The following is an 88,196-nucleotide window of genomic DNA, read 5'->3' on the forward strand; positions in this document are numbered from 1 at the left end:
CGACCAATGAAGTTTGAATGTGCACATTGTAATTTGTGTTATATGCACCCTTATCAATTACAAGAACATCACTACCCTGCCTGTCCGCAATGTCATGCTCAAGGTCAATTGCTTGGCATCGCTGAAACAGCAGATTTAGTGCAACATCCTATTTATGCTATGAACAGCTATCTTGCATGGGTTAAAAGTAAATTGACACCACACAGTCACTAAATGACTTAAGTAATGCATTAATTTAATGCTTAACGACAATAAAAATAATGCAAAATAATAATTTAGAGACTGCGACAGCCTACAGCAAATCATGCATAACTTCCCTCAGTTATGCATGATTTTTTACATCGCATAGGCCAAGCACAAAACACTACTTAACCCTAAAGCTAACCCCAATGCGACAATGGGCTTCACACGCTCTTTAAAAATAAATAATCCACTCAACACACCCAGCATCACAACCAATACATTCATACCTGCAAACACTACAGCTGGCGAGTCTTTTAACAGCATGTGTGCTTTAACATATAAGGCAATATTGGCAAAATTTAATACACCAAGTATCAAGCCAGCACCAATATTTTGCCATGTTCCCATACTTTTATATTTAACAATGATGTACAGCATCGATACAACAAAGGCAAAAATAAACATCAAATTCAGCGTCACTGAAAATTGCAAACCTAAGCCTGTTGTATATTTCAGCAATATATCAATCAGTGCATACCCGACCCAAACAGCTAACAATGATATGATTGCCATAGGCTTTGAGCTATGTGTAGCCTGCGTGTTTTTATGCGAATCTAATATGCAAAAAACTGCACAAACACCCATAACAATGCCCAGAATTTTCAGCTGATTGAAAGCTTCATTAAAAATAAAATAAGCCGCTAAAAGTGACAACACTACGGACAACCGCTGTGCAATTTCTGTTTTTAAAATACCTGCATTTTGAAGTGATTTAGACAAACAGAAAAAAATGGCTGGAAGCAATATGCCTAAAACTGTAATTAACCACCATGGCGTATGCTCAATAGAAACATGCACTAGGTCTGGCTTAAACCATAAATAGGTTAATACACTGGCCGTTGCATAATTCCACGCAATCATTTGCATTGGAATTAAACCCCGATCTCGGCAAATTTTTAAGAGTATAGATACCGCTACACTGCACAGCGCAGCTGCAAATATCAATTCCATGATGGTGTATCCTCTATTAAACGATCTTTTATATTTTTTCTGATCAATACAAAAAAAGCCCACGTATTGTGGGCTTTTACTGATAAATAATCTATGACAAATTATTTATAACGATCAACCATTTTCTCTAAAGAAATTGGACGGATCTTGTCAGCGTTACCTGCTGTACCAAATGCTGTGTAACGGTCTACACAGATTTGCTTCATTGCTTCAATTGTTTGAGCAAAGAATTTACGCGGGTCAAATTCGCTTGGTTTTTCAGCCATCATACGGCGCATTGCACCTGTAGAAGCTAAACGCAAATCTGTATCGATGTTGATTTTACGAACACCGTGTTTGATTGCTTCAACCAATTGTTCTACTGGCACACCGTAAGTTTCGCCAATGTTACCACCGTATTGGTTAATCACTGCTAACCATTCTTGCGGTACAGAGCTTGAACCATGCATTACAAGGTGTGTATTTGGCAATGCCGCATGAATTTCTTTAATGCGTTCGATTGCTAAAATATCGCCTGTAGGTGGACGAGTGAATTTGTAAGCACCGTGTGAAGTACCTACTGCAATCGCCAAAGCATCTACATTAGTGTCTGCAACAAAGCTACGTGCTTCTTCAACAGAAGTTAAAAGCTGTGAATGGTCTAAAACGCCTTCTGCGCCCACGCCATCTTCTTCACCAGCCATACCTGTTTCTAGGCTACCTAAACAGCCAATTTCACCTTCAACAGATACGCCACACGCATGTGCCATTGCAACTGTACGACGTGTAACGTCTACGTTATAGTCGTATGACGTTGGTGTTTTACCATCTTCACCCAAAGAACCGTCCATCATTACTGATGAAAAACCTAATTGGATTGAACGTTGGCAAACGTCAGGGCTTGTACCATGGTCCTGATGCATCACAACAGGAATATGTGGCCATTCTTCAATTGCTGCCAAAATAAGGTGACGTAAGAATGGAGCACCTGCGTATTTACGCGCACCAGCCGAAGCTTGCACAATTACAGGTGAATTCGTTTCGTCTGCGGCCAACATAATAGCGCGCATTTGTTCTAAGTTGTTTACGTTAAACGCTGGTACGCCGTAGTTGTGTTCGCCGGCGTGATCCAAGAGCTGGCGCATTGAAATTAGAGCCATAATATCCTCCCAGGTAATGCGACATATTCTACATGCACAATCATTTCAATTCAGCAAAAAAACCAACTTTTATATAAAAAATCCCTGCTTATGCAGGGACTTTTAAAATAATGTCAGTAATTTTAGTGAGCTGCTGCTGAAGCTTCTGTTTGCTCAGTGTCTGCTGTCGCCTCATCTGCAGGTGCATTTGCAATTTCTGCAGGTACATCTGTATTTTTTTCGTCCAAGACTGGTTTATCTAAAGAGTCAATTGCCGCTTGTTGCTCTGGCGTCACTTTGTCATTTTCAGCTGGCGCAGAGGCTTCTGTTGTATCTTGTGGAGTCGCATCTTTTTTTGCACACGCTGTTAATGCTAAAGGCGCAATTAATACTGCTGCAAGTGCCAGTTTTAGGTTCATCACATTGTCCTACGGGTTGATGATTAACTTCGTAGAAAATTTTATTGCAGAAATATTTCATTTTTATGACTGAAAAATGAACGGGCACAAAAAAGGGCTAACGAATGTTAGCCCTTTTCAACTTTTAGCGCAGCTAAAAGCTTATGGCTTATGCACGCTCAAGAAGCGCAGCAACTGCAGGAAGTGTTTTACCTTCTACAAATTCAAGGAATGCACCACCACCTGTAGAGATATAACCAATTTTGTCTGCAACTTCGTATTTATCAATGGCAGCCAAAGTATCGCCACCACCCGCAATAGAGAAACCTGCAGATTCAGCAATCGCTAAAGATAAAGTTTTTGTGCCTTCGCCAAACTGATCGACTTCAAATACACCCACTGGACCATTCCAAAGAATTGTTTTTGAAGTTTTTAAAATTTCAGCAAATGCTTTCGCTGTTTCTGGGCCAACGTCCAAAATCATGTCGTTGTCAGTCACATCTTCAACTTTTTTCACCACAGCTTTAGCTACAGCCAATGAACCCAAAAAGTCAGAAAAATCAATTTCAGATGCATCTGCTACAACTACGTCTGTAGGAAGTGGTACAGATACTTTCGCAGCAATTGCTTTTGCAGTGTCGATCAAATCATTTTCACACAATGATTTACCTACGTTATAGCCTGCAGCCGCTAAGAATGTATTGGCAATACCACCACCCACGATCAATTGATCGCAGATATCTGAAAGTGATGTTAATACATCTAGCTTTGTCGACACCTTAGAACCAGCAACAATCGCCACCATTGGTTTTTCAGGTGTTTGTAACGCACGACCCAAAGCATCTAATTCTGCTGCCAACAAAGGACCTGCAGCTGCAACTTTTGCACAACGCGCTACGCCTTCAGTTGAAGCTTCTGCACGGTGAGCTGTACCAAATGCATCCATTACGTACACATCACATAATGCTGCATATTTCGCAGAAAGTTCTGGGTTATTTTTCTTTTCGCCTACGTTAAAACGGCAGTTTTCAAGCAATACAACTTGGCCTGGTACAACTTCAACGCCATCTAAGTATTCAGTGATTAACTTAACGTCTTGGCCTAAAGCTTCAGTTAAGTAAGCTGCTACTGGAGCAAGCGATTGTTCCGCTTTAGGTTCACCTTCAACAGGACGACCAAGGTGTGAATACACCATTACAGCGGCACCTTGTGCAAGTGCTGCTTTAATTGTAGGTAATGCTGCGCGTAAACGGGCATCACTTGTAATCACGCCATTTTTAACAGGTACGTTTAAGTCTTCACGAATTAGAACACGCTTACCCGCTAAATCAAGATCAGTCATACGCTGAAAGTTCATGCATTGCTCTCTTTATTGATATCAAAACGCGAAGATTTTAAATGATTATGCGAAAAAACGTTAGCTTCTTTTGCAGAAAAGGCATCCAAACTTAAAGTTTTGCTATCATAGGGAAAAATCAGAGCAAGATTCCTAGCCTATGTCTATTCATCCAGATCCGCATCTTAATCGTCTTAACGCTTTAGGTGAGCCTTTGGCCAGCTGTTGTTTTGATCCCATTACCGGTTTTTTTCGTAACGGTTTCTGCCATACCGCAGTTTCGGATTTAGGCCAGCACACGATGTGTGCGCAAATGACCTCTGAATTTCTTAATTTTTCGCAAAAAGCGGGAAATGATCTTATCACCCCATTACCAGAAGTTGGTTTCCCTGGTTTACAACCAGGCGATTTTTGGTGCATCTGTGTGACGCGTTGGGTGGAAGCATACCAAGCCGGCATTGCCCCACCTGTCAAAATACAAGCATGTCATCAAGCTGTGCTGTCTTATGTACCGCTTGATGTACTTATGGAATATGCAGTGTAATGAGTACTCCCGAAATCATTTTGGCCTCCTCTAGCCAAACCCGTAAAGATTTAATGGATCGTTTACGGATTGATTACCGTTCAATCGTACCTGATATTGATGAATCGCCACGCGGTGAAAACCATGCAGACGATTTGGCAAAACGACTGGCTTTTGAAAAAGCCAAATGTATTAGTAGCCAATATCCAGATGCAATTGTCATTGGTTCGGACCAAGTCGCTTGGCGTGAAGGCGCTCCAGATATTTTTATTGGCAAGCCACTGTGTACAGAAAAAGCTATTAAACAATTACAAGCCAACTCGGACAAAATTGTTTATTTCAGTACGGCGCTCAGCGTACAACATGCAAGTTCTGGCTTTGAACAAACACTGATTGAACATTATAAAGTCAAGTTTAGAAAACTTAGCCTGCCTGAAATTGAACGCTACGTAGAAGTTGAACAACCGCTTCATTGTGCTGGTAGCTTCAAGTGTGAAAGCTTAGGCATTAGTTTATTTGAAGAAATGATTGGCCATGATCAAACTACATTAATGGGCATGCCAATGATTAAACTCTGTCAGATTTTGCGTGAATTGAAAATTTTAGTGCCTTAATTTTTAAGTATTCATCCTTAAAAAGCAGCGCCTTATACAAGTGCGCTGTTTTTGTATTTATTTTTGATTTATCGCACCGCGAAGCAAAGCTTAAAGGCGTAACTACTTTGCCATCTCCATATAGAGCAAGTTATGACTCAGCTTCACTATAAAATACAGGGCTTAGATTTCGAACAATATATATCCACAATCGAAGTTATGAGCTGATAGCCAAATACCACGATAAATCTGCTCATTTTAAAATGTTATTTTATACTGCATTCCCCTATAAATTGGGCCAGTATTAAAATAATAATGCTTTTAAAATTTCAGATATAATTAAGTAAAACAAATAACTAGAGCTTAAGTTTGTTAAAATAGAGTAGATGGAAAGCAATTCATCAAAATGCATCTTTACATTTTAGTACAGACAGAATTCAACAAAGTGAATGGTGGCCATTTTATCTTGATCAAAAATACTCTTTTAATTGGCAATCACATCATGAAGCATGGCCAATGATCTTATCTGGCGAGTTATGTGATCGCATCATGTATTATGCTGACGAAACATATCAGCTCCTCCAAAAAATGATCTTTTAAGTAAGTTGTAAATAATTCTTAACATAAACCTTTTACTTGCACCCGTTAAAGACACAAGGGACAATATGGGAAATTTAATTGATGGTTTTTCTTATGTCTCAACCTTTAGACGTGCTCGGCGGTATTAGCGCTGAGCAATTCCTTGCCGAATATTGGCAAAAAAAACCGCTCCTCGTGCGTAATGCTATTCCAGAAATCGTCGATATCTTAGAACCTAACGATATTATGGAATTAGCACTTGATGAAAACGTCAATGCACGTTTAATCAAACAGAAAGACAAAGACCCAAATCAATGGTCTGTGAAATCGTCACCTTTAATCAAAGCTGACTTCCAAAAAATGCCCAAGCTTTGGTCGGTGCTAATTCAAGCGGTAGATCATTACTCTTTTGATTTAGCCGCTTTATGGAAAAAATTTCCGTTTATTCCACAATGGCGCCGTGACGACATTATGGTATCATACGCACCTCAAGGTGGATCTGTCGGTCAGCATTTTGACTTCTATGATGTGTTTTTAGTACAAGGTTATGGACATCGCCGTTGGCAGTTAGGCCAAATGTGCAATGCAGATACTGAATTTGTTGCAGGCCAACCCTTACGCCTTTTACCTGAAATGGACATCAATTTTGATGAAGTTTTAGCACCAGGTGATTTATTGTATGTCCCACCAGGTTTGGCACATTACGGTGTCGCTGAAGATGACTGTTTGACCTATTCATTTGGCTTCCGCATGCCAAATGTAACAGACATGATGGATCGCGTGAGCGATAAATTTTCCGAAAATAGCACTTTAAAAAATCCGTTGCTTGATATTATTCGTGATCAACAGAGTGCGATTGGTCAGGTTACTGGAAATGAGCTTGAATATTTAAAAACCAAGCTGTTTGAACATTTACAGAATTCAAATATTCTCGAAGATGCCATCATGAGCTTAATGTCTGAACCAAAGTATTTAGACAATATTCCTGAAGCAGAAGAAATTGGTACAGGTGATCTAGAAGCAGTATTGGAGCAAGGTTATCAATTGCTCATGGAGCCAGCTTCACGTTTGCTATATACAGAGCAAGATGGTCAATTGCTATTTTGGGCCAATGGCGAAGCAGTGTGCATCTCAGAAGCATCTGCGAGCTACTTAAAGCGTCTTGCAGATGGCGAACTGATCATACTAGATGAAAACCTAGCGGATAACGACATTTTGGAAGACATCGCGCATTTACTCAATGAATCGATTATTATGCTTGCACCAACAGACGATGCTGAATAAACCACTGAATTTATAGCACCGCCTTTTGTCAATCTTATAATAAGTCAAACATCAGAACCCAATGAGGATGCATTCTTCATTGGGTTCTATCTCAAAGCCAAGACTGGCAAAAAACCTTTCACTTATCCATCAATATCACTTCACAGCTCTACTTCATTCTCATGTAAAGGCGCACGTATTAACACTTGTATACGTGTACAACCAAATTCTGAATAGATGTTAAACGTTGCTTGCATGCGCTCAGCCCGCGTTTTCATACTTCGCATACCTATACTCATACCATTTTGATTTACACAATCCACATCAAAACCAACACCATCATCCTGAATAATCAATTCGAGTTGCTGCGCTTCAGTAAAGTTTAAAGACACTGAAACGCTTTGTGCTTGACTGTGCTTCACCACATTAACCAAGCTTTCTTCTAAAATTCGAATCAGTGTTAAACATTGAAATGCTGTAGGGACAAAACCCCAAGCTGGCGCAACTTGCCACGCTGCACGAATGTTTAATTCATCGAGTAATAAATTAAAACGATAGCGTACAGGTGCGAGCCATAAAATGGGAGAATCTGGTACTCGACTGCCTTCTGCCGACCCTGTATCAATAATTTGACGCAAATCATCCCTTAAAAGTTTGAGCATAGACAGAAACTGTTGATTGGGAATTTGATGTTCACACTGGCTCACAATAATCATTGAACGCACCAGTGATGCACCTAATCCATCGTGTAAATCATGTGATAAGGCCATACGTTCATGCAAACGTGCATTACTCAGTTCGAGCTGATGTTGCTCGTTTAAACTTTTACTGAGGTTGTCACTTACTTCGTCAACTTTGGTTTCTAAATAATTATTAAATTCTTCGACTTTTTTAATATTTCGATTAAGCCTCACCCCCAAGATCACCACAATAAATACGGTGACAATTGGCGATGTATATGGCGTAAGTGAAGTCACTTCATAAGGTAGGCGCACTAAAAACATAATCAAGTCGAATAAACCGAGCAACAAGACCAATGTCATACAGCATGCTAAAAATATAAAGTCGCCACGTTTATCTTGAAAAGCCACAACACATAAATAAACATAGGCACAAAGAAACAATAGCATATAAAAAAGCAATACCACAGCAATCACTGAATTGAATGTGCTTAGCCCCGTAAACATCAAAGCAGAAATGCAAATGACCGTAATATACAAGATCACTTTTTCAAGTTTGGGATTTTTTTTCTCTATAAAACGAATTAGATAGGTACTAAAGGTCAATAAATACAGCACCAAACAAATCATGTTGAATTTCATCAAGACCAAAGTATTTGGAAATGGTGAAGTTTCTGAAAGGAGAAGATTGGTGATGAATAACACCCAAAACAAAGAGCTTAAAGCAAACCAACCAAAACTGGTTTCTTGACGGCGAAATAGCCAAATAATGAAGCAAATAATGCCTAGAGTGCTCGATAAAATCGTATTGATTTGAAAAAGCGTTCGATAATCCCATGTTTTTTCTCGGATCATCACGCCATTATCTACAACATTATTAAAATCAATACGACCAATCCCCGCACTCATGTCCGCATAACCGGTGACATAAATCATGATCTCATTCTCGTGTGTATGTAAGCCCGAGATGGGTAAAACCCAAGATCGTGGAATATTCCAACTTTTAGATAAAGGTTCAACGAGATTTTGATCACGCCATAGCATATCGCCATTTAAGTATACGGCGCCGGCAACATTAATATAATCAAGTGAAAATGCGATCGGCTCTGTTAATTTCGTATTCTTTTGGCATTCCCAGTGCCATTTAACGCGATACCACACCCCACCAATATAGTCTTTCCAAATGCCCTCACGTGACCATTGGTCAGGCAGTTTGGTCACCTTCTCCCAACCTTGGGTCGGAATGTCATCTAAAGAGGATGTTTGTACTTTTTGAATGTCATTTAATATGACTTTACATTGTTGATTAATTAAAAAACTTTCACTAGCAAAGCTAAAACTACAAATAAACCATAACAGTAAGCAGGTAAATTTTAGCTTACCCATCTTATAAAATCCCTAAGGAGCGGGCGGCGCTTACCGCTTTCGTTCGTTTTGTGACGGAAAGTTTACGGTAAATATGCTTAATATGACTTTCTACGGTATAGCGTGAGACACACAATTGCTCTGCAATTTCTCGATTACTCAGCCCTTGTGCAACTAAATTAAGAATCTCTGTTTCACGTACAGTCAGCAGTACTTGCTCAGCATCTAGCTCTCGGGCCTTCTCTGGCTCAGATTGCCCTTGTGATTGTTCATCTACTGCAATTTGCTTTAAAATTTCACGTGCAATAAATGGGTCAATTGGAGCGCCACCACGTAAAATACTACGGATCGAGAGTAGCACTTCCGCATCGTCACGCTCTTTAAGCACATAACCCGTTGCACCTGCTTTAATCGCACCAAACAAACTTTCTTGTGTGCTCCATGCAGAAATCACCAAAATCATGGCATTGCTTTCTAAAGCACGAAGCTTTTCGATAATTTGCATACCATTGCCGTCAGGTAAGCCTAAATCAACCAAAGCCAATGAAATCGGCTGATCTGTAATAATCTGAAAAGCTTCCTTCACGTTTTTAGCAAAGAGCAAATCAGCTGATTTATAACCCAGCTCCGTTAAAATTTGACGAAGCCGAAACTGAATAATCTCTTCGTCTTCAACCACCAAAACAGGAACGGGTAATATCACATCAGAAACAGCCATTTATCTACCACCCCCAAATATCGCTAACCTAATCCATTTATTTCTAAAAGAATATCCCTAGAAATAAGTAATTTAACTACTTTTTAGAAGGCAATATTGCAAATGTTGTTTTTCTACTCAACTTGAGTGGTATTTGACATCAAGCTCATGATGAATATTACATACCGCCCTAAATGTGTAGTCTGAATTATTCTACACTTGTATTATATTTATGCACCATACTGTGCTCGCAAATACTTCACAATCTTAGCGGATTCAAATAGTTTCACACCTGTATTAGGATCTACCAAATATGGCACTTGAATATTCTGCCCCATTAACTTAAGCACTTGCTCACGTTTACCACCTTCGAGTGGTACATATTGACCCGGCTTTAAGCGTAAAATAGCCATGCCTTGGTCTTGCCAGCGCTCTTTGGATACATTGTGGAACTTAAAAGCCAACTCTAGCTCAGTCAGTTCTGCACGCACAATACGCGTAAATGGGCTGGCTTCAAATCCCCACAATTCTAGCAAAGCTTTAGGAGCTTCACGTTTTAAAATCTTTTTATTCACCCACACACCACGTGCACCATTCACTATAGTCCCGGCTAAAGCCAAAACGGGTATTTTAGGATAATGCGCATATTGCTTTGGAGTTTGGCCTGTTTTGCCATAATGTTTAAAGAGATGATGAATTATCTCCTGTGACTCGTACAACTGTGTGCCTGTATTTTCATCGACTAAAAATGGAAATTGGCGACGCCCACCCAAGGCTTTCATTTCGGTTCTGTAGCGTTCACCACCTTTGGGACAAGGATAAACTTCATAGTCTAAATTCAGTGTCGTCATGACCTCGCGTACACGGCGACAAAATGGAGAACCTTCAAATTCATAAAGCTTTAATGGCTTTGTAGGTTGCTTCGGATATGCTGTGCCATTGGTGCCACGCCCACCTTCTAACACAGCAGATGCCACTGCCTGAATCACTTTAATTTGATGGAGCATGGTTTTTATCCTTTTTGGTTTGATCTATTGATATTTTTATGGCTTGTTAGTTTTATCAGGTCATCCTCTCTCAGAAAATGCCTATATGGCTCACATTACAGCGCTTCTTGAACACTGCAATGCAATTGATGCTGGTATTTAAAGTCCAAATTTAATTCATTAGACGACTCAGTACTAAAGTAAATTTATAAGCGCACGAATAAGTTAAAGTTCGACCAAAGCTTCTTCTGCAATCACAATACCGTTATTGTCTGCATAAATAAATTGACCTGACTGAATCACTACACCACCAAAGCTGAGTGCAACATCTGTTTCACCCAAGCCTTTACGGTTACTTTTTTGTGGAATAGACGCTAAGGCATGTACGCCTAAATCTAAATCAGCAATTGCATCTACATCACGAACACATCCATAAATAATCACACCGTTCCAGTGATTTTCTACTGCAGATTCCGCAATCATATCGCCCATCAGTGCACAGCGCATAGAAGCACCGCCATCAACAACTAATACCTTACCTTGACCATCAGTCGCCAATAGCTCTTTAACACGTGAGTTATCTTCAAAACATTTGACCGTTACCACTTGGCCACCAAAGCTCTTTCGCCCACCATAGCTCTTAAAAAATTTACCGTCTAATGATGGGCTCATCACAGATATGTTTTTTTCTGGATTGTCATCAAGTAAGTCACACGTCACAAATGGCACTGTAGACACAATATTTCCCCTCATTTAGTTTTTTGTATGCGTAAATTATCATAAATTTGAAATTTTTCGGTTTGCCCATGCGCTACCTCGACCATAGTATGAGCCACTTGACCGGCTGTCACTGGCTTATATTTAAAAGTATCGGGTACAAAATGCGAAAGACGCCCATACAGCTTTTGTACAGCATCTTCTAAGGTTCGTGAACCCTCTCGTTCCCCCAAGAGCAATGAAGGTTGTATAATTGAAGTTCTACATAAATCTAAGCTTTTTACATAATATTCAAGTTCACCTTTGACCCGATTATAAAAAAACGGCGATTGGCTATTTGCCCCCAATGCACTAAGCAAAATAAAATGCGTAGGTGAATATTCTAGTAATTCCGCAAAATGTGCATTGATACTAAAATCAGTTTGATAAAACTTTTCCTTGCTCCCTGCTTGTTTCATAGTCGTGCCCAAACAGCTAAACGCATGTGTATAGTTCATCACATCTTGTTTATTGAGCTTAGTAAAATCATCGAGCTCTAATTGTTGTACTTTGGCTGTTTGATTAAGCTGCGTATCTCGTTTACGTACCACAGCAGTAATATTGCTACAGTCATCTAGCACACTTAGCGCCTGAACCAGTCTGCGACCGACCAAACCGGTTGCACCAATCACGATTGCATTTTCTATAGATTTACTCATTTTTTATACAATATCCTTTCAACATGACTAATCTACGCTTTTCTTAAGACATTTTCTTCATCTAAAATGTTGTCAAAGCATGTCAAGACTTGACTTAAGCACTTAGTTTAATCACAATATGGCACTTGTTTACGGGCTGGTGATAGTTCTTCTGATGTTGGTTTTCAGATGTAATTTCAGCCCGCCCAGACCAACCTAATTCAAGGAGTGCACGAGTGGCAAACTCTGCTCAAGCAAAAAAACGTGCTCGTCAAAACGTTAAAGCACGCAAACACAACGCTAGCTTACGTTCTATGGTACGTACTTATCTTAAACGTACAGTTGCTGCTATCGCTGCAGGTGACTACGCTACTGCTTCAGAAGCGTACAAAACTGCGGTTCCAGTAATCGACCGTATGGCTGATAAAGGCATCATCCATAAAAACAAAGCTGCTCGTCATAAGAGCCGTTTGAATGCACAAGTTAAAGCTTTGGCTAACTAATTTGTCGCAGTGAAAAAAGCCCTTTTAGGGCTTTTTTTGTTTTTGTACTCTTTCAAAATTACCCTATTTGATCAATATTTCAATAAAAATTATTTTATTTTAGCCATTCAAAATCCCATACTTTTATTATGGTATTAAAGTTCAATCTACTGTATGTTGATACAACCATTCTTTGGGGTACTCCTACAATGATTGACAAATTTCTACCCACACTCGAAAAGTTCAAACAAACCGAACAGCAATATATTGATTATTTTAGTGCCAAAGGCGAAAAAGATATTTTATCCAAAGTCATTTCAAACATGAAAGGTACAGCCGAAATTCAAGCTTCTCAAGGTGTCGATGCATGGTTGGCTTATGGTGTATATTTGCCTGCAATTGAACGTATATTTGCATTACATGCAGGTGAATCAGAAGCTGATTTTTATTCACGCACTCAATATCCACAAGAGATTGTCGAGGCCTATACCCTTTTTGATCATGATATTGCAACTTTAATAGCAGCAGATAAATATAGTCGTCTGCATCAGCACAATACCGCTGTAAATACTGCCATTTGGCCCTTAAATGATGCTGGACACAGCATTAATCTAAATGACTATCCTGCTCGCATTAAAGCAAAGATTTAAAAGCTATAAAAAATAAAAAAGCTCAATATTGGCTATTGAGCTTTCAAATTGCTTATCCACTAAATTGAATAACAAAAGTGATGCATGCAATCCACACAATATGGCTTTATGCTTTGGGCTGGAAATCCGCAATATTCAATTCATTTAATTGACCACGCCAAATCCACTTTAGTTTGGACTCAAGGAATATATCCCCCTCAAACCACACGAATAGCCCTTCCATCATCTTAGGCCACTCTTCACGTGTAATTCCATGCTTACCCGAAATAACCGCCAAAATAGCCGCTAAAATCGTGTCATGGCTCACCGCCAAGCTAAGACCCGAATGATTACTTGGATGTGTGTTGTATATTAATTCCAATACATCCACCACACCACTAATAGGATGTTTCATTCCCGGCAAAGCGTTATTCACAAAGCTATTGATAAACCCCAAAGCACCTTGCTGTTTAAAGTACGGACCCGCTTGCTTGATATCTAAAACAAAACTACCTGGTTCTACCAATAAGCCTTGTTCAATAATTTCAATATGATGGGTATTTACAGCCACAGACTTGGCATCTGCACCCTGAATCATGAGCGCAGCTGTATCTACACAGCGCTGAATAGGACTGGAGATACAATGCTCAATCACCCGATCCGTATTTTCAATTAAATACTCACCCCACGCTTCTGCTAAATCACGCCCTTGATTGGTCAATTGCAAATCATAACCTGCCAATCCCTGACCTGTAACAACTTCACGAATCGAGTGTCGGGTAAATAAAGTCACAGGGGTTTTAGCATCAGGCAATAAATCCAACGCCTTAAACATACTAGGAGGAAGCAGATCTAGAGCCATAACACATCAAATGTACAATCATTCGCATTACTATAGCATGAACAATTTTTAGCTCAATCGCTGTTCTGCATTAACTCAAGTGCCTGTAAAGCAAGTTTTTTCATATTGTCATCTTTAAATGCGATAAAACCACCATTTAACAAGGTCTCACGCTGATTATAAACAAATGCACGTCCTTTAAAATCGACTAAGCCACCACCAATTCGTTCGATCAAACATTGACCTGCACTGGTATCCCATTCGCATGTCGGATGAAAGCGCGGGTAAATATCGACACGATCTTCTAACATCATGCAAAATTTATACGCACTCCCCGCCTTAAATACCTCATAGTCGCTTAATTGCGACAATGCCTGCAAATATTCTGCATATTGGGGTTTACGTTGACTACTTTGGCTTAACCCCACATGTATCTGCTCGGTTGTTTTGGCGGTGTAGGCACTCCACTGTTTGCTATCTATATTATATTTTAAAGGCATTCCTTGTTCTGGACAGACATACACATCACCTGTGCAAGGTATGGCCAAAATTGCAAAAACGGTATGTGCACCCGAAACCTTACTCAAATTAATGGTAAATTCAGGACGCTGATGCAAAAATTCTTTGGTGCCATCCAAAGGATCGAGTAACCAAAACTCTATCCATTGTCGGCGAAAATCTTGCTCACCTTCTTCAGATAAAATTGGCAAGTCTGATATCTGACTTAATTGCTCAAAAATATAAGCATTGACTCGATAATCTGCCTGCGTAACCGGCGATTGATCTGACTTATGAGCAATATTAAAGTCTCCTCCAACACAATACTGTCGATATTCTTCTCGCAAAATTTCGCATGCCTGTGTCACAATGGGCATCAACTGTAAGATTGTCGGGTCTTGCGGTGTTGCTGTAGTTTTAAACATAGAATGCCTTATATATGTCAAATTATTCAGAAAAGCCAACGATCATTTTTGATATGGATGGCACACTCCTTGATCTCGCTTATGATGATTTTATTTGGAATGAGCTTTTGCCCATTCGTTATGCCGAGCTACACCAATGTAGTCTTGAGCAAAGCACTCAAACTTTATTCAACTTTTATCAACAACATAATCATACTCTAAAATGGTACTCATCTCGCTTTTGGACCTCACAAGTTGGCGTAGATGTACTCGCAATGCAAATTGAACAAAAGCACAAAGTCGCAAAACGCGAAGGTTGTATTGCATTACTTGAGTATTTAAAACAGCATCAATACCCCATCTGGCTTGCCACCAACGCAGATACCGCAGGTCTTGCATTCAAATTAGAAGAAACTGGTCTTGCAGATTATTTCGATGTAATCGTCAGTAGTGAAACACTCGGCCATGCCAAAGAATTTAATGAATTTTGGCAAGCTTTGCACAAACACCACCATTTTGATCCAAAACATTGCTATTTTATAGACGACACTGAAAAAGTGCTCAACGGTGCGCAAGGCTATGGAATAGATGCTTTATATAGTATTCGCCAACCGTCTTCGCAAAAAGCACCGCGTGAAACCTTCAATTATCCAATGCTTGATGCATTAACAGATCTGATCCCTATTTTACAACACGCCGAGGAACTCAAAAAATATGCGTAAATCAAATCTAGCCGAAGATGCGGTTGGAATGCGTATAGACAAATGGCTCTGGGCTGCACGTTTTTTTAAAACACGCTCTATTGCCAAACATGCGATTGAAGGTGGTAAAGTCCACCAAAATGGTGAGCGTGTAAAAGTGTCACGCGAAGTACGTGTAGGTATGGAGCTCACCATTCAACAAGGCATTGAGAAAAAAACCGTTGTGGTGAAATCACTTTCCGACGTACGAGGCCCTGCACCCGTTGCTCAGCTCCTGTATGATGAAACCGAAGTGAGTTTAGCCAAACGGGAATTGCTAGCTTCACAAAGAAAGTTGCATAATCTAGCTCGACCAGATCACCGACCAAGCAAAAAAGACCGACGTGATATTGGGAAATTTAAAAAAGAAAATGATCAGATGTTTGACCAGCAATGGTCATATCATGATGATGTAGAATGACGCGTCACAATGTGTCGCACACACTGTAATGGCTATAGTTAATCAGGATGAATTCTGTCACTATATATTGGTGGAAAAGGTTTAAAGTACATACATCCACTTAAGTATATTGTTCAGTGACATCGTATTGAGGTTGTAAGATGGATGATAATAAAAGCAAAGCGTTAAACGCAGCTTTAAGCCAAATTGAAAAGCAATTCGGCAAAAATACAGTAATGCGCCTAGGCGACAATAACACACAAGCAGTTGAAGCAGTGTCTACTGGCTCACTCACGCTTGATATTGCACTGGGTATTGGTGGCTTACCAAAAGGCCGTATTATTGAAATTTATGGTCCTGAATCTTCAGGTAAAACCACCATGACATTGCAAGCGATTGCTGAATGTCAAAAAGCGGGTGGTACATGTGCATTTATCGATGCCGAGCACGCACTTGACCCTCAATATGCGCGCAAACTTGGCGTAGATATTGACAACCTATTGGTTTCACAACCAGACAACGGCGAACAAGCACTTGAAATTGCAGACATGCTTGTCCGTTCTGGTGCAATTGATTTAATCGTAGTCGATTCTGTAGCAGCATTAACACCACGTGCTGAAATTGAAGGCGAAATGGGCGACTCGCACATGGGCCTACAAGCACGCTTAATGAGCCAAGCCCTACGTAAAATTACAGGTAATGCAAAACGCTCAAACTGTATGGTCATCTTCATTAACCAAATTCGTATGAAAATTGGTGTGATGTTTGGTAGCCCAGAAACTACAACTGGTGGTAATGCATTAAAATTCTATGCATCTGTACGTTTGGACATCCGTCGTATTGGCCAAGTGAAAGAAGGTGATGAAATCATCGGTTCTGAAACTAAAGTCAAAGTCGTTAAAAACAAAATGGCGCCTCCTTTCCGTGAAGCACTATTCCAAATTTTGTATGGTAAAGGTGTTAACCACCTTGGTGAATTGATTGATCTTGCAGTTCAACAAGACATCGTGCATAAAGCAGGTGCTTGGTACTCGTACCAAGGTGACAAGATTGGTCAAGGTAAAAACAATACCATCCGCCATCTTGAAGAACACCCAGAATTGGCTCAAACCATTGAAAAACTCATTCGTGAGCAGCTTCTGACTACAGGTACACCTGTAGCGGAAGACAAAGATGAAGAAGAACCAGATTTTCTAGATGCCTAATCGCATTTAAATCAGGTTAAACTATAAAACGCCCCTCGGGGCGTTTTTCATGTGTTCAGTGATATGCCACTTTTGATATGAACAATCCAAAATTTCCCAAACTTCTCGATTATGAAGCGCTCAAACAACAGTTTGGCGAGGACGAACCCCCTAGTACAATTCAAAATGAGCTCACAAAGACAGATAACCTGTCATTTGAATCAGAAGATAGCTTGTTTGCAGACCCGGTAAAGGAAACTAAGCCTAGACTAAAAGGCACACGCTTACGCTCCTACGCCTTTGCTGTGCTTACACGTAAAGAGTTTTCCAAAGCCGAATTAATTGAAAAGCTTGCACTATATGCAGAAAATCGAAATGAAGTCATTACACTTGTAGATGAGCTATCACGTGAAAACTACCAAAGTGATCAACGTGTCGCTGAGATGATGCTTTCAAGCCAAATGCGCAAAGGCAAAGGCCCAAATCAAATTAAAATGAAATTAAAAAATAAAAAGGTCGATCATCAACTCATACAAGACGAACTTAAAGAAACCGATTGGGCACAACAAGCTTATGAACTAAAAGTAAAAAAATATGGTACAGACGTCGCAACAGATCAAAAGCTAAAAGCAAAGCAAATTCGATTCTTAATGTATCGTGGTTTTGAAATGGATGCGATTATGAAGGCAATTAAACGTAAATCAGATGCAGACTTTGATTAAAAAGAAATTTAGACAATAAAAGAGAAGATTGAATTTTTATAATCATAAAATAAACTGGTGGCAACCCTACCAGCAAGACTTCGGCACATCATAATTCTACTACCGTTGCTACCTTCCGGTCCTGGCGGGGTTCGTAGAGTACAATTGCGAAGTAACCAGCAGGGCTACCATTGCAAGAACAGAGTATAGAGATTTTTATTAAACTTGCAAGCACTCTGTCATAAATTCGCTAAACCATTTATTCGTTTGATTATTTTTAAATCAAAATCAAGTTTTTTTATAAATATACTCTCTTCATCATGATGAATTTTATTTACCTTTCATCACAACAAGCATGAAAATGCGTATTGCATTTAATCGAGTTGGCGTTTTTAATGTGTCTATTGAAAATCAATATGATGCCTGACTCAACTGAAGTTCAGCAGGTAATGAAAAGACTATATGGAACTTAAATTATGTTAAAAAAACATGCGCTCGGCACACTGCTTCTTTGCTGCACCGCACCCGTTTTTGCCAATATTCCAATTGAATCACGGGGTTTAAGCCAAAATTCGGCGAGTTACGCACCCAATAACACCCAAGCAGCGATTTCAACAGGCTCAGGTGAAACGGTAACTACCAATCTAAATTGGCAACTCATGCAAAAAAATCAACAGCTTGAAAATGATATTCGTACTTTACGCGGTAAAATTGAAGAGCATGACAACGAAATTGAAAAACTCAAAAATGAATTAAATAACCGTTATGCTGATTTGGATCAACGCTTAGAAACATTACAACAAAAAGTAGAGCCTTCTGAAGAAAGTACTACGCCCGAGGAGGATAACCAACAAGGTACTGCACCCAGCACCAACAACAGCACCTTAAAAGCAGCACCAGTGACCAATACACCAAGCCCTGCCCCAACAATTAAAACATCGTCTGTTGTTGTTCCTGCAAAACCAACCACAGCACAAGTTGCAACAGCCAAGAGCACTGTACCTGTTGTAAAGTCAGATGAGTTAGATAAAGCCGCTTATACCGTAGCATTAGATGCATATAAACAAGGCGGTGCTAAAAAAGCGATTGCGCCAATGCAAAACTTTATCAAAAACAATCCAAACAGCGTGTATATCAGCAATGCACATTTTTGGCTGGCCGAATTTAATGTGGCAATAGAACCTTCTAATTTTGCTGAGGCCAAGCGCAACTACACCATAGTGGCAAACCAATACCCAAATTCAGCACGTGCCTCTAGAGCACTGTATCAACTATATAGTATTGCAAAAGATGTAGATCACAATACAGCACAAGCAACGCAGTACAAGCAAAAGTTACTCAAGACCTACCCTCAGTCTGAAGAAGCCAAATACTTTAAATAATTAGGACGATGTAGCAGATCTAGCACTTTATATTTTTGTAATGCGTCCATAAAAAAGACCGCCACAAGGCGGTCTTTTTTTGCGTTAAAGCTTAACGTGTAATACCACGTTTTGATTGTTCTAATGAATCAATCAACAATTGCGCTTCAGACACTTCAGGCAAAATATCTGCACGAATTTTATCTAAGGCTTCTTGTGTCGTTAGACCTGATTTATAAATCAGTTTAAAAGCATCACGAAGACCTTGAATCACATTCTTCGACCAACCCTTACGACGCATGCCTTCAATATTCATTGCAAATGCATGTGCAGGATTTCCTGATACCATGACATAAGCAGGCACATCTTTTAAGATTAACGATGCACCACCAATCATGCTAAAAGAATCAATTTTACAGAATTGGTGAATCCCTGAGTTTCCACCAATCACCACATAATTACCGACATGCACGTGCCCAGCAACACCCACGTTATTTGCAAAGATATTGTGATCACCGACCACACAATCATGTGCAATATGCGTATTTACCATTAACAGGTTGTGACTACCCACTTTCGTCAAACTCTGGTCTTGAACTGTGCCACGATGCAAGCTGCAATGCTCACGAATCGAGTTATGGTCACCAATTTCCAACCAAGTTTCTTCCCCTGCATATTTTAAGTCCTGACAGACTTCTCCAACACTTGCGAATTGGAAAATTTCATTGTATTCACCAATACGAGTATAACCACCAATCACAACATGTGAATGCAATTGGGTACCCGCACCAATTGTGACATTTGGACCAATAATACAATAAGGGCCAATTTTCACATCTGGAGCAATGACTGCTGATGAGTCAATAATAGCGGTGGGATGAATGAATTCGTTATTACTCATGCTTGCTCTATTTTCTGATGCGAAATCATAATTTCCGCAGTTGCTGCGACTATGCCATCCACAGTAGCAATACAATTATATTTGTAAATACCACGTTTTTGCATGACAAGTTCAGATTTTAACACCAATTGATCGCCTGGAACGACTGGCTTTTTAAAACGAACTTTCTCGGCACCAGCAAATAAAAATAGATTACCTGGTGTTGGCACTTTATTATTCATTACGAAGCCAAGAATACCTGAAATTTGCGCCATTGCTTCAACAATTAACACACCCGGCATAATCGGAAATTCTGGGAAATGTCCCTGTAAAAACTCTTCATTGATTGAAACGTTTTTATAACCAACAATGCTATTTTCAGTGATATCAGTAACACGATCAACCAACAAAAATGGATAGCGGTGTGGAAGATATTCACGAATTTTTTGTGCACTCATTGGCAACTCAGGTTTCGTGAATGCAGGTGTATTCGACTCAGTCATCATATTATTTACGCAGTTTAAAAGTTGATTCAAGGGACTCAATTTGAGCTTGCATATGATCAAGTCGTTTGACCAGCTGGGTCAATGGCACATCTGCTAATTGTCTCATACGAACAACTGTGCGTTTCCATTTCTGATTTTCAAACAATGCCGTACCAGAAGAATACTTTCCAGCTTCAGAAATATTATTTGTCACCATTGACATTCCTGTCAAAGTCACATTATCCGCAATTTTAAGGTGCCCTGAGACTGCACTAGCACCACCAATGATACAATTTTTGCCAATGGTTGTGCTACCTGCGATTGCAATATTTGCAGCCAAGGCTGAATGTGCGCCTATATGAACATTATGTGCGATTTGCACAAGGTTATCGATAATGACACCTTCTTCCAAAATTGTGTCATCCATTGCGCCACGGTCAACACTACAATTTGAACCAATACGAACGTCATTTGCGATACGCACTGAACCTAATTGTGCAATTCGGTTCCACTTTCCTTGATAAGGAGCAAAGCCGAAACCTTCACTACCAATCACAGTATTGGCATGAATACGAACACGATCACCCAACTTACATCCACCCATTAAGGTCACATGTGATTCAATCAAACAATCACTGCCGACTTCAACATCATCATCTAAAGTCGCATGGGCATGAATAACTGTATGTTCACCCACTACACAATGCTCACCAATCACAACGTAATGACCAATGTAAGCAGAGTCAGCGATCATGGCAGATGGATGGATTTGTGCTGTCGCCTCAATACCCGATTTGGTGTTCTTTTTTTCAAACACATGGGTCAGTATGGCAAAAGCTAAATATGGATTAGCCACAACAATGAAATTTTGCTGGGCTGAATTAAGATGTGCTTTCAGTTCTGCCGTGACAATGAGTGCGCCGGCTTGAGATTGATTGGCTTGATCAAGATATTTGTCCGCATTTACAAATGCGATATGCTCTGGCTGTGCATGCTCAAGGCTGGCCAAGCCTTTGAGTCGTAAATCTGCATTACCAACAGCTTCGCCCTGCACGAGGCCGGCGAGCTGTTTTAAACTTAACTGTTCAGGATTCATCGATTACTTAATTGCATTAACCTTTTGAATCATTTTATCAGTTAAATCATACTTAGCGTCATAAGCCAACGCTGAATTTTTATTCAAAACCACGTCCAGATTATTTTCCTTTCGTAATTGTTCAGCTGCTTGCTTAATTCTTGAGTCCATCACTTGGTTAATCGATTGAATATTCGACTGCACCGTAGCCTGAACTTTTTGCTGCAGAGTATTTAAAGTGCTTAACTTCGTTTGATATTGCTGAGCAAGTTTCTGCTTTTCAGCATCCGACAATTTATTTGCACTTTGCTGTGCTTTTAATTGCATTGCTTCAAGCTCTTTGCTCAGATTCTCAATTTGTGTGGTTTGAGGCTTAATTTGTTGTTGAAAAGACATATTTTGCTGTTTCAAATATGCACTTTGCTCAACAATACGCTCTAGATCGACCACGCCATATCCCGCAGCATGTACAACCGTAGAACCCAACACACTCAGAGCAAACAAACTTTTGACGATTATTTTCATTTTAAGGTTCCATCACTGATGCCGAAAATGGACCGTACTTAGAACGTACGGCCAATTTCAAACTGGATATTTTTGGTTTGATCGCCTGATTTTTCATTCAATGGGAATGCATAACTCAACGATAATGGTCCAATCATAGTAATCCATGTAAAGCCAGCACCTACGCTATAACGCATATTTTTTGCATCAAAGCCAAAGTTGTCTTCACAGTATTTTTTAGCGTTTACAACAGTTGTGGTATCTAGGTGAATATCTTTTGATGGCATATTACACTGCGTATCAAAAACTTGTGCACCTTCAGCAAACAGTACTGGACGAACTTGACGTGCCCAATCCCCTTTAAATGGCATAGGAAGCACTAGCTCTGTACCAAATTGCACCAAGGCATTACCACCAACTTCTTCAGGATCCCAATCTTTAACACCCGTTTCACTGTATTGAACGCCAGGATATTTAGGACCTAAAGTACTGTTGTCATAACCACGTACCGAACCAAAACCACCTGCATAGAAGTTTTTAAAGAACGGTAAATCATTACCATAACCCAACTTACCATAACCACGTAATACAAAGTCTTTACCCAATGGGAAGAAAGCTTGCGCATCATAGGTTACTTTTTGGTATTCAACATCACTACCTGGTACAGCAATTTCCGCATTCACACGATGTGACATACCACTGGTTGGGAACATTGGACGGTTTAATGTGTTATATGACCAACCCAAGTTTAAGTTATAGGTTAAGAAATCACCTTCAAATGCCGAACCATACGGGTCTGACAATTGACCATCTGGGCAGACCATTTCACCTGTTGTAGGATCTTTAATCAATTCAACCAAACAGTAAGTTGAAGTACTTGTGGTCTTACCACCATTGGCTAGCAAGTAATCACGTACGTAAGTAGATACATACGCACCTGTTGTTACTTTTGTACTATCAATGTTTAAACCAGCGCTGATGCTTTGGTTTTCATCAATTGGGTAACCAAAGTTAATACCACCACCAAAACTGTCTGTAACGTAGTTGTTTACGTTATAGTCGTTGTTTAGCTTAGTTTTACGGTAGTACATGTTATAACCACGACGTACACCATCAATGGTGAAGTACGGGTCTGTAACACTTAAGTTATAGTAATCTTGCGTTTCAGAACGCGATAAATCGATGGCAACTGAGTTACCTGTTCCCAAAAAGTTAGTTTGGCTCAAACCTGCTTGGAACGTTACACCGCCACTTTGCGAAAAACCAACAGCCAGCGTACTTGTACCAGAGTGTTGTTCTTCAACATTAATGTTTAAGTCCACTTGGTCTGGAGAATTTGGTACACGTGCAGGTTTAATATCTACAGTTTTAAAATAACCAGTACGCTCTAAACGTACTTTTGACAAATCAATTTTTTCATTACTTGCCAATGCACCTTCCATCTGGCGCATTTCACGGCGCAATACTGAATCTGCAGTTTTACTGTTACCCGTGAAGTTAATACGTCGAACTGTAACTTGCTGACCTGGGTTGATGTAGTAGTTTAAATCAACTTGTTTTGTTTCATTGTTGATTTGTGGCACCACATTCACTTCTGCATAGTAGTAACCTGAGTTACCGTACTTACGCAGTAAAAGTTGCTTCACTGCATTCACTTTTTCTTGTGAATATAATTCGCCCGCTTTATAAATTTGTAATGCTTGTAAATCTTTTTCAGAATAAAGTGCATCACCTAAGAATTTGGTTTCACCAAACTTAAATTGTTCACCTTCATCTACAGAAACTTCAATAAAGACATTCTTTTTGTCTTCACTCAAGTTTAGGCTCGAGTTTGTAATGTTGAAGTTGATATAACCTTTGTTCAAATACATTGCGCGCAATGATTCAAGGCTGGCTGCCATTTTTTCACGTGCATAACGGTCGTTACGTGAAACAACTGATGCCCAACCACTTTCTTTCACAGCAAAAGCTTGCTTGATATCCGCATCTTTAAATACGGTATTACCAATAATATTGATATCAAAAACTTTAGCCGCTTTACCTTCAGTAAATTCCAGCAAAATATCAACGCGGTTATTTGGCTTTGCAGTAGTCGTTACTTTTACATCTGCATCATAGCGACCTTGTTGCATGTACTGCTGTTCAAGCTCAGTTTCAACAATTTGCAGTGCAGACTTCTTCAGTACTTCGCCTTCAGCTAGACCCATTTTTTTCAAGCCTTCTTCCAAGGCTTCTTTAGGAATCAGCTTATTGCCTTTTAACTCAATTTTAGAAATAACAGGACGTTCTATAACTGTAAATATCAGGTTATTACCTTCTTGTGATGTTTTAATATCATCAAAAAGACCTGTCGCATATAAAGTACGAATTGCATTTGCTATTGAAGAATCGCTGACACGATCACCACTGGTGACGGGCAACATGCCATACACACTTTCTGGTGTTAAACGAACAAGTCCGTTTACTTTTACATCTTGTACTACAAAATCATCCGCTGCATATATTTGTTGTGTAGCTGCCATTGCACTAACGAGTGCCAAAGGCATAAATAAATGTGTGTGCTGCATGCCAGTCTTTTCCGCTGTTAAATTTATTTCGTCATCTACGCTTATAAACGCATAAAATCATTGAAGAGTGCGAGCAACATCATGCTGCCCAGCAGTACCATACCAATTTTCAGTCCAACCAATTGTATTTGTTCAGAAACAGGTTTACCACGAATTAATTCAATAAAATAGTAAACTAAATGACCACCATCCAGCATCGGAATAGGTAATAAGTTTAAAATTCCCAAACTTACACTCATAAGCGCCATAAATGAGATAAAGGTTTGCCAACCCATTTCTGCACTTTGGCCTGCCACTTTTGCAATCGTAATTGGGCCAGATAAGTTATCTAAACCAATCATACCCCGAACCATTTTTACAATAGAGTTCAGAATCATACTCGAAAGTTGACCTGTTTTATCTAGCGCCATTGTAAACGCTTCAACAGGTGTGTATTGAATTGTTTGCTTATATTCTGCAGGAATCACAACTTTACCTGGGTCACTTTGCACCCCAAGCACGCCTGTGACTTTACCCATATTATCGCGTTGACCTTGTGGCATCACTTCTAAGTGCACAATTTTTTGATCACGCAATACATCAATTTTTAATAACTGCTCTGGCGATGCCTTTACAACTTGCACCACATCAAACCAATCATTCATCTTTTGACCATCAATCGCAACAATACGATCCCCGGCCTTCATCCCTTGACGAATCGCTGCTCCGTCTTCGCTCAGCTTAGTGACTGTCGCTGGGATTTGTGGCCGGTATGGAACAAAACCTAAAATATCTAAAGGTGATTCAGATTGATCTTTAAGGAAACCTTGGATTGGTAATTGAAAGTTTTTAACTTCCCCAGCACGATCCGCAGTCACTAAAATATTGCCTGTTTCACCCACACGATCAACCAAGGCATAATTAAGCTTTTCCCATGTACTTACAGGTGTGCCATCAATTGCAGTGATTTTGTCACCAATATGCATCTGAACTGTTGCTGCAGGCGTATTTGGCAACACTTTACCCACACGCGTATTTAATTGCTCTTGTGCGGGTAAAAATAGTACCCAAAACAGAACAACAGCTAAGGCTAAATTAATTAAAGGTCCTGCTGCTACAATCGCAATGCGTTTCCAAGGATGCTGACGATTAAATGCAAAAGGTAAATCTTCTTCTGCAACATTACCTTCTCGCTCATCCAGCATTTTGACATAGCCACCTAATGGCAGTGCCGAAAGTTGGTACTGAATGCCTGATTTCTTTGAAGTCCACTTCAGGATGGTTGGCCCAAACCCAATGGAATAAACCAAAACTTTTACGCCAAGTTTACGTGCAACAAAATAATGACCAAACTCATGTATTGCAATCAATGGCCCCAATAGCAAGATTGCGGCCACAATAATAAACAAGGCGCTCATACTAACTTCCTTTATTGGTCACCAATTGTTGTGCGATTGCACGCGCTTCAGAATCTGCCTGTAAAATCACATCCAAACTATTTGCAGCCTGATGTGCCAGTTGATTCAACGTTTGTTCAACAATCGCAGGAATTTGCATAAATCCAATTTTTTGCTTCAAAAATGCAACGACTGCAATTTCATTGGCCGCATTTAAAATCGCAGGTGTAGTTCCCCCAACTTTCATGGCTTGACGTGCCAATTTAAGCGCAGGAAAACGCGTAATATCTGGTTCAACAAAATTTAATTGCGAATGTGTAAACACATTTAATGCTGGAACATGCGTATGTATACGTTCAGGCCAAGCCAAAGCATGTGCAATTGGCGTGCACATATCTGGATTACCCATTTGTGCCAGGGTCGAACCATCTACATACTGCACCATAGAGTGGATGATACTCTGTGGATGCACGACAACTGTTACAAAATGTTCTTCAATTGAAAATAAATGACAAGCTTCGATCAACTCCAAGCCTTTATTCATTAAAGTCGCAGAATCTACAGATATTTTTTGCCCCATAGACCAATTCGGATGTTTACATGCTTGCGCAGGTGTCACCGAATGTAATTGTTCTAGGCTATGGTTTAGAAATGGGCCACCCGATGCGGTCAATAATATATTTGACACGCCAAGCTTAGGTTGACCATTTCGTTCCGCTTGGAAGTAATTTTGAGGTAAGCACTGAAAAATAGCATTGTGCTCGGAATCTACAGGCAATAATGTCGCATGATGATCCAAAGCCGCTTGCATCATGATCTCACCCGACATGACCAATGCTTCTTTGTTTGCAAGTAAAACACGTTTACCCGCTTTTACAGCTGCCAAAGTTGGAAGCAGACCAGCCGCCCCCACAATTGCAGCCATAACCACATTTACATCGGGATGTGAAGCAACAGCAACCAGCCCTGCTTCATCTGCCAAAATTTCGATATCAGCTAACTGCTCAGCAACAAGAAGCTGTCGCAACTCATCTACTTTAGATGAAGGTACAACAGCGAATCTCGGTCGGTACTGTTTGCAAATTTCTACCAGTTCTGCAAGTCTGCTGTGCGCAGTCACTGCAAAAACGGAATACTCTTGTGAATGTTGCGCTAAGATTTTCAAGGTACTTTGACCTATCGAACCCGTTGCACCCAATATACAAACAGATTGAGACATTTATAAATCTACGCCAAGAAGTTTTAAAACATATATGCCCGCAGCAAAAATTGGGGCAGCCGCCAATAATGAGTCTATTCGATCGAGTACACCACCATGACCCGGAAGGATTCGACCTGAATCTTTAATTCCTGCACGACGTTTGATCATCGATTCAAATAAATCACCCAAGACTGAGCTAAATACAGTGATTACCGATAAAATAAGGAATAAAGCATGTTCTGCTAAGCTTAGATCAAGATAAACCACCTCAACCACCACCACAATAAGCATTGCAGTAAACACACCTCCATACAAACCTTCTAAAGATTTGTTTGGACTCACATCAGGTGCAAGTTTCTTTTTACCCAGCTTACGTCCAACAAAGTACGCGCCACTGTCTGCACCCCAAACCAAGAGGAATAAGTACATGAGCCACCACGGTGAGCTCTGCCAAACAGAGAAAATGGCCGTAACAGCAGCTGAAACTAAAACTAAACCAATGACTTTGAGCGTTGGATTATACCAACCATCATATTCTGGATAAGATTTTACCCAATAGACACTGAGCAACCACGTCAATATAGAGGCTGCCCACAGTAATAAAGCCACATCATTATAGCTTAATGCTAAGGTAGAAATCGCAGCAGTGACTAAACCATAGCCCCATGCAAGCGGTTTATTTACATTCTTAGATTTTTTGGGCATGAGTTTAAACCACTCATAGCCAGCAACCCCAGCTGCAATGATCATCAGCACAAACATTGGGTAATGCGAAGACGAAGCAAACATACAGCTCAGTACAACCGCAACCAACACCAATGCGGTAATAATCCGCTCTAACATTTATTAATTCTCAAGTGACGCTTGTTGAACTTGTTCTGATGTTTTACCGAAGCGGCGTTCACGCCCTGCAAATACTGCAAAAGCATCATCTAATTCTTCAACGGTAAATTCTGGCCATAATGTATCTGTAAAATACAATTCTGCATAAGCAGCTTGCCACAATAGAAAGTTCGATAAACGGAAATCTCCGCCAGTACGAATTAATAAATCTACTGCAGGTAAATCACTCATGCTGACATAGCGACCAAATACATCTGAATCTATTGCATCAAGCGTTAATTTGTTTGCCATAACATCGGCCGCAATCTGCTGTGCAGCGTGCGCCATATCCCACATACCGCCATAACTTATCGCAATGGTCAGCGTCATGCTAGAGAAGTTAGCAGTCCTTTCTTCGGCATGCAACATAAGTGCACGTAATTCTGGAGATAAACGTGATCGATCTCCGATAAAACGGAGCGAAATGTTAAATTTTTCCATACGTGGCAATTGTTCATGAATTGTTTCTTCTAACAATTTCATCAACAAATCAACCTCAAATTGAGGTCGTTTCCAATTTTCACTAGAAAATGCAAACACTGTTAATGCTTGAATATTGGCTTGGCGACAATGCTCGACGATTGGATCTAGGACGTCTTTACCAGAGCGATGCCCTTCACCTTTTTGCATTAGATTTTTTTTGGCAAAACGATTGTTGCCATCCATGATGATGGCAACATGTTTTGGAAGACTGGAATTTTCTTCAGAAACGGTCATTCAAGATTAGACCTTCATTAATTCAGCTTCTTTTGCAGCTAAACGTTTTTCTACTTCAGCAACAAATTTGTCTGTAATTTTTTGAATGTCATCACCAGCACGACGCTCATCATCTTCAGAAATTTCTTTTTCTTTCAACAATGCTTTGATATCACCTAAAACATCACGGCGAATATTACGAATCGCAACTTTTGCATTTTCTGCTTCATTACGCGCAACTTTTTGCATATCACGACGTGTTTCTTCAGTTAATGCTGCCATTGGTACACGAATAGCATCAGCAGTAATCGGGTTTAAACCTAGATCAGATTCACGAATTGCTTTGTCAATTGCAGCAACCATTGTACGTTCAAATGGTTGAACCAATAGTGTACGTGAGTCTTCTACACCCACGTTTGCAACTTGATTTAATGGAACATCAGAACCGTAGTAAGGAACCATAACACCGTTTAGGATAGATGGGTGCGCACGACCTGTACGTACTTTTCCAAAACCATGCTCTAAAGACTCCAGCGACTTGTTCATGCGTTCTTCGGCGTCTTTTTTAAGATCGTTAATCATAAGATCTTCCTTACTAAATTTTAAATGAGGTATAACTAAATATAATCTGTAGTATAAAGAGCTTTCAGCCCCACGTACATTAGTTCGTAACGTGGGTACCTTCTTTTTCACCCATTACAACAGATAACAATGAACCCGCTTTGTTCATGTCAAATACTTGAAGTGGCACGTTATGATCACGGCATAAGCAAATTGCTGTTAAATCCATTACGCCTAATTTTTCATCCAACACTTGGTCAAATGTTAAAGCATCATATTTCACAGCATCATCGTATTTGCTTGGATCTTTGTTGTATACGCCATCAACTTTAGTTGCTTTTAAGATCAAGTTAGCTTCGATCTCAATACCACGTAAGCATGCTGCTGTATCTGTCGTAAAGAATGGGTTACCTGTACCAGCAACAAATACACACACTTCACCACGAGTTAAATGACGAATTGCATCACGGCTTGAATATGACTCAACCACAGCACCAATTGGCAATGCAGACATCAAACGCGTTTTAATATTACGACGTACCAAAGCATCACGTAATGCTAGGCCATTCATTACAGTTGCCAACATGCCCATTTGATCGCCTGTTACACGGCCTACTAAGCCATCCTTTTGCAACTGACTGCCACGGTATAAGTTACCACCACCAACAACGATACCCACTTGAACACCCAAACCAACAAGGTGCGCAATTGCGAGTGACATTTGATCGAGCACTTGTGCATCGATACCCATATCTTTATTGCCTGCCAAAGCTTCACCAGAAAGCTTTAGAAGAATGCGACCAAAACGCGGTTTTTTAGAATCAAGCATCATCAACTCCGAATTATTTAATTTCAATTATTTTCGTGAATCATTTAATACGAATTAATTTCGCATATAAGTCATATTCATCTGCATCGGTGATTTCCACTTCAAGCAAATCACCCGCCTTAATTAATGATTTATCGATATCTTCAACAAAGACATTACCATCAATTTCAGGTGCATCCGCATAAGAGCGTGCAACTGCAACTGGGAACTCATCTTCTAAATCATCAACCAACACTGTCATGGTTTGACCAATACGTTTTTGCAGTTTAGCTGCAGAAATTTCTTGTTGAACTTCCATGAAGCGTTCATAGCGTTGTTGCTTAATTTCTTCAGGCACATGATCTGGCAAATCGTTTGCTGTCGCACCTTCAACTGGTGAGTAGGTAAAACAACCCACGCGATCTAACTGTGCTTCTTTTAGCCAATCCAACAGCATCACAAAGTCTTCTTCAGTTTCGCCCGGGAAACCCACCACGAAAGTTGAACGAAGTACCAGATCAGGGCATTTTTCGCGCCATACTTTTAAACGCTCTAGGGTATTTTCACTATGCGCAGGACGTTTCATCAACTTCAAGACCTTCGGACTTGCGTGTTGGAATGGAATATCCAAATATGGAAGAATTTTACCTTGTGCCATTAAATCAATCACAGCATCTACATGCGGATACGGGTAGACATAATGCAAACGAACCCAAATGCCCAACTGCCCTAAAGCTTCACACATATCGTAAAACTTAGTTTTTACAGGTTGACCATTCCAAAAGTCCAATTTGTACTTCGTATCTAGACCGTATGCAGAAGTGTCTTGTGAAATTACAAGAACTTCTTTTACACCCGCATTTTTGAGTGCTTGTGCTTCACTTAACACCGAGCCCACTGGACGTGAAACTAAATCACCACGCATGCTTGGAATAATACAGAATGTGCAACGGTGGTTACATCCTTCTGATATTTTCAAATATGCATAATGTTTTGGTGTTAAACGAATCCCTTGCTCTGGAACAAGGTCAATGAATGGATTATGTTTTGGTGGCTCTGGAACGTACTCATGTACTGCTTCCATGACTTCCTGATATGCCGCAGCACCTGTCACCTTTAAGACATTTGGATGCATTTGGCGAATTTTGTCTTCGTCTTTACCTAGACAACCTGTCACAATCACGCGACCATTCGCGCTCATTGCTTCACCAATGGCGTCTAAAGACTCTTGTACTGCAGATTCAATAAAACCACAGGTATTTACAACAACTAAATCTGCACCATCATAATCTGATGCAACATCATAACCTTCAGTTTTTAACTGAGTTAAAATTCGTTCGGAATCAACCAATGCCTTAGGACAACCTAAAGAAACAAAACCGACTTTGGGGGATTTCATGAATCTGCGCTCCACTAGAATGCGCGTATTGTATGTCTTTTCTTTACATAAAAATAGGTGAAAAGGCTACTCTTTATATCACGCACCAAAATAATGCTATAAATTCACTCATATAATTAAAAATGCACCATTTTGAACCATATTTTATTTACAGCCCTTTTTTTATTCGCTATACATTTAAATTAAAGGCCAAGTTCGGCACATTCTTTTAATTCAGCACTCAAATTTGGCGTTCTTTTAGAAAAGTTGGCGTGCATTTTGCTTACTCTGCATCAATTCAGTCCGTTTACTGAAAACAGAATGCCTTATGAAGATGCCATTGCGCCATTTTAAAACAGAACACCCACCGCTAATGGATCAACCTATGACCATCGATTATCGGCTATTAGTAGATAATTTAACCACAGCGATTTTACTGGTCGATAGTAATCTCAATATTTATTACTTAAATTCATCATGTGAAGCACTTTTTGATATCAGTTTACTTCGGGCTGAAGGCCTCCCTGTTCTTCATTTACTGCACATGCCAAATGATGAATTTAATACAGAAGAAGCTTTAAACAACACACTACAGTCAGGGCAACCTTATACACGACGCGAAGCAACAATTAATGTCAACTTTAAAGACATTCATGTTGATTACACCGTATCTCTATTGAGCTCAGGTAAACCTTATCACCCGTTGCTGATAATTGAACTCAACCCTATTGACCGAATGCTTAAAATCTCTAAAGAAGAGAATCTCATTCAACAACATCAGGTAGCGCGCCAACTCATTCGTGGCGTTGCACATGAAATTAAAAATCCTTTGGGTGGCATCCGTGGTGCAACACAGCTTTTAGCACGTAGTTTAAACGATCCGCAGTACAGCGAATTTACCGACATTATTATTAGTGAAGTTGATCGTTTACGTAATCTTGCTGACACCATGTTAGGTTCGCGACAACTGCCAAGCTATGAACCAACCAACGTACACGAACCTTTAGAACGTGTACGCGCACTGATTGCTAACCAAACCAAAAAGAAAATTAAGATCACACGTGACTATGACCTTTCTTTACCTGATGTCATGGCAGACCGTGATCAACTAATTCAAGTCATGCTGAACATTAGCGTGAATGCTGTACAAGCCATGACTGAAAATAAAGATTTCTTTGTAGAGCATCAGCCAGAATTGACGCTTCGCACACGTATTCAACGCCTTGTCACAATTAATGGTGTACTTAAACGCTCTGCAGTACGCATTGATATTGAAGATAACGGCCCTGGTGTGCCTGAAGAAATCTTGGAATCTGTGTTTTATCCTTTAGTGACTGGACGTGCTAAAGGTACAGGCTTAGGCCTCAGTATTGCGCAAAATATTATGCATCAACACAACGGAATGATTGAATGCCAATCCGTTCCAGGCAAAACAACTTTTAGCTTATATTTACCTTGGGAGTCAGGACATGTCGCGAAATAAAATATGGGTCATTGATGATGATCGCGCGATGCGCTGGGTTTTAGAAAAAACATTTAAAGAAGAAGGTTTTGATGTTACCAGCTTTGAAGAGGCTCAATCTGCACTTGATCAACTCAGCGTAGATGCGCCTGATGTGATTTTGACTGATATTCGTATGCCAGGTATTGATGGTTTGACCTTTCTTGGAAAAGTAAAAGGCAGTCATCCAGATCTTCCCGTGATTATCATGACAGCCCACTCAGACTTAGAATCTGCTGTATCAAGCTATCAAACAGGTGCTTTTGAATACCTACCTAAACCTTTCGACATTGATGAAGCATTAGCCTTAGTGAATCGTGCGATTTTGCACATTGCCAAGCTTCAACAACAAGAATCTGCAAAAACAGTTCAGCCTATTCAATCAACTGAAATCATTGGTGAATCACCTGCTATGCAGGAAGTTTTTCGTGCCATTGGTCGTCTATCACAATCGCATATTACTGTACTTATTAATGGTGAATCGGGCACAGGTAAAGAATTGGTCGCACATGCGCTACATCGCCACTCACCGCGTGGTAGCAAACCGTTTATTGCGCTCAACATGGCAGCCATTCCCAAAGATTTAATTGAAACTGAATTATTTGGTCATGAAAAAGGCGCTTTTACGGGTGCAAATACGCAGCGCCAAGGTCGCTTTGAGCAAGCCAATGGCGGTACTCTATTTCTAGATGAAATTGGTGATATGCCATTTGAAACCCAAACACGTTTATTACGTGTATTGGCCGATGGTGAGTTTTACCGTGTAGGCGGACATATTCCTGTGAAGGTAGATGTACGTATTGTGGCTGCTACCCATCAGGACCTAGAAAAATTAGTCCATGAAGGTCGCTTCCGCGAAGACTTATATCACCGCCTAAACGTGATTCGCATTCATATTCCAAAATTAGCGCATCGTAGCGAAGACATTCCAATGCTTGCACAACATTTCTTGGCGCGTGCAGGTAAAGAGCTGGGTGTTAGTCCAAAAATCTTGCGCCCAGAAACGCAAGAATATATGCAAAAATTGCCTTGGCAAGGTAACGTGCGCCAGCTGGAAAATACCTGTCGCTGGCTAACGGTTATGATTACAGGCCGTGAGGTTTATCCTGAGGATTTACCTTCCGAGTTAAAGCAGATTCCAATTCACCAAAGTGGCGAAGGCTCACCTGCGCCAAATACGTTGGACCGCGTTTCAATTCATCATTGGGACGAACTATTGGGCCAGTGGGCGGTACAAAAACTTAAAAATGGCGAAATGAAGATTTTAGACATTGCTACGCCAATGTTTGAGCGTACATTGATTAATGCCGCACTACAGCAAACTCGTGGGCGTAAACGTCATGCTGCTGAACTTTTAGGTTGGGGTCGTAATACACTCACACGTAAACTAAAAGAGTTAGGCATGGACAGTGCCGACGATGAAGTTGAAGAAGAATTAGAAAGCTAATTCTGTCAGGCGACTCAATAAAAAAGGCTAATCACCAAGATTAGCCTTTTTTATTTAACTATTTTAAATTTTAAGCAATAATGCCTACATAGCGTGAATAACCCTCAATGCCTAAATCAGACTGATAAATAATAAAATCTGGATAAGTTGAAGCAATCAATTCTTCAATCACGACCACTTGATCGTCGTTGGCATGCATGTCATCTACAGTACGGCGCAAGGTCTGCTCAAATTCATCCGTGATGTACTCAAAACCAATATCCATTGCGATAAACAATGTGTGCTCACATGGCTGTACATATTGCTCTTCTGACCAATTGATCACGGCTTGCTGACAGTGCGGGCAGGCAATATTGTCAGTTGCTTGAATGGGAAGTTGGATGAGTTGATAAGCCATGAATATTTAAATCTTGAATGAATCGAATGATTTTATCAAAAACTCAATAACAGCTAATGCTCTTTTTTTATTTTTTTAATTTAGAACATCTGACAACCCCCATGAAAAAAGGAAGCCGAAGCTTCCTTTTATACTGTTACAATCTACGTTACTTTTTACTCGATTTATAAGCGGATAATGCCGCTACAGCTACAGCTGATAATACTATGCCTGGTGCACTAGTAAGTAAAATACCTGTGGTCCCCAAACCTAAAGCCAAAATCTTACCTGTAAGTAGTGGACCTGTCATAGCGCCCAAACGACCTAGTGAAATTGCACTGCCCACACCTGTTACTTTGCCCGCTGGACTATAGAAAATTGGTGAGATGCCATACAGAATAGATTGACCACCTGTAGAGAAAATACCGCCAATTAAGCCTGCAAATACCAACAGTGGAATTGATTTAGTTGTAAATAGAATAAGTACCGCTACAAATAGACCTACATAAATAATCACAGCCATTTGCCATAATTTCAAACGGTCAAGCAAGTAACCTAGACCAAGTGTACCAATTACCGCACCCACTTGGAAAATCAACATAATCATGAATGCTTGTGCTTTTTCTAGGCCTTGCTCCATGAGTAAATTTGGCAACCAACTGATTAAGATATAGTTAACCATTAGCGTAAAGAAGAAGCTTACCCAAAGTGGTAGTGTGTATTTATAGCGATTTTCTGCAAATAACACTTGTGCCATTGGTGGTACAGGTTCTACTAATTCTACTTTTTCTTTACGTTTATCCTTTAAGATCATCGCCATAAATGGAAGCAATACTAAAGGTGTTAAACCACCAATTAAGAATAATGTGTGCCAAGAGATATCTTTAAAGAGAATTGCTAAGCCCGCAACAAAGATTGCACCCACAGGTAAACCACAATACATCAAGCTATTGAGTCTACCTCGGTTTGCTTCTGTAGCTTCATCCCCTACTACTGAAATCATGGTTGGCATAGCTGCACCTAAACCCAATCCAGTAAAGAAGCGAGCTGCATATAACACTTCTACACTTGGCGCCAATGCAGTAATACTCATAAATACGCCAAAGATAGCAATTGAAAGCATTAATACTTTCTTTTGCCCTAAATAATCTGCTACACGGCCACCAAAAAATGCACCAAATAACATCCCAAATACACCTAAACTAAATACATAGCCCATTTGCACCTGATCTAATGAAAATGTCGCTGCAATTCCTTTCGCCGCGATCCCAGGTGCCTGTAGGTCAAAACCTTCAAAAAATGCCACCCAGAAACACAAAAATACCGTTAAAATTTTCTGCATTTTACCCGTTTGTACTTGTGCCATGATCTAACTCCATCCGTAGTACACACAGCCACATCCGACTGTATGTGCATTCTCTGCCGATTGAGTCACAATAAATACCACTACAATAGTCGGATTAAAGTTCAATATATAAGCTATACTTAACAAGACTTATAGCCAAAAGGTTGTATATCAATATATTTTAAGTCTTATTTAGGTGATTTTTTATTTAAAAACAAAGCCTTAATAAAAACAAAGCTTACAACTATGAAATCATAATTAAAAACGATAGTTGCTATATTTTCAGATAAAAATTCGGTGCTATTTTTAATCTGAAGTTTTGTATTTCTATTTCCAATATCTATTACAATCAAATAATTACTGACTAATAACTATGAACAATGATCTTTTACAGACCAATAAATCGCATGGCTGTTAAAACGATCCAAAGAAAATGAAAATTCCACACATTATTCACTGATATAAAAAATCATACGAATCCAACTATACAACTCGCTTTAGCAAGCTGTTTAGCCACATCAGGATCAATGAATCTAAAATAAAAAAACCCGCTCAATAGCGGGTTTTTTTACTTCAAAATCTTAAGCAGATTTTTTAGCATTGGCATTCTTACGAATCGTAATCATCACCAATTGAACTGCTGCTGGTGTTACACCCGGAATACGGCTTGCTTGTGCCAATGTCTCAGGAAGCACTGCTTTAAGTTTCATCGTAATTTCACGAGAAAGACCTGAAACCGCATCATAATCAAAGTCAGTAGGAATTTTAGTGTCTTCCAAACGCTTCATTTGTGCAACGTCTTCTTGCTGACGGTTAATATAACCTGCATATTTCACCGCAATTTCAATTTGCTCACCTACAAATGCAGACACTTCTGAACCTGTAAGCTCTGCAATTTGTGCAAAGTTAATATTTGGACGTTTTAACAAATCAATTGCATTGGTTTCTTTAGACAGATCATCACCTGTCATTTCAACGAATTTTTTACCCAATGGGTTGTTTGGCGCAGCCCAAAGATGCTGTAAACGGCCTTTTTCAGTTTCTACCGCTTCCATTTTTTGGCAGAACGCATCCCAACGCGCATCATCTACAAGGCCCATTTCACGGCCAATCGCAGTTAAACGCTGATCCGCATTGTCTTCACGGAGCATCAAACGGTATTCGGCACGCGAAGTGAACATACGGTACGGTTCTTTGGTACCTAAAGTAATTAAGTCATCAACCAATACACCCATATACGCTTCATCACGTTTTGGTGTCCATTGCTCTTGATCCCACGCACGGCGCGCAGCATTTAAACCTGCAAGTAGACCTTGTGCACCCGCTTCTTCATAACCTGTTGTACCGTTAATTTGACCAGCAAAGTACAGGTTATTAATGGCTTTGGTTTCCAGAGAGAATTTCAATGCTTGTGGGTTAAAGTAGTCATACTCAATAGCATAACCAGGACGCAGAATATGCGCATGTTCCATACCACGGATTGAGCGAACCAATTCAAACTGAACATCAAATGGAAGTGATGTTGAAATACCATTTGGATAAAGCTCATGCGTATCTAAGCCTTCAGGCTCAAGGAATACTTGATGCGAGTCTTTATCTGCAAATTTATGAATTTTATCTTCAATTGATGGGCAATAACGCGGGCCTACACCTTCAATTACACCTGTATACATAGGTGAACGATCTAAACCACCACGAATAATGTCGTGTGTGCGTTCATTGGTGTGCGTAATATAGCAGTTGATTTGTTCTGGATGCATAGACGCATCACCCATAAATGACATTGTTGGCGATGGGAAATCACCCGGCTGTGCTGTCATTACAGAGAAATCTACTGAACGTGCATCAATACGTGGTGGTGTACCTGTTTTTAAACGACCTACAGGTAAGTTCAATTCACGTAAGCGCGCAGCCAATGAAATTGAAGGCGGATCACCCGCACGACCACCCGATGCATTGTTTAAACCAATGTGAATTACACCGCCTAAGAATGTACCTGTGGTTAATACAACCGTTTTCGCATCAAAGCGCACACCCATTTGAGTGATCACACCTTTTACGGTATCACCCTCTACAATCAGGTCATCAGCTGCTTGTTGGAAAATATCCAAGTTTGCTTGGTTTTCCAAAGTTTCACGAATTGCTGCTTTAAAGCGTACACGGTCTGCTTGAGCACGTGTTGCACGCACAGCAGCACCTTTACGTGAATTTAGAATACGGAATTGAATACCGCCTTTGTCGGCAGCCAATGCCATAGCACCGCCCAAGGCATCAATTTCACGCACAAGATGTGACTTACCAATACCACCAATCGCTGGGTTACAGCTCATCTGCCCTAAAGTCTCAATGTTATGAGTTAAAAGCAAAGTCTGTCGACCCATTCGAGCCGCAGCGAGAGCTGCTTCGGTACCTGCGTGACCGCCACCGATAACAATGACATCGTAAACTTTAGGATAGTGCATAGTGGTATGGAGAGATTTCAAAAAATGGATAACCGAAGATTATAGCAAAATTTCACTTATAAGTTGACTGATTCAGTCGTTTTTTATCTTATTTTCACTACACAAAAGCATATTAAATCTATTTGAGTCTGTACGTAATTTGCAAATTACAGCAATTTAAAACATTTATATCATCTGACTAACGTAATAACGGTTGTTTTATTTTGGCTATTTATTAATCTGTAACGTGTTCCAACAAAAACTTAAGGATAATGGTCATGTATAAGAATATGCTTCTTTCAGCCCTGCTTTACGGTTTATGTTTAACGTCATTTTCAGCCTCCGCAAATGATAAGGTACAAAGCACTTATGATGCACAAAAGTACCAGCAAGTTTGTAAAGGCAAATCCGAAGGAGATCAAGTCAGTTTCGCGTATCGAGGCATTATATGGAATGGGACTTGCCAACCTCAATTTTTCTCTACAAGTAAAGCCAAACTGATGGGTACAGAACCAGAACTAAACTCTGTTTGTCGTAGTGATGAAAAAGCTAAATCAATCAACATAGAAGGCAAAGAAATAAAAGGGAAATGTGCTTTAGGCTTTGCACCACCAAGCCCTAAATAATTTTTTTTAACGCCTGAATGTAATACAGTTCACACTCCATTCAAACTAAGGGCAAAATGACTAATTTTCGCCCTTTTTCTTTGTTGCTTATTTAAAAAACTTGTTTAAACTCAATCCAGAAGGAACATAAAAATAAGGATATTCCATGGATTCGGGTGTATTTGTTTTTTTCTTGCCCGTCATCTTGGCTTTTATGATGATGGGGCTAGGCCTAGAACTCACCGTTAAAGATTTTCTACGTGTCGGGCGTTACCCCAAGGCAATTTTTTTGGCTCTTTTTTGCCAATTGGTCATTTTAACCAGTATTGCATTCTTTATTTGTGTCGTATTAGACCTTGAGCCCTTATTGGCTGTTGGACTTATGCTATTAGCTGCTTCACCAGGTGGCCCTACTGCAAACCTACTCAGTTACCTTTTTAAAGGCGATGTTGCTTTAAACTTAACTTTAACCGCAATCAACTCAGTGATTACTACTTTTACATTGCCTTTTATCGTTAATCTGTCTTTGCACTACTTCATGCAGTCCGATACTGCTATTGGCATACAAGCCGATAAATTTGCCTATATTTTTCTCATCATCTTTATTCCTGTATGCATTGGCCTATTCATTCGCCATTACTTCCCACGACATGCACTCAAATGTAATCGCCCCATGCGCTTGCTATCTATCTTATTTCTCACCGCAATTTTCCTTTTTGCACTTTTCCGTGAGCGCTCTAATCTCATCTTATACTTTGTAGATGTAGGTATTGCAGTGGGTATTTTCTGCTTTATTAGCATGTTTATTGGCTATTTGATTCCGCATTTAGCTGGCTTAACAGAACGACAATCCCGTGCATGTGCATTTGAAATTGGTATTCATAACACTGCCATTTCAATCACGATTGCAATTTCTGTACTTTCTAATACAACTATTGCTATACCTGCTGGTGTATATTCAATTTTTATGTATTTATTTGCTTTTGGTTTTGGTTTTATTTTAACGCGTAACAAACCCAATCTCATCAGCAAGCAAGCCGAATCTTAAAAGCTTCATCCGATTCAACATAATTAGTAATTTTTCATATAAAGCAACATGCCTCAGCACCATTGAGGCAATTAACTAAATACTTAGGCTCACAATCTTCATAACAACAACCTAAAAATAGATCATTCAATTTACAGCTTTGGAGGTTCGGCACTTATTACTTCTCACTAGCACCTAAAACACTAACAAAAGAGGCAAGGATGAACTCACAAATTATTACGATACTACTGCCTTTAGCACTTGCCATTATTATGGTTGGCCTTGGCTTAGAGCTAACTTTAAAAGATTTCGCTCGCGTAGGAAAACACCCTAAAGCAGTGCTTGTTGCATTATGCTGCCAGCTCATCATATTAACCAGCATCGCATTTGTACTCTGCAAAGTGTTGACACTCCCCCCTTTATTGGCTGTTGGACTTATGCTGTTAGCGGCCTCACCAGGAGGAAGCACAGCCAACCTATTTAGCTATTTATTTAAAGGTGATTTGGCACTCAATATTAGTCTCACCGCCATTAATTCCGTGATTGCAGCATTTACACTACCTTTAATAGTAAATTTTGCGATTTCACACTTTATGCAAGACAGCCAACAAATCACATTACAGTTTTCTAAAATCTTACAGGTCTTTAGCATTATTATTGTGCCTGTTGGCATTGGCATGCTGATTCGACATTATTCGCCACGTTTGACTGAAAAACTCAATAAACCTTTACGCATCTTTGCGGTGATCTTTCTCATTTTAATTATCATTGGTGCAATTGTGGCGGAACGTGAAAATATTGGTGAATACATTTCTCAAGTAGGTATTGCCACCGCACTATTTTGTATCTTTAGCTTGTGTATTGGCTATTTTGTCCCGCGTCTGTTTGGTATTAATAGCGCACAAGCCCGCGCCTGCGCCTTTGAAATTGGCATTCACAATAGCACTTTAGCCATGACCATTGCGCTCACGGTACTCATGAATACAGCCATCGCTATGCCTGCAGCAGTCTATTCTATTTTTATGTACATCTTTGCTGCATTGTTCGGGCTTTTGCTCAACAAATTTGCAGCATTCACTCCAACAGAAGTTAATCCCCAACAAACCAGCTAATCTCAATTTAACCATTTTGTTCCCTTATAAAAGGATACTGTTTTAGTATCCTTTTATTTTTGTGTTTGCCCATGAAGCTATAGGCGCAGTTCATCAAGTTCCGCTACAATAGCCCTTTAAATAATACGATTAGGTTCTTAACTGTGAAGTGGCTACAAATTCATATTACTGTTGATCAAGCACAAGTAGATTTCACAGAAACACTACTGGGTTCACTAGGCGCGGTCAGCGTAACCTTAGATGATGCTGAAAATCAGGATTTATTAGAACCGCTTCCGGGTGAAACACCGCTTTGGAATAAAGTGATTGTGACAGGCATTTATGCCGAAGAAGAAGGCGAAGAAATTGATGTTGATGCTTTATTAACATTTATTACTGCCCAAATGCCAGAAGCACCACTGCGCCATGAGTTCATTGAAGATCAAGCATGGGAACGCACTTGGATGGATGCTTACGAACCGATCCAAATTGGTGAGAAATATTGGATTGTTCCAGAGTGGATGACACCACCTGAAGCTGACGCGGTGAATATTAAGCTCGATCCAGGTTTAGCATTTGGTACAGGTAACCATGCCTCTACATTCTTATGCTTACAATGGTTAGGCCAGACTGACGTTAAAGACAAAATCGTGATCGATTACGGTTGTGGTTCAGGCATTTTAGGCGTGGCAGCATTGTTACTTGGCGCAAAAAAAGTATATGCAACTGACATCGACCCACAAGCAGTTTTAGCAACTCAACAAAATGCTGAACTCAATGGTGTACTTGATAAACTTTATGTTGGCTTACCAGAAGAGTTCAATGCTGAACTACAAAATGAAAAAGCTGACGTATTTGTTGCGAACATTCTTGCTGGGCCACTCATGATGCTTGCCGAAGAATTCTCAACTTTAATTAAATCTGAGGGAGAGTTCGCACTTGCAGGTGTAATTGAAGAGCAAGTTGCTGATGTTTCTAACATTTACAGCAAATTCTTTGATATATTAAAGGTCGAAAAACGTGACGAATACTGGTGCAGAATCTCTGGCAAACGTCACTCGCATTAATCATTTTATGTAAAAAACATTTATGAGCAACAAACAGACCTTTTGTCCATCTTGTTCGAGTACCTACCGCGTATCTGTCGCTCAGTTGACGATTTCGCAAGGTATGGTTTGCTGTCCAAAATGTTCTCATACATTTAATGCATTATCACATCTGGTCGATGTTCAAAGTGACAACGCCCAGATGTACAATTTAGAAGAAAAAAAACAACCTACGATTCATGCTGAACCTATAGATGTTGCACAAATTAATTTTGAAGCGGATCAAGCTGAAGCTAGCACTCAAATTTATAACAATAGCCTATTAGCAATCTTTGATCAAAAAGTTGAAAACTCAAATATCGACTTACGCACCTATCTCAACAACCTTAACTACTTTAGTACAGACCCGATTGGCAACTTCCCTGCTTTAAATTGGTCTGAAAATAATGAAATTGAAAAAAAGCGTTCTATACTCAGCTATATCGGCTGGACAACCGTAAACGTTTTACTCTTTAGCGTGCTTCTATTTCAGTTTTTCTGGTTTAACCCACATTATTTAAAGAACAGCCCTATTATGAGCAGTGCTTTTAACAATATATGTGAAGTATTTACCTGCTCAAAACTCGAAGAGCATTATAATTTAGTCAACTTAAAAAAAGTCCGTGTAAAAGCCGACGGTGAAGATCAAGTGATGATTAAAGGTGAAATCATCAATCACCATACACGTAGCTTATTGTTGCCAATCATTCGAGTGGAGCTCAAACACAACGGACAGGAATTTGCGGTTTATAACATTCAGCCTAAAGATTATCTGACAGATAGTCTGACAGGTATCCAACGCATACCAAGTAACACACCATATAACTTCAATTTTAAGCTCCCACATGCACGTAAAAGCTTCGATAGCTATACTTTAGAAATCATTCGACCGTAAAATTGAAAAAAACTATTAAGAATTGCAAAAAAATTAAAAAAAAATGCAGTTTTCTTGCTCACTTTTTCTTAGACAATGGTATGATACGCGCCACGAAAGCTTTGTGCTGCAATCTCTTCAATCTTTTTAATACAAATAGAACATCAGCGAAATGCGCCTTATATACATATCGCGTATAGAGCAGGTTTTTTTGTTTTTAAAATGGTCTGTAACATATATTTAACTATTGTTACGCTTAAATTTCGACCAACTTGTCAGATTGTGGCATGCTAAATGTACAGTTTTAGAACTAACCGTTTTAGCATCTAAAACGGAGTTCATTTAAATTTTAGACCACTTTATAACTATCACTTTACCCAAGTGATATTTTGATTTTTCGGATTAATTCGCATGAATAGCAAATCTCCTATTTTTACTGCACAATCTGATGTCGCTCTTCGTATTCACGTAGATCGCGCAGTTCGCCACTACTTCGCACAATTGCAAGGTGAGCAACCTTCTCAAGTGTACGACATGGTGCTGGCAGAAATGGAGAAACCTCTTTTATCTGTAGTTCTAGAGTATACGCGTGGTAATCAAACACGCGCTGCCGAGATTCTCGGCTTAAACCGTGGCACTTTACGTAAAAAGTTAAAAGCTCACGGTTTAATGAGCGAATAAGTGATAAAATGCTTGCGGCTTCCGCAGGCATTTTTTTTATCTTGCATTTGCCTTTTTTGATTTAATTTGTTCCTTGATAACTGTGACGAAGATCATGACTATTAAACGCGCTTTAATCTCTGTTTCCGATAAAACCGGAATTGTTGAATTTGCACAAAACCTAGTGGCTCTAGGGGTAGAAATTTTATCTACTGGTGGCACATACAAATTGTTGAAAGACAATAATGTGGCCGTAGTTGAAGTTTCAGAGCACACTGGTTTCCCAGAGATGATGGACGGCCGTGTTAAAACATTGCATCCGAAAATTCATGGCGGTATCTTAGCTCGTCGCGGTCTAGACGAAGCTGTGATGGCTGAACACAACATCGATGCAATCGATTTAGTTGTTGTTAACCTTTATCCTTTCGCTGCGACTGTAGCTAAACCAAACTGCTCACTTGCTGACGCGATTGAAAATATCGACATTGGCGGACCGACAATGGTTCGTGCTGCTGCTAAAAACCATGCATCTGTAGGTATCGTGGTAAATGCTACTGACTATGCAACTGTTATTGCTGAGCTTAAAGCTGAGGGTGCTTTATCTTATGCAACACGTTTTGACCTAGCAGTTAAAGCATTTGAACATACTGCACAATACGACGGTATGATCGCATCTTACTTAGGCGCTCGCGTAGGTAAAGAAGAAGGTCAGGCTGACAAATTTGCACGTACATTCAACACGCAATTAAACAAAGCTCAAGATCTTCGCTACGGTGAAAACCCACATCAATCTGCTGCGTTCTATGTTGAAGACACAGCAACTGAAGCATCTGTTTCAACTGCAACTCAGTTACAAGGTAAAGAATTATCTTATAACAACATTGCTGACACTGACGCTGCACTTGAATGTGTTAAATCATTCGCTAAACCTGCTTGTGTAATCGTTAAGCACGCAAACCCATGTGGTGTTGCTGTTTCTCTAGACGGTATTCAAGCTGCTTATGACCTAGCTTACGCAACTGACCCTGAATCTGCATTTGGTGGCATTATTGCATTTAACCGCGAATTAGACGTTGCAACTGCGCAAGCAATTGTTGACCGTCAGTTCGTTGAAGTGATTATTGCTCCAAGCGTTGCTGAAGGCGTACTTGAAGTGACTGGCGCGAAGAAAAACGTACGTGTACTTGTATGTGGCGAGCTTCCAGCGATCACTGAACGTAAAGCTCAGCTTGACTATAAACGCGTAAACGGCGGTCTTTTAGTTCAAGATCAAGACTTAGGTATGATCACGAAAGACGACCTTAAAGTTGTGACTAAACGTGCGCCTACTGAAGCAGAAATTGATGACTTAATCTTTGCTTGGAAAGTTGCGAAATATGTTAAATCTAACGCGATTGTTTATGCAAAAGGCCGTCAAACCATTGGTGTGGGCGCGGGTCAAATGAGCCGTGTAAACTCTGCTCGTATTGCTGCAATCAAAGCTGAACATGCTGGTTTAGTTGTTGAAGGTGCTGTAATGGCATCTGACGCATTCTTCCCATTCCGTGATGGTATTGATAACGCTGCTAAAGCAGGTATCAAATGCATTATCCAACCGGGTGGTTCTATGCGTGATGAAGAAACAATTGCTGCTGCCGATGAAGCTGGCATTGCGATGGTCTTCACTGGCATGCGTCATTTCCGTCACTAATTAATTAGAAGTCGTATTTATTAATCCCCCTAAATCCCCCTTTGTAAAAAGGGGGACTTTTCACGTAAGAAACCTTGATTTTCAAGCGTGATCCCCTCCCTTTTTAAAGGGAGGTCGGGAGGGATTCTATTCTTTTGAGGGATTTTTAGATGAATATTTTAGTTTTGGGTAATGGCGGTCGTGAACATGCATTGGCATGGAAAATCGCGCAAGATGACAAAGTCGCAAAAGTATTTGTAGCACCGGGGAATGCGGGTTCTGCAACTGAAAATAAATGCGAAAATGTTGCACTGAATATTTTAGACAATGCTGCGATTATCGACTTTGCAAAAAACAATGCAGTTGATTTGATCGTGGTTGGCCCAGAAGCACCGCTTGTTAATGGTGTGGTAGATGCCTGCCGTGAAGCTGGTGTAAAAATTTGGGGCCCAACTCAATTTGCTGCGCAACTTGAAGGTTCTAAAGCCTTTGCTAAACACTTCCTCAAACGCCACAACATTCCAACTGCTTTCTATGATGTATTTACAGAAGTAGATGTAGCGAAAGCATTTGTTGAAAAAAATGGCGCGCCAATCGTCATCAAGGCTGACGGCCTTGCTGCGGGTAAAGGCGTAATTGTTGCCATGACTAATCAAGAAGCATTTGATGCGATTGATGACATGCTTGCTGGCAACAAATTTGGTGATGCAGGTTCTCGTGTAGTTATCGAAGAATTCCTTGCTGGCGAAGAAGCATCTTTCATTTGTATGATTGATGGTAACAACATTTTACCAATGGCGACTTCTCAAGACCATAAGCGTATTTTTGAAGGCGACCAAGGTCCAAACACAGGCGGTATGGGTGCTTACTCTCCTGCGCCTGTAGTGACTGCAGACGTTTTTGAAAAAACCATGAATGAAGTGATGCGTCCTACCGTTGAGGGTATGAAAAAAGACGGTCACGTTTATACAGGTTTCTTATACGCAGGCTTGATGATTGACGAACAAGGTCAACCAAAAGTAATCGAGTTTAACTGTCGTTTTGGTGATCCTGAAACACAGCCAATCATGATGCGCTTAAAATCATCTTTAGTTGATTTGGTTGAAGCTGGCATTGCAGGTAACTTACCTCAAGAAGCTGAATGGGATGAACGTAAAACAGTAGGTATCGTACTTGCGTCTAAAGGTTACCCTGAAACTTCAAGTAGCAATGATGTGATTTCAGGTTTAGACACTGAAATGACTGATGCTAAAGTTTTCCATGCAGGGACTAAAGTCAATGAAAATGGTGACATCGTAACTGCTGGCGGTCGCGTACTTTGCGTAACTGCACTTGGTGATACCATTGGTGAAGCACAAGCGAAAGCATTAGAACTTTGTGAAAAAGTGACTTTCGACGGCGTTCAATATCGTAAAGATATCGGCTACCGTGCGATTGCGCGTGAAAATGCTTAATCATTCATTTGATTAAATAAAACCCCGATTCGTTCGGGGTTTTTTCTTATTTGAAAAATTTCCTCTCCTTTTAGGAGAGGGTTAGGGAGAGGTTATTAAAACTAAAAATTACTTTAAAAACCATAATAAGCACCTATTGCTCCTGACAATAATGAACCAGCTGTAGCCACGCTAATCTCCCAGCCTCCTGTAGTTGCCTTAACGACCATTTTCCCGATCCACTCACTAACATTTTTTCCAAACCTATTAGGCTCAGTTGGTACACCATCCGCATTTAGAGCATGCTTTAATTCTTGAATATCTGAAAAAGCGACTTTATTCTCCGTAAGCAATCGTGCTAAAGAATCAAAATCCTTTGCATAAACATTCATCTGATTATTTTGATTAATTGTGCTCTCATTAACATTTCCTACTACACCCTGCATATTCTGAATATGGTAATTATTGACAGACATAGCAATTCCCTTTTCTTTTTCAGTAAACTTCAAACCTTGACCCAGAATTCCTTTGTCTTCTAATTCAAGTGACCAATTAAGTATGATGCTTTTAACTCTTTTTTTAACTGATTCTAGCTGATATCGTGCCAGCACAATAAAAGGCTCACTAATATCATTATCCTCTATTTCGATGATCAGTTGTCTCTGTCCATTAGACAATGGAGCTAGAAAAGTAGGATTCTTATTTTCTAATAAACTATTAAGTTGACCAATAGATTTAGAAAAGTTCACTGATGTAATTAATTCATCAACACTAGAAGGTAAGTTAATTGAAGTTAATGCACCAGATTTTTCCAAAAATCTCAGATCACCTTTAAATTTTCTATATTCAGGAACTTGAGCTAACTCGTAGCCATCAATTTCTTGTTTACACCATATCTTAAAGTCATCTATTTTTAGTTTAGATGCAACAAACAAGGCTTTATCTAAAATTTCTTCTATATCACTTTCAGGATCAATTGCGAGCAATTGCAATTTTTCAACTATCGAATCCGTCAATTCACACCTTTTGTATTAATTTTTAGAAATATTTAATAAGAGTCTATTTTAAATATTACACTAAATACAAATGCTATTACCTAACGAATTTATGCAACCCATGCAACTCCAAACCCCTCGCCTAATCCTTCGCCAATGGCAAGACTCCGACACTACCCCATTTATCCAAATGTGCGCAGATGATGAAGTTATGCGCTATTTTCCTAAAAAACTTGATACATCCGAAGCCACTGCTTTTCTGCAACGTATCCGCTCAGACATCGAAAAACGTGGTTGGGGTTTATTTGCCGTAGAGCTTAAAGCCACAGGTGAATTTATTGGCTTTATAGGCTTACATGTCCATCCAGCAGAATTTGAACTAGCCGATGCCCCTGAAATTGGCTGGCGTTTACTACCAAAATACTGGCAGCAAGGCTATGCCACCGAAGGTGCAAAAGCAGTTCTTAAATATGCCTTTAGAAATCTAAGATTAGACAAAGTCATTTCATTTACAGCTTGCCTGAATACGCCATCTGAACGTGTGATGCAAAGAATTGGTATGCAAAAACTCCGTGAGTTTGATCATCCGCGTGTACCATCAGATCATCCCTTAAATAAACACGTCCTGTATGAAATACGGCGTAGTGACTATCTACATATCCCATTCTGTTAAGCCTCGAATATTGTGTATTTTTAGAGTTAGCACTGATGCAATAAAAGCATTAATAAAATAGATGACGGCAAGCTCAAATCAATGTATTTCTTTTGCAGTTTGCCTGAATGTATTGTTAGGGCAGATTTTTATAAAACATCAACAAGCCAATTAAACCTTAGTAATCATAGCTCATTTATAACTGAGCTTTCCCTAAAATTTTCATATAGATTCAATTACATATAGATACAATTAACCATGCCCTATTCATCTGCTGTATAAATTACAATTTCAGATAAAGCTTCATCATATACAACAAACTAAAGCTAACACTTTATTTAAATAGAAAATAACTGACAATAGAGATTACTATGGTGTGTACACGAGTCGTATATTTAGGTGACGAGCAACAAAACATGACTGCCCGCTCTATGGACTGGAAAGTCGATGTGGGTACAAATCTGTGGATATTGCCAAATAATGTTCAAAGAAATGGATCTGCTGGTGAAAATTCAATTCAATGGACGGCAAAATATGGCTCAGTTGTGGCAACAGGCTACGACATTGCCACAACTGACGGTATGAATGAAAAAGGTCTGTGTGCCAACTTACTCTGGCTGGTTGAATCCGAATATCCTAAGCGCGTTAAAAACACCAAACCCACGCTGAGTATTTCCCTTTGGGCACAATACGTATTAGATAATTTTGCAACAGTCGCCGAAACTATACAATTTATAGAAACAGAGCCTTTTGCAGTGCTCTCAGACCAAGTCCCTGGGCAAAACCGTTTAGCATCGCTACATCTGTCCATTTCTGATGCCTCTGGTGACAGTGCAATTATTGAATATATTCAAGGCAAGCAAGTGATTCACCATAGCCGTGAATACCAAGTAATGACCAACTCTCCAACATTTGACCAACAGCTAGCATTAAATCAATATTGGAAACAAATTGGCGGAACGGTCATGCTACCAGGGACTAATCGCGCAGCAGATCGTTTTGCACGTGCTTCTTTTTACATTAATGCAATTCCCAAAAACACCGATGCAAATCATGCATTAGCCAGCGTATTTAGTGTCATTCGTAATGCCTCTGTGCCTTTTGGACTCAACACAGAAGAAGAACCTAATATTTCATCTACACGTTGGCGCACTGTAGCAGACCATAAAAGGATGCTGTATTTCTTTGAATCTGCTGTATCACCCAATGTATTTTGGGTTGATTTAAAAGAAATTGACTTTAGCAATGGTCAAAGCAAAGTATTGCATTTAGGTCAAGATCAGTCGCAAACTTATGCAGGAAAAGCAAATGATGCATTTAATACTGCACCTGCATTTAACTTCCTAGCTGTAAAAGATCAGCAATAAAATTTATCATTTTGTGATGAATTTATGCATTCATTGAAAGCAAGCAACAATGCTTAAAATCTCTGTGCAACTCGATTCAAAAAGAGTTGCACAACCATGCCAACACAAATAATCTCAAATAGTTATTTTATACATACAGCAAAATGCGAAAATTTACTCAATAAGGTACTGATATTGAATGAATAAGCAATGATATGCATTTTTCTGAATTACAATTCCAAAAATCTTATAAAGACCTAAAAAAGCTCAGATTTCAAACACTCATTAATTTCAATAAATACAATATATTGTTTTTAATATTAATTTAATGAAAACTTAAAGGTATTATGCACTATTAATGCTAAACATAGTTTTTTTCATCACTATATTGCATATTAAATTATTGCTATTATATTTCAGCAATTTAGAGCTCGTTCTAACTAAATTCTTTTATTTACAATTACTTTGTATATAAAGCTCTCTCTTTTATTTAGACTGAAATCTAGTTGCAACAATATTTGAGCCATATACAATTTGTGGTTATAAGTCAGTTAAACTGATTTCACACTTAATTTAATCTCTCTACATTTATGATACGTAAGTTGAACGCCAAAATTTAATTTACTTGGGTGAAAACATGAAAAAGTTACTTGGTTTAGTGCTCGGTGCCTCTGTTGCTCTAACAGGCTGTGGTAAACAAGAAGCTCCTACAACAGATGCTACACAAAAAAAAGATTCTACTGAACTTCAAACAGTAACTATGGCATCTACAGGTTCAGATGCAGATGTATGGCGCTATATTGCAACATTGCCTGAAACTAAAGCTGCGGGCATTAAGCTTGAAGTTAAAAACTTTACAGATTATGTGTCTATGAACACAGCTGTGGCTAACCATGAAATGGATGTGAATGCATTCCAATCGTATGCATATATGGTTGCATTCAATGACAGCAACAAAGAAAAAATTGCACCATTGTCTACAACTTACTTAGAGCCTATGGGTATTTACTCAAGCAAAGTAAAAAAATTGGACGAGTTTAAAACAGGCGCAACCATTGCGATTCCAAATGATGGTGCAAACGAATCACGCGCATTATTGCTTTTACAATCTGCTGGCTTGGTTAAACTAAAAGCGAATTTTGACAACGTTAAAGGTACAACTGCAGACGTTGCTGAAAATGCGAAAAATATCGTGATTAAACCAATTCAAATGGCAACTGCTGTACGTGTCAAAGACGAAGTAGATGCGATTGTATTGGGTAATACCCTAGCAATGGAAGGTGGCTTAAACGTATTAAAAGATGCAGTTTATTATGAGCCAATCGACCAAAGCACAAAAATGAACGTGAACATTTTAGCGGTGGCTGCTGACCGTCAAAACGATCCAGTACTGAAAAAAGTAGGTGAACTTTACCACGTTGCTGCTGTAGGCAAATATGTACAAGATCACTTTGGCGGTACAAAAGTTGATGTAAATAAACCTGTAAGCTATCTTACAGACGCAAAATAGTAATATACTTTGCACATCTAAACAGGCAAATTTACTTTGCCTGTTTTTCTTTTATTTAAAGCTTTTGACGATATGATTCAATTTAAAGACATTTCTAAGCACTTTGAGCTTAAAGGTCAAACTGTTAAGGCGCTGGATCAAATCAATCTTGAGATTCCGGCTGGCTGTATTTTTGGTCTGATTGGCTACAGCGGCGCAGGCAAAAGTACGCTTATTCGCCTAATCAATCTTTTGGAACGCCCAAGTCAAGGACAGATCTTTATTAACAATAAGGATTTTACTTCCCTAAGTGCGTCTGAATTACGCCAAGAACGTACCCATATTGGTATGATCTTCCAGCATTTCAATTTATTGCAAACCAAAACTGTTGCTGAAAATATTGAACTTCCGCTCAAATTATTGGGTGTTTCTAAAGCTGAACGTCAAAAACGCTTAGAAGAATTACTCGAATTTATTGATCTGACACATAAAAAAAATGCGTATCCAGATGAACTCTCTGGTGGTCAAAAGCAACGTGTCGGTATTGCGCGTGCTCTTGCCAATCATCCCAAAATTTTATTGTGTGATGAAGCAACATCTGCACTCGACCCGCAAACCACTCAGTCTGTTTTAGCATTATTAAAAAAGATTAACCAAGAACAAGGCATTACCATTGTTATGGTCACCCATGAAATGGATGTGATTGAAACTGTATGTGACTATGTGGCGGTTATGGAGCAAGGTAAAGTCATCGAAATGGGCTCTACTTTGGACATTTTTAGCCAACCACAACACCCAACGACTCGTACATTTATTCAAACCGTATTACAGCAACAATTGCCTGTAAACATTTTGAATAATCTTGAAAATAAAAATCATAATAGTATTTATTGCTTAAAATTTTTAGGTAGTTCTGCACAAGAAACTGTCATTCAAGCTGTAATTAAAACCTTTGATGTCAGCCTGAATATTCTATTTGCTAACATGACTGAAATTAATGGTTCAGTGATCGGACAAATGTTTATTCAATTATTGGGTGATGCCAGTGAAATTCAGCAAGCACTGCAATTTCTTCAAAATAGTGGCGTGCAAGTTGAACAATCAGGAGTCCAAGCATGAGAGATATGATTGTTCAATGGCTTACTGAAGTAACTGCGCCTTTTTGGAAAAGTTCACTTTCAATTGACCAGTTCGTCACAGCATTACAAGAAACCTTCCACATGGTGTTTTTTGCCATGCTGTTTGGTTGTATTTGGGGTTTTATTCAAGCCATTATTTTATTTGTTACCCGCCCTTCAGGTATTTTACCTAATCGTGTGGTGTATCACGGGCTTAACCCGATTGTAAACGCGCTACGTTCCCTGCCGTTTATTATTTTGTTAATCGCAGTTATTCCTTTAACTAAAGTGATTGTAGGCACATCTATTGGTACTTGGGCAGCCATTGTGCCTTTAACGATTTATGTCGGTCCTTATATTGGTCGCTTAATTGAAACGTCTTTACTCGAAGTCAATGACGGTATTATTGAATCAGCTCAAGCGATGGGAGCAACGCCATTACAAATTATTTTTAAATTTGTATTGCCTGAATCACGTAGCTCACTCATTTTAAACCTTACCACTGCCACCATTAGCTTAATTGGTGCAACTGCTATGGCAGGTGCAGTTGGTGCTGGCGGTATTGGTGATTTAGCCATTTCTTATGGTTATCAACGCTTCGATACCAGCGTAGTGATTTTAACGGTGATTGTTTTACTCATCTTGGTGCAAATTGTACAAAGTTTGGGAGATTGGCTGTCGAAAATTCGTTAAGGCTTCCACAACACTATACACAAACCCTCTTCGGAGGGTTTTTTATGTGCTCAATTTAAGAATATACAAAACCAGATCATATAAAACTTCACCAATTCCACTGCAATTAACGCAAGTTTAAACGCAGAGCATGCTAAAATAATCAGCTGTTTTCGCTGGGACTCATCTATGCACTTTGTACATCTTGGTATTTATACAGAATTTTCAATTACCGAATCTATTGTACGTATACCTGATCTAGTAAAAGCTGCAGCTGCAGATGAAATGCCAGCCTTGGCCCTCACAGACCTTTCTAATCTACATGCGTCTGTCAAATTCTATAAAAAATGTTTAGACAAAGGCATTAAACCAATTTTTGGTTCAACTCTTCGTTTAAATGATGCAGAGCATCGTATTAGCTTATTGGCCATGAGCAAAAAAGGTTGGCGTAGCCTCACAGAATTAGTCTCCGAAGGATACATTCGTGGTCAACAACTCGATATTCCTTGCGTACAAAAAGACTGGATTTTAGAGCAAAACGAAGACTTAATTGTTTTGCTTGGCCAGCACAGTGATGTCGGCAAAATGCTGATGACATCTAATCCGCAAAAAGCTGAACCTTTATTAGAAGAATGGATTTCAAAATTTGGCAACCGTGTTTATTTGGCTTTAACCCGTACCAATCGTTCGGGTGAAGAAGACTTTATTCAAGCTGCAGTAAAACTCGCAAAAAAATACAATATTGGCGTAGTCGCACATAATGACGTGCACTTCATTAAATCTGAAGATTTTGAAGCGCATGAAGCACGTGTATGTATTGCTGATGGTTATGTTTTAGGAGACAGCCGTCGCCCTAAAAACTATAGCCCAGACCAATACTTCAAAACTTCTGCAGAAATGACCGAATTATTTGCGGACATTCCCACTGCAATTGAAAATACGTTTTATATTGCACAGCGTTGTAACGTCTCATTACGCTTAGGTTTCCATGACCTTCCAGATTATCCAATTCCAGATGGTCATACCATCGACACTTATTTTGCGCATTTGTGTGAAGTCGGTTTAGATGAACGCTTAGAATTCCTTTACCCACTCGCACAACGTGGTGATAATTGGCCAGATATTCGTAAGCCTTATGATGAACGTTTGGCTTTCGAAATTAAAATTATTTTGGACATGGGCTTCCCAGGCTACTTCCTAATTGTCATGGACTTTATTCAATGGTCTAAAGGCAATGGCGTACCCGTAGGCCCAGGTCGTGGTTCTGGTGCAGGTTCACTTGTGGCCTATAGTCTAAAAATTACCGACCTTGACCCACTGCGCTACGACCTTCTGTTCGAACGTTTCCTCAATCCAGAACGTGTGTCTATGCCCGACTTTGATGTCGATTTCTGTATCGCGGGCCGTGACCGCGTGATTGATTATGTCGCACGTACCTATGGCCGTGATGCGGTATCGCAAATTGCAACATTTGGTACCATGGCGGCCAAAGGTGCGATTCGTGACGTAGCACGTGTGTTGGGTAAATCTTATGGTTTGGCCGATCGAATTTCTAAACTCATTCCGACCAAACCTTTGGGTCTAAGCTTAGAAGAATCTCTCGAAGCTGAACCACAGCTTAAAGATGTGGTGACGAATCCTTCTAACCCAGATTTTGATGATGCATCAGAAATTTGGGAAATGGCGCTTAAGCTTGAAGGGATTACACGTAATACGGGTAAACACGCAGGTGGTGTAGTCATCGCACCTACCAAACTGACTGACTACTCAGCTGTGATGTGTGATGCTGATGGTACTGCCCGTGTTGCCCAATTTGATAAAGACGATGTTGAATCCGCAGGCCTGGTTAAATTCGACTTCTTGGGTCTACGTAACCTGACTGTCATTGAAGATGCCATTAAGCATATTAATGCACGCCCAGATATTACTGACCCAATCGACATTTCTTATATTCCTTTAGATGATCCTGATGCCTACGCGATCTTCGCGACAGCAAATACGACAGCGGTGTTCCAGTTTGAATCCGTGGGCATGAAAAAAATGCTCAAGGATGCGCGCCCAAGCAAATTCGAAGAAATTATTGCCTTCGTGTCGCTGTATCGTCCAGGTCCGATGGATCTAATTCCAGACTTTATTTTCCGTATGCATGGTGGCGAGTTCGAATACCTGCATCCTTTGCTGGAAAAAGTGTTGGAACCAACTTATGGCATTATGGTGTACCAAGAACAGGTGATGCAGGCCGCACAGTTCTGTGCTGGCTATACGCTTGGTGGCGCCGATTTACTGCGTCGTGCCATGGGTAAAAAGAAAGTTGAAGAGATGGTCAAACAGCGCCAGACCTTTATTGAAGGTGCTGCACTTAAAGACATCGACACAGATACAGCCAACCATATCTTCGACTATATGGAAAAGTTCGCAGGCTATGGTTTTAACAAATCACATGCTACCGCTTATGCCCTAGTTGCTTATCAAACTGCATGGTTAAAAGCTCATTATCCTGCGGAATTTATGTCTGCGGTGATGACCTCTGAAATGCAGAACACCGATAACGTGGTGTTCTTAATTGATGACTGTCGTAGCAATAAACTGGAAGTGTTACCCCCTTCAGTCAATATGTCTTTATATAATTTCCATGCCAGCGATCCGCAAACTATTGTCTATGGTTTAGGTGCAATTAAAGGCGTGGGCGAAGCTGCTATGCAATCGGTGATTGACTCGCGTCAGCAAGAAGGCCCGTACCGCGACTTATTTGATTTCTGCCATCGTATTGATTTAAAGAAAATTAATAAGCGTACTTTAGAGGCACTCATACGTGCAGGCGCACTCGACTGCCTAGGCATCGAACGCTCAAGCTTGATGGCGCAATTACCAGAAGCTGTGCAAGCCGCCGAACAAGCACGTTCAAACCGAGAAACGGGTATTATGGACTTGTTTGGTGAAGTTGAAGAAGTTCAACGTAAACCAGCTAAGCCAGTCAAACCATGGTCAGATGAAGTACGCTTAAAAGGTGAAAAAGATACGCTTGGTCTATACCTTACAGGTCACCCAATTGATGTATATCGACCTGAACTGAAATCATTTATCTCTCAGCGCATTAATGAACTGACGCCTACACGTCGTGGTGTGACTACGGTATTTGCAGGTTTAGTGGTTGATGTAGCCAACTTCCCCAATCGCATGATGATTACGTTGGATGATGGTACAGCACGTATTGAAGTTTCTGCGAATCACGAACGATTCCAACGCTTTAAAGATATCGTTCAAAATGAAAAAGTCGTGGTGATTGAAGGCGAGATTTATGAACGTGAAGGTTATGACCGCCCAATGGGCCGTTTAACCAAAGCCTTTAGCTTAAATGAAATTCGCCAAAAGCGTGCCAATAGTATTCAAATTACCTTAGACAAAGAACACTTAAGCCCTAGCTTGAGCAAGGATATGCAAAACATTTTGCATCCTTATTGCAATATCGATATGTCTACTCATATCCCTGTGCATTTATTGGTTGATTTTGACTATGCCAGTGCAGAACTTCACCTAGGCATCGACTGGAAAGTTGCACCACTCGATGAACTTCTGTCCAAGCTACGTGATTATTTTGGTAAATCATCTTTGCATATTGAATATCACGTAAAATCAAAAGCAGCCAAAGCCGTCAGCTATGAGCAAGCACAGCCCGTACAAATTCCGCCACCTCCGTCAAATATGACGATGGATGACGCGATGGATCAATATCAGGCTGAAACGATGAATCAATTTTCATAAGTCTGTTATGTGATTCGTAGCAACATTTAAATGTTTAATTATTTAATTTGGAACAATAATGAGTCAAATTGACAATGCAGCTGTTTCAGCGCATCTCTCCCATGTCCGTATCGTGATGGTTAACACCACTTTACCTGCCAATATTGGTAGTGCCCTTCGTGCTATGAAAACGATGGGTCTGGTTAAATTGGTTTTGGTTGCACCAAAAACATACCCACATCCTGACATTGATGCTTTGGCTGCAGGCGCAACCGATTTAATTGAACAGATTGAAATTGTAGATACGCTAGAAGAAGCAATCAAAGACTGTCATATTGTGTTTGGTACTAGCGCACGTAGCCGTACTATTCCTTGGCCACTACTGGATGCACGCCCAGCGGCAGAGCTATCGCTTAAAGCTGTAGCCACCCAGCAACAAGAAGTGGCGGTCATCTTTGGTCGCGAAGACCGTGGTTTAACCAATGAAGAATTGGCAATGGCCAACTACCATGTGACCATTCCAGTCAACACTGATTACGGCGTACTGAATGTGGCACAAGCAATTCAAGTGATTTGTTATGAAATGCGGATGGCAGCCATGGAATTTACTGCTAAAATTGCAGATCCAGAAGCCAAAATGCATGTGACAGATGATGTTGATATGCAATGGGATGAGCCACTGGTCACACATGAACAAATGGAACAGTTTTACCCGCATATTGAAAAAATGCTGGCAGACATTGAGTTTATGGACCCCAAAAATCCACGCTTATTGCCTTTACGTTTGCGTCGCTTATTTGGCCGAATTCAATTAGACCGTATGGAATATCATTTGCTCCGTGGTATTTTTAGCCGTGTACAAGCGCTCAATAATGGCACATGGAAAAAATCAAAAAATGATGAGGATCAACACTAATGCTTAAACAGCTCCAAGAGGATATACAGGCTGTATTTGCGCGCGATCCTGCCGCTCGCAATACACTTGAAGTCTTAACCACCTACCCAGGTATTCATGCACTCATTATGCACCGCGTTGCACATGAACTGTGGAAAAAAGACTGTAAAGGCTCAGCACGCCTTCTTTCCTCTTTTAGTCGTTTTGCAACTGGTATTGAAATTCATCCTGGCGCTAAAATTGGTAGACGCTTTTTTATCGATCATGGCATGGGTGTTGTGATTGGTGAAACTGCCGAAATTGGTAATGATGTGACCCTCTACCATGGCGTTACCCTTGGGGGTACAACATGGAACAAAGGCAAACGTCACCCAACTTTAGAAGACGGCGTTGTGATTGGTGCAGGAGCAAAAATCCTTGGACCATTTACAGTGGGTAAAAATGCCAAAGTCGGCTCAAATGCTGTAGTAACAAAAGAAGTTCCACCCGACACTACAGCTGTGGGCAGTCCTGCACGTTTTATTACCAAAGATAAATCAAAAGACGACAAAGAAGCACGTCGCAATAACTACGCCGAAAGTATTGGTTTCCAAGCTTATGCGACTACGCAAGATCAGTCTGACCCAATCTTAGATGGTATGCGCGTATTATTGGAACGTATTCAGCTCAATGAACAGCGCATGAACTCTTTATGCCATCGACTATCTTTGCTTGATCCTAGCTTTAAATCACAAGCTTTAGATGAACAGCCTTTTAGTGCAGAAGAGCTCAAAATCATTGAAGAAGCACGACGTGAATGTGAAGCACAAAGTAAACAGTCAAAAGCTTAGCTTTACAGCAATTGATCAGGATGGATCAAGTTGCTGGCTTGCATGTTCGCCAGAGTTTAAATAGACTGGCGAATATGTAATTAATGATCATTTTAAAATAATTTAAATGGAAGATTCCTTATGATGCTTAAGCCCTTGGCAGTTGCTTGTCTAGCTTTAACACTTGCTGCATGTGGAAGTGCACCAACCAATAAAAATAATAATGTGCCTAAAGGCTCTATGGTTTTTGTAGAACCTGAGTTAACACCACCTTTCTACGCACTTAATCCATTTAATTATGATGCACCACCTCCATTTGAAATCAATTTACAAAAAGCTGCAGCACAACCTGTCACAAAAATGAACGTCAATCTAGCGAGCGATCCATCAAAAACATTAACGCTAGACACTAACCGTTTGATTATTCCAACTGTAAACAGCAAAGTACGCACCATGAAATATGCAGTACTTGCTGGTGACAACGAAATTGATATCACAGAAATTGACGACTTTTTACAGCTTGTAGAAGGTAAAGCACGTCATTACCCTCCACGTTTTGTACAACGTAATGAACGCAAAGGCTTTGAGCTTAAACTCAAACAAGTGACTCAGCAGCTTGATACCCTTGCATCAAAAGATAATGCTTCTTTTGACATTTTAGTGCGTGCATTTAAAGCAAGCGTTATGGCGCGTAACCTCGACTTAGGCTCTGTTTACACCACTAAATCATTAAACTATGCACAGCGTATTTTAAAAATTAACAAAGATGATGCAGAAGCAAACTTCTGGTTTGGTTTTGGCTTATCTGAGGGTGGTGGTCAACGTGAAGCAATTCCATACCTAGACAAAGCAATGAAAGCTGGCGTGCAAGAAGCGTATCTTTCTGCAGCTAACAACTATATTGCAATGGAACAGAAGAAAAATGCTGTTCAAATCTTGCGTAACTACAAAATTAAATACCCACAAGAAGCTGAAGTTGCTGACCGCCTAATTCAAGAAATTGAAAAACAAGGCCGTTGGAACGTCTGGCAAGTATTAAACCCACCAAAAGCGGGTTAAGCTATATTGTTAAAAATAGGCCATTTTTTGGCCTATTTTTTTATTTTATCGAATTGAAAAAAATTTAACTTGCAGTATGATTTAAAATAATTCCCTTCAAATTCGCATGAAGATGCAGCATAAAATGAATAAATTACTGCTCGGCGTATTATTAACGACTTCTCTACTGTCTGGCTGTCAGGTCGTCAGTGTAAAGAACCAAGCCTTAAATGTCAGTATTGCTAATGAACGAGACAGTATTCTGTCGCGCAGTAAGCTGAGTGAAGCAACCTTAAATGTGTTGTCTATGAGTGGCCGTGAAGCAAAAAGTTGCACCGACACTCCTGAACAATGTATTGATGAGATTAAAAAAATCCCGCAAATACAAGATGAGCAAATCTTTTCTGCAGCCAGTGAACTCTATTTAGCCAAAGCGATAGCACTGGGTGATTCTTCTGCATGTAAGCCTAGTGTGCTGTCCAGTGCCCGCTCGGAAGAAAAGCAAGCCATTGAAAAGCAAAATTTACATAATTGTGTACTAGAGCAAATGAACATGCTAGACCGTAGCATTCGTTATAGCTATGCCTACATGTTTAAAACTCAGCGTGCCCCACAAGATCGTATTTTTGACAACAGGCAAGTACAAATCCGAGATTTCTATAATCAAGGCATTGCAAAACTCGTTGGGCTTTATACCACCTACCACGCTCAAGCTGAGGCAGTTACCCAAATTCAAGTCGGAAAAAGTCGCTATCGTATTGACTACAGCCATTATGACGGCCTGAAAAACAGTAATATTGAGCAACTGATGTCCACTTATAACCTGAACTTTTCTGGCTTACGTTCGATTACCCGCCGTGATGGTTTTGGTGCAGAGTTCTTGTTCGTTTTACCGGAAGACAAACAACCTGACGGGAAAAAAAGCAAGTATATTATTAATCCAATGGATTATAAGTACCCTAACAACATTAATCCCAACATTAATAATGCACGCTACTTAGCAGCCACCTTAACGGCTGAACCTCTCAATAATCAATCCATTGACGATATCTTAAACAATCCAGATTTCTTGATTAAGGTTTACGATCCTTATAAATACGAAACACTCAAAATTGCATCTAAAAGCTATCCATTGGCTGCCAACTTTTCCGCGCCTTATGGTTTATGGTTAGCAGAGAATAACTTAGGTAAGGCCGCATATTTATCCTTAATTGATCGTGATGAAAATATCACGATGCCTCACTTATATATGCTAGAACCTTATAATCCTGATAAAAAAGTAATTGTGTTGGTACATGGTCTAGCCAGTAGCCCTGAGGCTTGGATTCGCCTCACCAATGATATTATGGGTGATAATGTATTAAGAGAACATTACCAAGTTTGGCAGGTGTTCTATTCAACAAATATGCCCATTATTGAAAGTCGCTTCCAAATCTATGCATTACTGACACAAGCCTTTGCACGAGTTGATGCTAAAAACACTGCAAAAAAAGATGCAGTTTTAATTGGCCATAGTATGGGAGGGATTATTGCCCGTTTGTTAGTGAGTGATGCAGATATTAGCAATCAAGCACTCAAAATGATGAACTCTCGCCAATTGCAACAGTATCAAAACATACCTGTAGTCAAGCAACGGATGGTCATGAACGACGTTCCTAACTTTAGTCGTGCAATCTTCTTAGCATCTCCACACCGTGGAACAGACTATGCAGATCGCTGGTTTACTAAAGTTGCACGTAAAGTGATTAAACTACCAGGTGCTTTTCTGTCAGCATTTGCCGATGTACTGACTCAAGAAGAAGATCTGAAAGACCTATTAAAACAAGTCGATCAAGGTCTGATACAGAATGGTCCAAGTGACTTAAGCCATAAATCCAATTTTATGCAACTCACAGAAGATATCAAACCGCGTGCTGGCTTAAAATATCACTCTATCATTGGCAATATCAGTGGTAGCGATGACCCTGCGCTAATCACCGATGGTGTTGTTCCTTATAAAAGCGCTCATTTAGACGGAGCAGTCTCTGAAGTGATATTAAAAGGTGGACATTCTATTCAAGAAACACCAGAAGCAGTGCTCGAACTACGTCGTATTTTACGCCTTCATTTAGCCGAGTTAGGCCTATATAAGCCGAAATAGCGCTCCCTAATCACACTATACAATAGCCCATAAAAAACCGATCCAAAGATCGGTTTTTTATGCAGTCACTGTAAGCATCCATTAGCTAACTTTCAAAGTTCGTGCTTGCACTTTACTGCATTCATCCAACGCTAATTCATAATAGGCCAATCCATCTTTAACAGCATTTAAAGCTTGTTGTTGCAATTCAGGCTTATCATCACAAATACGCTTAATCAGCTCCATCGCTTCATACGGATGCAAATCATCATAATGTGCATGGGCACGTAACCAAGCTATGCTACGTTTATTAATATTCACTTCTGGATGATCTGTATAAGCATTGATTCCAGCATACACTTTACTGCTCCAATCACCTGTGGCCCACTCAATCGCTAGATTGGTCGCCGCAAGACTTTCGACCAAGCTACCACGCGTATTAATATTCCACAAAAAGTGATTCACTGCATTCATAGCAGCGGTAGGTCGTACCTGATCCAACTCTTCTACAGTGATACCAAAACCGCCCGCCCAATCGCGATACCAGTTCAGATGACGCTCTTCAACTTTAATGTTTTGAATGAGCCAATCACGTGCTTCTGTTACACCCGCTTCTGAAAAGTTTATCGCTTTAGACAAACCTAAACCCATATAAGATGGAAAATGCGCCACCAATGGATAAAATTGTAATAAAGCAAAACGGAAACTTTCGAGTGTTAATTGCCCACTGGCCATATCGTTAAAAAATGGGTGATCACTAATTCTATTTTTATACGGAATCAATTCATCCCAGAATTGTTGAGACCACGTGTTATGCGGTGTAATTTCTAGTTGGTTTTCGTAACCACGCACGACTGAAGTCATATCCCTGCCCTCATTTGATTTCTTGTTTGCGGATCTGTTTTTGATCATAATGCAAACACTAGATTAAACAAGGACATTTTTCGCTATTTTCTACCATTTGTCGCTATTTCGACCCACCTAATTAGCCTCATTTTCCATTTCAATGGCTTTCTATTAAGTAATTCACACTAATTTAGTATGTTATGGTTTGTTTTGCTATTTTTTGCGCTTGTTAACACAAGAAGCTTTATGTTAATACTAAGCATAAGTAATACATAAAGATAAGAAGGAGGTACGGAGCAGTACCCCGTACCTACAAATAAAATTAGGGTAAATTTGGCAGTATCCAATGAAACTATATGGGTCAAAGCTTTTAAGTCGCGATAAAATTGAGGCCATTATTTCCAATGGGCTTAATTACGTACACTTTTCATCTAACCTAGAACAAGCTTACAGACAGCAATATCGTGTTGAAGCCGCTTATGAGTTTCGTTACCGCGCACCGATCATCTTCTTTTTATATGCTTTCCTCAGCTATGGTATCTATCAGACCATTCAAAGTGACACAATTGTGTTTCGGTGGTTCTCACTCTATTCATGGGTGGGCATCATTGTGCTTTTTGCATGGATCCTGTCTTTTTTTAAATGTTTAAACCGTTATTTTGACCTGTATACGGGCTTTGGCTGTATGGGTGCGGTGGCTATTTCTTTTATGACCGTCACCATTATTGGCCATGGTAACGATAATTCACTATTACATGCAGCCATGATGTATGCCGTTGTGATTATCTATGGCTTTGTCGGGCTTCGCTTTTATACTGCACTCATTGCAGGTTGGGTGGGTGGTCTGATTGGAATTGCTTGTACACATCTCTTAAACTACGACATTGACTGGACCTTCTTACACCGTACTTATACGTTTAGCAGTTTTTTGGGCATGTCTTTGGCATACGCCATTGACCGTCAGCACCGCGAAAACTATCTGCAAAACTGTATTATCGAGATCAACAAATTGGAAATGGATGAGCAAGCCAAACAGCTTGAGCATCTTTCGCAAATTGACTCTCTTACTGGATTAGCCAACCGTCGGCACCTATCGGTCATTTTAGATCAGCAATGGCGCTATGCTATACGTCATCAAACCCCTATTAGCATCCTCATGGTCGACATAGATTGCTTTAAAAACTATAACGATCACTTGGGTCATATTGCTGGCGATGAATGCCTACAAATTATTGCTAGAGAGTTAGATAATTTAAGTTCTCGAAGTAATGATTTGGCTGCGCGTTATGGTGGAGAGGAATTTTTACTTTTATTTCCTATGTTTGATGAAAAACAAGTGGAAGCCCTCGCGCGTATTTTAATTCAACGGATTCATAAACTCGGATTGCCACATCCAGCCAGCCCAATTTCGAGCTTAGTGACGGTCAGCATTGGAATTGCCAGTACCATTCCAACTGTAGACCAAGACATGACTGCATTTATTCAACAAGCAGATCAAGCGCTCTACTATGCAAAAACACACGGCCGGAACCAATATTTCATTGCGAAAAAAACCGCGGCCTAAACACCAGTTGCGCCTTGCTTTGCATTGTATGCGTGTACCTACGACTACAATGCAAAGTCAATACATACAAAACAGTTATTCCTTCGCTTCCCTCAGTAAAACTGCTTGGTTTTTCATCCAGCATACAAACGTCTCTACATTTCTCATAAAGCGAGCATGTTGCTCTGTTTCGAATTTTGTTAAACTTGCGTATTCGGCTTTTTCACAATATAGGTGTGAAGAAGCGAAAGATCGTTGGCGGTGCAAAACACTGAGTAACGGACAAGATACGACAAGACGTTTGAGCCAGTGCTCACTTTACAAAGGATGAAGGATTTTTTTTAATGACCAGTTCAGAACTTATGGCTGATCTTTCCAGCTTGACCCCAATGATGCAACAATACATGGGCGTCAAAATGCAACACCCGCATTCATTAATGTTCTACCGTATGGGTGACTTTTATGAACTGTTCTTTGAAGATGCCCACAAAGCTGCCAAAATATTAGGTATTACGCTTACACATCGTGGCAAAGCCAATGGTGAGCCTATTCCAATGGCTGGCGTACCCTATCATGCGGCTGAAGGCTATTTAGCACGTCTGGTGAAAAAAGGCGAAACGGTTGTTATTTGTGAACAAATTGGTGAGGTAACGGGTAAAGGCCCTGTAGAGCGCGGTGTTGTCCGTATTATTACTCCAGGCACACTCACCGACGATGCACTCTTAACTGCACATCAAAGCTCAAATTTAGTGTCTTTATGCATCCATCAAAATCAAATTGGCATTGCACTGCTTGACCTGAGTGCTGGTATTTTTAAAGTACAGCAACTCGAATTTAATATTGAACAACTTAGCATTGAACTTTCTCGCTTAATGCCAAGCGAAATTATTATTGATGAAAATGTCATTGATCAAAATATTATAGAGCAAGCTAAGCGACAACTTGATTGCCCTGTAACCAAGCGTCCAAATGTTGACTTTAACATTAACAATGCCCAAAAAACCTTATGCGATCAACTAGGTGTTTCTACACTTTCAGGCTTTGGCATAGATCATTTACCTTTAGCCAAAGCGGCAGCTGCAGCTTTAATTCATTATGCAAAAGAAACCCAAAAAACAGCCTTACCACATATTCGCTCAATTCAATTAGAACAAAGCACAGATTTTATCGCGCTTGACCCTGTTACGCGCCGTAATTTGGAGTTGATTGAACCTCTATTTGAACACGGTACTTCATTATTCCAATTGATTAATGACTGCCAAACAGCAATGGGCGGACGTTTACTTAGCCGAACCCTGATGCAACCTCTTCGTGATACCGCTTTACTTGATGCCCGCCTCGATGCAACTCAAGTTCTTTTACAAGGCTGTCATGAAGTTCCTACACGTTTAGTGCTCAAAGAAATTGGCGATATTGAACGTGTACTGAGTCGAGTGGCCTTGGGTAGTGCCCGTCCACGTGATTTGGTGCAATTGCGTCAAGCCTGTGCTCAAATTCCATATTTGCGCCATGCCTTATTGCCGATTATTGAGCAAAAGCAATCTCAGCTTTTAGTCGAATTAAATACTGAATTAGGTGATTTTCACGGTCTACATCAACGCCTCATGAGCGCTATTGTGGAAAATCCACCAGTGCTACTTCGTGATGGTAATGTGATAGCTGAGGGTTTTGATGCTGAGCTAGATGAATTGCGTAAAATTCGTGATCATGCAGGACAGTTTTTAATTGATCTCGAAATTCAAGAACGTGCCAATACAGGCATTGCGACCTTAAAAATTGGTTATAACCGTGTCAGTGGTTATTACATTGAGCTTACACGTGCTCAAGCAGAACAAGCACCTGATCATTATATTCGCCGACAAACCTTAAAAAATGCTGAGCGCTACATCACACCAGAACTAAAATCCTTTGAAGATAAAGTCCTTTCTAGCGAATCTCGTGCATTGGCGCGAGAAAAAATGCTCTTTGAAATGCTATTAGAAGAGCTACGTCAAGACATTGGACATTTACAGATGATGAGCAGTGCAATTGCTCAAATCGATTTGTTGAGCAACTTCGCTCATCAAGCTCGTTTACGCAATTGGGCACGACCAGAGTTTAGCCCAGAAATTGGGGTACAAATTCAGGCTGGTCGCCATCCTGTCGTAGAAGCACTGAGCAAAACAGCGTTCACTCCAAATGATACCAGCCTTGATTTTAATCATCGTATGGCCATTATTACAGGGCCAAACATGGGCGGTAAATCGACATTTATGCGCCAAACAGCACTGATTGCCTTGCTCGCATATTGTGGTAGTTTTGTCCCTGCTAAATCAGCAGTATTGGGGCCAATCGACCGCGTGTTTACCCGTATTGGCTCAGCAGATGATTTATCCACTGGCAAATCGACCTTTATGGTGGAAATGACAGAAACTTCACAGATTTTGCACCACGCGACAAATCAATCATTAGTGCTTATGGATGAAGTAGGCCGTGGTACCAGCACTTATGATGGCCTATCTTTAGCATGGGCCTGTGTCAATGATCTAACAAAGCGCATTAAATGCTTATGTTTATTTGCCACGCATTATTTTGAATTGACTGAACTTGGCAAAGAACCTGCCATTGAAAACTTCCATGTTACCGCCAAGGAATTGAATGGTAATTTAATCTTGCTCCATAAGGTTCAACATGGCCCTGCAAGCCAAAGTCATGGCTTACAAGTGGCAAAACTCGCTGGCATTCCAAACAGCGTGATTAAAGATGCGCAAAATCGTTTACATATTTTGGAAAAGCAACAGAAACAACAGCTCAATCAAGCCGTACAAAATGACTTGTTTAGCACTCCTGTAGCAAGCGAAATTATAGAACGTGTGGTCGAAGTTGAAGTGGCATCTCCTGCGCTTGAGATTCTCAAAAACTTAGATGTCGATAATCTAAGTCCGCGTGAAGCCTTACAACAATTATATGCTTTGAAGGACCAACTCAAAGCCTAATACAAATGTAACAAAAACCTACGCATCATAGAATGATGCGTAGGTTTTGCAGATGATTCTCATTACAAGCACTTTTCGATCAAATTGTTCAGTTTTTATCAAATTTAACAGCCTTGCATATAATAAATATCAATAAAAGGAATTGTTAGTTGGGGGTATTTTTGCCTAAAATACAGCATTAGTTATTAGAACCATATTTTTAGGTAGCTGTCGCCATGACCTTTGTTGTCACTGAAAACTGTATTAAATGTAAATATCAAGACTGCGTAGAAGTTTGCCCAGTAGACTGTTTCTATGAAGGTCCAAACTTCCTTGTAATTAATCCAGATGAATGTATTGACTGTGCACTATGCGAACCAGAGTGCCCTGCAAATGCTATTTTCTCTGAAGATGAGCTTCCAGAAGGCCAAGAAGTCTTCCTTGAGATCAACACTGAGCTTTCACAAAAATGGCCAAATATCACTCAAATTGGTGATCAGCCAGCTGACCGTGAAGAATGGAATGGTAAAACAGATAAATTACAATACTTAGAAAAGTAATCGTCCGTTACCAAGTCATAAAAAAGATCAGCATTTGCTGATCTTTTTTATACCCAATGCACACATTTGATTGCAATATTTTCAATTTTTTTCGCTTAATTTGGATTAAAATAATCAGAGTTTATAAATAATTGTTTTCTATAATGAAGAATTTGATAAAGGGACTTATAGGCATTGTATTTGTCCCTCTCGTTTTTATTGGCTGTACATCTTCCCCTAAAAAAGGACAGATCATTACAGATCCATCAGGAAAACGTATATTCATACCACAAGAGCGTGTTAGTTTTCAGCGCCCCATTCCTCCTAAAACCGTTCCTTATGCTTATAACAACTGGATTGCAGTTGCAGATCATTTACGTCGCGTACGTGAATATGAAGTCTTCTTAGAAAAAAATGGCGTGGGCAATATCATTCCTAGCTTTGAACTCATGCGTACTGCACGTGATTGGCAAAAATGTGGTCGCGAGCAATACATGGTACCAAGCCGTGAGCTGTGGGCCAATCAGGTTCCAACGCTTCGTGTATTTAAGTACTTAATTGCAGCCAACGTACTCACTGACTTTAGCGTGACCTCTGTCTACCGTGACTTACCCTTAAACCAATGTGCTGGTGGGGCAAGCTCTTCACGCCATCTATATAACTCAGCCATTGATTTCCGTATTGGGCCTGAATATCCACAACCTGAAGATTATGCATTTATTGAAAACTCAAAATTCAAATTGTGCCAATTCTGGTCACAACATGGACAAAGCTTAAACATGGGATTGGGCTTATATGCATCTGGACAAATTCATATTGATACCCAAGGTTATCGTACTTGGGGGCCTGATTTGAGTAGTCGTAGCTCAATGTGTAATTACTAATAAATGACAATGTCATGATATAGCCTCTTCGGAGGCTATTTTTTTGTGTATATACACAGAGATCCACTTCAAAAAATTGCGCTTCAGCTGGAAAGGTTTAAAATGTCTGTATCAAAAATAAGGTGCTTAAGTTATGCAACAAATGTGGACAAACATTGATACGTATATCGATTCACATTTAATTCCAGAAGATCCGATTCTGACTCAAACATTGAAACATACAGAAGAACGTGGCTTTCCAGATCACCTTGCTGTTGCACCCAACCAAGGTATGCTTTTGCAAATGCTCATTCAAATGAACAAGTGCAAACGTGTGTTAGAGCTTGGAACATTTGCGGCCTATAGCACTATGTGGCTCGCTCGTGCCTTACCCGAAGATGGTTATATTCTGACCATTGAAGGCCGTGATACACATGCTGCTTTAGGTCAAGAAAATATAGATCGTGCTCAATTACCGCAAACAATCGATCTTAAATGTGGTCGCGCAGCAGATATTTTACGTTCTCTGCCAGAAGATACTGAAGCTTTTGACTTTATTTTTATCGATGCAGATAAACAAAGCTATCCTGAATATTTGGAACTGAGTTTGAACCTTTCACACTCAGGTACAATTATTGTTTTAGACAATGTGATTCGTGCAGGTGAAATCTTAAATCCAGAGAATCACAAGCCAAGTATTGAAGGTATTCGGGACATGTTCCGTGCAATGCAAGACCATCCGCGTCTATTATCCAGCACAGCTTTACAAACGATTGGCAGTAAAGGCCATGATGGCTTTGCTATCGCAATTGTAAAATAAGGTAATTGTATAAAAAATATTCTTTTGTTTTTATTTAATCAAAAACAATAGTTTACAAATATTAGTCACAAAGTTATCCACAGTAAGTGAGGATAACTTTGTCTATTATTTATACCGAAAATTCAATAAATAATTAACCTTAATTAGATCAAGTTTACTTTACAACAAGTAAAGGAACTGTTGAGTTACGGAAAATTGTCGTCGTAATACTTCCCAAAAAGAATTGATGAATTTTACTGTGGCTAAAAGCGCCTAATACAATCAGTTGAATCGCATGTTCTTGCTGATAGGCCAAAATATTTTCCGCTACATCACCATATCGATACTCAGTGACCACATCCAGTCCAGCATTTTGCAGATATTGCAACGGCTCATTTAAAATTTCAGGATGATCGCCAACATAGAGCAAATGGCATTGTAATAAGCGTAGTAAATCACTCTGCGCAATACGCTTCATAAGATCTACACAAGTTGGAGAATATTCGTATGCAAAGATAAAACGTGTCGGTGGTTTAAAACTTGAACCTACTGTCATTACAGTACATTTTGCACCGCGGATGAAGTTTTCAACATTACTACCCATCGGTTTATTGCGTTCTGCAGAACGTTCACCTACACGACCGATAACAACTATGTCATCACTTCGAAGTTCCTGAAAACTCTGTTCTAAAAAATCGCCTTTCAGCTGAATATGTGCGGGTTGTAAGTCATGCTGATTATGGATAAGTTCTGAAATGTGCTTCAGCAAGTTATTACTATAATCTTGTGCCAGTTCACTTTGTTTTTGTTCTAGCTCTGCCAGCTCTTTTAAAAGCATGGCATTACTTTCGAAACCAATCACGCCACTAATTTCGCCCAAGTGGTAACTGGCTGGATAGTAATCCAGTACTTGAAGTAAAACCAGTTCACGCTGTGTTTGTTTGGCAATCCAAACTGCAGCTTCTGCCAATGCATTAATACATGGCGAAGAGTCTATACAAGCAATAACACGCTTCATCATTAGCCTCTCTTGCTTTTTTGGGGCTATCTGTTGTTGTTATATTTAAACTATCACAAGTTTTTGCGACTGTGCAGGCTTTTGTGTATGTTTTTCCCAGCTTGCACCCGTCTTTTTTCGTATTTAATCCCGAAAACGAATAAATTTTGCAGGATTTCCCCCCATAATACTGCGAGCTTCTACATCTTTGGTCACCATGCTGTTCATACCAATTACGGCTTGTTCATGAATGGTCACTCCATCTTTTATGCCAACATGAGCACCTAGCCATACATCACGTCCTATTTCAATGCCCTGCGAACGTACAGGTTGCTGGTAAATAGGCTGCTCTAAGTCCATACCATGATCAAACGCATATAAATGACTATAAGCTGCTATACGGACTTGATCATGCAATTTAATTCCTGCTCGGCCCCCATCTAAAATACAGTGATGGTTAATCGCGACTTCGTTGCCAATCACCAATGGTCCATGTAAGGTACAATCCGCCGCAATAAACGTATTATCGCCAATTATAATTTTACGACCCGGCTCAGCAAAGATATGTGCCAATGGAGAAATAAAACAGTTTTTGCCAATTTCTACTGTTTCCATCGCCATCAGATAGGTTTGATACTCCTGTTGCCACTGCTCTGCCCATTCGCGGTTTTTGGGTTTTAAGCTCCAATACAACCACGGCATGTAATTTAAACGGTGCTTATGTTGTTCACGGTATTTGAGTAGAGGGTCTTGCTCAGTCATGTTGTATGTCTTCAATCACTTTTAATTGCTCACGGCCACGGCTGACATCTTGGATTTTTAAAGTCAGTGGCTCAATTTGATGAACTTGCAACAGTGCTATTACACTTACACCAGTTGCAGTATATTCCTCAGTATATTCAATTTGCTGCTGGCTCATTTCGTATTGAAAAATGGCCCACTCATTAAACTGACAGCTAAAACTTACTTTTTTCTTTTCAATTAATTCAATTTTTTCTGCCAGTAGCAAGCACTGCCCAGCACAGCCCCCATAAGCACGTACCAAGCCCCCTGTGCCTAATTTGATGCCACCATACCAACGATTGACTAAAACTAAAATATTGGTCAGTTCATTGCCTTCAATGGTGGCTAATATTGGGCGCCCTGCTGTACCTGACGGTTCACCATCATCATTAAACCGTACATGATGGCCAATTTTCCATGCCCAACATTGATGTGTTGTGCTCACATCTTTGTTTAATTCTAAAAAATCTTTAACGTCCTGTTCATTTTCAACAGGCACAGCAATCGCTTGAAAGCGACTTTTTTTAATGTCTTCTTCAAAGCTGACCTGACTGGCAATGGTAAATGGCATAACGTCTACAAAGTAAAATCAAAGCGCCTAATTATAACGTGTTTTTATTTTCGGCAGAGATGAAAAAGCCCCCACGTGCGGAGGCTGTATAAAAACAAAGCTAACTTAGTGTAGATTAACGCTCACGTAATGCTTCGCGAGCTTTGTTAAACGGTTTAACCAGATAATCCAATACTGTTTTTTCACCCGTACGAATATCTACTGTAGCCACCATACCCGGTGTAATCGCAAAGCTTTTGCCAGCCTTATTCACTAATTTATCACTGTCTGTACGAATATAAACACGGTAATAGAACTGATCTTGCTTTACTTCATCACGCAATGTGTCAGGTGAAATGACCGTCACTTTGCCTTTTAAACCACCAAAAATTGAATAATCATAAGCGGTAATTTTTACTAAGGCTTCTTGGCCCGGATGAATAAATGCAATGTCTCGTGGTGAAATACGCGCTTCAACCAATAGCTGTTCATCAAGCGGTACAATGGTCATCAGCTTGCCATTTTGTGGCACAACACCACCTAAAGTCATCACATCAATTTCTTTTACTACACCACGTACAGGTGATTTAAAGATCGTACGACTTAAGGTATCTGACTTACCACGGACTACTTGTTGTTGCGTTTCCACATCCGTATTGGCTTTAGACAATTCTTCGCGCGATTTCACATAATATTGATTTCGCACATCATTCATTTGGTTACGTAATTCATTGGCACGGCTTTTTAAACGAATGACTTCAACTTCACTGGCTGCACCTTTGGCAACAAGTGGCGCTGTCATCGCCAGTTCTTCTTCAATCAGCTGTAAAGATTGCTTCAAACCAGCCAGTGATTGTTCAAGGTTATCACGACGGCTTTGGTAAAGCGCCGTTTCTTCACGTACTAATTTTGGATCACGCTGTACCTCGGGTGGAAAACTTAAAGGCGTACCATTTACTTCTGCACGTAAACGTGCAGAGGTCGCACGTGAAGCAATCAGTAAGGATTCCGATTCCCCTACATTCGACTCTAAACGTGTTGGGTCCAATTGTGCTAGCACTTGACCTTGCTCCACAATTTGGCCTTCACGCACGTTCATTTTGGTAATAATACCGCCTTCTAAAGACTGAATAACTTGCTCTTTCGAAGAAGGAATAACTTTACCTGTGCCCGTTGAAACTTCTTCTAACTTAAACAACCATGCCCAAACCAATATCACCAATAAGCCAATACAAATAATCCAAATAATCAGACTTGCTTTAGGTAATGGTGGCTCTTGATACGAAACTTTGTTTGAGCGCTGTATTTCTTGATTATTTTCACTCATGTGCTTGCTCCCGTACCGCGGTTTTGCGCACCACCAGATTGGTTAAGGATTTGGTCACGTGGACCATCCATCACAATTTTTCCGTCATTGACCACAATAATTCGATCAACCAACTCCAACACAGCACGACGATGTGTTGCCACAATCATCGTTCTATTGCGTAGGTAAAGCTTCAAATGATTGATCAGTTGCTTCTCAGAAACATCATCAATCGCTGCTGTTGGTTCATCTAATAATAAAATATTCGGTTGACGAATTAATAACCGTGCAAGGAGTAAAGCTTGGCGCTGACCGCCAGAGAAACCAACGCCACCTTCCAAAATAATATGGTCAAGACCTTCTTTTTTCTCTTGAACAAAAGCCAATGCACCTGTGAGCTGTAATGCTTGCATCACTTGCTCATCCGTTGCTAAAGGCGCACCCAATGTTAAATTTTCACGAATAGAGCCGTAAAATAGTTGCGAGTTTTGGTTCAATAAGCCCATGTCACGACGTACATCTGACGGATCAATTAAACCTAAATCAATGCCATCAAGTTTGACCTTGCCTTGAATAGGTGTTTGCATTCCGGATAGCAATTGCAATAATGTGGATTTACCCGCACCGTTACGACCTAAGATTGCAATTTTTTCACCTGGTTTAATTTCTAGTTTTGGAATGACTAAGCTAGGACGTGGGTCATCCTCACCATATTTGAATACCACACCATTTAGCTCGTAGTTACCCTGAATGACTGGACGATGCACTAAATGTGAATAATCAGGTTGATCGACTGAACGCTTCATTAGTTCGTCTAGACCTGTTTTTGCCACTTTGGCTTGTTGTAAGCGTCCCAATACACCAGTGAGCTGTGAAATAGGTGCTAGCATACGTGAAGATAAGATTGAACAAGCAACCAATGCACCTGTAGTCATCTCACCTTTCATTACAGCAAAACACCCCACCAAGACCACAATCGCAAAAGCCAAACCTTGTACTTTTTGCGTCCATGCACTCATCAGACCCACAATTTTACGTTGTTCCATGCTGACACTGGCAGAGACTTCGTTCATGTGGTTCCATTGATTTTGGAAGCGCGATTCTGCACGTAATAACTTGATATCTTCAATACCTTGTACAGCTTCTACCAACATGGCATTACGAATAGCCGATTCACGCATACCCATTTGCGCCAAGCGAGCCAAAGGTTTTTGAGCAAAAATACCTGGTAAAATCATTAAAGGTACAATTGCTACCATCACCCAAAATAGGTTGCCACCAATCAGCCAGAAAATTCCTAAGAATAGGAAAAAGAATGGCAAATCTGCAATAGCAGTGACCGTGGTTGAAGTGACCAGTTCACGTACACCTTCAAGTTCACGAATTTGTGAAATAAATGTACCTGTAGATTTTGAGCGTTCATTATTTTTAATACGTAATGCATGGCCAAATACACGGTCAGAGATACGTAAGTCTGAACGCTTACCAATAATGTCGGATAAGTGAATACGTGCAACACGTAAGGCAAACTCAAAGATGGCTGCAATAAGGACGCCACCCGCCAATACCCACAGCGTTGGAATAGACTGCGATGGCACTACGCGGTCGTACACGTTCATCGAGAACACAACGGTTGCAAGCGCTAAAATATTTGCCATTAAAGAAGCAAACATAATATCGATATAGCGCTTCCAGTCTGTCAATACAATTGACCAAAACCAGTTCTTTTCAAATGGCTTAATGTACTCATCGACGCGCATGTCTGGAACTGATGATTCAGGGCGCAAAATATAAATATTTCGTACACCATGACTTAGGCGCTCAATTGGAAAAACTTGAGATAAGCCCTCATCTCCACTCAATTGCACACTGGCATTACCATCTACGTCGATACGTTCGATAATCCCAACTTCACCACTATTAAACTCAATCAGCAACGGCAAGCGCCACGGATTTAAAAAGCTACTATCAAATTTATTTTTACGTACATTGAGGCCGATTTGTTTCGCCATGACCCCAAGCATTTCATCTACATTGGCATGCTGGTTCCAATCCAATTGTAAACGAATACGTTCTTCTGAAGGTTCTATGCGGTAGTGCTTAGCGATGTTTAACACCGCTTGAAGCCACGGCTGATAATTTATTGTAGTACTCATGGCTGGACTTCAAACCCCTGAATAGTCGTATTATTTAAATCGTAAGTCGCACGTGTACGTCCTGTCACCTGTATGTATTGCACAAGTGCTGCATAAACATCGTACTGAGAAGAAACGATTTCTTGAGCTGCGCTATGAATGGCCTGTTCTGCGTTTAATAAATCAACTACAGTTCGCGTGCCTAGCTTATATTGTTCTTGGTAGAGTTCTTTGGTACGCACGGTAGTCTCACGACGTTGTACCAAAATAGACATTTGACGCTTTTTATTTTCAATTTGTTCTCGAATTAAACGTACTTGATCTAATACTTCTAAATAAGATGTATTGACCTGTGCACGCGCTGCTTCTTCAGCATAACTCGCTGCACGAGTTTGCGCTGCAATCGCCCCGCCTTGATAAAAATTACTGCTTGCTTCAAGCATGATGGAATTATAGAAACCATCATCCTTGTTATTATTTGGATTACGACCATTTACCGCTTGGCTTAAACTGCCACGCACATTAATGGTTGGATAAGCACTTAATTTGGCTTGTTGCTTTTGAAGTTTAGCGACCTCCACCCCAGATTGCGCCAACATCATATTTGGAATTCGAGTGAAATCAGGATCTTGATACAGTTCTGCTTTACGTACCAATTCATCTGGAATATCCCACTCAACATTTGATACATCAAAACCGAGTAAAGTTCTAAGGCGTTGTTGATATTGCTTTAACTGCGTTTCTTGCACAACTAAATTCGATTCAGCCGCTTCTAAATTGGACTGTGCTTGAATTGGATCGGCTTGGCTACTAATCCCGGCTTTCGCACGTAGGTTTGCAATTTCAGCAATTCGCCCAATGCCCTTAATCTGTTGTCGTGCAATGTTTGTAATTTCTTGATAGCGTTTAGCATTAACAATCGCACTTGCAACATCATAAGAAATTTCATCTAAAGTGACCAAAACGCGAGCTTGTTGCTGTAGCATTTTGGCTTCTTCAATATTTACGCCACTCTTCACTTTACCGAAATCATAAAGCATTTGTGTCGCATTCAATGAAACAACCTGACCACCACGCTCACCTTTGGTTAGATCAGCTGTTTCCAACCCACCAGAAAGTTGAGGATAGTATTTAGATTTTGCTAAATCGATATTTGAAGCCTGTTCTGCAACAGACGAAATAGATTGCGTGATTTCTGGGCGTCGCTGTACAGCAATATGTACAGCTTCTTTAAAACTTAATCGACGAGGCGTAATATTTCCATATTGTGTTAGCGGTGCATTGTCTGCACGTCCAATAATTGGAAGTTCAGAAACACGTGATGTATCGAGTGGAAATTTACTAAGCTCGGTAATGTCTATTTTATCGGCTGAACGAGTCGGCTTTGGTGAAAAAATCTGACTTATTCCGTCTTTAAAAGAGTGTAAATAATCTTTGCTTGTTGATTCCGCATGTACCATAGATATAGAGAATGGTAAAAGCAAAATAACAAAGCCCCCTCTTTTAGTTATCATATTTTATGATGCCCCCAGTCCTTTCTACTTTTATTGACGCTCTTTTGAACAATTCTATTTTTTAATCAAGTGTATACTGTATCAGCAAATATTTTTATCTTTTTACTGATTATTCTTATTATTCTAATTAGGAAAAAACCTCAAAACAATGACATAAGTCACATTTTTGAGGTTTTTTATGTATCTAAACGGTAAAGTCATCTCCAAGATAAACTTTCCGAACAATTTCATTATCTAAAATTTCAGTTGGCGATCCTTCAGCAATCACAGCACCCTCGCTCACAATATAAGCATGCTCGCAAATTGCTAAAGTTTCACGTACGTTATGATCCGTGATTAATACACCAATTCCGCGGTCTTTTAAGGTGCGGATAATGTCTTTAATATCACCCACCGAAATAGGATCGACACCCGCAAAAGGCTCATCCAACAACATAAACTTCGGATCGGCAGCCAAAGCGCGTGCAATTTCAGCACGACGACGTTCACCACCAGATACACTCATCCCTAGAGAATCTTTGATATGCGTGATTTTAAAGTCGGCCAATAGCTCTTGTAAGCGTTGCTGACGTTGTTGCTTGTTTAAATCTTTACGGGTTTCCAAGATTGCCATAATATTTTCAGAAATCGTTAGTTTTCTAAAAATTGAGGCTTCCTGCGGTAAATAACCAATTCCCTTACGTGCACGCTCATGCATTGCTAAATCAGACAGATCTAAATCATCTAAATGAATTTCACCTTTATCCATACGTACCAAGCCCACCACCATATAAAAACTGGTGGTTTTACCTGCGCCATTCGGACCCAGCAAGCCAACGATTTGACCACTTTTCATGCTAAAGGAAACGTCTTTAACAACCCAACGCTTACTATAGTTTTTGGCTAAATGCTTAATGCATAAAGTCTGTACCTTATGAGCAGATTGATCCATTAATCACTTGCTCCTGGGAATGATTTAGCACTTGATGGCGGAATAACAATTTTCACACGACCACTTTCAGAACCTGTTTTATTTGGTGTTCCTTCGGCAACAATATCACCTTTGTTCATGCTGTATTTGAGATTGGCACCACGTATAGATGCACCTTCTTGCTCTAATAAAGCATTACCAGATAAGGTAATAATCCCAGTTTCGGCATTATAGATAATCTTTTGCGCTTGGCCTTTGGCTGGGCCTTTGGCTGGATCAGTTTTTTGCTGGAAATACGCTGGGCTACCCGAAGCAGTAATTGTGCTAATCTTACGACCACTGTTGAGGTTGGCAACAATCGAGTTAGCCTGCAATTTCATGCTACCTTGCTCAATAATTACATTGCCCGAATACGTGGTCACACCTGTTTTTTCATTAAAGGTTGCACGGTCTGCCACCAATGAAATGGGTTGGTTACGATCCGAAGGTAAAGCGAATGCGCCGACAGAAACGACAGCCAATGAACCTAATAACGCAACTCGCTTTAAGCATGCTGTTGATAATTTTGACTTAAGATTTAGGTTCATACTTTCCTCGAATATTAAAAAATTCGTACTGCCCATCATTTAGATTTGCTTTAAGTCCATTACTGACGAACTCAGCCTGTGGAGATTGCACCAAAACTTGTTTGTTGGTTTCAATTTCACGGGTTTTAGGGAATGCAGTCAACTCGTCTGTTGTAAATTGCATTTGCCCTTCAACCATCAATTTGGTTGCCTTTACCTGATCTTTTAGCACAACTTTCTCATTATCATTATAGCCATTGGCTGTTTTTGCAAAAAAAGTCGCGTCTACTTGACCATTTTTATACGTAGAGGCGTTTAAATTTGATAACTGCGTGGTTTTTTGCTGTACGTTCTGTTCAAGCCGATCAACTTGAGCACGCACATATAAGTTACCGTTTTCATCAGTTTGAGTCAGATGAATATTGTCAGCAGAATAATTCATACTGCGTGATGATTCAGCCTGTAGTTTATTGCTTTTACCACTGTAGTAGTAATAACCACCGCTTACAGCTGCAATTGCAATAGCAGTCACATATAAAAATTTTGTATCCATAAGCGGGGCATTTATCCACATTTAATGAATGTTTAGATGATTAATTCGGGGCACTTGCATATTTTTCAAGGAGTTCCTGATAAACACCTTTGGCTACCAACAACATATCGCAAATTTCACGTACCGCACCACGACCACCTGTTGCTTGTGTCACTAAATCAGCACGACGGCGAACTTCGACATGACCATTTGGCACAGTCACTTTCATACCCGCGATCGCAAAAGCAGACAAATCAGGCCAGTCATCACCCATGTATAAGCAATCTTGTGGGTCAAGATTCAGCTGCGCACATGCTTCACGAAGTGCTACACCTTTGTCTTCGCGGCCTTGGTATACCAAGTCCACACCCAAAGCAGACATACGTGTTTCAACAATATTACTCTTACGACCCGTAATAATGATGACTTTGATTCCTGCTTGTTGAACCAATTTCATTCCTAATCCATCACGGATATCGAATGATTTCAGCTCGTCGCCTGTATTGGTCAGTGTTACAAAACCATCACTTAAAATACCGTCTACATCTAACACCAGCGCACTGATATGACGCGCTTGCTCTAATAACACGTAAGATGCCATTAATTAATTTACCCCAGCTTGAATCAAATCATGCATACCAATCACACCAATGACTTTATTTTCATCATCAACAACAACAAATTGGTTAATTTTCTTCATATTCATTTGCTCAAGTGCTTCAACAGCACGAGCTTCTTTTGAAATAGTTGAAGGATGCTGAATCATAACCTCTGATACAGGTAAATTCACATCAAAACCTTGTTGCTTATCAATGAGACGACGTAAGTCACCATCTGTAAAAATACCCAACAACTTGTCATTGGCATCTACAATTGTGGTTAAGCCTAAACGTTTATTTGAAATTTCGTACAACACCTTATTCATTGGTGTTTCTGGCAATACTTTTGGTAACTCATCACCCGTATGCATTAAATGTTTTACATGCAATAGTAAACGCTTACCTAAAGCACCTGCTGGGTGCGAACGTGCAAAATCATCTGAGGTAAAACCACGCGCTTCAAGCAACGCAACCGCTAAAGCATCACCTAAGGCCAAAGTAGCTGTGGTACTTGAAGTTGGGGCTAAACCGAGTGGACACGCTTCTTGAATATCACCTAAAGTTAAAGCCACATCTGCATTCTGTGGCATAGGGCCACGGTCATGACCTGAAATAGTAATGAGTGGTACACCCACATGCTTAATGAGTGGCATAAGCATCATAATTTCATCACTCTTACCTGAGTATGAAATCGCAATCAGCACATCACCTTTTACCAACATGCCCAAATCACCATGCCCCGCTTCACCTGGATGCATGAAAAATGAAGGCGTACCCGTAGAAGCAAAAGTCGCCGCCATTTTACGGCCAATATGACCTGACTTGCCCATGCCACTGATAACTAATCGACCTTTACACTGCAAAATGATTTCACAGGCTTTACTAAAGCGATCATCTATTTCATTCGCCAATACTTCTAATGCATGGCGCTCGATGCTCAGTGTTTCTAGAGCTGTTTTTTGGAAATCAATTTGATTTGGCATATTTTGTGGATTCAAAGTCGGTTTACCTTTTCCACTCACTCCCAATGAATGGGTCGGAGTTGTTGTCATAAACTAAGAATAATTTTGGCTATTTTAACATATCTCAAGAAATTGAACGTTTCTAAATGTTCAACTTTTAAAGCTTTGGACGGGGTTTTAACAAATTTAAGCAAAAAAAAACCTTAGTCCGTAGACTAAGGTTTTTTTAAATTCTGGAGCGGGAAAGGAGACTCGAACTCCCGACCCCAACCTTGGCAAGGTTATGCTCTACCAACTGAGCTATTCCCGCTTTATGGAAACGAATTATAGTGAATATTTCATCACTGTCAATACTATTTTTACTCGTTTGCTGAATTAATCAGCGCGACGCCATACTGTACCTTGGCGTGTATCTTCCAATACAACCCCTTGATCTAGCAAAGATTGACGAATTTCATCTGCACGCGCAAATTCTTTCGCCTTTTTCGCATCGACACGTTGCTGAATTAAATCTGCTATTTGCTCTTCAGACAAGCCTAAAGCTTCTTGACCAATATCTGACTTTAAGAATTCATCTACATTGTACTGCACTAGGCCTAATACATTGGTCAAATGACGTAAAGTTGCGTAGTAGATTTCAGCTTGAGTCGCATTTTCTTCTTTAACAGCAGTATTGAGCGCTTTGTTAATTTCAAACAATACCGCAATCGCTTCTGCTGTATTAAAGTCATCACGCATGGCTGCATTAAAACGCTCAACCAATGCTTCATCTAAAGTTTCAACCAGTTTATCGCCATAAAGTGCTTGATAAGCCTTAAATGAATGGTAGAAACGTGTCAGCGTGGTTTTCGCTTCTTTAAGTGCAAAGTCAGAGAAGTTCACAGGGCTACGATAGTGTGAAGAAACAATAAAGTAGCGAATCACTTCTGGATGGAATTTCTCCATCACATCACGAATAGTGAAGAAGTTACCCAATGACTTCGACATTTTTTCGCCATCTACATTAATGAAACCTACGTGCATCCAATAGTTCACATATTGTTCACCTGTAGATGCCTCAGATTGTGCAATTTCGTTTTCATGATGCGGGAAGGTTAAATCTGCACCACCGCCATGAATGTCAAAATGGTTGCCTAAGCAGCATGTAGACATGGCTGAGCACTCAATATGCCAACCCGGACGACCATTGCCCCAAGGTGAAGCCCACGACGGTTCATTTTCCTTGGCATGTTTCCAAAGTACGAAGTCAAATGGATGCTTTTTCTCAACTTCAACATCTACACGCTCAGATGCACCTGCTTGCATATCTTCAAGCTTACGACCAGATAAACGACCATATTTTGCAAATTTTTCAACTTCAAAATAGACATCACCGTTAGCAGATGGATACGCTGTGCCTTTATCGACCAAATTACCAATCATATTTTGCATTTGATCGATGTAGTCTGTTGCGCGTGGTGCTTCGTCAGGGTGTAAACAGCCTAAATTTTCTGCGTCTTCATTCATCGCTTGAATAAAGCGATCAGTTAAAGCCGTAATACTTTCACCATTTTCATTGGCGCGCTTAATAATTTTGTCGTCAATATCGGTAATGTTACGTACGTATTTAACATTCCAACCCTGACTGCGCAAAAAGCGAATAATATAGTCAAATGCAACCATTACCCGAGCGTGACCGATATGACAATAGTCGTACACGGTCATACCGCAGACATACATATCGATATGACCTTCTTTACGAGGTACAAATTCAACTTTTTTACGTTGCTCTGAGTTATATAGAACAAAAGGTTGCATAGCTTTTCAAAATGTTTCTACGAAATGATAGCTCATCTTAACCTAAGCACTATTTTTCATAAAGTTTTCACAGAAAAAAATAGTTCCTCAATTTTCCTACTTTTGCATTTATGGTTGTGTGGCTTATAAATTGTGCATGAAATTTTGTGTAAATTCCAAATCTGATGATGACATAAACAAAAATATAGCTACTTAAAACACATCACGCTTTGAGTAAGCAATAAAGTTTATTTTTTTGAGCTCCTTCTTCATTGGCCTTAAATATCACAACACCTACATGAAACGACGAAGTTTTTGAAGACCTATATCCTTAGTATTTATATGGATTTTATTTATTAATTTTTTATGCGTTCTGTCGACTAAAATTCAATTTCCTCCATTTTTCTCCATAGTTTTCAGCTAATCTTACCCAAAATTACATTTGGTATATCCAATAATGAAATGCATGCCAACCTCATTTAAATACAGCGCATTGAGCTGTGCACTTTTTGCAATTTCGCCAGCACTTTGGGCAGTCGAAGCTGAGCCAACAGCTACTCCGCCTTCAGCTCCAGCGGTGCAAACATTATCTACAATGACTTTTCAGGTCGCTAAAGAACCTGTGGTAGTGAAAGATCCTGATATAAGTGCAGTCGCAAAAACAGTAATTACACGCGAAGAAATGGAAAAGTTTGGCGATCAAAGTGTCAATGATGCTTTACGCCGTGCCGCTGGCTTCCAATTACCTAGTCCAGGTCAAGGTCCCCGCGGTGGCAACGGTAGCATGCGTTTCCGTGGTGGTGGTGCTCCAGTATTTTTGATTAATGGTGAACCCGTTCAGGGCGGTCCACGTGGCGGTACATCTATCGTCGATAGTATTACCCCAGACATGATTGAGCGCATCGAAATTGTAAAACAACCCAGTGTTGCACAAGCCTCTGTTGCAACATCTGCGGTCATTAATATTATTTTAAAAGAGCCATTAAACAATACCTTAATCAGTGGCTCTGTTCGCGCAGGATACGGTTTAGCCAAAGCCAATAGCAAAGAAGAAGAACGTAAAAATATTGGCATTCAACTGGATGGTCGCTCAGATCCTTGGATGTATAGTTTATCTGCAAATAGTTCATGGAATGACACCACATCTGTAAGCAAAACTATCAATGCAACGGGCGCAACAACTACACAAACTCGCACCACCAACCGTAGCTCGCAAATGCTTGCCCCGCGTGGCGAATACCAAATTGATGATCAACAAAAATTGGTTGCCGAGCTGTTTTATCGGAATAACGAAAGCGAAGGTAATGCTCAAGACCAAATTCAAAATGATAAAAATGACAGTATTCGTTTAAATACACGCTATGAACGTAAAGACAAAGGCAACTCAGACAAAATTCGCTTGTCTGTAGAACAGCAAAATGAGTCTGAATCAACGCGTTCAAGCAAACGCCAAAGTTATATTGACGAGCAAATCAATGAATATGGTCTTGCTTATGATGGTGTGCGTAAATTTAACGAAACCAAGCAAATTAAATTTGGTACAGATCTTCGAAGCAGTGAACTTGAAAGCAATATTACACAAACACTCGACGAGCAACGCTATGCTTTATATGCCGAAGGTAGCTGGAAATTTACCGATCGCCAAACCATTACTTTAGGTGCACGCCAAGAATGGATCAACCGTTCTGGCTTAGTAAGTTATAGCGACCAACACTTCAGTCCTGTGCTTGCACATCGCTTCGACTTTACTGAACAATGGTCTTTACAAACCAACCTTAGTCAGGCGTTCCGTAGCCCAAGATCTGAACAACTAATGCCAACTGTTTCCGTATCTACCGATGTAGATGCTGGCTCATTAAACAATCCAGACCGAGGTGGTAACCCATTTTTACGTCCAGAAAAAATTAATGCCTATGAAACTACTTTAGGTTACAACACACCCGCTGGTGGTGTGAATTTGACGGCTTACTATCGTCAGATTAATGACTATATTGAAAATAGTATACGCAGTGAAAATGCGCAAGGTGGTGTTTGTACAACAGCCAATGATCCAAGCTGTCGTTTTGTAGAACGTCCAACCAACCAAAATGATGCAACCACATACGGCGTTGAACTTGCTGGACGTTATGCTCTTAAGCAAACCGATAACGGGCATTCATTTATGTTAAATGCACAACTATCGACAGTTCGTGCGGAAATTGAAGAAGAAAACGGAACAAAACGCCTTGCAAGTGATGTTGCACCATACACAGCCAGTACTGGTGTGTCATATAACTACCAACCTTGGCGCGTTGCAAGTAGTTTAAATATTAACTACACACCTGAATATACTCGCCTGTTAAATAACAGCAGCAGTGTAGAAAACTATAATCGCACGCGTAATGAACGTGTAAATGTCGACTTGAGCTTTACCAAACGTTTTGATAACAACTGGTCAGCGTCATTAAACGCACGTAATATTTTCAGCACGGACTACAAAGAACGTTTAGTGAAAATTAGCGATGGTAGCTTATACCAAGCACGTTTAAATGAATCTATTCCAAGCTATATGCTTACTGTAGAGAAAAAATTCTAATCGTCATTTAAATCGCATTAAAAAAAACCAGTATCTGGGATGCTGGTTTTTTTATTTTTATATACAGATTGTTCTAAGTAGAATATCGTGTATTCACTTTGAACGCTGGAATTCGGCTGTGCATAAGTTAAACGTCAATTTTAATATGCTTGAGTAAAGATGCAATACGTGCCGTATGTGCTTTATTGCCACGCTTTTCCATAACGACTGTTTCTAAGCGCCATAGATATTCAAAAATTTCTGATTCACTCGCCTCTGACTTAATGAGCATAAAAATTTTAGGCAAGAATTCATCGTACTCATCACGCATAGCTGGTCTTGATCCAATGCTGAGCGGATCCCAATCCTTTAATAAAATTTTATGGATCGCGTGCAATAAGCTCGCATCGCGATTCTGCTCAACCTCTCTGCGCATACTTTCTTCTCTAACTTTTATTATACTATTCATATATTTATATTTATTAATTCACCTTAAGTCAATCTTAAGAGATGAAATTGTGCGTTCATATTAACAGTTGCACTTTTAATTCCAATTCGCTTAGCTGACATCAGTAGCGCACTTTTTCGCCACTTCATGTATTTAAAATACATATACACTTGTGCTTAATTCTTTATATTCTTAAAACCCTATAAAAATTGTGCCATTTTTCAAGTCAGTGCATCTTCTACATTACATAATCCTTTCATAGCCTTTAAAATAACAGATACATAGATGCTTACACTTTTTATTTTGAGCCGAGCACGTTACATTAATCACCTCTCCTATTCATGCAGATAAAATCATGAGTACAGTATTTTCAGACACCATTTATGCCATTCAACACCTTGCCTTTGAAGATCTCGGTAGCTTTGAAGATGTCTGCTATCAATTGGGTTATCGTGTACGTTACTTTGAAGCAGGTGTAGATGATCTGCGTAAAGCGCTAGAGCATGAAGGCCTCACCATTATTTTAGGTGGCCCTATTGGCGTATACGAAATAGAGAACTATCCTTTCTTACAACAAGAAATAGACTTACTCAAAGTTCGTTTAGGAAAAAATCTACCCACTTTGGGAATTTGTCTGGGTGCTCAATTAATTGCTCACGCCTTGGGTGCTCGTGTATATGCAGGTCCTGTCAAAGAAATTGGTTGGTCTACACTCACCATTCATCATACTGACAATAATTTTTTAGCGCTTTTAGCTGATCAACCTGTACTTCATTGGCATGGAGATACTTTCGACTTGCCAGAGCAAGCGACCCTACTGGCAAGTTCCGAATACTATCCAAACCAAGGTTTTTCAGTTGGGCCTAAAATTTTAGCACTACAGTTTCATTTAGAAGTGCTGAGCAACAGCTTAGAAAAATGGCTGATTGGTCATACTTCAGAGCTCGCTCAAGCTAAAATTAATATTCCTGCGCTACGCCAAGAAAACACTACTCACGCGCCACATTTAGAAATCGTTGCAAGCGAAATATTTAGTCAATGGCTTCAAGCACTCAACCCAAACTGTTAATTCACGCTCTATTGGCATCAGTTTTAACTTAGTCTTGCTTTAAAGTTTGCCTCACCTGCCACTTTACGAGGTGAGGCAAACGAAATTTGATTAGATTAAATAGATACATCTCAGTGAAAGCTCCACGCAATAAATGCTTTATTTTTCATATTAAAGCGCCTATAACATCAGCAACCACAAAACATAAGACCAACCGTTATGACTGCGCTCATTAGTATTGCCCTGATTCATCTATTTGCGTTAATGAGTCCTGGACCTGACTTTTTCTTTGTTACGCAAAGTGCAATTCGTCAATCACGTTCACATGCGCTGTGTGCAGCTCTAGGGATTGCGTTGAGTATATTGGTTTGGTCGATTTGTGCTGTGAGCGGATTACATTATCTCTTTCAAAAAATGGCATGGCTTCAGCAGGTTTTAATGATTTGCGGTGGAATCTATTTATGCTATTTGGGTGTGCAACTTTTAAAGTCTGCTTTTAAACCAGCAACAGAGAATGCATCTGCACAAAATGAGATGCCAAATGCATTAAAATCTCGTAAAAAATTACTATTACAAGGTTTTTTAACCAATATGGCCAATCCTAAAGCTTTGGTTTATTTCAGTAGTGTATTTGCTCTCGCTATTAATACGGATGCCACACTTTTTCAACAAAGCTCTGTACTGGCCTTGATCTTTTTTGAGAGCTTATTATGGTTTGCCTTAGTTGCAGTATTATTTTCCACCTCTAAAATTAACCATTACTATCAAAAAATAAGTCAAAAAATTGATGGCATTACTGGCGGAATATTTTTTAGCTTTGGTTGCATGCTGATTTTAAATCGTGATTAAGTTAAACAACTCCCGTAAACCAATAAAAAAAGCACCTCATAATAGAGGTGCTTTTTTTATGCTTAGATGACCTAATACAACATAAACATCAGGCTTTATTTTGTAGCAGGTACAGAAGCTTCTGTAGTAATGTTCACAGTAATTTTGTCACCTACGTTAGGTAGGTTTTATTTTAATATATAAAACAATTATTTAAAAAACTTTGGTGTAGACTTGGTGTTTTTACTGAGTTATCCACAGATAAATTAAAGTTTATTAAGCCTATTTTAGTTTAAAAAAGCCCTTAGGTGAGGGCTTTTTTATAGGCATTCGCCAACTTCACGTCATAACTATTCTTTGCATAAGCACTACCGTTATATCCACGAGCAAAGGCTTTCCAGTCTTTATTTTTTAATGAATTGACCAGGCCATTCACTTTGATATAACGACACATGGCTTCTAATTGCGAGGCTTCATCTTTATACATGGCATTTACAAAGGCCTGTAAAGATGCATACCCTAGCGACTGCCAGTGATAACCCATTACCTGCCCAATGCCCCATGATGCAGACTCTAATGCAGATGCACGATGGTATTGTGTCGCTACATTTAAACGCCCGTGTTGGGCTGAATATAATCCATAGCCACCAGCTGTTTTACTACATAAATCTGGTCGCTTAATCATCATTTGATCTGCAATCTCTACTTGGCCATTCGCTATCAAACGTTGTCGCATTACATGGCGTTCAAATAGAATCACTGGTGTATTGTCCGTATTAAAGCCCGAGCCTTTACATTCAACTTCGATCACTGCACGTAATACGGCGCTTTCAACACCTAATTTTTTGGCTTGATCTTCAATTTGGGATGGGATTAATTTTTTATTCATTTCACTTTCCTTCAGGCATAAAAAAAGCGCCTATAGGCGCGCAGACAT

The 88,196-nt window shown here is 39.9% G+C and carries 81 protein-coding genes, 1 tRNA gene, 1 other RNA gene and 1 pseudogene (1 of these 84 cut by a window edge); 39 read left to right on the plus strand and 45 right to left on the minus strand.

The annotated features are described in order from the left end of the window. Positions 1–213 carry the 3' portion of a hypothetical protein gene (locus D9K81_RS03975; protein ID WP_227602057.1) on the plus strand. 18 nt of this gene lie to the left of the window's left edge, so only the last 213 of its 231 coding nucleotides appear in the window; the start codon falls outside the window, past its left edge; the stop codon is at positions 211–213. 123 nt (positions 214–336) lie between these two features. Here the strand turns inward: D9K81_RS03975 and D9K81_RS03980 are convergent, their stop codons facing one another. The 4 genes from D9K81_RS03980 to D9K81_RS03995 form a co-directional block, all read right to left on the minus strand. Next, positions 337–1,194: a DMT family transporter gene (locus D9K81_RS03980; RefSeq protein ID WP_120373342.1), complete on the minus strand. Its 858-nt coding sequence runs from the start codon at positions 1,192–1,194 to the stop codon at positions 337–339. A gap of 101 nt (positions 1,195–1,295) precedes the next feature. Next, a complete protein-coding gene (fba, locus tag D9K81_RS03985) occupies positions 1,296–2,333 on the minus strand; it encodes a class II fructose-bisphosphate aldolase (protein ID WP_120373343.1) in 1,038 nt (345 codons plus the stop codon). 122 nt (positions 2,334–2,455) lie between these two features. Further along, complete coding sequence (locus D9K81_RS03990) at positions 2,456–2,731, minus strand: hypothetical protein (protein WP_120373344.1); 276 nt, start codon at positions 2,729–2,731, stop codon at positions 2,456–2,458. A 148-nt stretch (positions 2,732–2,879) separates the two neighbouring features. Then, positions 2,880–4,067 carry a phosphoglycerate kinase gene (locus D9K81_RS03995; protein ID WP_120373345.1) on the minus strand — a complete coding sequence of 396 codons (1,188 nt, stop codon included), beginning with the start codon at positions 4,065–4,067 and terminating at the stop codon, positions 2,880–2,882. A 139-nt stretch (positions 4,068–4,206) separates the two neighbouring features. Here D9K81_RS03995 and D9K81_RS04000 point away from each other — a divergent pair, with 139 nt between their 5' ends. The 3 genes from D9K81_RS04000 to D9K81_RS04010 all read left to right on the plus strand — a co-directional run bounded on the left by D9K81_RS04000 (position 4,207) and on the right by D9K81_RS04010 (position 7,025). Further along, positions 4,207–4,590, plus strand: coding sequence for a DUF2237 family protein (locus D9K81_RS04000; RefSeq protein ID WP_106984805.1), 384 nt, complete (start codon positions 4,207–4,209; stop codon positions 4,588–4,590). Then, the gene (locus tag D9K81_RS04005) at positions 4,590–5,183 is read left to right on the plus strand and encodes a Maf family protein (RefSeq protein ID WP_120373346.1); all 594 of its coding nucleotides are present in this window, start codon (positions 4,590–4,592) and stop codon (positions 5,181–5,183) included. Before D9K81_RS04000 ends, D9K81_RS04005 begins: the two co-directional genes overlap by 1 nt. A 672-nt stretch (positions 5,184–5,855) precedes the next feature. Continuing rightward, the gene (locus D9K81_RS04010) at positions 5,856–7,025 is read left to right on the plus strand and encodes a ribosomal protein uL16 3-hydroxylase (protein WP_120373347.1); all 1,170 of its coding nucleotides are present in this window, start codon (positions 5,856–5,858) and stop codon (positions 7,023–7,025) included. Between the two features lie 140 nt (positions 7,026–7,165). Here the strand turns inward: D9K81_RS04010 and D9K81_RS04015 are convergent, their stop codons facing one another. The 5 genes from D9K81_RS04015 to D9K81_RS04035 form a co-directional block, all read right to left on the minus strand. Further along, on the minus strand, positions 7,166–9,070 hold the full coding sequence (locus D9K81_RS04015) for a sensor histidine kinase (RefSeq protein ID WP_120373348.1): 1,905 nt from the start codon (positions 9,068–9,070) through the stop codon (positions 7,166–7,168). A gap of 1 nt (position 9,071) precedes the next feature. Beyond that, entirely contained in the window at positions 9,072–9,767 is a 696-nt protein-coding gene (locus tag D9K81_RS04020; RefSeq protein ID WP_120373349.1) for a response regulator transcription factor, read from the minus strand. A gap of 209 nt (positions 9,768–9,976) precedes the next feature. Next, the gene (locus tag D9K81_RS04025; RefSeq protein ID WP_121523119.1) at positions 9,977–10,753 is read right to left on the minus strand and encodes a glutathione S-transferase N-terminal domain-containing protein; all 777 of its coding nucleotides are present in this window, start codon (positions 10,751–10,753) and stop codon (positions 9,977–9,979) included. 204 nt (positions 10,754–10,957) lie between these two features. Continuing rightward, positions 10,958–11,470 carry a ribonuclease E activity regulator RraA gene (gene rraA, locus D9K81_RS04030; protein WP_120373351.1) on the minus strand — a complete coding sequence of 171 codons (513 nt, stop codon included), beginning with the start codon at positions 11,468–11,470 and terminating at the stop codon, positions 10,958–10,960. An 11-nt stretch (positions 11,471–11,481) separates the two neighbouring features. After that, complete coding sequence (locus D9K81_RS04035) at positions 11,482–12,147, minus strand: NAD-dependent epimerase/dehydratase family protein (RefSeq protein ID WP_120373352.1); 666 nt, start codon at positions 12,145–12,147, stop codon at positions 11,482–11,484. Positions 12,148–12,362: 215 nt separating this feature from the next. Between D9K81_RS04035 and rpsT the strand changes: the two genes are divergently transcribed. Both rpsT and D9K81_RS04045 read left to right on the plus strand, forming a co-directional pair. After that, positions 12,363–12,629 carry a 30S ribosomal protein S20 gene (gene rpsT / locus D9K81_RS04040; RefSeq protein ID WP_120373353.1) on the plus strand — a complete coding sequence of 89 codons (267 nt, stop codon included), beginning with the start codon at positions 12,363–12,365 and terminating at the stop codon, positions 12,627–12,629. A gap of 188 nt (positions 12,630–12,817) precedes the next feature. Beyond that, positions 12,818–13,258 (plus strand): hypothetical protein, encoded by a 441-nt coding sequence (locus tag D9K81_RS04045; protein ID WP_120373354.1) that lies wholly within the window; start codon positions 12,818–12,820, stop codon positions 13,256–13,258. A 106-nt stretch (positions 13,259–13,364) separates the two neighbouring features. On the opposite strand, the gene D9K81_RS04050 is transcribed toward D9K81_RS04045, so the two are convergent. Next, the gene (locus D9K81_RS04050; RefSeq protein ID WP_120373355.1) at positions 13,365–14,099 is read right to left on the minus strand and encodes a histidine phosphatase family protein; all 735 of its coding nucleotides are present in this window, start codon (positions 14,097–14,099) and stop codon (positions 13,365–13,367) included. A 53-nt stretch (positions 14,100–14,152) separates the two neighbouring features. Continuing rightward, a complete protein-coding gene (locus D9K81_RS04055; RefSeq protein WP_120373356.1) occupies positions 14,153–15,001 on the minus strand; it encodes a 3'(2'),5'-bisphosphate nucleotidase CysQ family protein in 849 nt (282 codons plus the stop codon). Between the two features lie 14 nt (positions 15,002–15,015). Here D9K81_RS04055 and D9K81_RS04060 point away from each other — a divergent pair, with 14 nt between their 5' ends. The 4 genes from D9K81_RS04060 to D9K81_RS04075 all read left to right on the plus strand — a co-directional run bounded on the left by D9K81_RS04060 (position 15,016) and on the right by D9K81_RS04075 (position 18,026). Then, positions 15,016–15,702, plus strand: a complete 687-nt coding sequence (locus D9K81_RS04060) for an HAD-IA family hydrolase (RefSeq protein ID WP_120373357.1) — start codon at positions 15,016–15,018, stop codon at positions 15,700–15,702. Then, positions 15,695–16,141 (plus strand): RNA-binding S4 domain-containing protein, encoded by a 447-nt coding sequence (locus D9K81_RS04065; RefSeq protein WP_106984820.1) that lies wholly within the window; start codon positions 15,695–15,697, stop codon positions 16,139–16,141. The genes D9K81_RS04060 and D9K81_RS04065 overlap by 8 nt, the downstream gene beginning before the upstream one ends. A 140-nt stretch (positions 16,142–16,281) precedes the next feature. Continuing rightward, a complete protein-coding gene (gene recA, locus D9K81_RS04070; protein ID WP_120373358.1) occupies positions 16,282–17,325 on the plus strand; it encodes a recombinase RecA in 1,044 nt (347 codons plus the stop codon). 77 nt (positions 17,326–17,402) lie between these two features. Then, on the plus strand, positions 17,403–18,026 hold the full coding sequence (locus tag D9K81_RS04075) for a regulatory protein RecX (RefSeq protein ID WP_120373359.1): 624 nt from the start codon (positions 17,403–17,405) through the stop codon (positions 18,024–18,026). 64 nt (positions 18,027–18,090) lie between these two features. Here D9K81_RS04075 and ffs read toward each other — a convergent pair. Beyond that, an RNA gene (gene ffs, locus D9K81_RS04080) (signal recognition particle sRNA small type) lies at positions 18,091–18,187 on the minus strand. A gap of 291 nt (positions 18,188–18,478) precedes the next feature. On the opposite strand from ffs, the gene D9K81_RS04085 reads away from it, so the two are divergent. Continuing rightward, positions 18,479–19,387, plus strand: a complete 909-nt coding sequence (locus D9K81_RS04085) for a YbgF trimerization domain-containing protein (RefSeq protein ID WP_120373360.1) — start codon at positions 18,479–18,481, stop codon at positions 19,385–19,387. A 91-nt stretch (positions 19,388–19,478) separates the two neighbouring features. Here D9K81_RS04085 and lpxA read toward each other — a convergent pair whose 3' ends face one another. The 12 genes from lpxA to rimO all read right to left on the minus strand — a co-directional run bounded on the left by lpxA (position 19,479) and on the right by rimO (position 31,800). Further along, positions 19,479–20,267: an acyl-ACP--UDP-N-acetylglucosamine O-acyltransferase gene (lpxA, locus tag D9K81_RS04090; RefSeq protein WP_120373361.1), complete on the minus strand. Its 789-nt coding sequence runs from the start codon at positions 20,265–20,267 to the stop codon at positions 19,479–19,481. Beyond that, positions 20,264–20,749, minus strand: coding sequence for a 3-hydroxyacyl-ACP dehydratase FabZ (gene fabZ, locus D9K81_RS04095; protein ID WP_171406869.1), 486 nt, complete (start codon positions 20,747–20,749; stop codon positions 20,264–20,266). Before fabZ ends, lpxA begins: the two co-directional genes overlap by 4 nt. A 4-nt stretch (positions 20,750–20,753) precedes the next feature. Next, positions 20,754–21,827: a UDP-3-O-(3-hydroxymyristoyl)glucosamine N-acyltransferase gene (gene lpxD / locus D9K81_RS04100; RefSeq protein ID WP_120373363.1), complete on the minus strand. Its 1,074-nt coding sequence runs from the start codon at positions 21,825–21,827 to the stop codon at positions 20,754–20,756. Positions 21,828–21,830: 3 nt separating this feature from the next. Beyond that, complete coding sequence (locus D9K81_RS04105; protein ID WP_120373364.1) at positions 21,831–22,331, minus strand: OmpH family outer membrane protein; 501 nt, start codon at positions 22,329–22,331, stop codon at positions 21,831–21,833. A gap of 38 nt (positions 22,332–22,369) precedes the next feature. Then, on the minus strand, positions 22,370–24,877 hold the full coding sequence (gene bamA, locus D9K81_RS04110) for an outer membrane protein assembly factor BamA (protein WP_120373365.1): 2,508 nt from the start codon (positions 24,875–24,877) through the stop codon (positions 22,370–22,372). A 41-nt stretch (positions 24,878–24,918) separates the two neighbouring features. Next, the gene (gene rseP / locus D9K81_RS04115; protein ID WP_120373366.1) at positions 24,919–26,274 is read right to left on the minus strand and encodes an RIP metalloprotease RseP; all 1,356 of its coding nucleotides are present in this window, start codon (positions 26,272–26,274) and stop codon (positions 24,919–24,921) included. A 1-nt stretch (position 26,275) separates the two neighbouring features. Then, the gene (gene ispC / locus D9K81_RS04120) at positions 26,276–27,472 is read right to left on the minus strand and encodes a 1-deoxy-D-xylulose-5-phosphate reductoisomerase (protein WP_120373367.1); all 1,197 of its coding nucleotides are present in this window, start codon (positions 27,470–27,472) and stop codon (positions 26,276–26,278) included. Continuing rightward, positions 27,473–28,297, minus strand: a complete 825-nt coding sequence (locus D9K81_RS04125; protein WP_117006654.1) for a phosphatidate cytidylyltransferase — start codon at positions 28,295–28,297, stop codon at positions 27,473–27,475. Between the two features lie 3 nt (positions 28,298–28,300). After that, on the minus strand, positions 28,301–29,053 hold the full coding sequence (gene uppS / locus D9K81_RS04130; RefSeq protein ID WP_120373368.1) for a polyprenyl diphosphate synthase: 753 nt from the start codon (positions 29,051–29,053) through the stop codon (positions 28,301–28,303). Positions 29,054–29,059: 6 nt separating this feature from the next. Then, on the minus strand, positions 29,060–29,614 hold the full coding sequence (gene frr, locus D9K81_RS04135; RefSeq protein ID WP_106984832.1) for a ribosome recycling factor: 555 nt from the start codon (positions 29,612–29,614) through the stop codon (positions 29,060–29,062). 79 nt (positions 29,615–29,693) lie between these two features. Continuing rightward, positions 29,694–30,422, minus strand: coding sequence for a UMP kinase (pyrH, locus tag D9K81_RS04140; RefSeq protein WP_106984833.1), 729 nt, complete (start codon positions 30,420–30,422; stop codon positions 29,694–29,696). Positions 30,423–30,462: 40 nt separating this feature from the next. After that, positions 30,463–31,800 carry a 30S ribosomal protein S12 methylthiotransferase RimO gene (gene rimO, locus D9K81_RS04145; RefSeq protein ID WP_117006652.1) on the minus strand — a complete coding sequence of 446 codons (1,338 nt, stop codon included), beginning with the start codon at positions 31,798–31,800 and terminating at the stop codon, positions 30,463–30,465. 352 nt (positions 31,801–32,152) lie between these two features. Here rimO and glnL point away from each other — a divergent pair, with 352 nt between their 5' ends. Beyond that, entirely contained in the window at positions 32,153–33,262 is a 1,110-nt protein-coding gene (glnL, locus tag D9K81_RS04150; protein ID WP_117006757.1) for a nitrogen regulation protein NR(II), read from the plus strand. Then, positions 33,249–34,727: a nitrogen regulation protein NR(I) gene (gene glnG / locus D9K81_RS04155; protein ID WP_120373369.1), complete on the plus strand. Its 1,479-nt coding sequence runs from the start codon at positions 33,249–33,251 to the stop codon at positions 34,725–34,727. The genes glnL and glnG overlap by 14 nt, the downstream gene beginning before the upstream one ends. A gap of 70 nt (positions 34,728–34,797) precedes the next feature. On the opposite strand, the gene D9K81_RS04160 is transcribed toward glnG, so the two are convergent. The 3 genes from D9K81_RS04160 to mnmG form a co-directional block, all read right to left on the minus strand. Then, complete coding sequence (locus D9K81_RS04160; RefSeq protein WP_120373370.1) at positions 34,798–35,124, minus strand: hypothetical protein; 327 nt, start codon at positions 35,122–35,124, stop codon at positions 34,798–34,800. Positions 35,125–35,272: 148 nt separating this feature from the next. Beyond that, positions 35,273–36,469: a 3-(3-hydroxy-phenyl)propionate transporter MhpT gene (mhpT, locus tag D9K81_RS04165; RefSeq protein WP_120373371.1), complete on the minus strand. Its 1,197-nt coding sequence runs from the start codon at positions 36,467–36,469 to the stop codon at positions 35,273–35,275. A gap of 560 nt (positions 36,470–37,029) precedes the next feature. After that, positions 37,030–38,910, minus strand: a complete 1,881-nt coding sequence (gene mnmG, locus D9K81_RS04170) for a tRNA uridine-5-carboxymethylaminomethyl(34) synthesis enzyme MnmG (protein WP_120373372.1) — start codon at positions 38,908–38,910, stop codon at positions 37,030–37,032. 257 nt (positions 38,911–39,167) lie between these two features. Here mnmG and D9K81_RS04175 point away from each other — a divergent pair, with 257 nt between their 5' ends. The 8 genes from D9K81_RS04175 (at position 39,168) to purD (ending at position 47,354) form a co-directional block, all read left to right on the plus strand. Continuing rightward, the gene (locus D9K81_RS04175; protein WP_120373373.1) at positions 39,168–39,515 is read left to right on the plus strand and encodes a hypothetical protein; all 348 of its coding nucleotides are present in this window, start codon (positions 39,168–39,170) and stop codon (positions 39,513–39,515) included. Between the two features lie 145 nt (positions 39,516–39,660). Beyond that, a complete protein-coding gene (locus D9K81_RS04180) occupies positions 39,661–40,542 on the plus strand; it encodes a bile acid:sodium symporter family protein (protein WP_120373374.1) in 882 nt (293 codons plus the stop codon). A 200-nt stretch (positions 40,543–40,742) separates the two neighbouring features. Then, positions 40,743–41,633, plus strand: a complete 891-nt coding sequence (locus tag D9K81_RS04185) for a bile acid:sodium symporter family protein (protein WP_120373375.1) — start codon at positions 40,743–40,745, stop codon at positions 41,631–41,633. Between the two features lie 143 nt (positions 41,634–41,776). After that, the gene (gene prmA / locus D9K81_RS04190) at positions 41,777–42,679 is read left to right on the plus strand and encodes a 50S ribosomal protein L11 methyltransferase (protein ID WP_120373376.1); all 903 of its coding nucleotides are present in this window, start codon (positions 41,777–41,779) and stop codon (positions 42,677–42,679) included. Between the two features lie 22 nt (positions 42,680–42,701). Continuing rightward, a complete protein-coding gene (locus tag D9K81_RS04195) occupies positions 42,702–43,592 on the plus strand; it encodes a DUF3426 domain-containing protein (protein ID WP_120373377.1) in 891 nt (296 codons plus the stop codon). 390 nt (positions 43,593–43,982) lie between these two features. Next, positions 43,983–44,252 carry a DNA-binding transcriptional regulator Fis gene (gene fis / locus D9K81_RS04200; protein ID WP_001086304.1) on the plus strand — a complete coding sequence of 90 codons (270 nt, stop codon included), beginning with the start codon at positions 43,983–43,985 and terminating at the stop codon, positions 44,250–44,252. Between the two features lie 94 nt (positions 44,253–44,346). Next, complete coding sequence (gene purH, locus D9K81_RS04205; protein ID WP_120373378.1) at positions 44,347–45,921, plus strand: bifunctional phosphoribosylaminoimidazolecarboxamide formyltransferase/IMP cyclohydrolase; 1,575 nt, start codon at positions 44,347–44,349, stop codon at positions 45,919–45,921. A 149-nt stretch (positions 45,922–46,070) separates the two neighbouring features. After that, positions 46,071–47,354 carry a phosphoribosylamine--glycine ligase gene (gene purD / locus D9K81_RS04210; RefSeq protein WP_120373379.1) on the plus strand — a complete coding sequence of 428 codons (1,284 nt, stop codon included), beginning with the start codon at positions 46,071–46,073 and terminating at the stop codon, positions 47,352–47,354. A 113-nt stretch (positions 47,355–47,467) separates the two neighbouring features. On the opposite strand, the gene D9K81_RS04215 is transcribed toward purD, so the two are convergent. Continuing rightward, positions 47,468–48,349 carry an AbiTii domain-containing protein gene (locus D9K81_RS04215; protein WP_120373380.1) on the minus strand — a complete coding sequence of 294 codons (882 nt, stop codon included), beginning with the start codon at positions 48,347–48,349 and terminating at the stop codon, positions 47,468–47,470. Between the two features lie 100 nt (positions 48,350–48,449). On the opposite strand from D9K81_RS04215, the gene D9K81_RS04220 reads away from it, so the two are divergent. From D9K81_RS04220 to D9K81_RS04265, 10 genes are all read left to right on the plus strand, one after another. Then, complete coding sequence (locus D9K81_RS04220) at positions 48,450–49,001, plus strand: GNAT family N-acetyltransferase (protein WP_120373381.1); 552 nt, start codon at positions 48,450–48,452, stop codon at positions 48,999–49,001. A 350-nt stretch (positions 49,002–49,351) separates the two neighbouring features. Then, entirely contained in the window at positions 49,352–50,347 is a 996-nt protein-coding gene (locus D9K81_RS04225) for a linear amide C-N hydrolase (protein ID WP_120373382.1), read from the plus strand. A 616-nt stretch (positions 50,348–50,963) separates the two neighbouring features. Beyond that, complete coding sequence (locus D9K81_RS04230) at positions 50,964–51,836, plus strand: MetQ/NlpA family ABC transporter substrate-binding protein (protein ID WP_120373383.1); 873 nt, start codon at positions 50,964–50,966, stop codon at positions 51,834–51,836. A 72-nt stretch (positions 51,837–51,908) separates the two neighbouring features. Next, positions 51,909–52,934 (plus strand): methionine ABC transporter ATP-binding protein, encoded by a 1,026-nt coding sequence (locus tag D9K81_RS04235; protein WP_120373488.1) that lies wholly within the window; start codon positions 51,909–51,911, stop codon positions 52,932–52,934. Beyond that, positions 52,931–53,626: a methionine ABC transporter permease gene (locus D9K81_RS04240; protein WP_120373384.1), complete on the plus strand. Its 696-nt coding sequence runs from the start codon at positions 52,931–52,933 to the stop codon at positions 53,624–53,626. The genes D9K81_RS04235 and D9K81_RS04240 overlap by 4 nt, the downstream gene beginning before the upstream one ends. 168 nt (positions 53,627–53,794) lie before the next feature. After that, positions 53,795–57,367, plus strand: coding sequence for a DNA polymerase III subunit alpha (gene dnaE, locus D9K81_RS04245; RefSeq protein WP_121523121.1), 3,573 nt, complete (start codon positions 53,795–53,797; stop codon positions 57,365–57,367). 58 nt (positions 57,368–57,425) lie between these two features. Then, positions 57,426–58,262, plus strand: a complete 837-nt coding sequence (locus D9K81_RS04250; protein ID WP_120373386.1) for an RNA methyltransferase — start codon at positions 57,426–57,428, stop codon at positions 58,260–58,262. Beyond that, positions 58,262–59,071, plus strand: coding sequence for a serine O-acetyltransferase (gene cysE / locus D9K81_RS04255; protein ID WP_120373387.1), 810 nt, complete (start codon positions 58,262–58,264; stop codon positions 59,069–59,071). The genes D9K81_RS04250 and cysE overlap by 1 nt, the downstream gene beginning before the upstream one ends. Positions 59,072–59,191: 120 nt before the next feature. Then, entirely contained in the window at positions 59,192–60,109 is a 918-nt protein-coding gene (locus tag D9K81_RS04260) for an ABUW_2363 family tetratricopeptide repeat lipoprotein (RefSeq protein ID WP_120373388.1), read from the plus strand. A gap of 124 nt (positions 60,110–60,233) precedes the next feature. Continuing rightward, positions 60,234–62,228, plus strand: a complete 1,995-nt coding sequence (locus D9K81_RS04265) for an esterase/lipase family protein (protein WP_407923619.1) — start codon at positions 60,234–60,236, stop codon at positions 62,226–62,228. An 81-nt stretch (positions 62,229–62,309) separates the two neighbouring features. Here the strand turns inward: D9K81_RS04265 and D9K81_RS04270 are convergent, their stop codons facing one another. Next, entirely contained in the window at positions 62,310–63,071 is a 762-nt protein-coding gene (locus D9K81_RS04270; RefSeq protein ID WP_120373390.1) for a TenA family transcriptional regulator, read from the minus strand. 328 nt (positions 63,072–63,399) lie between these two features. Between D9K81_RS04270 and D9K81_RS04275 the strand changes: the two genes are divergently transcribed. The 5 genes from D9K81_RS04275 to D9K81_RS04295 all read left to right on the plus strand — a co-directional run bounded on the left by D9K81_RS04275 (position 63,400) and on the right by D9K81_RS04295 (position 69,772). After that, positions 63,400–64,617, plus strand: coding sequence for a GGDEF domain-containing protein (locus D9K81_RS04275; RefSeq protein WP_120373391.1), 1,218 nt, complete (start codon positions 63,400–63,402; stop codon positions 64,615–64,617). Between the two features lie 323 nt (positions 64,618–64,940). Then, positions 64,941–67,571: a DNA mismatch repair protein MutS gene (gene mutS / locus D9K81_RS04280; protein WP_120373392.1), complete on the plus strand. Its 2,631-nt coding sequence runs from the start codon at positions 64,941–64,943 to the stop codon at positions 67,569–67,571. A 215-nt stretch (positions 67,572–67,786) separates the two neighbouring features. Continuing rightward, complete coding sequence (gene fdxA, locus D9K81_RS04285; RefSeq protein WP_120373393.1) at positions 67,787–68,110, plus strand: ferredoxin FdxA; 324 nt, start codon at positions 67,787–67,789, stop codon at positions 68,108–68,110. Between the two features lie 143 nt (positions 68,111–68,253). Continuing rightward, on the plus strand, positions 68,254–68,973 hold the full coding sequence (locus D9K81_RS04290; protein WP_120373394.1) for a D-Ala-D-Ala carboxypeptidase family metallohydrolase: 720 nt from the start codon (positions 68,254–68,256) through the stop codon (positions 68,971–68,973). A gap of 133 nt (positions 68,974–69,106) precedes the next feature. Then, positions 69,107–69,772: an O-methyltransferase gene (locus D9K81_RS04295; RefSeq protein ID WP_120373395.1), complete on the plus strand. Its 666-nt coding sequence runs from the start codon at positions 69,107–69,109 to the stop codon at positions 69,770–69,772. A gap of 154 nt (positions 69,773–69,926) precedes the next feature. Here the strand turns inward: D9K81_RS04295 and D9K81_RS04300 are convergent, their stop codons facing one another. From D9K81_RS04300 to cysS, 13 genes are all read right to left on the minus strand, one after another. Further along, positions 69,927–70,769: a universal stress protein gene (locus tag D9K81_RS04300; RefSeq protein ID WP_120373489.1), complete on the minus strand. Its 843-nt coding sequence runs from the start codon at positions 70,767–70,769 to the stop codon at positions 69,927–69,929. Between the two features lie 123 nt (positions 70,770–70,892). Then, positions 70,893–71,510, minus strand: coding sequence for an acyltransferase (locus D9K81_RS04305; RefSeq protein ID WP_120373396.1), 618 nt, complete (start codon positions 71,508–71,510; stop codon positions 70,893–70,895). Further along, positions 71,503–72,102, minus strand: a complete 600-nt coding sequence (locus D9K81_RS04310) for an IMPACT family protein (RefSeq protein WP_120373397.1) — start codon at positions 72,100–72,102, stop codon at positions 71,503–71,505. The genes D9K81_RS04305 and D9K81_RS04310 overlap by 8 nt, the downstream gene beginning before the upstream one ends. Positions 72,103–72,217: 115 nt before the next feature. Beyond that, complete coding sequence (locus D9K81_RS04315) at positions 72,218–73,408, minus strand: HlyD family type I secretion periplasmic adaptor subunit (RefSeq protein WP_120373398.1); 1,191 nt, start codon at positions 73,406–73,408, stop codon at positions 72,218–72,220. Continuing rightward, positions 73,405–75,543, minus strand: coding sequence for a type I secretion system permease/ATPase (locus D9K81_RS04320; protein ID WP_120373399.1), 2,139 nt, complete (start codon positions 75,541–75,543; stop codon positions 73,405–73,407). The genes D9K81_RS04315 and D9K81_RS04320 overlap by 4 nt, the downstream gene beginning before the upstream one ends. Next, a complete protein-coding gene (locus D9K81_RS04325; protein ID WP_120373400.1) occupies positions 75,540–77,036 on the minus strand; it encodes a TolC family outer membrane protein in 1,497 nt (498 codons plus the stop codon). The genes D9K81_RS04320 and D9K81_RS04325 overlap by 4 nt, the downstream gene beginning before the upstream one ends. Before the next feature lie 184 nt (positions 77,037–77,220). Continuing rightward, the gene (gene lptB / locus D9K81_RS04330) at positions 77,221–77,967 is read right to left on the minus strand and encodes an LPS export ABC transporter ATP-binding protein (RefSeq protein ID WP_120373401.1); all 747 of its coding nucleotides are present in this window, start codon (positions 77,965–77,967) and stop codon (positions 77,221–77,223) included. After that, positions 77,967–78,533: a lipopolysaccharide transport periplasmic protein LptA gene (lptA, locus tag D9K81_RS04335; RefSeq protein ID WP_120373402.1), complete on the minus strand. Its 567-nt coding sequence runs from the start codon at positions 78,531–78,533 to the stop codon at positions 77,967–77,969. Before lptA ends, lptB begins: the two co-directional genes overlap by 1 nt. Beyond that, positions 78,517–79,065, minus strand: coding sequence for an LPS export ABC transporter periplasmic protein LptC (gene lptC, locus D9K81_RS04340; RefSeq protein ID WP_120373403.1), 549 nt, complete (start codon positions 79,063–79,065; stop codon positions 78,517–78,519). Before lptC ends, lptA begins: the two co-directional genes overlap by 17 nt. A 40-nt stretch (positions 79,066–79,105) precedes the next feature. After that, positions 79,106–79,645, minus strand: a complete 540-nt coding sequence (locus D9K81_RS04345; RefSeq protein WP_120373404.1) for a KdsC family phosphatase — start codon at positions 79,643–79,645, stop codon at positions 79,106–79,108. A 3-nt stretch (positions 79,646–79,648) separates the two neighbouring features. Next, on the minus strand, positions 79,649–80,626 hold the full coding sequence (locus tag D9K81_RS04350) for a KpsF/GutQ family sugar-phosphate isomerase (RefSeq protein WP_120373490.1): 978 nt from the start codon (positions 80,624–80,626) through the stop codon (positions 79,649–79,651). A gap of 213 nt (positions 80,627–80,839) precedes the next feature. Then, positions 80,840–80,915, minus strand: a tRNA-Gly gene (locus D9K81_RS04355). A gap of 65 nt (positions 80,916–80,980) precedes the next feature. Then, positions 80,981–82,402, minus strand: a complete 1,422-nt coding sequence (gene cysS, locus D9K81_RS04360; protein WP_120373405.1) for a cysteine--tRNA ligase — start codon at positions 82,400–82,402, stop codon at positions 80,981–80,983. 436 nt (positions 82,403–82,838) lie between these two features. Here cysS and D9K81_RS04365 point away from each other — a divergent pair, with 436 nt between their 5' ends. Then, entirely contained in the window at positions 82,839–84,956 is a 2,118-nt protein-coding gene (locus D9K81_RS04365) for a TonB-dependent receptor plug domain-containing protein (RefSeq protein WP_120373406.1), read from the plus strand. A 127-nt stretch (positions 84,957–85,083) separates the two neighbouring features. On the opposite strand, the gene D9K81_RS04370 is transcribed toward D9K81_RS04365, so the two are convergent. After that, complete coding sequence (locus tag D9K81_RS04370; RefSeq protein ID WP_120373407.1) at positions 85,084–85,371, minus strand: hypothetical protein; 288 nt, start codon at positions 85,369–85,371, stop codon at positions 85,084–85,086. A gap of 367 nt (positions 85,372–85,738) precedes the next feature. Here D9K81_RS04370 and D9K81_RS04375 point away from each other — a divergent pair, with 367 nt between their 5' ends. Beyond that, on the plus strand, positions 85,739–86,452 hold the full coding sequence (locus tag D9K81_RS04375; RefSeq protein ID WP_120373408.1) for a glutamine amidotransferase: 714 nt from the start codon (positions 85,739–85,741) through the stop codon (positions 86,450–86,452). 198 nt (positions 86,453–86,650) lie between these two features. Next, positions 86,651–87,280, plus strand: coding sequence for a LysE family transporter (locus D9K81_RS04380; RefSeq protein ID WP_120373409.1), 630 nt, complete (start codon positions 86,651–86,653; stop codon positions 87,278–87,280). A gap of 95 nt (positions 87,281–87,375) precedes the next feature. On the opposite strand, the pseudogene D9K81_RS18635 reads toward D9K81_RS04380, so the two are convergent. Next, a pseudogene (locus D9K81_RS18635) lies at positions 87,376–87,444 on the minus strand (YceI family protein); the annotation flags it as partial. A gap of 119 nt (positions 87,445–87,563) precedes the next feature. After that, positions 87,564–88,148 (minus strand): N-acetylmuramidase family protein, encoded by a 585-nt coding sequence (locus D9K81_RS04390; protein WP_121523123.1) that lies wholly within the window; start codon positions 88,146–88,148, stop codon positions 87,564–87,566. Positions 88,149–88,196 lie beyond the last annotated feature (48 nt).

Origin of the sequence: Acinetobacter chengduensis (genome assembly GCF_003664645.1) — a bacterium.
GTDB lineage: Bacteria > Pseudomonadota > Gammaproteobacteria > Pseudomonadales > Moraxellaceae > Acinetobacter > Acinetobacter chengduensis.

What these genes read in the sequence shown, in the direction of transcription:
- D9K81_RS04390 (WP_121523123.1), bottom strand. Translation starts at nt 88,148, where the DNA reads ATGAATAAAAAATTAATCCCATCCCAAATTGAAGATCAAGCCAAAAAA.
- D9K81_RS04265 (WP_407923619.1), top strand. Translation starts at nt 60,234, where the DNA reads ATGAATAAATTACTGCTCGGCGTATTATTAACGACTTCTCTACTGTCT.
- rseP (WP_120373366.1), bottom strand. Translation starts at nt 26,274, where the DNA reads ATGAGCGCCTTGTTTATTATTGTGGCCGCAATCTTGCTATTGGGGCCA.
- cysS (WP_120373405.1), bottom strand. Translation starts at nt 82,402, where the DNA reads ATGCAACCTTTTGTTCTATATAACTCAGAGCAACGTAAAAAAGTTGAA.
- lpxD (WP_120373363.1), bottom strand. Translation starts at nt 21,827, where the DNA reads ATGAATCCTGAACAGTTAAGTTTAAAACAGCTCGCCGGCCTCGTGCAG.
- fis (WP_001086304.1), top strand. Translation starts at nt 43,983, where the DNA reads ATGAATAGCAAATCTCCTATTTTTACTGCACAATCTGATGTCGCTCTT.
- D9K81_RS04060 (WP_120373357.1), top strand. Translation starts at nt 15,016, where the DNA reads ATGTCAAATTATTCAGAAAAGCCAACGATCATTTTTGATATGGATGGC.
- mhpT (WP_120373371.1), bottom strand. Translation starts at nt 36,469, where the DNA reads ATGGCACAAGTACAAACGGGTAAAATGCAGAAAATTTTAACGGTATTT.
- D9K81_RS04015 (WP_120373348.1), bottom strand. Translation starts at nt 9,070, where the DNA reads ATGGGTAAGCTAAAATTTACCTGCTTACTGTTATGGTTTATTTGTAGT.
- lptB (WP_120373401.1), bottom strand. Translation starts at nt 77,967, where the DNA reads ATGGATCAATCTGCTCATAAGGTACAGACTTTATGCATTAAGCATTTA.
- dnaE (WP_121523121.1), top strand. Translation starts at nt 53,795, where the DNA reads ATGCACTTTGTACATCTTGGTATTTATACAGAATTTTCAATTACCGAA.
- mnmG (WP_120373372.1), bottom strand. Translation starts at nt 38,910, where the DNA reads ATGCACTATCCTAAAGTTTACGATGTCATTGTTATCGGTGGCGGTCAC.
- recA (WP_120373358.1), top strand. Translation starts at nt 16,282, where the DNA reads ATGGATGATAATAAAAGCAAAGCGTTAAACGCAGCTTTAAGCCAAATT.
- D9K81_RS04010 (WP_120373347.1), top strand. Translation starts at nt 5,856, where the DNA reads ATGTCTCAACCTTTAGACGTGCTCGGCGGTATTAGCGCTGAGCAATTC.
- D9K81_RS04105 (WP_120373364.1), bottom strand. Translation starts at nt 22,331, where the DNA reads ATGAAAATAATCGTCAAAAGTTTGTTTGCTCTGAGTGTGTTGGGTTCT.
- D9K81_RS04195 (WP_120373377.1), top strand. Translation starts at nt 42,702, where the DNA reads ATGAGCAACAAACAGACCTTTTGTCCATCTTGTTCGAGTACCTACCGC.
- D9K81_RS04075 (WP_120373359.1), top strand. Translation starts at nt 17,403, where the DNA reads ATGAACAATCCAAAATTTCCCAAACTTCTCGATTATGAAGCGCTCAAA.
- fabZ (WP_171406869.1), bottom strand. Translation starts at nt 20,749, where the DNA reads ATGACTGAGTCGAATACACCTGCATTCACGAAACCTGAGTTGCCAATG.
- frr (WP_106984832.1), bottom strand. Translation starts at nt 29,614, where the DNA reads ATGATTAACGATCTTAAAAAAGACGCCGAAGAACGCATGAACAAGTCG.
- D9K81_RS04175 (WP_120373373.1), top strand. Translation starts at nt 39,168, where the DNA reads ATGTATAAGAATATGCTTCTTTCAGCCCTGCTTTACGGTTTATGTTTA.
- lptC (WP_120373403.1), bottom strand. Translation starts at nt 79,065, where the DNA reads ATGGATACAAAATTTTTATATGTGACTGCTATTGCAATTGCAGCTGTA.
- glnL (WP_117006757.1), top strand. Translation starts at nt 32,153, where the DNA reads ATGGATCAACCTATGACCATCGATTATCGGCTATTAGTAGATAATTTA.
- D9K81_RS04005 (WP_120373346.1), top strand. Translation starts at nt 4,590, where the DNA reads ATGAGTACTCCCGAAATCATTTTGGCCTCCTCTAGCCAAACCCGTAAA.
- rimO (WP_117006652.1), bottom strand. Translation starts at nt 31,800, where the DNA reads ATGAAATCCCCCAAAGTCGGTTTTGTTTCTTTAGGTTGTCCTAAGGCA.
- D9K81_RS04315 (WP_120373398.1), bottom strand. Translation starts at nt 73,408, where the DNA reads ATGAGTGAAAATAATCAAGAAATACAGCGCTCAAACAAAGTTTCGTAT.
- ispC (WP_120373367.1), bottom strand. Translation starts at nt 27,472, where the DNA reads ATGTCTCAATCTGTTTGTATATTGGGTGCAACGGGTTCGATAGGTCAA.
- D9K81_RS04065 (WP_106984820.1), top strand. Translation starts at nt 15,695, where the DNA reads ATGCGTAAATCAAATCTAGCCGAAGATGCGGTTGGAATGCGTATAGAC.
- fdxA (WP_120373393.1), top strand. Translation starts at nt 67,787, where the DNA reads ATGACCTTTGTTGTCACTGAAAACTGTATTAAATGTAAATATCAAGAC.
- D9K81_RS03990 (WP_120373344.1), bottom strand. Translation starts at nt 2,731, where the DNA reads ATGAACCTAAAACTGGCACTTGCAGCAGTATTAATTGCGCCTTTAGCA.
- D9K81_RS04000 (WP_106984805.1), top strand. Translation starts at nt 4,207, where the DNA reads ATGTCTATTCATCCAGATCCGCATCTTAATCGTCTTAACGCTTTAGGT.
- mutS (WP_120373392.1), top strand. Translation starts at nt 64,941, where the DNA reads ATGACCAGTTCAGAACTTATGGCTGATCTTTCCAGCTTGACCCCAATG.
- D9K81_RS03980 (WP_120373342.1), bottom strand. Translation starts at nt 1,194, where the DNA reads ATGGAATTGATATTTGCAGCTGCGCTGTGCAGTGTAGCGGTATCTATA.
- D9K81_RS04270 (WP_120373390.1), bottom strand. Translation starts at nt 63,071, where the DNA reads ATGACTTCAGTCGTGCGTGGTTACGAAAACCAACTAGAAATTACACCG.
- D9K81_RS04225 (WP_120373382.1), top strand. Translation starts at nt 49,352, where the DNA reads ATGGTGTGTACACGAGTCGTATATTTAGGTGACGAGCAACAAAACATG.
- D9K81_RS04350 (WP_120373490.1), bottom strand. Translation starts at nt 80,626, where the DNA reads ATGCCAAATCAAATTGATTTCCAAAAAACAGCTCTAGAAACACTGAGC.
- D9K81_RS04260 (WP_120373388.1), top strand. Translation starts at nt 59,192, where the DNA reads ATGATGCTTAAGCCCTTGGCAGTTGCTTGTCTAGCTTTAACACTTGCT.
- D9K81_RS04025 (WP_121523119.1), bottom strand. Translation starts at nt 10,753, where the DNA reads ATGCTCCATCAAATTAAAGTGATTCAGGCAGTGGCATCTGCTGTGTTA.
- D9K81_RS04230 (WP_120373383.1), top strand. Translation starts at nt 50,964, where the DNA reads ATGAAAAAGTTACTTGGTTTAGTGCTCGGTGCCTCTGTTGCTCTAACA.
- fba (WP_120373343.1), bottom strand. Translation starts at nt 2,333, where the DNA reads ATGGCTCTAATTTCAATGCGCCAGCTCTTGGATCACGCCGGCGAACAC.
- D9K81_RS04125 (WP_117006654.1), bottom strand. Translation starts at nt 28,297, where the DNA reads ATGTTAGAGCGGATTATTACCGCATTGGTGTTGGTTGCGGTTGTACTG.
- D9K81_RS04320 (WP_120373399.1), bottom strand. Translation starts at nt 75,543, where the DNA reads ATGAGTACTACAATAAATTATCAGCCGTGGCTTCAAGCGGTGTTAAAC.
- lpxA (WP_120373361.1), bottom strand. Translation starts at nt 20,267, where the DNA reads ATGAGTAATAACGAATTCATTCATCCCACCGCTATTATTGACTCATCA.
- D9K81_RS04235 (WP_120373488.1), top strand. Translation starts at nt 51,909, where the DNA reads ATGATTCAATTTAAAGACATTTCTAAGCACTTTGAGCTTAAAGGTCAA.
- glnG (WP_120373369.1), top strand. Translation starts at nt 33,249, where the DNA reads ATGTCGCGAAATAAAATATGGGTCATTGATGATGATCGCGCGATGCGC.
- D9K81_RS04185 (WP_120373375.1), top strand. Translation starts at nt 40,743, where the DNA reads ATGAACTCACAAATTATTACGATACTACTGCCTTTAGCACTTGCCATT.
- purD (WP_120373379.1), top strand. Translation starts at nt 46,071, where the DNA reads ATGAATATTTTAGTTTTGGGTAATGGCGGTCGTGAACATGCATTGGCA.
- bamA (WP_120373365.1), bottom strand. Translation starts at nt 24,877, where the DNA reads ATGCAGCACACACATTTATTTATGCCTTTGGCACTCGTTAGTGCAATG.
- D9K81_RS04345 (WP_120373404.1), bottom strand. Translation starts at nt 79,645, where the DNA reads ATGGCATCTTACGTGTTATTAGAGCAAGCGCGTCATATCAGTGCGCTG.
- cysE (WP_120373387.1), top strand. Translation starts at nt 58,262, where the DNA reads ATGCTTAAACAGCTCCAAGAGGATATACAGGCTGTATTTGCGCGCGAT.
- pyrH (WP_106984833.1), bottom strand. Translation starts at nt 30,422, where the DNA reads ATGCTTGATTCTAAAAAACCGCGTTTTGGTCGCATTCTTCTAAAGCTT.
- D9K81_RS04220 (WP_120373381.1), top strand. Translation starts at nt 48,450, where the DNA reads ATGCAACTCCAAACCCCTCGCCTAATCCTTCGCCAATGGCAAGACTCC.
- D9K81_RS04020 (WP_120373349.1), bottom strand. Translation starts at nt 9,767, where the DNA reads ATGGCTGTTTCTGATGTGATATTACCCGTTCCTGTTTTGGTGGTTGAA.
- purH (WP_120373378.1), top strand. Translation starts at nt 44,347, where the DNA reads ATGACTATTAAACGCGCTTTAATCTCTGTTTCCGATAAAACCGGAATT.
- lptA (WP_120373402.1), bottom strand. Translation starts at nt 78,533, where the DNA reads ATGAACCTAAATCTTAAGTCAAAATTATCAACAGCATGCTTAAAGCGA.
- D9K81_RS04380 (WP_120373409.1), top strand. Translation starts at nt 86,651, where the DNA reads ATGACTGCGCTCATTAGTATTGCCCTGATTCATCTATTTGCGTTAATG.
- D9K81_RS04045 (WP_120373354.1), top strand. Translation starts at nt 12,818, where the DNA reads ATGATTGACAAATTTCTACCCACACTCGAAAAGTTCAAACAAACCGAA.
- D9K81_RS04240 (WP_120373384.1), top strand. Translation starts at nt 52,931, where the DNA reads ATGAGAGATATGATTGTTCAATGGCTTACTGAAGTAACTGCGCCTTTT.
- D9K81_RS04305 (WP_120373396.1), bottom strand. Translation starts at nt 71,510, where the DNA reads ATGACTGAGCAAGACCCTCTACTCAAATACCGTGAACAACATAAGCAC.
- D9K81_RS04160 (WP_120373370.1), bottom strand. Translation starts at nt 35,124, where the DNA reads ATGGCTTATCAACTCATCCAACTTCCCATTCAAGCAACTGACAATATT.
- D9K81_RS04310 (WP_120373397.1), bottom strand. Translation starts at nt 72,102, where the DNA reads ATGCCATTTACCATTGCCAGTCAGGTCAGCTTTGAAGAAGACATTAAA.
- uppS (WP_120373368.1), bottom strand. Translation starts at nt 29,053, where the DNA reads ATGACCGTTTCTGAAGAAAATTCCAGTCTTCCAAAACATGTTGCCATC.
- D9K81_RS04295 (WP_120373395.1), top strand. Translation starts at nt 69,107, where the DNA reads ATGCAACAAATGTGGACAAACATTGATACGTATATCGATTCACATTTA.
- D9K81_RS04055 (WP_120373356.1), bottom strand. Translation starts at nt 15,001, where the DNA reads ATGTTTAAAACTACAGCAACACCGCAAGACCCGACAATCTTACAGTTG.
- D9K81_RS04035 (WP_120373352.1), bottom strand. Translation starts at nt 12,147, where the DNA reads ATGAGTAAATCTATAGAAAATGCAATCGTGATTGGTGCAACCGGTTTG.
- D9K81_RS03995 (WP_120373345.1), bottom strand. Translation starts at nt 4,067, where the DNA reads ATGAACTTTCAGCGTATGACTGATCTTGATTTAGCGGGTAAGCGTGTT.
- D9K81_RS04375 (WP_120373408.1), top strand. Translation starts at nt 85,739, where the DNA reads ATGAGTACAGTATTTTCAGACACCATTTATGCCATTCAACACCTTGCC.
- D9K81_RS04180 (WP_120373374.1), top strand. Translation starts at nt 39,661, where the DNA reads ATGGATTCGGGTGTATTTGTTTTTTTCTTGCCCGTCATCTTGGCTTTT.
- D9K81_RS04325 (WP_120373400.1), bottom strand. Translation starts at nt 77,036, where the DNA reads ATGATAACTAAAAGAGGGGGCTTTGTTATTTTGCTTTTACCATTCTCT.
- D9K81_RS04050 (WP_120373355.1), bottom strand. Translation starts at nt 14,099, where the DNA reads ATGGCTCTAGATCTGCTTCCTCCTAGTATGTTTAAGGCGTTGGATTTA.
- D9K81_RS04300 (WP_120373489.1), bottom strand. Translation starts at nt 70,769, where the DNA reads ATGAAGCGTGTTATTGCTTGTATAGACTCTTCGCCATGTATTAATGCA.
- D9K81_RS04370 (WP_120373407.1), bottom strand. Translation starts at nt 85,371, where the DNA reads ATGCGCAGAGAGGTTGAGCAGAATCGCGATGCGAGCTTATTGCACGCG.
- D9K81_RS04275 (WP_120373391.1), top strand. Translation starts at nt 63,400, where the DNA reads ATGAAACTATATGGGTCAAAGCTTTTAAGTCGCGATAAAATTGAGGCC.
- D9K81_RS04250 (WP_120373386.1), top strand. Translation starts at nt 57,426, where the DNA reads ATGAGTCAAATTGACAATGCAGCTGTTTCAGCGCATCTCTCCCATGTC.
- D9K81_RS04365 (WP_120373406.1), top strand. Translation starts at nt 82,839, where the DNA reads ATGAAATGCATGCCAACCTCATTTAAATACAGCGCATTGAGCTGTGCA.
- D9K81_RS04290 (WP_120373394.1), top strand. Translation starts at nt 68,254, where the DNA reads ATGAAGAATTTGATAAAGGGACTTATAGGCATTGTATTTGTCCCTCTC.